This window comes from Pseudomonas sp. OVF7 (genome assembly GCF_030644265.1).
Lineage (GTDB): Bacteria > Pseudomonadota > Gammaproteobacteria > Pseudomonadales > Pseudomonadaceae > Aquipseudomonas > Aquipseudomonas gorinensis.
The window spans coordinates 4,754,656-4,868,788 of sequence record NZ_CP128996.1 but is presented as its reverse complement, the minus strand read 5'-3'; the positions used below and the strand labels follow the sequence as shown (position 1 = coordinate 4,868,788).

Annotated in this window: 107 protein-coding genes; 74 read left to right on the top strand and 33 right to left on the bottom strand. The window is 61.0% G+C overall.

Annotated elements, in window-relative coordinates; translation table 11 throughout:
- Positions 1-25 precede the first annotated feature (25 nt).
- Positions 26-1,420 (bottom strand): HAMP domain-containing sensor histidine kinase, encoded by a 1,395-nt coding sequence (locus QU606_RS22075; protein WP_069075812.1) that lies wholly within the window; start codon positions 1,418-1,420, stop codon positions 26-28.
- Positions 1,398-2,081, bottom strand: coding sequence for a response regulator transcription factor (locus tag QU606_RS22070; RefSeq protein WP_003219726.1), 684 nt, complete (start codon positions 2,079-2,081; stop codon positions 1,398-1,400). The genes QU606_RS22075 and QU606_RS22070 overlap by 23 nt, the downstream gene beginning before the upstream one ends.
- Positions 2,082-2,586: 505 nt before the next feature.
- Here QU606_RS22070 and QU606_RS22065 point away from each other — a divergent pair.
- Positions 2,587-3,492 (top strand): hypothetical protein, encoded by a 906-nt coding sequence (locus tag QU606_RS22065; RefSeq protein WP_024076029.1) that lies wholly within the window; start codon positions 2,587-2,589, stop codon positions 3,490-3,492.
- A gap of 213 nt (positions 3,493-3,705) precedes the next feature.
- Here QU606_RS22065 and QU606_RS22060 read toward each other — a convergent pair whose 3' ends face one another.
- A complete protein-coding gene (locus QU606_RS22060; protein ID WP_304997521.1) occupies positions 3,706-4,626 on the bottom strand; it encodes a MurR/RpiR family transcriptional regulator in 921 nt (306 codons plus the stop codon).
- A 283-nt stretch (positions 4,627-4,909) separates the two neighbouring features.
- Between QU606_RS22060 and iolC the strand changes: the two genes are divergently transcribed.
- The 14 genes from iolC (at position 4,910) to QU606_RS21990 (ending at position 20,586) form a co-directional block, all read left to right on the top strand.
- Positions 4,910-6,847: a 5-dehydro-2-deoxygluconokinase gene (gene iolC / locus QU606_RS22055; RefSeq protein ID WP_069075811.1), complete on the top strand. Its 1,938-nt coding sequence runs from the start codon at positions 4,910-4,912 to the stop codon at positions 6,845-6,847.
- Between the two features lie 171 nt (positions 6,848-7,018).
- On the top strand, positions 7,019-7,909 hold the full coding sequence (gene iolE / locus QU606_RS22050; RefSeq protein ID WP_069075810.1) for a myo-inosose-2 dehydratase: 891 nt from the start codon (positions 7,019-7,021) through the stop codon (positions 7,907-7,909).
- Complete coding sequence (gene iolB, locus QU606_RS22045; RefSeq protein WP_102625583.1) at positions 7,909-8,697, top strand: 5-deoxy-glucuronate isomerase; 789 nt, start codon at positions 7,909-7,911, stop codon at positions 8,695-8,697. The genes iolE and iolB overlap by 1 nt, the downstream gene beginning before the upstream one ends.
- Before the next feature lie 23 nt (positions 8,698-8,720).
- Positions 8,721-9,536, top strand: coding sequence for a TIM barrel protein (locus tag QU606_RS22040; RefSeq protein ID WP_304997520.1), 816 nt, complete (start codon positions 8,721-8,723; stop codon positions 9,534-9,536).
- A 10-nt stretch (positions 9,537-9,546) separates the two neighbouring features.
- On the top strand, positions 9,547-11,478 hold the full coding sequence (iolD, locus tag QU606_RS22035) for a 3D-(3,5/4)-trihydroxycyclohexane-1,2-dione acylhydrolase (decyclizing) (RefSeq protein ID WP_069075809.1): 1,932 nt from the start codon (positions 9,547-9,549) through the stop codon (positions 11,476-11,478).
- A gap of 19 nt (positions 11,479-11,497) precedes the next feature.
- Positions 11,498-12,508, top strand: coding sequence for a Gfo/Idh/MocA family protein (locus QU606_RS22030; RefSeq protein WP_024076022.1), 1,011 nt, complete (start codon positions 11,498-11,500; stop codon positions 12,506-12,508).
- A gap of 198 nt (positions 12,509-12,706) precedes the next feature.
- Entirely contained in the window at positions 12,707-13,735 is a 1,029-nt protein-coding gene (locus tag QU606_RS22025; protein ID WP_069075807.1) for a Gfo/Idh/MocA family oxidoreductase, read from the top strand.
- Positions 13,736-13,862: 127 nt separating this feature from the next.
- Positions 13,863-14,042, top strand: a complete 180-nt coding sequence (locus QU606_RS22020) for a hypothetical protein (protein ID WP_081730344.1) — start codon at positions 13,863-13,865, stop codon at positions 14,040-14,042.
- A gap of 48 nt (positions 14,043-14,090) precedes the next feature.
- The gene (locus QU606_RS22015; RefSeq protein ID WP_024076020.1) at positions 14,091-15,026 is read left to right on the top strand and encodes a sugar ABC transporter substrate-binding protein; all 936 of its coding nucleotides are present in this window, start codon (positions 14,091-14,093) and stop codon (positions 15,024-15,026) included.
- Between the two features lie 64 nt (positions 15,027-15,090).
- A complete protein-coding gene (locus QU606_RS22010) occupies positions 15,091-16,644 on the top strand; it encodes a sugar ABC transporter ATP-binding protein (RefSeq protein WP_304997519.1) in 1,554 nt (517 codons plus the stop codon).
- 58 nt (positions 16,645-16,702) lie between these two features.
- A complete protein-coding gene (locus tag QU606_RS22005) occupies positions 16,703-17,725 on the top strand; it encodes an ABC transporter permease (RefSeq protein WP_024076018.1) in 1,023 nt (340 codons plus the stop codon).
- A gap of 360 nt (positions 17,726-18,085) precedes the next feature.
- Positions 18,086-18,490 (top strand): TraR/DksA C4-type zinc finger protein, encoded by a 405-nt coding sequence (locus tag QU606_RS22000; protein ID WP_003191666.1) that lies wholly within the window; start codon positions 18,086-18,088, stop codon positions 18,488-18,490.
- A 94-nt stretch (positions 18,491-18,584) separates the two neighbouring features.
- Positions 18,585-20,267, top strand: coding sequence for a methyl-accepting chemotaxis protein (locus QU606_RS21995; RefSeq protein ID WP_370531076.1), 1,683 nt, complete (start codon positions 18,585-18,587; stop codon positions 20,265-20,267).
- Between the two features lie 115 nt (positions 20,268-20,382).
- Complete coding sequence (locus QU606_RS21990; protein WP_304997518.1) at positions 20,383-20,586, top strand: hypothetical protein; 204 nt, start codon at positions 20,383-20,385, stop codon at positions 20,584-20,586.
- A 6-nt stretch (positions 20,587-20,592) separates the two neighbouring features.
- Here QU606_RS21990 and QU606_RS21985 read toward each other — a convergent pair whose 3' ends face one another.
- Both QU606_RS21985 and QU606_RS21980 read right to left on the bottom strand, forming a co-directional pair.
- Positions 20,593-20,829: a DUF2789 domain-containing protein gene (locus QU606_RS21985; protein WP_024076015.1), complete on the bottom strand. Its 237-nt coding sequence runs from the start codon at positions 20,827-20,829 to the stop codon at positions 20,593-20,595.
- A 74-nt stretch (positions 20,830-20,903) separates the two neighbouring features.
- Entirely contained in the window at positions 20,904-21,134 is a 231-nt protein-coding gene (locus QU606_RS21980) for a hypothetical protein (RefSeq protein WP_069075805.1), read from the bottom strand.
- Between the two features lie 803 nt (positions 21,135-21,937).
- Between QU606_RS21980 and QU606_RS21970 the strand changes: the two genes are divergently transcribed.
- Entirely contained in the window at positions 21,938-22,387 is a 450-nt protein-coding gene (locus tag QU606_RS21970) for a hypothetical protein (RefSeq protein WP_051448895.1), read from the top strand.
- A gap of 133 nt (positions 22,388-22,520) precedes the next feature.
- Positions 22,521-23,531, top strand: coding sequence for an ABC transporter substrate-binding protein (locus tag QU606_RS21965; RefSeq protein ID WP_069075804.1), 1,011 nt, complete (start codon positions 22,521-22,523; stop codon positions 23,529-23,531).
- 182 nt (positions 23,532-23,713) lie between these two features.
- Here the strand turns inward: QU606_RS21965 and QU606_RS21960 are convergent, their stop codons facing one another.
- On the bottom strand, positions 23,714-25,840 hold the full coding sequence (locus QU606_RS21960) for a TonB-dependent siderophore receptor (RefSeq protein ID WP_304997517.1): 2,127 nt from the start codon (positions 25,838-25,840) through the stop codon (positions 23,714-23,716).
- 94 nt (positions 25,841-25,934) lie between these two features.
- On the bottom strand, positions 25,935-26,324 hold the full coding sequence (locus QU606_RS21955; RefSeq protein WP_304997516.1) for a DUF2946 domain-containing protein: 390 nt from the start codon (positions 26,322-26,324) through the stop codon (positions 25,935-25,937).
- Between the two features lie 92 nt (positions 26,325-26,416).
- Between QU606_RS21955 and QU606_RS21950 the strand changes: the two genes are divergently transcribed.
- A complete protein-coding gene (locus tag QU606_RS21950; RefSeq protein ID WP_024076007.1) occupies positions 26,417-26,854 on the top strand; it encodes a DUF3995 domain-containing protein in 438 nt (145 codons plus the stop codon).
- Positions 26,855-27,223: 369 nt separating this feature from the next.
- Positions 27,224-28,204 (top strand): IS5-like element IS1384 family transposase, encoded by a 981-nt coding sequence (locus QU606_RS21945; protein WP_010466230.1) that lies wholly within the window; start codon positions 27,224-27,226, stop codon positions 28,202-28,204.
- Positions 28,205-28,333: 129 nt separating this feature from the next.
- On the opposite strand, the gene QU606_RS21940 is transcribed toward QU606_RS21945, so the two are convergent.
- Both QU606_RS21940 and QU606_RS21935 read right to left on the bottom strand, forming a co-directional pair.
- Entirely contained in the window at positions 28,334-28,744 is a 411-nt protein-coding gene (locus QU606_RS21940) for a hypothetical protein (protein ID WP_304997515.1), read from the bottom strand.
- A gap of 3 nt (positions 28,745-28,747) precedes the next feature.
- Positions 28,748-29,509 (bottom strand): hypothetical protein, encoded by a 762-nt coding sequence (locus QU606_RS21935; protein WP_304997514.1) that lies wholly within the window; start codon positions 29,507-29,509, stop codon positions 28,748-28,750.
- Between the two features lie 252 nt (positions 29,510-29,761).
- Here QU606_RS21935 and QU606_RS21930 point away from each other — a divergent pair, with 252 nt between their 5' ends.
- From QU606_RS21930 to QU606_RS21920, 3 genes are all read left to right on the top strand, one after another.
- A complete protein-coding gene (locus QU606_RS21930) occupies positions 29,762-32,254 on the top strand; it encodes a TonB-dependent siderophore receptor (RefSeq protein ID WP_193689476.1) in 2,493 nt (830 codons plus the stop codon).
- 130 nt (positions 32,255-32,384) lie between these two features.
- Complete coding sequence (locus tag QU606_RS21925) at positions 32,385-32,714, top strand: hypothetical protein (protein ID WP_024076003.1); 330 nt, start codon at positions 32,385-32,387, stop codon at positions 32,712-32,714.
- A gap of 211 nt (positions 32,715-32,925) precedes the next feature.
- Entirely contained in the window at positions 32,926-33,186 is a 261-nt protein-coding gene (locus tag QU606_RS21920; protein WP_024076002.1) for a hypothetical protein, read from the top strand.
- A 277-nt stretch (positions 33,187-33,463) separates the two neighbouring features.
- On the opposite strand, the gene QU606_RS21915 is transcribed toward QU606_RS21920, so the two are convergent.
- On the bottom strand, positions 33,464-34,408 hold the full coding sequence (locus tag QU606_RS21915) for a diguanylate cyclase (protein WP_102625532.1): 945 nt from the start codon (positions 34,406-34,408) through the stop codon (positions 33,464-33,466).
- 210 nt (positions 34,409-34,618) lie between these two features.
- The gene (locus QU606_RS21910) at positions 34,619-34,759 is read right to left on the bottom strand and encodes a hypothetical protein (RefSeq protein WP_024076000.1); all 141 of its coding nucleotides are present in this window, start codon (positions 34,757-34,759) and stop codon (positions 34,619-34,621) included.
- Between the two features lie 223 nt (positions 34,760-34,982).
- Here QU606_RS21910 and QU606_RS21905 point away from each other — a divergent pair, with 223 nt between their 5' ends.
- From QU606_RS21905 to QU606_RS21890, 4 genes are read left to right on the top strand one after another with little or no spacing between them, the layout of a single operon-like run.
- Positions 34,983-35,294: a YXWGXW repeat-containing protein gene (locus QU606_RS21905; protein ID WP_024075999.1), complete on the top strand. Its 312-nt coding sequence runs from the start codon at positions 34,983-34,985 to the stop codon at positions 35,292-35,294.
- 32 nt (positions 35,295-35,326) lie between these two features.
- A complete protein-coding gene (locus tag QU606_RS21900) occupies positions 35,327-35,905 on the top strand; it encodes an RNA polymerase sigma factor (RefSeq protein WP_024075998.1) in 579 nt (192 codons plus the stop codon).
- Positions 35,902-36,333 (top strand): hypothetical protein, encoded by a 432-nt coding sequence (locus tag QU606_RS21895; RefSeq protein ID WP_304997513.1) that lies wholly within the window; start codon positions 35,902-35,904, stop codon positions 36,331-36,333. Before QU606_RS21900 ends, QU606_RS21895 begins: the two co-directional genes overlap by 4 nt.
- Entirely contained in the window at positions 36,330-36,824 is a 495-nt protein-coding gene (locus QU606_RS21890) for a periplasmic heavy metal sensor (RefSeq protein WP_150054737.1), read from the top strand. The genes QU606_RS21895 and QU606_RS21890 overlap by 4 nt, the downstream gene beginning before the upstream one ends.
- Before the next feature lie 23 nt (positions 36,825-36,847).
- On the opposite strand, the gene QU606_RS21885 is transcribed toward QU606_RS21890, so the two are convergent.
- Positions 36,848-37,381, bottom strand: a complete 534-nt coding sequence (locus QU606_RS21885) for a hypothetical protein (protein ID WP_304997512.1) — start codon at positions 37,379-37,381, stop codon at positions 36,848-36,850.
- A gap of 135 nt (positions 37,382-37,516) precedes the next feature.
- The gene (locus QU606_RS21880; RefSeq protein WP_041161240.1) at positions 37,517-37,879 is read right to left on the bottom strand and encodes an NUDIX hydrolase; all 363 of its coding nucleotides are present in this window, start codon (positions 37,877-37,879) and stop codon (positions 37,517-37,519) included.
- A gap of 127 nt (positions 37,880-38,006) precedes the next feature.
- On the opposite strand from QU606_RS21880, the gene QU606_RS21875 reads away from it, so the two are divergent.
- Together QU606_RS21875 and QU606_RS21870 are read left to right on the top strand one after the other, a co-directional pair.
- On the top strand, positions 38,007-38,987 hold the full coding sequence (locus QU606_RS21875) for a Gfo/Idh/MocA family protein (protein ID WP_024075993.1): 981 nt from the start codon (positions 38,007-38,009) through the stop codon (positions 38,985-38,987).
- 90 nt (positions 38,988-39,077) lie between these two features.
- A complete protein-coding gene (locus QU606_RS21870; protein ID WP_024075992.1) occupies positions 39,078-39,719 on the top strand; it encodes a ribonuclease T2 in 642 nt (213 codons plus the stop codon).
- Here QU606_RS21870 and QU606_RS21865 read toward each other — a convergent pair whose 3' ends face one another.
- Positions 39,720-40,580 carry a helix-turn-helix domain-containing protein gene (locus QU606_RS21865; protein ID WP_024075991.1) on the bottom strand — a complete coding sequence of 287 codons (861 nt, stop codon included), beginning with the start codon at positions 40,578-40,580 and terminating at the stop codon, positions 39,720-39,722. It abuts the gene before it with no gap.
- A gap of 109 nt (positions 40,581-40,689) precedes the next feature.
- Here QU606_RS21865 and QU606_RS21860 point away from each other — a divergent pair, with 109 nt between their 5' ends.
- Positions 40,690-41,100 carry a hypothetical protein gene (locus QU606_RS21860; protein WP_024075990.1) on the top strand — a complete coding sequence of 137 codons (411 nt, stop codon included), beginning with the start codon at positions 40,690-40,692 and terminating at the stop codon, positions 41,098-41,100.
- A 167-nt stretch (positions 41,101-41,267) separates the two neighbouring features.
- A complete protein-coding gene (gene glsB / locus QU606_RS21855; protein ID WP_024075989.1) occupies positions 41,268-42,176 on the top strand; it encodes a glutaminase B in 909 nt (302 codons plus the stop codon).
- A 213-nt stretch (positions 42,177-42,389) separates the two neighbouring features.
- On the opposite strand, the gene mddA is transcribed toward glsB, so the two are convergent.
- From mddA to QU606_RS21830, 5 genes are all read right to left on the bottom strand, one after another.
- The gene (gene mddA / locus QU606_RS21850) at positions 42,390-43,157 is read right to left on the bottom strand and encodes a methanethiol S-methyltransferase (protein WP_304997511.1); all 768 of its coding nucleotides are present in this window, start codon (positions 43,155-43,157) and stop codon (positions 42,390-42,392) included.
- A 132-nt stretch (positions 43,158-43,289) separates the two neighbouring features.
- Positions 43,290-44,558: an FAD-binding oxidoreductase gene (locus tag QU606_RS21845; protein WP_304997510.1), complete on the bottom strand. Its 1,269-nt coding sequence runs from the start codon at positions 44,556-44,558 to the stop codon at positions 43,290-43,292.
- On the bottom strand, positions 44,555-45,307 hold the full coding sequence (locus QU606_RS21840; RefSeq protein ID WP_024075985.1) for an amino acid ABC transporter ATP-binding protein: 753 nt from the start codon (positions 45,305-45,307) through the stop codon (positions 44,555-44,557). The genes QU606_RS21845 and QU606_RS21840 overlap by 4 nt, the downstream gene beginning before the upstream one ends.
- Positions 45,304-45,972, bottom strand: coding sequence for an amino acid ABC transporter permease (locus QU606_RS21835; RefSeq protein ID WP_024075984.1), 669 nt, complete (start codon positions 45,970-45,972; stop codon positions 45,304-45,306). The genes QU606_RS21840 and QU606_RS21835 overlap by 4 nt, the downstream gene beginning before the upstream one ends.
- Positions 45,969-46,751, bottom strand: a complete 783-nt coding sequence (locus QU606_RS21830) for an ABC transporter substrate-binding protein (RefSeq protein ID WP_150295143.1) — start codon at positions 46,749-46,751, stop codon at positions 45,969-45,971. Before QU606_RS21830 ends, QU606_RS21835 begins: the two co-directional genes overlap by 4 nt.
- Before the next feature lie 216 nt (positions 46,752-46,967).
- Between QU606_RS21830 and QU606_RS21825 the strand changes: the two genes are divergently transcribed.
- Positions 46,968-47,747: an IclR family transcriptional regulator gene (locus QU606_RS21825; RefSeq protein ID WP_069076329.1), complete on the top strand. Its 780-nt coding sequence runs from the start codon at positions 46,968-46,970 to the stop codon at positions 47,745-47,747.
- 131 nt (positions 47,748-47,878) lie between these two features.
- Here QU606_RS21825 and QU606_RS21820 read toward each other — a convergent pair whose 3' ends face one another.
- Together QU606_RS21820 and QU606_RS21815 are read right to left on the bottom strand one after the other, a co-directional pair.
- Complete coding sequence (locus QU606_RS21820) at positions 47,879-49,123, bottom strand: saccharopine dehydrogenase family protein (protein WP_024075981.1); 1,245 nt, start codon at positions 49,121-49,123, stop codon at positions 47,879-47,881.
- 28 nt (positions 49,124-49,151) lie between these two features.
- Entirely contained in the window at positions 49,152-50,249 is a 1,098-nt protein-coding gene (locus QU606_RS21815) for a carboxynorspermidine decarboxylase (RefSeq protein ID WP_069076330.1), read from the bottom strand.
- A 354-nt stretch (positions 50,250-50,603) separates the two neighbouring features.
- Between QU606_RS21815 and QU606_RS21810 the strand changes: the two genes are divergently transcribed.
- From QU606_RS21810 to metE, 8 genes are all read left to right on the top strand, one after another.
- A complete protein-coding gene (locus tag QU606_RS21810) occupies positions 50,604-51,623 on the top strand; it encodes a LacI family DNA-binding transcriptional regulator (protein WP_024075979.1) in 1,020 nt (339 codons plus the stop codon).
- Positions 51,607-52,611 carry an ABC transporter substrate-binding protein gene (locus QU606_RS21805; protein WP_069076331.1) on the top strand — a complete coding sequence of 335 codons (1,005 nt, stop codon included), beginning with the start codon at positions 51,607-51,609 and terminating at the stop codon, positions 52,609-52,611. Before QU606_RS21810 ends, QU606_RS21805 begins: the two co-directional genes overlap by 17 nt.
- Positions 52,612-53,430, top strand: a complete 819-nt coding sequence (locus QU606_RS21800; protein WP_069076332.1) for an iron ABC transporter permease — start codon at positions 52,612-52,614, stop codon at positions 53,428-53,430.
- Positions 53,427-54,221 carry an ABC transporter permease gene (locus QU606_RS21795; protein ID WP_024075976.1) on the top strand — a complete coding sequence of 265 codons (795 nt, stop codon included), beginning with the start codon at positions 53,427-53,429 and terminating at the stop codon, positions 54,219-54,221. The genes QU606_RS21800 and QU606_RS21795 overlap by 4 nt, the downstream gene beginning before the upstream one ends.
- A complete protein-coding gene (locus QU606_RS21790; protein WP_069076333.1) occupies positions 54,218-55,249 on the top strand; it encodes an ABC transporter ATP-binding protein in 1,032 nt (343 codons plus the stop codon). The genes QU606_RS21795 and QU606_RS21790 overlap by 4 nt, the downstream gene beginning before the upstream one ends.
- Before the next feature lie 10 nt (positions 55,250-55,259).
- Positions 55,260-56,093, top strand: coding sequence for a phosphodiesterase (locus tag QU606_RS21785; protein WP_024075974.1), 834 nt, complete (start codon positions 55,260-55,262; stop codon positions 56,091-56,093).
- A 158-nt stretch (positions 56,094-56,251) separates the two neighbouring features.
- Positions 56,252-57,571 carry an OprD family porin gene (locus QU606_RS21780; protein WP_168233421.1) on the top strand — a complete coding sequence of 440 codons (1,320 nt, stop codon included), beginning with the start codon at positions 56,252-56,254 and terminating at the stop codon, positions 57,569-57,571.
- A 274-nt stretch (positions 57,572-57,845) separates the two neighbouring features.
- Entirely contained in the window at positions 57,846-60,134 is a 2,289-nt protein-coding gene (gene metE / locus QU606_RS21770) for a 5-methyltetrahydropteroyltriglutamate--homocysteine S-methyltransferase (protein WP_304997509.1), read from the top strand.
- Positions 60,135-60,347: 213 nt separating this feature from the next.
- Here the strand turns inward: metE and QU606_RS21765 are convergent, their stop codons facing one another.
- Positions 60,348-61,502: a DUF1624 domain-containing protein gene (locus QU606_RS21765; RefSeq protein WP_304997508.1), complete on the bottom strand. Its 1,155-nt coding sequence runs from the start codon at positions 61,500-61,502 to the stop codon at positions 60,348-60,350.
- A 162-nt stretch (positions 61,503-61,664) separates the two neighbouring features.
- Here QU606_RS21765 and QU606_RS21760 point away from each other — a divergent pair, with 162 nt between their 5' ends.
- Together QU606_RS21760 and yfcF are read left to right on the top strand one after the other, a co-directional pair.
- The gene (locus QU606_RS21760) at positions 61,665-62,201 is read left to right on the top strand and encodes a DUF924 family protein (RefSeq protein ID WP_304998646.1); all 537 of its coding nucleotides are present in this window, start codon (positions 61,665-61,667) and stop codon (positions 62,199-62,201) included.
- 112 nt (positions 62,202-62,313) lie between these two features.
- Complete coding sequence (gene yfcF, locus QU606_RS21755; protein ID WP_304997507.1) at positions 62,314-62,946, top strand: glutathione transferase; 633 nt, start codon at positions 62,314-62,316, stop codon at positions 62,944-62,946.
- On the opposite strand, the gene QU606_RS21750 is transcribed toward yfcF, so the two are convergent.
- Positions 62,921-63,187 carry a hypothetical protein gene (locus tag QU606_RS21750; RefSeq protein WP_024075968.1) on the bottom strand — a complete coding sequence of 89 codons (267 nt, stop codon included), beginning with the start codon at positions 63,185-63,187 and terminating at the stop codon, positions 62,921-62,923. The genes yfcF and QU606_RS21750 overlap by 26 nt on opposite strands.
- 134 nt (positions 63,188-63,321) lie before the next feature.
- Here QU606_RS21750 and QU606_RS21745 point away from each other — a divergent pair, with 134 nt between their 5' ends.
- Together QU606_RS21745 and QU606_RS21740 are read left to right on the top strand one after the other, a co-directional pair.
- Positions 63,322-63,966, top strand: coding sequence for a hypothetical protein (locus QU606_RS21745; protein ID WP_024075967.1), 645 nt, complete (start codon positions 63,322-63,324; stop codon positions 63,964-63,966).
- 36 nt (positions 63,967-64,002) lie between these two features.
- Positions 64,003-64,344 (top strand): hypothetical protein, encoded by a 342-nt coding sequence (locus QU606_RS21740; RefSeq protein WP_024075966.1) that lies wholly within the window; start codon positions 64,003-64,005, stop codon positions 64,342-64,344.
- Positions 64,345-64,411: 67 nt separating this feature from the next.
- Here the strand turns inward: QU606_RS21740 and QU606_RS21735 are convergent, their stop codons facing one another.
- Both QU606_RS21735 and QU606_RS21730 read right to left on the bottom strand, forming a co-directional pair.
- On the bottom strand, positions 64,412-65,158 hold the full coding sequence (locus tag QU606_RS21735; RefSeq protein ID WP_024075965.1) for a creatininase family protein: 747 nt from the start codon (positions 65,156-65,158) through the stop codon (positions 64,412-64,414).
- A 29-nt stretch (positions 65,159-65,187) separates the two neighbouring features.
- Positions 65,188-65,901 carry a murein L,D-transpeptidase catalytic domain family protein gene (locus QU606_RS21730; RefSeq protein ID WP_024075964.1) on the bottom strand — a complete coding sequence of 238 codons (714 nt, stop codon included), beginning with the start codon at positions 65,899-65,901 and terminating at the stop codon, positions 65,188-65,190.
- 39 nt (positions 65,902-65,940) lie between these two features.
- On the opposite strand from QU606_RS21730, the gene QU606_RS21725 reads away from it, so the two are divergent.
- Positions 65,941-67,545: a murein L,D-transpeptidase gene (locus QU606_RS21725; RefSeq protein ID WP_304997506.1), complete on the top strand. Its 1,605-nt coding sequence runs from the start codon at positions 65,941-65,943 to the stop codon at positions 67,543-67,545.
- On the opposite strand, the gene QU606_RS21720 is transcribed toward QU606_RS21725, so the two are convergent.
- Complete coding sequence (locus QU606_RS21720) at positions 67,523-68,041, bottom strand: AAA family ATPase (RefSeq protein ID WP_304997505.1); 519 nt, start codon at positions 68,039-68,041, stop codon at positions 67,523-67,525. The genes QU606_RS21725 and QU606_RS21720 overlap by 23 nt on opposite strands.
- Before the next feature lie 78 nt (positions 68,042-68,119).
- Between QU606_RS21720 and dapF the strand changes: the two genes are divergently transcribed.
- Positions 68,120-68,929, top strand: a complete 810-nt coding sequence (gene dapF / locus QU606_RS21715; protein WP_304997504.1) for a diaminopimelate epimerase — start codon at positions 68,120-68,122, stop codon at positions 68,927-68,929.
- 113 nt (positions 68,930-69,042) lie between these two features.
- Positions 69,043-70,254, top strand: a complete 1,212-nt coding sequence (locus QU606_RS21710; RefSeq protein ID WP_304997503.1) for a YgcG family protein — start codon at positions 69,043-69,045, stop codon at positions 70,252-70,254.
- A gap of 81 nt (positions 70,255-70,335) precedes the next feature.
- Here the strand turns inward: QU606_RS21710 and QU606_RS21705 are convergent, their stop codons facing one another.
- Positions 70,336-70,830, bottom strand: a complete 495-nt coding sequence (locus tag QU606_RS21705) for a DUF1543 domain-containing protein (protein WP_150054552.1) — start codon at positions 70,828-70,830, stop codon at positions 70,336-70,338.
- Between the two features lie 106 nt (positions 70,831-70,936).
- Between QU606_RS21705 and QU606_RS21700 the strand changes: the two genes are divergently transcribed.
- Entirely contained in the window at positions 70,937-71,758 is an 822-nt protein-coding gene (locus tag QU606_RS21700; protein ID WP_102624757.1) for an aldo/keto reductase, read from the top strand.
- A 53-nt stretch (positions 71,759-71,811) separates the two neighbouring features.
- Here QU606_RS21700 and QU606_RS21695 read toward each other — a convergent pair whose 3' ends face one another.
- On the bottom strand, positions 71,812-72,327 hold the full coding sequence (locus tag QU606_RS21695) for an Hcp family type VI secretion system effector (RefSeq protein WP_024075957.1): 516 nt from the start codon (positions 72,325-72,327) through the stop codon (positions 71,812-71,814).
- A gap of 477 nt (positions 72,328-72,804) precedes the next feature.
- Between QU606_RS21695 and tssA the strand changes: the two genes are divergently transcribed.
- Genes tssA through QU606_RS21615 form a run of 16 tightly spaced genes read left to right on the top strand, consistent with a single transcriptional unit; the run spans position 72,805 to position 92,527 of the window.
- Positions 72,805-74,358, top strand: coding sequence for a type VI secretion system protein TssA (gene tssA, locus QU606_RS21690; RefSeq protein ID WP_304997502.1), 1,554 nt, complete (start codon positions 72,805-72,807; stop codon positions 74,356-74,358).
- Positions 74,359-74,392: 34 nt separating this feature from the next.
- Positions 74,393-74,890, top strand: a complete 498-nt coding sequence (gene tssB, locus QU606_RS21685; protein WP_069076343.1) for a type VI secretion system contractile sheath small subunit — start codon at positions 74,393-74,395, stop codon at positions 74,888-74,890.
- A gap of 26 nt (positions 74,891-74,916) precedes the next feature.
- Positions 74,917-76,392 carry a type VI secretion system contractile sheath large subunit gene (tssC, locus tag QU606_RS21680; RefSeq protein WP_024075954.1) on the top strand — a complete coding sequence of 492 codons (1,476 nt, stop codon included), beginning with the start codon at positions 74,917-74,919 and terminating at the stop codon, positions 76,390-76,392.
- Between the two features lie 14 nt (positions 76,393-76,406).
- Positions 76,407-76,808: a type VI secretion system baseplate subunit TssE gene (gene tssE / locus QU606_RS21675; protein WP_168233426.1), complete on the top strand. Its 402-nt coding sequence runs from the start codon at positions 76,407-76,409 to the stop codon at positions 76,806-76,808.
- On the top strand, positions 76,798-78,585 hold the full coding sequence (gene tssF, locus QU606_RS21670; RefSeq protein ID WP_304997501.1) for a type VI secretion system baseplate subunit TssF: 1,788 nt from the start codon (positions 76,798-76,800) through the stop codon (positions 78,583-78,585). The genes tssE and tssF overlap by 11 nt, the downstream gene beginning before the upstream one ends.
- Positions 78,549-79,556, top strand: a complete 1,008-nt coding sequence (tssG, locus tag QU606_RS21665; protein WP_304997500.1) for a type VI secretion system baseplate subunit TssG — start codon at positions 78,549-78,551, stop codon at positions 79,554-79,556. The genes tssF and tssG overlap by 37 nt, the downstream gene beginning before the upstream one ends.
- A 12-nt stretch (positions 79,557-79,568) precedes the next feature.
- Positions 79,569-82,007 carry an AAA family ATPase gene (locus QU606_RS21660; protein ID WP_304997499.1) on the top strand — a complete coding sequence of 813 codons (2,439 nt, stop codon included), beginning with the start codon at positions 79,569-79,571 and terminating at the stop codon, positions 82,005-82,007.
- Positions 82,004-83,530 (top strand): sigma 54-interacting transcriptional regulator, encoded by a 1,527-nt coding sequence (locus tag QU606_RS21655; protein WP_193689461.1) that lies wholly within the window; start codon positions 82,004-82,006, stop codon positions 83,528-83,530. The genes QU606_RS21660 and QU606_RS21655 overlap by 4 nt, the downstream gene beginning before the upstream one ends.
- A gap of 27 nt (positions 83,531-83,557) precedes the next feature.
- Positions 83,558-83,689, top strand: coding sequence for a hypothetical protein (locus tag QU606_RS21650; protein ID WP_024075948.1), 132 nt, complete (start codon positions 83,558-83,560; stop codon positions 83,687-83,689).
- Between the two features lie 15 nt (positions 83,690-83,704).
- Positions 83,705-84,895 (top strand): type VI secretion system-associated FHA domain protein TagH, encoded by a 1,191-nt coding sequence (gene tagH, locus QU606_RS21645; protein ID WP_304997498.1) that lies wholly within the window; start codon positions 83,705-83,707, stop codon positions 84,893-84,895.
- A gap of 5 nt (positions 84,896-84,900) precedes the next feature.
- Positions 84,901-85,386 carry a type VI secretion system lipoprotein TssJ gene (tssJ, locus tag QU606_RS21640; RefSeq protein ID WP_069077420.1) on the top strand — a complete coding sequence of 162 codons (486 nt, stop codon included), beginning with the start codon at positions 84,901-84,903 and terminating at the stop codon, positions 85,384-85,386.
- A 1-nt stretch (position 85,387) separates the two neighbouring features.
- Positions 85,388-86,716, top strand: coding sequence for a type VI secretion system baseplate subunit TssK (tssK, locus tag QU606_RS21635; protein WP_150054545.1), 1,329 nt, complete (start codon positions 85,388-85,390; stop codon positions 86,714-86,716).
- Between the two features lie 5 nt (positions 86,717-86,721).
- Positions 86,722-87,588, top strand: a complete 867-nt coding sequence (gene icmH / locus QU606_RS21630) for a type IVB secretion system protein IcmH/DotU (RefSeq protein WP_304997497.1) — start codon at positions 86,722-86,724, stop codon at positions 87,586-87,588.
- A 15-nt stretch (positions 87,589-87,603) separates the two neighbouring features.
- Positions 87,604-90,966, top strand: a complete 3,363-nt coding sequence (tssM, locus tag QU606_RS21625) for a type VI secretion system membrane subunit TssM (RefSeq protein ID WP_168233433.1) — start codon at positions 87,604-87,606, stop codon at positions 90,964-90,966.
- Positions 90,963-91,694 carry a PP2C family serine/threonine-protein phosphatase gene (locus tag QU606_RS21620; RefSeq protein WP_304997496.1) on the top strand — a complete coding sequence of 244 codons (732 nt, stop codon included), beginning with the start codon at positions 90,963-90,965 and terminating at the stop codon, positions 91,692-91,694. The genes tssM and QU606_RS21620 overlap by 4 nt, the downstream gene beginning before the upstream one ends.
- The gene (locus QU606_RS21615; protein ID WP_024075941.1) at positions 91,691-92,527 is read left to right on the top strand and encodes a serine/threonine-protein kinase; all 837 of its coding nucleotides are present in this window, start codon (positions 91,691-91,693) and stop codon (positions 92,525-92,527) included. Before QU606_RS21620 ends, QU606_RS21615 begins: the two co-directional genes overlap by 4 nt.
- 7 nt (positions 92,528-92,534) lie before the next feature.
- On the opposite strand, the gene QU606_RS21610 is transcribed toward QU606_RS21615, so the two are convergent.
- Positions 92,535-92,864: a DUF6388 family protein gene (locus tag QU606_RS21610; protein ID WP_024075940.1), complete on the bottom strand. Its 330-nt coding sequence runs from the start codon at positions 92,862-92,864 to the stop codon at positions 92,535-92,537.
- A gap of 302 nt (positions 92,865-93,166) precedes the next feature.
- Between QU606_RS21610 and QU606_RS21605 the strand changes: the two genes are divergently transcribed.
- On the top strand, positions 93,167-95,242 hold the full coding sequence (locus tag QU606_RS21605; RefSeq protein WP_168233436.1) for a PTS sugar transporter subunit IIC/EAL domain-containing protein: 2,076 nt from the start codon (positions 93,167-93,169) through the stop codon (positions 95,240-95,242).
- Here QU606_RS21605 and QU606_RS21600 read toward each other — a convergent pair.
- The 3 genes from QU606_RS21600 to QU606_RS21590 are packed head-to-tail and all read right to left on the bottom strand — an operon-like array spanning position 95,239 to position 98,522.
- Positions 95,239-96,081 (bottom strand): metal-dependent hydrolase, encoded by an 843-nt coding sequence (locus tag QU606_RS21600; protein WP_304997495.1) that lies wholly within the window; start codon positions 96,079-96,081, stop codon positions 95,239-95,241. The genes QU606_RS21605 and QU606_RS21600 overlap by 4 nt on opposite strands.
- Before the next feature lie 15 nt (positions 96,082-96,096).
- Positions 96,097-96,987, bottom strand: coding sequence for an SDR family oxidoreductase (locus QU606_RS21595; protein ID WP_102625095.1), 891 nt, complete (start codon positions 96,985-96,987; stop codon positions 96,097-96,099).
- On the bottom strand, positions 96,984-98,522 hold the full coding sequence (locus tag QU606_RS21590) for an NAD(P)/FAD-dependent oxidoreductase (protein WP_168233437.1): 1,539 nt from the start codon (positions 98,520-98,522) through the stop codon (positions 96,984-96,986). The genes QU606_RS21595 and QU606_RS21590 overlap by 4 nt, the downstream gene beginning before the upstream one ends.
- A gap of 276 nt (positions 98,523-98,798) precedes the next feature.
- Here QU606_RS21590 and QU606_RS21585 point away from each other — a divergent pair, with 276 nt between their 5' ends.
- From QU606_RS21585 to QU606_RS21540, 10 genes are all read left to right on the top strand, one after another.
- Entirely contained in the window at positions 98,799-99,797 is a 999-nt protein-coding gene (locus tag QU606_RS21585) for an alpha/beta fold hydrolase (RefSeq protein ID WP_227496808.1), read from the top strand.
- A gap of 318 nt (positions 99,798-100,115) precedes the next feature.
- Positions 100,116-101,396 (top strand): alkane 1-monooxygenase, encoded by a 1,281-nt coding sequence (locus tag QU606_RS21580; RefSeq protein ID WP_304997494.1) that lies wholly within the window; start codon positions 100,116-100,118, stop codon positions 101,394-101,396.
- Positions 101,397-101,531: 135 nt separating this feature from the next.
- Entirely contained in the window at positions 101,532-102,026 is a 495-nt protein-coding gene (praA, locus tag QU606_RS21575) for an alkane oxidation protein activator PraA (RefSeq protein ID WP_024075933.1), read from the top strand.
- 132 nt (positions 102,027-102,158) lie between these two features.
- A complete protein-coding gene (praB, locus tag QU606_RS21570) occupies positions 102,159-102,671 on the top strand; it encodes an alkane oxidation protein activator PraB (protein WP_081329221.1) in 513 nt (170 codons plus the stop codon).
- 200 nt (positions 102,672-102,871) lie between these two features.
- A complete protein-coding gene (locus QU606_RS21565) occupies positions 102,872-104,305 on the top strand; it encodes an outer membrane protein transport protein (protein ID WP_024075931.1) in 1,434 nt (477 codons plus the stop codon).
- Between the two features lie 282 nt (positions 104,306-104,587).
- Positions 104,588-107,113: an acyl-CoA dehydrogenase gene (locus QU606_RS21560; RefSeq protein ID WP_069076358.1), complete on the top strand. Its 2,526-nt coding sequence runs from the start codon at positions 104,588-104,590 to the stop codon at positions 107,111-107,113.
- Between the two features lie 235 nt (positions 107,114-107,348).
- On the top strand, positions 107,349-108,692 hold the full coding sequence (locus QU606_RS21555) for a 3-oxoacyl-ACP reductase (protein ID WP_304997493.1): 1,344 nt from the start codon (positions 107,349-107,351) through the stop codon (positions 108,690-108,692).
- A gap of 4 nt (positions 108,693-108,696) precedes the next feature.
- Positions 108,697-109,587, top strand: a complete 891-nt coding sequence (locus tag QU606_RS21550) for a MaoC/PaaZ C-terminal domain-containing protein (protein WP_150295085.1) — start codon at positions 108,697-108,699, stop codon at positions 109,585-109,587.
- Positions 109,584-110,882 (top strand): acetyl-CoA C-acetyltransferase, encoded by a 1,299-nt coding sequence (locus QU606_RS21545; RefSeq protein WP_069076361.1) that lies wholly within the window; start codon positions 109,584-109,586, stop codon positions 110,880-110,882. Before QU606_RS21550 ends, QU606_RS21545 begins: the two co-directional genes overlap by 4 nt.
- A 31-nt stretch (positions 110,883-110,913) precedes the next feature.
- A complete protein-coding gene (locus QU606_RS21540; protein WP_024075926.1) occupies positions 110,914-112,617 on the top strand; it encodes an AMP-binding protein in 1,704 nt (567 codons plus the stop codon).
- A gap of 191 nt (positions 112,618-112,808) precedes the next feature.
- Here the strand turns inward: QU606_RS21540 and QU606_RS21535 are convergent, their stop codons facing one another.
- A complete protein-coding gene (locus tag QU606_RS21535) occupies positions 112,809-113,924 on the bottom strand; it encodes a Gfo/Idh/MocA family protein (protein WP_024075925.1) in 1,116 nt (371 codons plus the stop codon).
- Positions 113,925-114,133: the final 209 nt, after the last annotated feature.

Sequence of the window (114,133 nt, the reverse complement as noted above, 5' to 3'; positions counted from 1 at the left end):
AGGGAGGGGAATCTCCCACAGGCTCTCAGGCTTCGGGCATCAGCTGCTGGCGGCATTCAAGGACCAGGCGCGCACCGCCTTGCTCGCTGGTACCGACTTCCAACTTGAACCCATGCAAGTTGATGATCGCCGCGACAATCGACAAGCCCAGCCCGAAGCCTCCTCGCTGGTCGCCTTCGTCCACGCGATAGAAACGTTGGAACACCGCATCACGCTCCGCTGCCGGTATGCCTGGCCCGGAGTCGTGCACTTCGATGCGTGTGCTGCCGGCGTCATTGAGCCCGCGCAAAATCACTTCGCCACCCGGTGGGGAGAACTTGATCGAGTTGCTCAGCAAGTTGGACAGGGCCTCGAACAACAGGGCACGGTCGCCGGTGATCCACGGCAGGGACTCCGGAACATCCAGCCTGAGGTGCAATTCGCCTTCCTCGGCCAAGGGCAGGTAGAAGTCATGCAGTTCGCGTAACAGGGGCAGGGGGTCCATCACCAGGAAGCCGGAGCGGCGCTGGTGGTCTTCCAGTTCCGAGATGCGCAACAGCCCGCGAAAGCGCGCCATCAGGGTATCGGTCTCGGCAATCGCGTCGTCCAGTTTCACGGCGTAGCCCGAGTCTTTCTCTGCCTCCTGCCGGATACGGTAGAGCTGCGCCCGCAGGCGGGTCAGCGGGGTGCGCAGGTCGTGGGCGATGTTGTCGCACACGCCCTTGACCTCGTTCATCAGCTTCTCGATACGGTCGAGCATGGCGTTGACGATGGCGGCGAGCATATCGAGCTCGTCACGCCGATTCGACAGCGGCAAACGGTGGGTGAGGTCGCCGGCGACGATGGCTTCGGCGCTGGCCTGGATCCCGCGAATTCGCCGTAACGGGCGGCGGCGCAACAGGTGCCAGCCGGCCGCGCCGGGGATGATGGTCAGGGACAGCGCCCACAACAACGCATGCCAGATGATCCGGGTCACGCCGAACAGCGAACCGTTGGCGCGCACCAGCACCAGCCAGCGGCCGTCGTCGGTATGGGTCACCACGGCGTCGCAGCTGTCCTTGGGCAGTTTCGGGTCGTCAGAGTCAACGCAATTGACCAGGGCGTGGATCTTGCCGTCCCTCGGCAGGTCTGGCGGGATCGCGCGGATCGGTCCGCTCAACGGGCGAAATTGCTCGTCGAACAGGCCATAGGCGTCCACGCCCTTCATGTCGAAGGTCATGCTGGTGGTCAGGGCTTCGACCAGTTCTTCGCCATCGAAGCGTTGGAACAGATGCTGGCGCTGCATCAGCGAATGGCGCGACAGGTCGCCCAGGTAACCCGACACCTCGTAGTACAGCACCCCCATGAGGATGCAACTCCAGGCCACGAACAGCGAACTGTACAGCGCCAGCAAGCGGCTGCTGGAAGAACGCCAGCCCTTAGAGGGGTTCAGCAATGACATAACCGGAACCTCGTACCGTGCGGATCAGCGGCGTGAGGCCCGGTGGATCGATTTTCTTGCGCAGGCGACCGATGTGGACATCGATCAGGTTGGTGCCCGGGTCGAAGTGATAACCCCAGACTTCCTCGAAGATCATCATCCGCGACAGGATCTGCCCGGTGTTGCGCATCAGGAATTCCAGCAGTTTGTATTCGGTGGGCAGCAGGCTCAGGGGTTGCTCGGCGCGGCTGGCTTCACGGCTGATCAGGTTGAGTTCGAGGTCTGCCACCCGCAACGCGGTTTCAAATTCCTTGACCGTGCTTTTGCGTCGCAGCAGCACCTCGACGCGGGCGGCCATTTCGTCGGAGGCGAAGGGTTTGGTCAGGTAGTCGTCGCCACCGGCGCGCAGGCCGCGCACGCGTTCGTCCACATCGGAAAGCGCGCTGATCATCAGGATCGGTGTCGACACGCCGATGGTGCGCAGGGTGGTGACGATGGCCAGGCCATCGAGTTCCGGCAGCATACGGTCGAGGGTGATCAGATCGTAATCACCACTCACAGCGCGGACCAGGCCTTCACGGCCGTTGTCCACCCAATCTACGTCCAGTCCATGGCTACTCAGCTCGGCGACGATCTCGCGGGCCGTTACGGCGTCATCCTCGATAGTCAAAATGCGGGTCATAGGATTACCTGGTGAGCGATTCACACTAGAAGTGGGGGCATTTTGCCAAGAAATGGCTGAATGCTTCCTAAATAAAACTTCATATTGGCAAAACTGACACAAGTTTCATGGCTGGCATCGGCCGGTGAGGGCGGGGGGAAGGCCCTAACGCCAGTCGGTCAAGGCATTTTTGTAGGAGCGAGCTTGCTCGCGAAAAACTCACGGGCGCCGCGTTGATTCAGGAAACACGCGTTATCGTTGAGGTTCTTCGCGAGCAAGAACTAGGCGTCCCCCTCGCTCCTACACAAGCGGCTGTACGTTGGCATTAGGGCCAGCCCCTCCCACAGGGAATGCATAACGCCCGCCTGAAACAGTCATTTATTGCAAGTTGCATGGTTCAAGGGAGTTCAATTTTGTTAACTGTTTGAAAACTATGAATTTTATTTTTCCAACTGCCTGGCACGCTGGCTGCACTGTCCCTTTTGAGACTTGTAACACTTAATTTCCTGCCGGGAGCTGAACAACAATGATTACATCCTCATCCACGCTGCAAGAGTCGAGCACGCTCTCCGGGGTTTCCTGGGGGGCGATTTTCGCCGGGGCCGCTGCCGCGGCTGCGTTGTCCCTGATCCTGGTGCTGCTGGGCTTCGGCCTGGGCTTTTCGGCGGTGTCGCCGTGGGCCGACAGCGGTATCAGCGCCAAGGGCCTTGGCATTTCCACCATTGTCTGGCTGGCCTTTACCCAGATCGTCGCCTCGGGCCTGGGCGGCTACATCGCCGGCCGGTTGCGGGTGAAGTGGGCCAATATGCATGGCGATGAGGTGTACTTTCGCGACACGGCCCATGGCTTCCTGGCCTGGGCGGTCGCCACGCTGATCACCGCAGTGCTGGTGGTCGGTTCGGTCAGCAGTGTCGTGAGCGGTGGTGTAAAAGCCGGTGCCAGTGTGGCAGCAGGCGCGGCCAACGGTATCACTCAAGCCGCGGGCAGTGCAGCCAAAGGCGTTAACGGCGGCGACTTCGACTACTACGTCGACAGCCTGTTTCGTGATGATCGCCCGGTCGCCGTCAGTGATGACGCTGCCCATGGCGTGGTTGCACGCATCTTCACCCGCACCCTGAGCAATGATGGCCAACTCGCCGCAGACGACCGTGCCTACCTGGCCCAGTTGATCAGCCAGCGCACCAACCTCAGCCAGGCCGATGCCGAAGCGCGTATCGACAAAGTCTACGGCGATGCCCGTAAAGCGGTCGAAGACGCCAAGCTCAAAGCCAAGCAAGCCGCGGATACGGCCGCCAAAGTCGCCGCCTATACCTCACTGTGGACCTTTGTCGCCCTGTTGATCGGCGCCTTCTTTGCCAGCTTCGCCGCGACCTTTGGTGGCCGTCGCCGCGATGCCGTGGTGTACGTCGAAACCGAAACCTACGTTCGTTAATTCAAGGAGAACACCATGCGCTCATTACTTCTGTGGTTCCTCGGCGTGCCGATCCCGGTGATCATCCTGATCGCGATCTTCATGCACTGATCCGGGTTATTTGTGGGAGGGGGCTTGCTCCCGATGGCAGAGTGACAGTCGGCTGATCAGGCGACTGATACACCGCTATCGGGGGCAAGCCCCCTCCCACATTTGATTTGGGGTGTTTGATGGTCAGTCGTCGAATCCGACTTGCTCGTGAATTTCGTCCACCTTCAATTCCAGTCGATACGCCACGGCAATGAATAACGCCTGGCACAGGCACAAGGTGGCGCTCAACGAACGGAAGGCAAACGACGAACCCTCATTGACCAGCAGCACCGCATTCGCCCGCTTGGCCAGGGGCGAGAGGTTGCTATCGGTGATGATCAGGGTCTTGGCCTGGTGGTGCTGGGCGATGCGCAGGCAGTGCTGGGTCTCTTTACCGTAGGGGGTGAAACTGATGGCGATCACCAGGTCGTTGGCGCGTACGCTGCGCATCTGCTCGCGGTAGCTGCCACCCAGGCCGGAAATCAGGTGAATGCGCTTGTTGGTGTGTTGCAGGTTGTAGACCAGGTAATCGGCCACCGCGAAGGAGCGCCGTACGCCCACCACGTAGATATTGTCAGCGTTGACCACCAGGTCCACGGCTTTCTCGAAGGCTGCATCATCGAGCTCCAGCCCCAGGCGTTCGATCCCCGAAAGGGTGGCGTTGACGCACTCGCGCGCCAGGTCACCGCCACTGGCTTTCTGCGACTTGTTGGCGATCATGCTGCGGATGCGCTGCTGGTAGTTCTGCACCGGCGTGGTCTTGTGGGTGTAGGCCTCGCGAAACAGCGCCTGCATCTCACTGAACCCACTGAAGCCGAAGCGCTGGGAGAACCGCACGATGGCCGACGGGTGCACTTCGCATTCGCGGGCGATGTCGCTGATGCGGTCGACCATGATCCGGTCGCTCTGCTGGCTCATATAACTGGCAATGCGCTTGAGCTGGCGCGGCAGGCTTTCGTACTCATCGGTGATCAGCTGCAACAAGAGTTCGGCATTGATCGGAGGGCTGGCGAGAGTGTCTTGGGAAGCGGTCTCGGGCGTGGCCGGCTGATCGGTGCGGGACATGGGCAATCCTTCTGGCTTGTTCTTCGGTGCGCTGATGGGTGGACGCAAGTCTACAGGTAGGCGCAAAAAAATACCCCGGCATCACCGGGCCCGTGGTCTGCTGAAACGATCCACGCGGGCTGGCAGGCCCCTATGCTGACGTATTGGAAAAAATATTCCACTAAAAATAATTCTGGAATAAATATTGATTGAGGGCGCTGAACGTTCTAGTCTGCTTCCACCAAGAGCGTTTGCCGTCGCTACGGCGGCACAACGCAGGCTGATAAAAATAACAGGAGCCAGCATGGGCCAGACTCGTTTTGCCAGTGGGCGTCAATTGGATTTGATTTGCCTCGGGCGCCTGGGCGTCGACCTCTATGCACAGCAAGTCGGTGCACGACTTGAGGACGTGTCCAGTTTCGCCAAATACCTCGGCGGTTCCTCCGCCAATATCGCCTTCGGCACCGCCCGGCTGGGGCTCAAGTCGGCCATGCTCAGCCGGGTGGGCGACGACCATATGGGGCGTTTCCTGGTGGAGTCCCTGGCACGTGAGGGCTGCGACGTCAGCGGCATCAAGGTCGACCCGGAGCGCCTCACCGCGCTGGTGCTGCTCGGCCTCAAGGACCGCGAGACCTTCCCCCTGGTGTTCTACCGTGAAAACTGCGCCGACATGGCCCTGCGCGGCGAAGACATCAACGAAGCCTTTATCGCCTCCAGCAAGGCGTTGCTGATCACCGGCACGCATTTCTCCACCGACGGCGTGTACAAGGCCAGCATCCAGGCCCTGGACTATGCAGCCAAGCACAACGTCCAGCGGGTGCTGGATATCGACTACCGTCCGGTGCTGTGGGGCCTGGCGGGCAAGGCCGATGGCGAGACCCGTTTCGTCGCCGACCAGAAGGTCAGCCAGCATGTGCAGAAAATCCTGCCGCGCTTCGACCTGATCGTCGGTACGGAAGAAGAATTTCTGATCGCCGGTGGCAGTGAAGATCTGCTCACCGCCCTGCGCACCGTGCGCGAACTGACCCCGGCGACCCTGGTGGTCAAGCTCGGCCCCCAGGGTTGCACGGTGATTCACGGTGCGATCCCTGCGCGGCTGGAAGACGGTGCGATCTACCCCGGCGTGCGCGTTGAAGTGCTCAATGTGCTGGGCGCCGGCGATGCCTTTATGTCGGGCTTTCTCAGCGGTTGGCTGAACGACGCCAGCGACGAGCGTTGCAGCCAGTTGGCCAATGCCTGCGGCGGCCTGGTGGTCTCCCGCCACGCCTGCGCCCCGGCCATGCCGACGCCGGCCGAACTGGATTACCTGTTCAACAGCCCGGTACCGATTACCCGCCCGGACCAGGACGCAACCCTGCAACGCCTGCACCGCGTCAGCGTGCCCCGCAAGGCGTGGAAACAGCTGTTCATTTTCGCCTTCGACCACCGCTGGCAATTGGTCGACCTGGCGCAGCGCGGTGGGCAGGACCTGACGCGCATCAGTGCGATCAAGCAGCTGTTTATCCAGGCGGTGGAGCGGGTGGAGCACAAGCTGCGCGAGCAGGGCGTGGCGGCCGATGTGGGCCTGCTCGCCGACCAGCGCTTTGGCCAGGACGCGCTCAACGCCGCCAGCGGTCGTGGTTGGTGGATCGCGCGTCCGGTGGAGGTGCAGAACTCGCGGCCCCTGGCGTTCGAGCATGGGCGGTCGATCGGCAGCAACCTGATCGCCTGGCCCCAGGAGCAGATCATCAAGTGCCTGGTGCAATACCACCCCGATGACGAGCCATTGCTGCGCCTGGAACAGGAAGCCCAGCTCAAGGCAGTGTATGAGGCATCCCTGGTCAGCGGTCATGAACTGCTGCTGGAAGTCATCCCGCCCAAGGATCATCCGTCCACCTACCCGGACGTGCTCTACCGCAGCCTCAAGCGCCTGTACAACCTGGGTATCTACCCGGCGTGGTGGAAGATCGAGGCGCAGCCGGCCGAGGATTGGAAAAAGCTCGATGCGCTGATCCAGGAACGCGACCCGTACTGCCGTGGCGTGGTACTGCTGGGCCTGAATGCGTCAGCCGAAAGCCTGGCCGAGGGGTTCCGCAACGCCAGTCAGAGCAGCACCTGCCGTGGGTTTGCCGTGGGCCGTACGATCTTCCAGGAACCGAGTCGTTTGTGGATGGCGGGGGAGATCGATGATGAGACGTTGATTCAGCAGGTCCAGGCGACCTTCGAACAACTCATCGACGCCTGGCGCAGTGCCCGAACCTGATCACCGTTCTCAATGTGCAATGCAATTCCAATGTGGGAGGGGGCTTGCCCCCGATGGCGGTGGTGCAATTACAGAAGTGTTGTCTGACACTCCGCCATCGGGGGCAAGCCCCCTCCCACATAAAAGCAAATCTCACCAGGCTTAAGTCAGATAAAAACAATAGGTGCAGCCATGCCCGCAATCCGAATTGGCATCAACCCGATCTCCTGGAGCAACGACGACCTGCCGGCCCTGGGCGGTGAAACGCCCCTGAGCACTGCCTTGAGCGAAGGTAAGGAAATCGGCTACGAAGGGTTTGAACTCAACGGCAAATTCCCCAAGGACGCCAAGGGCGTCGGCGACGTATTGCGTCCCTATGACCTGGCGCTGGTCTCCGGCTGGTATTCCAGCCGCCTGGCCCGGCGCTCGGTGGCGGAAGAAATCGAGGCCATCGCCGGCCACGTCGAACTGCTGAAACAAAACGGCGCCACCGTACTGGTGTACGGCGAAGTCGCCGATTCGATCCAGGGCTCACGCATCCGCCTGATTGAACGCCCGCGTTTCCACAGTGAGCAGGCGTGGCAGGACTACGCCGACAAACTCACGGAACTCGCACGCTTCACCCTGTCCCAGGGCGTGCGCCTGGCCTACCACCACCATATGGGCGCCTACGTCGAATCCCCGCAAGACATCGACGAATTGATGCGCCGCACCGGCCCGGAAGTCGGCCTGCTGTTCGATTCGGGCCACTGCTACATGGGCGGCGGCGAACCCCTCGAGGTGCTGCGCAAGCATATCGACCGCGTCTGCCACGTGCATTTCAAGGACGTGCGCAAGCCGGTGGTGCAACTGGCGCGCAACCAGATGTGGAGCTTTCCCGACTGCATCGTCAACGGCACCTTCACCGTGCCCGGCGATGGCGATATTGACTTTGCCGCGCTGCTCGACGTGCTGCTGGCGGCCCGATACGAAGGGTGGCTGGTGGTGGAAGCCGAGCAGGACCCGGCGGTGGCGCCCAGTTATATCTATGCCAAAAAGGGCTACGACACCTTGCGAGCCCTTCTCAGCGAGAGGACCCGGTGATGAGCTTGTTGGTCAAAAGCAGCAAACGCGGCCAAACCATGGTCGCCCTGGAAGCCGGCCGCCTGGAATACGTGGGCTTTGCCGCCTACCGCTTGAGCCTGGGCGAAACCCTGCCTGTCACCGCCGGCGATCAGGAGCTGTGCCTGGTGCTGCTCAGCGGTCGCGTGACGATCCAGGGCGAAGGTTTCAACTGGCAGAACCTCGGGGATCGCCAATCGGTGTTCGAAGACAAATCGCCGTTCGCCGCTTACTTGCCGCCGGGCACCGACGCCCAGGTGACAGCCCTGAGCGACGTGCAAATTGCGGTCTGCGCCGCGCCCGGTTCGGCGGGTTACGAACCTCGCCTGATCCGCCCCGAGCAGTGCAAGCGCAGCGTGCGTGGCAAAGGCGCCAACACCCGCTACGTGTGCGACATCCTGCCGGACAGCGAGCCGGCCCATTCCCTACTGGTGGTGGAAGTGCGCACGCCGTCCGGGCACTCGTCCAGCTACCCGCCGCACAAGCACGACACCGACGACCTGCCGCACCAAAGCTTTCTCGAAGAGACCTACTACCACCAGGTCAACCCGCCCCAGGGGTTCGTGTTCCAGCGGGTGTACACCGACGACCGCAGCATCGACCAGGCCATGGCCGTGGAAAACAGCGACCTGGTGGTGGTGCCCAAGGGGTATCACCCGGTCAGCGTGCCGTATGGCTACGAGTCCTACTACCTGAACGTGATGGCCGGCCCCAAGCGGGCCTGGCATTTCCATAACGACCCGCAGCACAGCTGGCTGCTGGACCTTTAACCGGTTTTGGACGGAGAACAACAATGAAGTCGCCTCTACGCTTTGCCCTTAACCGTATGGTCGCGCCCAACCTGTCCCTACCGGATTTCATCCAGCTGGCCGTGGCCTTGAAATGCGATGCCATCGAGCTTCGCAACGACCTCAAGGACCGTCAAATCGAATACGGCACCCCGGCCAGCCGCGTGCGCGAAATGTGCGCGGCACAGGGCATCACGGTGCTGTCGATCAACGCGCTGTACCCCTTTGATGTGTGGAACGCCGAACGCCGCGCCCAGGCGATCGAGCTCGCCACCTACGCCCGTGAATGCGGGGCCCAGGGCCTGGTGATGTGCCCGTTCAATGAGCGCGGCGATACCCGCGACGAGGCCCAGCGCGCTGCCGGTTTGCGCACGGCACTGAGCGAACTGGCGCCGATCCTGCGCGAATACGGGATTCTCGGTTTTATCGAGCCGCTGGGTTTCCAGGCGTGTGCCCTGCGCCACAAACGCGTGGCGGTGGACGCGATCCAGTGCATCGGTGGCCTGGATGTGTTCCGCCTGGTGCACGACACCTTCCATCACCACCTGGCCGGCGAGCAGGCGTTTTTCCCCGAACTGACCGGCCTGGTGCATATCTCCGGCGTGGAAGAGGCCGAGGCACCGCTGAGTTCGATCCGCGACGGCCACCGCGTGCTGGTGGGCGAGGGCGACATTCTCGGCAATGCGGCCCAGATCGACACCTTGCTCAGCACCGGCTACAGCGGCTATCTGTCGTTCGAGCCGTTTGCCGAAAGCGTGCATGCGCTGACGGATATCCAGCAGGCGTTGGGGGCAAGCATCGCCCACCTGCAAAAACGATAAGGGACGCCACATGACCACTACCCGATTGACCATGGCCCAGGCCCTGGTGAAGTTCCTGGACAACCAATACATCGAAGTCGACGGCGTGCAGAGCAAGTTCGTCGCCGGCGTGTTCACCATTTTCGGCCACGGCAACGTGCTCGGCCTGGGCCAGGCCCTGGAGCAGGACAGCGGCGACCTGGTCGTGCACCAGGGCCGTAACGAGCAAGGCATGGCCCACGCCGCTATCGGTTTTGCCAAGCAACACCTGCGCCGCAAGATCTACGCGTGCACCGCCTCCGTCGGCCCAGGCGCGGCGAATATGCTGACCGCCGCCGCGACCGCCACCGCCAACCGTATCCCGTTGCTGCTGTTGCCCGGTGATGTCTACGCCAGCCGCCAGCCCGACCCGGTGTTGCAACAGATCGAGCAGTTCCATGACCTGAGCATCAGCACCAACGATGCGTTTCGCTCCGTGAGCAAATACTGGGACCGCATCAACCGCCCTGAGCAGTTGATGACCGCGGCGATTCATGCCATGCGCGTGCTGACCGACCCGGCCGAGACCGGCGCGGTGACCCTGGCATTGCCGCAGGATGTGCAGGCTGAAGCCTGGGACTACCCCGACTACTTCCTGCAAAAACGTGTGCACCGTATCGACCGCCGCCCGGCCACCGTCGCGATGATCGGCGATGCGTTGGCGGCTTTCCGGGGCAAGCGCAAACCGCTGATCATCTGCGGTGGCGGCGTGAAGTACTCCGGTGCGAATGCCGCGCTGCAAGCCTTTGCCGAGCGTTTTGACATTCCGTTCGCCGAAACCCAGGCGGGCAAGAGTGCGGTGGTGTCCAGCCACCCGCTTAACGTTGGCGGTATCGGCGAAACCGGCTGCCTGGCGGCCAACCTGCTGGCGCCCGAGGCTGATCTGATCATCGGTATCGGTACGCGCTATACCGACTTCACGACCTCGTCGAAATCGCTGTTCAAGCATGCCGAGGTGACGTTTCTCAACCTCAATATCAGCCCCTGCGACGCGGTGAAACTCGACGGCGTGCAAGTGCTGGGCGATGCCAAAGTCGCCCTGGAAGCGCTGGCCGATGCCCTCGGCGACTACCGCGCCGGCTGGGGCGAGCAGGTCCGCGAGGCCAAGGCCCGGTTGGCGGCGGAAGTCGACCGCGTGCATTCGGTGGAATACCAGGGCGACGCCTTCGTGCCTGAGGTCGATGACCACCTGGACCGCGCCGTGCTGCGTGAATTTATCGAACTGACCGGCTCGTGCCTGACCCAAAGCCGAGTGCTCGGCGTACTCAACGAGCGCCTGGCTGACGACGCGATCATCGTCGCCGCGGCCGGCAGCCTGCCCGGCGATTTGCAGCGGGCCTGGCGCAGCAAGGGGGTCAACACCTACCACGTCGAGTACGGCTATTCGTGCATGGGCTATGAGATCAATGCCGCCCTTGGCGTGAAACTCGCCGAGCCGGCCAAGGAGGTCTACGCCCTGGTCGGCGACGGCTCCTACATGATGCTGCACTCGGAGCTTGCCACCTCGATCCAGGAGCGGCGCAAGATCAATGTGGTGCTGCTCGACAACATGGCCTTCGGCTGCATCAACAACCTGCAAATCGGCAATGGCATGGACAGCTTCGGCACCGAGTTCCGCTTCCGCAACCCCGAGAGCGGCAAGCTCGACGGCGGCCTGGTACCGGTGGACTTCGCCATGAGCGCGGCGGCCTATGGCTGCAAGACCTACAAGGTCAGCACGGTGGAACAGCTGGAAGCCGCCCTGGCCGACGCGCGCAAGCAGACGGTCTCGACCCTGATCGATATCAAGGTGCTGCCCAAGACCATGGTTCACGGCTACCTGTCGTGGTGGCGGGTTGGCGTGGCGCAGGTGTCTACCAGCGAGCGCACCAACGCCGCCGCGAAAAAACTCAATGAACACCTGGCCAAGGCCCGGCAGTACTAATAACAAGAGGAGTGTTTGTATGTCTTTGAAGCTAGGTGTAATCGGTACCGGCGCCATCGGCCGCGACCATATTCGTCGTTGCAGCCAGACCCTGCTCAACAGCCAGGTGGTGGCGGTGACCGACATCAACCTTGAGCAGGCCGCCAAGGTGGTGGCCGATTTGAAGCTGGACGCCGAGGTGTATGCCGATGGTCACGCGCTGATCCGTTCGCCTGAAGTTCAAGCCGTTCTCGTGACCTCCTGGGGCCCGAGCCACGAAGAGTTCGTGCTCGCCGCCATCGCCGCCGGCAAACCGGTGTTCTGCGAAAAACCCCTGGCGGTCACCGCCGAAGGTTGCCGCAAGATCGTCGAGGCCGAAGTGGCCTGCGGCAAGCGTCTGGTGCAAGTGGGCTTCATGCGCCCGTATGACGAAGGCTATCGCGCCCTCAAGGCGGTGATCGACAGTGGCCAGATCGGTGAACCGTTGATGCTGCACTGCGCTCACCGCAACCCGACGGTGGGTGAGAACTACAAGACCGATATGGCGATCACCGATACCTTGATCCATGAGCTGGATGTGCTGCGTTGGCTGCTCGACGACGATTATGTTTCCGTGCAAGTGGTGTTCCCGCGCAAGACCAGTAAAGCCTTGGCCCACCTGCGCGACCCGCAGATCGTGTTGCTGGAAACCGCCAAGGGCACGCGCATCGACGTCGAAGTGTTTGTGAACTGCCAGTACGGCTACGACATCCAGTGCGAAGTGGTGGGGGAGACTGGCATCGCCAAGTTGCCGGAACCGTCCCAGGTGCAATTGCGCAGTGGCGCCAAACTGTCCAATGCGATTCTGATGGATTGGAAAGACCGGTTTATCGGCGCTTATGACGTGGAATTGCAGGCCTTCATTGATAGCGTGCTGGCGGGGCACGTCGGCGGGCCGTCGGCGTGGGATGGCTTTGCGGCTGCGGTGGCGGCGGATGCGTGTATCGAAGCGCAGGGCAGTGGGCAGATCGTCAAGGTCAGCCTGCCGGATCGCCCACGCTTCTACGGCTAACACTCGGTCAATGTGGGAGGTGTAGGAGCGAGTTTGCTCGCGAAGAACGTCAACGATAACGCGTGTTTCCTGAATGAACGCGGCGCCTGTGAGTTTTTCGCGAGCAAGCTCGCTCCTACAAAAAAGCCTTAATGACTGGCATTAGGGCAAGCCCCTCCCACCGTTGATTGGGTTTCCAATTCAACTCAGGAGTTGATCATGCGAATCGGACTAGTCGGCTACGGCCACGGCGGACGCTTCTTTCATGCGCCGCTGATTGCAACGTTGCCAGGCGCCACGTTTGTCGGCGTGGTGACGCGTTCACCCGAGCGCCGCCAGCAATTGAGCACTGATCTTCCGGGGGTCAAGGCCTTTGACAGCATCGGCCAGATCGTCGAAGCCGGTGTCGACGCCCTGGTGATTTCCACCACCCTCAAGGGCCGTCCGGCCCTGGTGCTGGAAGCCATCGAGCATGGCGTGGCGGTGGTCAGCGACAAGCCCTTCGCCGCCAACGCCGAGCAGGCCCAGGCGCTGATCACCGCCGCCGAACGCCAGGGCGTGTTACTCAGCGTCTACCAGAACCGGCGCTGGGACTCGGACTACCTGACCCTGCGCAAACTGATCGACGCCGGTGCGCTGGGTACCATCACCCGCTTCGAGTCCCGTGTGGAGCGCTACAGCCCGCAAGCGGTGGGCAATGCCAGCGGTGGCGGCTGGTTGCGCGACCTGGGTAGCCACCTGGTGGACCAGGCACTGCAACTGTTCGGCCCGGTGGATCGGGTATTCGCACAGTTGCAGTTCACCCCGCAACATCCCACCCTCGACCATGGCTTCTTCGTTTCCCTGACCCACGCCAACGGGGTGATTTCCCACTTATGGGGCAGCGCCCTGCAAAATAGCCAGGCGCCGCGCTTTCGCGTCAGTGGCACCTTGGGTTGCTACACCGTCGATGGTTTGGATGGTCAGGAAGAGGCGCTGATGGCCGGCAAGTCGCCGAAAACCGAAGGCGAGCACTGGGGCGCCGAGGAGCATCGACGCTGGGGGTGGTTCGAACAGGGGCCGGAGCGCGAGCGGGTACCGTCGGAGAAGGGCTGCTGGACCCAGTTCTATCGGCAGTTGCAAGCCGCCGTGCAAGGCCGGGGACCGCTGCCGGTGGACGCCTATGACGCACTGGAAACCACCCGGCTACTGGATGCCGCACGCCTCAGTGCCGAGCGCCAGCAGGTGGTTTCAACAAAAATGGAATAAAATTCTAAAACAGGTTGATATGGAAATTATTTTCTAATAAAGTCTTTTCCAGGTTGCAGAAAGTACGTTCGGACTCGATTCGGGCGACTCAACAAAAACAAGATCAAAAACAACCAGGTACCGTCAGATGAAAATCTTCAGCGCTGTACTGCGAGTTTTACGCCCCGTCCTTGCGCCACGCGGCCTGCCCCGCGCCCGGCCATTCTACTTCTCCTTCCTTAATGTGCTGTGCGTCGAAAACAAAGGCGCCCTGGTCTGCTGTATTCCCGGGGCCCCGATTGTGCGACTGCCCTCGAATTCGCTCTGATAAACGCAACGTCCACAAAACCAACAAGAAATTGGAGACAGACCGTTCATGAAGACCCCGATCCGTTTTACCGCGCTGGCCCTGTCCATGATGCTGGCCAGCGGTTTTGCCACGGCTGCCGATCTCAAGGTGGGTGTGAGCATGTCCGCATTCGATGACACCTTCCTGACCTACCTGCGCGAAGACATGGACAAGCAAGCCAAGTCCTATCCCAAGGGCGATGGCGTGCAACTGCAATTCGAAGACGCTCGCGCCGACGTGGTCAAGCAACTGAGCCAGGTCGAGAACTTCATCAGCCAGAACGTCGACGCCATTATCGTTAACCCGGTCGACACCGCGTCGACCGCCAACATCATCAAGGCCGCCACCGCCGCGAAGATTCCGCTGGTGTTCGTCAACCGTCGTCCGGACCAGAAAGACCTGCCCAAGGACGTCGTCGCCGTCACCTCCGATGATGTCGAGGCCGGTAAGCTGCAAATGCAGTACATCGCCGAAAAGCTCGGTGGCAAGGGCAAGATCGTGATCCTGCTGGGCGACCTGGCGAACAACTCCACCACCAACCGCACCAAGGGTGTGAAGGAAGTGCTGGCCAAGTACCCGGGGATCAAGATCGAACAGGAGCAGACCGGCATCTGGCTGCGTGACAAGGGCATGACCCTGGTCAACGACTGGCTGACCCAGGGCCGCGAATTCAATGCCGTGCTGGCCAACAATGATGAGATGGCCATCGGTGCGTCCATGGCCCTGAAGTCGGCCGGTAAGGAAAAGGGCAGTGTGCTGATCGCGGGTGTCGACGGCACGCCGGACGGCTTGAGCGCGATCACCAAGGGCGACATGACCGTATCGGCGTTCCAGGATGCCAAGGGCCAGGCGGTGGGTTCGGTGGAAGCGGCGCGCAAGATGGCCAAGCACGAGCCGGTGGAGCAGAACGTGGTGATCCCTTTCCAGTTGATCACCCCGGACAACGTCAAAGACTTCAAGTAGCCCTGACATAACAACAATAAGCCGGCAGGGCGGTTACGGCCGCCCTGCAGATGGAGTACCCCTTATGCTCGCTCAAGCCACTGTCTCGCAGTCTCCGGGTATCCAGCCCCTGCCGCTGGACGAACCCTACCTGCTGGAAATCGTCAACATCAGCAAAGGCTTTCCCGGCGTCGTGGCCCTGGCCGATGTGCAATTGCGTGTACGCCCCGGGTCGGTGCTGGCGTTGATGGGCGAGAACGGCGCGGGCAAGTCGACGCTGATGAAAATCATCGCCGGTATCTACCAGCCCGACAGCGGGGAAATCCGCCTGCGGGGCCAGCCGATTGTGTTCGAGACACCGTTGGCCGCGCAGAAGGCCGGGATCGCGATGATCCACCAGGAACTCAACCTGATGCCCCATATGAGCATCGCCGAGAATATCTGGATCGGCCGTGAGCAGCTCAACAGCCTGCACATGGTCAACCACCGCGAAATGCACCGCTGCACCGCCGAATTGCTGGCGCGCCTGCGTATTAATCTGGACCCCGAGGAACACGTCGGCAACCTGAGCATCGCTGAGCGGCAGATGGTGGAGATTGCCAAGGCGGTGTCCTATGACTCCGACATCCTGATCATGGACGAACCGACGTCGGCGATTACCGAGAAGGAAGTCGAGCACCTGTTTTCGATCATTGCCGACCTCAAGTCCCAGGGCAAAGGCATTGTCTATATCACCCACAAGATGAACGAAGTGTTCGCCATCGCCGACGAGGTGGCGGTGTTCCGCGACGGTCACTATATCGGCCTGCAGCGGGCCGACAGCATGAACAGCGACAGCCTGATCTCGATGATGGTCGGCCGTGAACTCAGCCAGTTGTTCCCGGTGCGCGAAGCGCCGATCGGCGAGCTGCTGCTGTCGGTGCGCGACTTGAGCCTGGACGGCGTGTTCAAGGATGTGTCGTTCGACCTGCATGCCGGCGAGATCCTCGGCATCGCCGGGTTGATGGGCTCGGGCCGCACCAATGTGGCGGAAACCCTTTTCGGGATCACCCCAAGCTCCAGCGGCCAGATCACCCTGGATGGCCAGCCGGTGCGTATCACCGACCCGCACATGGCCATCGAGAAAGGCTTTGCCCTGTTGACCGAGGACCGCAAGCTCAGCGGCCTGTTCCCGTGCCTGTCGGTGCTGGAAAACATGGAGATGGCGGTGCTGCCGCTGTATTCGGGCAATGGGTTTATCCAGCAGAAAGCCTTGCGCGCGTTGTGCGAAGACATGTGCAAGAAGCTGCGGGTGAAGACCCCGTCCCTGGAACAGTGCATCGACACCCTGTCGGGCGGCAACCAGCAAAAGGCACTGCTGGCACGCTGGCTGATGACCAACCCTCGGTTGTTGATCCTTGATGAGCCGACCCGCGGTATCGATGTGGGGGCCAAGGTCGAGATTTACCGTCTGATTTCCTTTCTCGCCAGTGAAGGCATGGCCGTGATCATGATCTCCTCGGAGCTGCCCGAAGTGCTCGGCATGAGCGACCGGGTCATGGTGATGCACGAGGGTGAACTGATGGGCACCCTGGACCGTGCGGACGCGACCCAGGAAAAAGTCATGCATCTGGCTTCCGGTTTGCCGGTGGTCCACTGACGAACAGCCGCGCGGGCCTGCGGTTGGTCCGCGCCATAGAATAAGAAGGTGATTGGCTATGAACGCAATAACAGATAACAAGCCTGCCACGGCACCGGTCAAGCACCGTCGACGTTTGCCAACCGAACTGAGCATCTTCCTGGTGCTGATCGGTATCGGCCTGGTGTTTGAGCTGTTCGGCTGGATCGTGCGCGACCAGAGCTTCCTGATGAACTCCCAGCGCCTGGTGCTGATGATTCTGCAGGTATCGATCATCGGCCTGCTGGCCATCGGTGTGACCCAGGTGATCATCACCACCGGCATCGACCTGTCTTCCGGCTCGGTGCTCGCATTATCGGCGATGATCGCCGCCAGCCTGGCACAGACTTCCGATTTTTCCCGGGCGGTATTTCCGTCCCTGACCGACCTGCCGGTCTGGATCCCGGTGGCGATGGGCCTCGGGGTGGGGCTGCTGGCGGGGGCGATCAACGGCAGCATTATTGCCGTCACCGGTATCCCGCCGTTTATCGCCACCCTGGGCATGATGGTCTCGGCCCGTGGCCTGGCGCGTTACTACACCGAAGGCCAGCCAGTGAGCATGCTTTCGGACTCCTACACGGCCATCGGCCATGGCGCGATGCCGGTGATCATCTTCCTGGTCGTGGCGGTGATTTTCCATATCGCCCTGCGCTACACCAAGTACGGCAAGTACACCTATGCCATCGGCGGCAATATGCAGGCGGCGCGTACCTCGGGGATCAACGTCAAGCGTCACTTGATCATCGTCTACAGCATTGCCGGGTTGCTGGCGGGCCTGGCCGGCGTGGTCGCTTCGGCGCGTGCGGCCACCGGCCAGGCCGGCATGGGGATGTCTTATGAGCTGGACGCGATTGCCGCTGCGGTGATCGGCGGCACGAGCCTGGCAGGCGGCGTAGGGCGCATTACCGGCACCGTGATCGGCGCGCTGATCCTTGGGGTGATGGCCAGCGGGTTTACTTTCGTCGGGGTGGATGCGTACATCCAGGACATCATCAAGGGCCTGATCATCGTGGTCGCGGTGGTGATCGACCAATACCGCAACAAGCGCAAGCTTAAGCGCTAAATGAACGTGCGACTGTTGAGCACTGAATGCAGGAGGGGGGAAGCCCTCTCCCACATTTTATGATTAACAGTCTGTTTCAACCGTTTGTCTTCTATATAGCTCCACAACATTGAATTTCTTGCTATAAACACACTCCGATGACCCGTTCACCAAGCCCGTCCTGGTGCCCTTGGGGGTTGTCTCGGAAAAAATGCCTGTCTTTTCAGTTGCTGAGCCCTCAAGTCGGCCTTAGACTGCCGCCCCTCGTAAATTGAGTGCCGGGTGGCGCTTGAAATGGACGGCGCCTTTCCGAGACTTGCACAGGTCGACCGGAACGCTCCCTTATTCGCCTTAATGCACGTATTTTTTATAGAGAAATCAATGACAAAGGAAAAGTTGCTGGCCATGCCGGCGGATGACTACATGAATGCCGAACAGCACGCTTTTTTCGAGAAGTTGCTGCAGGACATGAAAGTCGAACACCACGAGCGCATTGAACAGAACCGTATCGCCATTGAAAGCCTGGACACCCCGGCGGACCCGGCTGACGCCGCTTCCGTCGAGGAAGAGCGCACTTGGCTGGTGAACGCCATCGACCGCGACCAGCGCATGCTGCCGCAACTGGAGCGCGCACTGGAACGCATCAAGGAAGATTCCTTTGGCTGGTGTGATGACAGCGGCGAGCCTATCGGCCTCAAGCGCCTGCTGATCAGCCCGACCACCAAATACTGCATCGAAGCGCAAGAGCGCCACGAGCAGATCGACAAGCACCAGCGCCAAGCCTGATGCATTGAAGCCGGGGACCGCGACTGCGGTGCCCCGGGGAAATACCGTTACGCCCCGTCTATTGATCTGCTGCAAGCTACCCCACTAAAGGCCCATGGATAATGGCTGGATAGTGGCGTTTAATGCAGGGACAACAATGACAAACAGCGGGGTGACGAAGATGGCTGGAGACGGATCTCTGATGGGCGCAGCAGTGCCTCCGCAAGCGGTGGTGCGCGGGCTGCCCGGCTGGTTGACGCCGCTTCTGCAGAGCACCGCCCTGGTGCTGGTACTGCTGGGCCTTGCGTTCGCCAGCCTGCCGATATACCTGTGCGTGCCACTGGCCTTGCTGGTGATCTGGCTGCCGCGCCTGAAAAAACCTGCCCTTAGCCTTTCGTCGTCCGACGCCGCCGATGCCATCGGTGACCTGACGCGCGATCTTTCCTATACCACCAGCCATAACGCGTTGTCCGCTGCCGGCGTGGCCTATTCGGTCAAGCAATTGGCCGCTCGCGTGCAATCGCAATTGAGCGCTGCCAAGCAGATCGTCAGCAACGCCGAAGTGATGATTGATACTGAAAAAGTCACTTCCCAGCTCAGCCGCCAAGCCCTGGGCGCGGCCAGTCAGGCCCATCAGCGCAGCACGGAGGGGCGTGAGGTCCTGACTCAGTCGATCACACGCATGCGCCAACTCAGCCAGCGCGCCAATGCCAGCCGCGAGCTGATCGAAGCGCTGAGCCAGCGCAGCGAGGAAATCCAGCGTGTGACCCTGGTGATCCAATCCATCGCCAGCCAGACCAACCTGCTGGCGTTGAATGCGGCCATTGAGGCGGCGCGGGCCGGTGAGCATGGCCGCGGGTTTGCCGTGGTCGCCGACGAAGTGCGCGGCCTGGCCGGCCGTACTGCCACGGCCACAGATGAAGTCGGGCTGATGGTTGCGGATATCCAGCAACGTACGACACAGGTGGTGGAGCAGATTCGCCAACTGTCGGTGGACTTGCACACCGGCGTCGAACAGGTGGAACACGCAGGCGAGCAGTTGGAGAGCATCGCCAGCCTGGCGGCGGACGTGGAAGGGCAGGTCAATGAAATCGCCCAGGGCACCGACACCAACCGCGCACAATTGGACAGCCTGTTCCATGCGGTGGAACAGATGCGCAGCGACCTGGACGTGAGCGACCAGCAAACCCGTGAATTGGCCGGCGCCGCCGTGCAGATGGAAGGACAGGCCGAAACCATCAGCGAACGCCTGGCCGCCGTCGGGCTGGATGACTATCACCAGCGTGTTTATGACCTGGCGCGCGAGGGTGCGAGCCGGATTGCCGAGCAGTTCGAGGCGGATGTGCTGCAAAACCGCATCACCCTGGACGACTTGTTCGACCGCAGCTACACGCTGATCCCCAACACCAGCCCCAGCAAATACCACACGCGGTTCGACGGTTACACCGACCAGGTCCTGCCGGCGATCCAGGAAGCATTGCTGCCGCGTCATGAAGGCTTGGTGTTTGCGATCGCCTGCACCCAACAAGGTTATGTGCCAACCCACAACAAGGCGTTTTCCCAGGCCTTGACGGGCGATGCCCAGGTCGATGCGGTGCAGAACCGCACCAAGCGCAAGTTCGATGACCGTACCGGAATTCGCTGCGGCAGCCATCAGCAAGCGGTGCTGCTCCAGACCTACACCCGCGATACCGGCGAGCTGATGCACGACCTGTCGGTGCCGATCATGGTCCGGGGCCGGCATTGGGGCGGTTTGCGCCTGGGCTACAAGCCCGAAGGCACCAAGGCCGCGCGCTAGGGATTATTGCGGTTTATGCAAGGAAGCTGTTCCGAAGATGGCTTTTTCCAACGGGAGGAAAACCGTAGCATGGGTAATATTGTTAGCCAGCTAACTAATGTTGCGGAGAAGCTTCATGCAAAAAAAAGTCGATGTGGCCGTGATGATTGGCAGTGGCGTGCCGCCAAGCCTGCGTGCGCTGGGCCAGAATGCGTGTTGGGTGGTGCTGGTCAACGGTGAGCCGCGTGGCACCGCCTTCGCCAGCCGGGATGAAGCGCAAGCGTGCAGGGCTGCCTGGCAAGCGTTGTTGCGCCTGGAACAATCAGGCAGCCTGCATTGAGGGAGGTTATTGCGACTGATGCAGGCGCTGGTTCAGTTCATCCACCGCGATCGCCCATTCGGCGTCTTCGCGCAGCTCTTCCTTGAGAAACTGTGCCTGCCGGTCCGACCAGAAAGGCGCATCGATGAGTTTCACACCCGCGGGCAAAGGATGCCCGGCGATGAATTCGTCAATGCCTTCCGGGGTTGAATCCAGGCCCAGTTGTGCAAATAGGGTTTCCAGCGTAGGTATCGGCGCGTCCATATCGTTCTCCGTGCAGGTTTTTCAGGTGGGGTATGCATCGGAGGCTTGGGGCGCGGTAGAGTTCGATCGGATTGTCAGGAGGTCAGTGCCCCGCAATCGACGGCGGTCTTGAGGGCCTTGGCGGCTTCCTTGGCCGCGATCGCGGCAGTGTCGAGCGTCTTGAACCAGCGGTCTTTTTCGACTTGGTGCGTTGTAACGGTGGTCAAGGGCGGCTTGGCGCGCATCACGATAACTGCTTGAAACTCCCCGTCTACTTCCCTGGCATCGCCATGAATAAAAAATTCGCCAATATCAAATTCCGTCACGTATAGCCTTCCCTTCAAGGTAACTGCACTGATGAAACCTGACCCGCGGGGGGCAAACTTCAATGGACGGGCCAGTATGGCAGTTGTTGAAGGGCGGTGGCGCAGTAAAGTCATCCAGGTGACGAAACGATTCCGCCGTGCAGGGCGTGCAGGGCGCTCTCCAGTTGCTTGGCCAATTCGCAGGCCTGGTTGTGGTCGCTGCGAAATCCTCGGATCCTGCCACTGGTGACTTCGAGGATATGAAAGAAATTCCTGCCGGCCGGAACAACTTGGTAAAGAACCGAATTCGAGTACCCGTTGGAGCTGTGCAAGCAGTAGTATTGGCGCTCGTCGTGACATGATGAACGAGTGCGGGAAGACGTAGCGTCGTGTTGTTGTCGTAGCATGGTCAGCTCCTGTCGATCTATCTTGTGGACTCACCACCAGCGTTTCGGGTGGTTTTGACCCGTGTTGCTGTTTTAGTATTGTCGCCAGTGGCCGCTGCCTGGTTCCATGCCAAGGTGTGTGTGTTTGTATGAGTTGTCGGAAACTGCGTTTTTAATGGGGTTATTCTCTGAAGCTGGTCGGCGCGTATTCTCGTGTCGTTGAACCTGTGATTTCCTGTGACGCCTGATGACCTTGCAAGAGGTCCATCGTGCACGCCTGTACTAGTCTTACGGCGCAGCAGCGGGATTTTCTTCAGTTTTTTTCAAAGAATGTGTTGTGTGATCGTGCCGTTACGGCCGTTTTTTCGTGCTGCCCGCTCTGGCGGACGGTGCTTTTTTCGATGTGGGGGCGTTTCCTTGGCAGTCAGTAATCTGGATATGCACGCGTTATTCGTGCTGGGTGATTTGCGCGCAAAGTTGGTCAAGCAGTTTCAATCCCGTTTCGTCTACATCACTGAGCAGACGCCGGAAGGTATCTATATCGCCGAGATCGATACCGAAACCGCACTGGTGGTGGATGATAAACCGCGTTTGGAACTCAAGGTCGGTGACCATTTCCGCGCCGCGGTATTACCCAGTCGCGAAGGCGGCAAGTTTGAATTGAAGTTCCGCGATATCAAGTTGACGGTGTATGGCCTGGGTGATTACGCCTTTGTGTCCTGCGCCGAGGGCCAGGGCATTGTCTTCAAGGAAGGCCACAGCGTGATGCTGGTATTTGCCGCCCATGAGCAACTGCAGGAGGGCCTGACCAAAACCCTGAAGGCCGTGACCGGCAAGGCCGCCAAATGGCGCAAGGGTGAGCTGGTGACCTTCAAGGCCAGTGAGTAATCGGTCAATACCACGAACATCCTTTGTCCCTCGGAACCTCTACTACAGTTGAGTTGACTTAACTATTCAGAGGCTTCGCGCATTGCAGCAAAGCCGTCCGCCATGGCTGCAAGAAAATGCGAGGTGCAAAGGCATGAAAGGATTGAAATCGCTGTTGGCCGCGTCCCTGACCACCCTGGGACTATCCGTGGCCTCGGTATCGGCTGCCGAGGCGCCGGTACACTTTGCCGACCTGAACTGGGAAAGCGGCAGCCTGATCACCGAGGTCCTGCGGTTTATCGTCGAGAAGGGCTATGACCTGCCCACCGACACCTTGCCAGGCACCACCATCACCCTGGAAACCGCCCTGGCCAAGAACGATATCCAGGTGATCGGCGAAGAGTGGGCAGGGCGCAGCCCGGTGTGGGTCAAGGCCGAGGCTGAAGGCAAGGTGGTGGGCCTGGGCGATACGGTCAAGGGGGCCACCGAAGGTTGGTGGGTGCCGGAATACGTGGTCAAGGGTGATCCTGCCAAAGGCCTCAAGCCCCTGGCACCGGACCTCAAGAGCGTGAAGGACCTGGCGCGTTACAAGGACGTGTTCAAAGACCCGGAATCACCCGGCAAGGGTCGTTTTCTCAACAGCCCGATTGGCTGGACCTCCGAAGTGGTGAACAAGCAGAAGCTCAAGGCCTATGGCCTGGACGACAGTTATGTGAATTTCCGCAGCGGCTCGGGCGCGGCGCTGGACGCCGAGATCGCTTCGTCGATTCGCCGTGGCAAGCCGGTGTTGTTCTACTACTGGTCGCCGACGCCGCTGATGGGGCGCTACAAGCTGATCCAGCTCGAAGAACCGCCATTTGATGCCGAGGCCTGGAAGACCCTGACCGACGCGGACAATCCCGATCCGAAACCGACACGTTCGCTGGCATCCAAATTGAGCATTGGCGTATCCACGCCATTCCAGAAGGCGCATCCGCAGATCGCCGGGTTCTTCGAGAAGGTCGAGTTCCCCATTGAACCGCTGAACAAGGCCTTGGCGACGATGAGCGAGAATCACACCGCGCCGCGGGAGGTCGCCCAAGCGTTCCTCAAGGAATACCCAGAGGTGTGGAAGGCGTGGTTGACGGAGGATGTGGCGCAGAAAGTCGAAGCCAGCTTGAGGTAACGTTCCCTCTCTCGACCGCGGGAGTGCTAAAAATGTGGCGAGCGGGCCTGTTGTGGCGAGCGGGCTTGTTGTGGCAAGCCCGCTCGCCACAAAGAATGCGGTCGTGTAAGGACTATTCCATATCCAGCTAATGCACCGCTGTCGGGAGCAAGCCGCTTTTACATTTTGTTCGCATTACAGCGTTAGAACCGGGTCTGTACCGCCACCTCAAACGTCCTCGGCGCCCCCAGGTAATACGCTGGCGACACATGGGCAAATTCGGCATACACCGCATTGGTCAGGTTGCGCACCCGGCCCGTCACCGAGGTGCGCGCGTCCACCTTGTAGCGCAGGAAGGTGCCGAACAGCGTGTAGGCCGGTACCGTCTGGGTATTGGCATTGTCCGCATACACTTCGGCGACGTAGCGCGCATCCACGCCACCCTGCCAATCTTCGGCAAAATCGTATGTCAGCCCCAGGTTGCCCACGCGCTTGGGCACATTGGTGGGCGTATTGCCCTTGCGCGACACCACCGCACCGCTGGCGATCTTCTCGTTGAACTCCTCATACTCGGCATCCACCCAGGCGAAGTTGCCTTCGGCGAGCAGCCTGGGTGTGATGCGTAATGAACTGGCCAACTCGATCCCCTTGGACGATTGCGCGCCGACCGGGATGCTGTTGTTCGGGTCCAGCGGATCGGTGACGGCAAAGTCCTTGCGCTCGATCTTGTAGGCGGCGACGGTGGCCGAACCGCGACCGTCCAGGTAGTCGAACTTGCTGCCCACTTCCCACTGCTTGCCTGTCGACACGTCAAACACTTGAGTCGTGGTACTCGGCTGCTCGGCGGCGGTGCTGTATTGCACATACACGTTGGCTGAGGGGATGAACTGGTAAGTCAGGCCAACCCGGCCGGTCACCGGCTCCCAACTGCGCGTGAAGTGGCGTGGGTTTGTGGTGGTCACGCTGCCGTGGTTGGTCACGTCCAGGTCGATCGCGTCGTAACGCAGGCCAGTGAGCAGTGACAATTTATCGGTCAGGCCCAGGCGGTTTTCCACGAACAGTGCCTTGGTCGTGACCTCGTTGGTCTTGTCCCTGATAAAGCCGGGTCGTGTACCTGGGATGTCGTAGAAGTGCCCAGGGTCGTAGTGATCAGGGTCCACTGTGCTATTGCCGGCCGCCCTGAGCGGGCTGTTGGTGGTGCTATTGACCTTGTACTCGAAGCCCCCGGACCAAGTGGTCGACAGGCCAAAGACGCGGTCTTCATGACGCAGCTCGAACTGGTTACCGTGCTGTTCGCCCTGATGGCGCACCTGGTAGGCGGTTGAACGGTTCACCGCACTGTTGTCGGCGTTGTACTGGTAGGTTTCCAGGTTGCGGTAATCGCGTTGGCTGTCCAGGTGGTAAAGGGTGTTTTTCAACGTGGTGCTGTCGTTGATCCGGTAGTCGATGATCGAGCGTGCCCAGAGGGTGCGTTGTTCGTAACGACCGTCGGCGACGTTGTAGTTATTGAAGCGGTTGTGTGTGTCGATCTTCAACTCACCGGCCTTGGGGTTGAGCACGGGCGTGCCCCAGTAAGGACTGTCTTCGTGTTCATCCTGGTATTCCAGGGCCAGGGTGTGGGACAGGTTGGGGGTCAAGTCGCTGAGCAGGGAAAACGCCAGGCTCCAGGCGTCGCGCTGGTCGCGGTCGATATAGCTGTGGTTGGTGTTGCGGCTGACGTCCAGGCGGGCATAGTGCTGCACGTCGGCGCCTGGCTCGGTGAGCGCATGGTTCAGGCCGAAGGCCATGCCGGCGGTATCGTAGCTGCCATAGGTCAGTTGGCCTTCGGCGGCCTGTTCCTCGCGGCTGGCCAGCTTGGTCACATAGTTCAGCGATCCCCCCACGGAGCCGGCACCGTTGATCAGCGAGGAGGGGCCGCCGACCAGTTCCACGCGATCATAAATCCACGCATCCACTGGCCGCGCCAGGCCGGTCGCCACATTGATACCGTTGAACATCTGGGTGATCTGGCTGCTGGTAAATCCCCGATACGACACAAAACCACCAAACCCTGGCGGTGCACTGGCGTTGACACCGGGCAAGGTGTTGGCGGCGTCGCGGAAGGTCCTGGCGCCATGGCGCTCGATGTCGTTGCGTGTGGCGATGGCCACCGAGGCCGGGGTTTCCCGCACGCTCAGGCCCAGCCGCGACGCCATGCCGCTGGGTTGGTCCAAGGCCAGGCCGGGCTCGGCGGTTTGCTCGCCATCAATAGTGGTTGGGGCCAGCTCAAGGGCCCAGCCGCAGACAGGCAGGCAGCCGAACAGGCCCGCTAACAGGGGTAAATGTTTCATGAGTTGAATCCTGAAAAACTTGGCTTGAAACAACGCACGGCCGCCGTACTTCCTCGCGGAAACGGTGGTCAGTGCAGATCAGAAAGCAAAGGGATCAGGCAAAGGCGGGCGGCGCGCGTGGATGGGCCGTTGGCCAGGTAAAGCGAGCGGGGATGTCAGCTGTGGCGACAATGGCTGGAGGAGGGGCATGCGGTTGTGGCAATACCGCCACATTCAGGCTGGAACTGAATGCCGGGCCCATGCCGCCGGTCGAACACAGCGGGCAACCAAACGCCTTGGACAGGGTTGGCAGGCTTTCATCGGTGGAGTTGGACGGCGTGGGCGCCTGGGTGCGCGGGTCCACCGTACAGAACTGACCGCCGAGGCCATTGAGCTGCATCCCGACCATCTGCCCATGCCCGATACTGCACGCGAACACATTGAACAGGACGCAGCAGTAGAGCATCCAGGCAATGATCGAGCGGTCGGCACGGGCAAGTTTCATGGGGCGGCACTTTACCATCAGCCGCCGACGAAATGCCTGCAAAAAATTTCAGGGGGGCTATCCTACTTCGCATCTTTTCAGGGAGAACCACCATGAGCTTCGTCGTTGCACGATGGGTCGTCGGCATTTTTACCTGCATCAGCATGGTCCACCTGTATTGGGCCGCCGGCGGCAAACTTGGCAGTCTCGCCGCCATCCCCCAACTGCCCGGCGAATTTGCCAGCGGGCCACGCCCGGCGTTCAAGCCCTCGGCGTTGGGCACTTTCCTGGTGGCGATGGGGTTGGTCGCGATTGCATTGCTGGTGTGCCTGCGGGCAGGGCTGTATTTCTCGCCGGTGTCCCATGGCGCATTGCAATGGGGGATCAGCGCGATTGCCGTGCTCATGTTTGCCAGGGCGATTGGGGATTCGGAGTTGGTTGGGTTTTTCAAGAAAGTCAGCGGGTCGCGGTTTGCGCGGTTGGATACGTGGTTTTATTCGCCGTTGTGTTTGGTGTTGGGGGTGGGGTTGTTGGTGGTGGCGTGGGGGTGATGGGGGGGAGGTTGTGAATCTCGCATCATTTATTGGGTGTATGCTTTCCCATGGCCTCACCTCCAGATTCATTTATATGTACGATTTTAATTTTTTATCTCTTGGGAGACGGGGAAGGATTTGTTTAATCAAATAGTGAATCGAACCTTTAGCCTGTAAGTAGTTCTGTACCCTTTCTACTCCTGTCCCCTTTTTTCCTTTTTCTGACTGGGGTCGCTTAGACACCCAGTGCGAGCAAGCTTGCACAAAAGGAAGTGGTCTGGGAAAGTGGTGGCGTTACCACTCTGATTGGTCTTCGAGGCTAGGGAAACTCTGAAAAAGACTTTCTGATTTGGCAAAATACCGCGACCCCACCCACCGAGTTTCCCGATGAAGCAGATGACCTTCGCCGACGCCGAGTACGCTGGCAAGCGCAAGCAAACCCGCAAGGAGTTGTTCCTGATCGAGATGGATCGGGTGGTGCCGTGGAAGGGCTTGATTGCTTTGATCGAGCCACATTATCCGAAAGGTGAAGGTGGCCGTCCGGCCTACCCGTTGATGGCGATGCTGCGTGTGCATCTGCTGCAGAACTGGTTCGGCTACAGCGATCCAGCGATGGAGGAAGCGCTGTACGAAACCACGATCCTGCGCCAGTTTGCCGGGCTGAACCTGGAGCGCATCCCCGACGAAACCACCATTCTCAACTTCCGCCGCTTGCTGGAGAAACACGAGCTGGCGGCCGGCATCCTCGCTGTCATCAATGGCTATCTGGGCGACCGCGGCCTGTCGCTGCGCCAGGGCACCATCGTCGATGCAACGCTGATCAATGCGCCCAGTTCGACCAAGAACAAGGACGGCAAGCGCGACCCGGAAATGCACCAGACCAAGAAGGGAAACCAGTATTATTTTGGCATGAAGGCCCACATCGGCGCCGATGACGAATCGGGTCTGGTGCACAGCGTAGTGGGCACGGCGGCCAATGTGGCGGATGTCACCCAGGTGGACAAATTGCTGCATGGCGACGAAAACGTGGTCTGCGCCGATGCAGGCTACACCGGTGTCGAAAAGCGGCCCGAGCATGAAGGACGTGAAGTTATCTGGCAGGTGGCGGCACGCCGCAGCACCTACAAAAAACTCGATAAGCGCAGCGTGCTGTACAAAGCCAAGCGCAAGATTGAAAAGGCCAAGGCTCAGGTGCGCGCCAAGGTCGAGCATCCGTTCCGGGTAATCAAGCGCCAGTTCGGTTACACCAAGGTGCGCTTTCGCGGCTTGGCCAAAAACACGGCGCAACTGGTGACACTGTTCGCTCTGTCGAACCTGTGGATGGCGCGCCGACATTTACTGACGAATGCAGGAGAGGTGCGCCTGTAATGCGGGAAATGGCCACCGGAGTGGGGTCCGGGTGGCGAAAACGTAAGAAATACTCGTCGAATTGATTGTTTTTTGATCATTTGGCGAGTTTAAAAGTTGCGCTAGGTGGTATGCCGGGGAAATACATGGCTACTTCAGACCATCCCTAGCTTTTTGGAGGTCATCTTTCCAGGCATCGCTGGCTAATCGGTAGATATCAACGAAGAAACCCCGTGGATCGGCTATTTCTGTTTCGTCCCATGCCATTGTTGAGTATTTCTCTGGGTCATTCTCGAAATAAGAGTGAAAGTTAAAGCTTTCGGTTTTTAGTGCGCTGAGTAAATTTTCCATTAATTTATATCTGTGGCGATATGAAAGCTTGCTGGAAGGGTCCAGACAGTATTTAAGTATGAGGGTTTCTCTGTCTTTATTGTTGTTGGGGTTGTAGTGTGCGAGCTCTTCCCCCTTGGTTTCCTCTCTGTCGTAAATGTCAAAGACGCCTACGAAATAGTACAAGCTGGCGTCGAAAGGGATATGGTCAGAGTTTGGATGAAATAACATTTTTTATTCCGAGGTTGGAAACAGAGTGAAAGGCGTGCCCTCTTCACGAAATTTCATTTCTGCGCCGTTCATGGATGGATTAAAAATTGGATTGTCTGGGGCCTTTTTATTTGGTCTGTAGCCACTTCCAGCTCCTAGTAGCTTTAAACGCACGATGTTGTTTTTTTGTCGTCGACGCCAGTATGCCGCCCAACTGCCAGCCAATATCCCGCTGCCAATCGCGCTGGCCGTCGACTGTTGCCAATGCGGCTTGAACCCTTCCCACTGCGACCGCAGCCATTGCTCCAGGTCTGCGGTCAACCCGGCGTAGGACACAAACAACGCGTCCACCTGTTGGGCCGACACGCCGCCTTGCACCCGTACCTGGTAGCGCGCGCCCGCGACGCATGGGTGTGAGCCTTTACCCTGTTCATCGAGCATGACCACGGTAGAACTGCCGTCATCCAGGCCGATCACCTCAACCGGGATATCGCCAATCGGCACGTCATACACCGACTCGAACTTGCTTTCGATCTGCAACACACCGCCCGCCGGGCAGCGGGCCACGGTGGAGAAGTCGGTATCGGAAAGGCTCACGGAACGTTGCGAATTCCCCGCGCGCAACACCCGATCCATCCCCAGCAACGACGGTAAATCAGCGGCGTGGCTCACCGAATCCAGCGCGCGCGAATACCAGGCCCCCAGTTGCTGGCGATACGTCACCAGGCTCTGATGGAAGCTATCCAGCTCATGTTCGATATGGGCAATGTGGGAAGCGTTGGTCATCCGTGACGTCTCGGCAGAAGGCAAGGCGTCGGAGTCTGCCGCAGCGAAAAGCGGCTGGATGAACGGTTTTGAAAATCAGAAAGGGCTCATCACAGTCAGGAAAAAGACGCGAAAAACCTACCCAAAGGGCTACACAAAAAAGCGATCCAACCGATTGCAGTACACCACTCAAATAAAAACTGCTCTCATCCTTGCCCGATTTTCCTGCGTGCCCGTCATGGTTAATAGAACCTCCATTACGCAGGATTTCCCATGTCGCGCCTTGCTCGTCCCTTGCACCCACTGGCCCTGTCCGTGGCGATTGCCTTTGCCGCCGTGCCGCTGCTGATCGTGCCGTCCGCCTTCGCTGAAGAAAGCCGCAGCGCCTTGCGCCGTTTCCAGATTCCGGCCGGCGAATTGAGCCAGGCACTCAATAGCCTGGCCGAACAGGCGGGCCTGGTGCTGGCTTTCGATGCAAGCCTGGCCCGTGGCAAACGCAGCAATGGCTTGAGCGGGCAATACGACACTGAGGTAGCGCTGAATCATGTGCTCGCCGGTAGCGGCTTGCAGGCGCTGAAGATCTCCGCCGACCGCTACCGTCTGGAAGCTATCCCGGATAACGGCGGGGCCATGGAGTTACAGGCCACGACCATCAGCGCGGCCGACCGGGCCGACAGTCCGACCGGGCCGGTGGCCGGCTACGTGGCCACGCGTAGCCTGTCAGGAACCAAGACCGACACCGCGGTGATTGAAACCCCGCAGTCGATTTCTATCGTCACTAAAGACCAGATGCGCGCACAGAACGCCGAGAGCCTTAACCAGATCCTGCGCTACAGCGCCGCTGTCGTTCCGGAAACCCGTGGCGCCACGGCCTCGCGGCTGGACCAACTGACCATCCGTGGCTTCGCCCCATCCACCTACCTCGATGGCCTGCGCGTGCCTTCCAGCCGTGACGCCTTGCCGCAAAAGGATGCTTTCGACCTGGAGCGCGTCGAAGTACTGCGCGGCCCGGCGTCGGTGCTGTATGGCCAGGGCACGCCGAGCGGGGTGATCAATATGGTCACCAAGCGCCCGCTGGACACGCCGTTTCATGAAGTGGGCGTCGAATACGGCACCTTCAACAAGAAGCGCACCACCTTCGACCTCAGTGGCCCGATCGACGATCAGGGTGTGTATGCCTACCGTGTGGCGGGATTGTTCGACGAGGCCGACGGCCAGGTCGAACACACCGAGACCCGCCGCCAGTCGCTGTCCAGTGCATTCACCTGGCGCCCCGACGAGGCCACCTCGCTGACCTTGCTCGGGCATTTCCAGAAGGCCCCCCAAGGCGCATCCTACGGCTCGGTGCCGGCCTGGGGCTCGGTGCTGCACAGTCCGACCGGGCGCAAGATCGACGTGGACTTCTACGACGGCGAAAAGAATTTCGAGAAGAGTGACCGTGAGTATTACTCCCTTGGCTACGCGTTCGAACATCATGTCGACGATGTCTGGACCGTGCGCCAGAACGCGCGTTACCTGCGTGCCGAAGGTGTCTATCGGAGCCTCTACAACAGCTACCTCAGGGCGGATTACCGCACGTCCAAGCGTTCGACCATTGCCACCGATGTCGACATGGACGCCTACAATCTCGACAACCAACTGCAAGCCAAATTCGACACCGGGCCATTGCAGCACACGTTGTTGATGGGCCTCGATTACCAGAACACCAGCACCGACACCAAGGCCGGTTACGGCTCGGGGCCGGACCTGGATATCTTCGACCCGGTCTACGGCGCGCCCGTGGCCACGCCAGCGTTCACCACCGATGCGACCTCGCGCAGCGAACAGACGGGGGTCTACCTGCAGGAGCAAATGAAGTGGGACCAATGGGTGCTGTTGCTCGGCGGTCGCTATGACTGGGCCAGCACCGACAGCACTACCAAGACCCTGAGCAGTGGCGCCAAGAGCAAATCCTCCCTGGACAGCAAGGCGTTTACCGGGCGTGTGGGCCTGGTCTATCTGTTTGAAAACGGTCTGGCGCCTTACGCCAGCTATGCCGAGTCGTTCAACCCGCAATCGGGCACCGGCTACGGTGGTTCGGTGTTCAAGCCGACCGAGGGCAAGCAGTATGAAATCGGTATCAAGTACCAACCGCCAGGCAGCAACAGCTTTATCACGGCGGCGATTTTCGACCTGCGCCAGAGCAACGTGCCTACCATCGACCCAGACCCGACCCACCTGTGTGGCAATGGCCGTTGCAACATCCAAGACGGCGAACAGCAATCCCGTGGCTTTGAACTGGAAGGCAAGGCCAGCCTCAACGACAACCTGGACATCACCGCCGCCTACGCGTACCTGGATAACCGTGCGAGCAAGTCCAACAGCACCGCGCAGTACGCGCCGGTCAGCGATGTGGGCGTAGGGCCGGCGATCCCGGTCAAAGGCACGACCACGTACGGCCTGCCGCGTCATACGGCCTCGGCCTGGGCTGACTACACCTTCCATGATGGCCAGTTGAAAGGATTCGGCGCCGGTGCTGGCGCACGCTATGTCGGATCGTCCTGGGGGGATACGGCCAACACCCTGAAAGTCCCGGGCTACACCTTGTTTGACGCGGCGGTGCACTACGACATTGCGAATATCGCCAACCCCAAGGACAACCTGCGCCTGGCGCTGAACGCCACCAACCTGGCGAATAAAGAATACGTGGCGTCCTGCTTGTCCTACTCCTGGTGCTGGTATGGCTCGCAACGCACCGTGCAGGCGAGCGCCACTTATCGGTGGTGAACCCATGCAGTCCCTGTAAGTGCGATAGAACTCACTCCTACCGTGTGCAATAAGGCAATTTAGTGGCCCCTTTGTAACAAAATTCTCGCCAGAATCGCTTTTATTTTCAGGTGGTTAGGTGAGGGAACAAATGCGCACTGTTGGAATCATGCTGTTCGCCTGCTCCCTGGCCGGCGGCGCGGCTACCGTGCAGGCACGGGAGTTGCGCGAGGGGGACAAGTACATGTGCAGTTGGGGCGCAGGTACTGCCGCCAGGGCCCAGGAACTCAAGCTGTCAGGGGTTTCGCTGTATGCCGCGCGACAAAAGATCCAGACCATCAAGTTCAATAAATCGTGGATGCGCATGATGGCCATGGGCATCACCGAGCAGACCTATGACAGCCGCTCTCGGCTCAAGCCCGAGGCGATTCGCCAGACGTTCTATCAGGACTGCCTGCGCTACAAAGTGGCGCGTAAATAAACGACTGGCCAGCAGCGCCTGTGCTCTTGATCAGCCCCTGCGGGGCAGGCGCTTTACAAATCCACCACAATCCCATGTTTCATTTTGCATACAATTGCGTCCTGCATGGAGGAGGCAAGTATGCAAACGCTTTATGCCATTGGCACCTTGGTGGTGGCCAACGAGATGGGTGACGACGTCCGCTACGAAAAGAGCAGGGCGCTATAACCTCATGAACCCGCCAGCGGCTGAATCGTCCAACAGCTTGCGTTATTTCGCGTTCGGGGTGCTGTGTGTCGCAGGGGCACTGGGGATCTATTTCGTGCAGTTCAATGCCGAGGTCGACCGCCAACGCGAAGCGGCGGCCGAACGCATTGCCTTGTGCCGGCAAGTGGAGCGTGTGGCCAGTGCGGCATCGTCTAACAGTGTCGAACTTCGAGAAACCTGCAAACGGTTGAACGGGCAATCCTCTAAAAGTGTCACGCCGCTTTAATTAATAACCATTGTTTATAAAGGGATATATGGGTGGAAGTAATCGCGATACTTGCACCAAAAAGTGGCACTCATATACCCCTCTACCTTAAAAAATATGTGGTTATTGAATGACTTACGACGCTTTTAATCCGACGAAAGGATTAAAATAATCTTGTTACAGCTTTTTACACTGGGTATTATTGCCGGGCGTTCACCTCCCACGGTTTATGCATTTTTAAATCCCAAGTTTCCATCAGCTACTTGGGATTTTTTTTGCCCGCGATTTGACCTCGGTATCACACTTCTATTTCGGCAAACTCTGCACGCATCCGTCCATTGTGCTTGGCCTGGTACAGCAATTTGTCGACGCTTTCGACAAACCCCAGCATCGCACTGTTCGGCGTCACGATATGCGTGCCGACCCCCAGGCTCAGGCTCAGCAGGTTTGATACCGGTGAAAACCCATGTTCGATCTGTTGCTGGCAAATCAGATGCAGGCAACGTTGCGCCACTTGCCTGGCCGATGCGGCGTCGGTTTCCGGCAATAACCAAACGAATTCCTCGCCGCCGATGCGCGCGATGAAGTCCCGCGGTCGGTTGGCCGCCAATGACAGCGTGCGTGCCACCTGGCGCAGGCATTCATCACCCTTGATATGGCCGTAGTGGTCGTTGTACTGCTTGAAAAAATCGATATCCAGGATGATTAACGACAGCGGCAACTGGCTACGCTGGGCGCTGGCCCATTCGCGTTCCAGCACGGTATCGAACATGCGGCGGTTGGCGATACCGGTGAGGCCGTCCTGGAAGGAGTATTCCTCCAGCTGTTTTTGCAGGCGAGTGAGGTGCTCTTCGGTCTTTTTGCGCTCGCTGATATCGAACATGAAGCCGATCAGCGCTTCGACCTCGCCATCCTTGCGTACCACATGCACCACGTCGCGAATCCACACATAGTCGCCGTTGACCGTCAGCGCGCGGTAATCGGCCTCGTGGTCCACCCCGGCACGGGATTGCGAGACACAGAAATTCACAACGTATTCGCGGTCATCCGGGTGCATGCGCTCCACCCAGTCATCCACGCTGACCCAGCTTTTCGGCGTCCAACCCAGCAGCGCTTCGATCTGCGGGCCGATATAACTGAAGGTCATGGTCTGCCAGTCGATGCGCCAGGGGATGGCCTTGGTCGATTCGAGCAGCGTCTTGTACACATCGCTGTCGGGCAGGCTTGGGAGTTCGGTGCTCATGATTGGGCGGCTCGCGATGATGGCTAAACGCCAACAGCGTCATTTGATCATGGGCTGGAGTCAAGCGCTGGGTGCAGCAGCAGACGGGAGGTCGAGTGATGGGCATTCTGGCGTCAGCCGTGGGGGATTTACGCGGTGAAAAGCGGCAGGGTCGATACGTTTGCATCCCCCCGCGCTCCAGGCCGGACGCGGAGGGGTTAGCGCGCTGGATCAGCCGTTGACGGTGTCGGTCGGTGTCGCGGCGGCGCCGTAATAGCGCCAGCAGCAATGCCGATGCTCCGGCACGATCACACAGCCGCTGAGGCTGACGATCAACAAGGCGGCGACCAGCATGGATAGGCGACGAGACATGGTATTTCCTCATGGGTGTGTTGTGCGTACTGGTTAAACGCCGTCACCCGTGTAAATCCGTCGCGAAGCTTTCAAACATTTCATCAAGCCTTGCCATCCCCTGCGCAATACTGCGTTTGACCACTGCCTGAAAAAAAACGCCGCGGCCTGCGACGGATTTTCCGGCACACGCCGTTCAACCCATCAGCAGCGTGTATTCCTGCACGCCGATGAAGGAGTTGCCATGAGACCCCTGGCCCATTTGCGTTATGCCGTGCTGATCCCGCTGGCCTTCGCCGCGTTCGTCAGTACCCCGACCTTTGCCCAGACCGACATCATCATCCAGCAGGCGCCACCCCCGCAGCGCGTGGAAATGATTCCCGCCGAGCGCCCCGGTTATGCCTGGGACCCTGGCCACTGGCGCTGGGAAGGACGCGGTTACGCCTGGGTGCCGGGTCACTGGCAGCCGGTGATGCGCCATGCCCGCTGGGAGCCTGGGCACTGGGAAGCCCATGGCCCGAACTGGTATTGGCGTGAAGGGCACTGGATTCGCTGAAACCTCTTAGCCCCGGACCGAGACTTGCCCGATTGAAAGACACTGATCCGGACGTTGAGCTGCTGGCACGTATCGGCAATAACGAACCTGCGGCCGTCAACGAAATGGTGACCCGCAAGCTACCCCGGTTGCTTGCGCTCGCCGGTCGAATACTGGGCGATGCCGACGAGGCCAAGGACGTGGCCCAGGAAAGTTTCCTGCGCATCTGGCGCCAGGCTGCCAATTGGCGCAGTGGTGAGGCGCGTTTCGATACTTGGCTGCACCGGGTGGTGCTCAACTTGTGCCGTGACCGCCTGCGCCGGCGCAAGGAGCGCCCGTTGAGCGACGAAGAGGCGCTGGAGGTGGCAGACAGCTCGCCATCGCCTGAAGAGCAATTAGAAACCCAGGACCGCAGTGCACGCATGGCCGCCGCGTTGGCGGCCTTGCCCGAGCGCCAGCGCGAAGCCATCGTGTTGCAGTACTACCAGGAGCTGTCGAACATCGACGCCGCGGCCCTGATGAATATCAGCGTCGAGGCACTGGAGAGCCTGCTGTCGAGGGCCCGACGCCAGTTGCGCAGCCAACTTGCCGACACACCCGGGCTTGCCCGCCCAGGAAGGGGAACACCATGACACCCGAACGCTTTGCTTATCTGGCCGACGCCTACGGGGCGGACCTGCGTCGCTGGCCCGATGCTGAACAGGCACCGGCCCAGGCATTGCTCCGCAGCGGCAATGTGCATGCGCGCGAAACCTTGCAGCAGGCGCGTTGGCTCGACAGCCAACTGGACAGCTATCAGCCGCTCGTCGCCGACGCGGCGTTGGTCAGGCAGATTCGCCGATCCGCAGTGGGCGGTGAGTCTTTCTGGTCGCGTTACGCCGGTTGGCTATCGCCGGCCGGCCTTGTGGGCGTAGGGATCGCAGGCGTCGTCACGGGAATGCTGGTGGCGTCCATGAGCGTGCCGCTGCCCATGCTGTCATCCGACGTGCTGCCCAGCGTCTTCGACCAGGGCGACGCGGAAGTCGTCTTCACCGTCAATGCCGAGGAAGCCGAGCAATGACAAGCAGATCCCTCAAGCCGTGGTTGCTCGTTTCGGTGTTGCTCAACGTGTTTCTTATCGGCGGCGTCGGTGGCGGCCTCTACCATTGGATGGCCAACACGCCGACCGCCGCAGCGGTGGTCAATCAGCACGGCTTGCGCCAGGCAATGTTGAAGCTGCCGGTGGAGCGACGCAGGGAGCTGCGCCAGTTGCTGCGCCACAATCGCGACGACAGCCAGCCGCTGATCATGGCGGGGCGTGAAGCGCGATTGGGGGTGATCAAGCAATTGGAAGCGCCAAGCCTGGACCGTGAAGCATTGGTGGCAGAGCTGGCCAAGGCGCGGGAGGCCGATATGGCCCTTCGGGCACTGGTGGACAGCACCCTGGCGCAGTTCGCCGGCAACCTGCCCCAGGATGAGCGGCAGAAGCTGGTCGAGGCGTTGTACATGCGCGGGCAGGCAAAAAACAAATCGATGTCCCTGGAGTCGGTTGGGAGTAAACCTCGGTCCTGAGCGGTTTCATCCTGAAAGACCCGCTATGGGCGCGGGTCTTTCATTGACGCAAACGATGTGGCCAGCTTCCGGTAAATCAGACGGTCATTGCTGTCTGCGTCGCCATCGCCATCGGCGTCGATGAGGTCCTTGACTTCTCGATACTTACCGTAGCGGTCGGGGTTTGTTACCGTCACGATAAAGTCAGCTGCAGAGATGATGTTGTTGCCGTCTTTGAAATGCAGGATCTCGATATCCGTTGTTGAGCCAGGTTTGAATCTTATCAATATGCGACTAAAGCGCTTCTTATCACCGATGTCGCTCAAGGTGACCAAGTCGGTTACCAGCTTGGCGGCCAGCTCATAGTAGAGCGCGTCATTTTTGTCACCTTTACCGTCACCATCCACATCTTCCGGCTTGGTGATAACGTAATACTCCCCGTCATTGTTGAACGAAGACACACGTACGGTGAAGTCTGGCTTATCAAGTTCGTTATTTTCATCGCTGAGGCGAGATATCAGGACTTCGGGTATGTCATCGTCCCCGAACACTTCTTTGAATTCGTAGAGTAGCTTCATGGCATTGCATCCTTCCTGTGGCAGCGAAACCTGCGTCTACGACCGTAAGCCGATGACGTCGATCGGTCTACTGTCAACATTGACAGGTGATTGCCCGTTCAGTGTTGGCGACCGCGAAGGATGCTGAGTGCGGCGCTACAGGCGCCGCAGGAAGGATTTGACGATGTGCCGGGTGGCGTCGGTGGTGTCCAGTTCGTCCACAGCGCCGTAGGCATGCCACTGGCAGTCGACGATCTCGTTGCAGGGCCGTGCATCGGCGATATTCACCACTGAGGCTTCGAACACATGGTGCAGCGTGTCGCGGGCCTTCAGTTCCTGCAGGTACAGCAGGCCGTCCACGTTCAACCCGGTTTCTTCTTCCAGCTCCCGCTCGGCCGCGCCGACGGGGCGTTCATGCTGTTCGACCTTGCCACCTGGCAGTGCCCATTTCGACCTGGCCTTGCGTACGAAGAGGATATGCCCTTCGTGTTCGCAAATGACGGTTGCGCGTATTTTCATCATCTGTGCTCCCACGGCGCAATGTCTGTCACAAAAGTGTAATGCAATTGTCATGCTAGGTGGTTGTAGCGCGTCGGGTTAGGTACGTGGATACTGCCTGATTGATGAAAACGGACGAGGAAAACTGATGACGACCGTACGTTGGGGCATGATCGGCTGTGGCAGTGTCACTGAGTTAAAGAGTGGACCGGCTTTCTACAAAGCGCCAGGCTCAGCCCTGGTAGCGGTGATGGGGCGCCGCGAAGCGGTTGTGCGCGATTATGCAGCACGTCATGGCATTGCGCGCTTCTACACCGACGCCCAAGCGCTGATCAACGACCCCGAAGTGGACGCGGTGTACATCGCCACGCCGCCCGACAGCCACCTGGAGTACAGCCTGATGGTCGCGGCGGCGGGCAAGCATTGCTGCGTCGAAAAACCCATGGCCCTCAACGCCGAGCAGAGCGCGTTGATGCAGCGCACTTTCGAACGTGCTGGCTTGCACCTGTTCGTTTCCTACTACCGCCGCTCGTTGCCGCGTTTCCAGCAAGTGCGTGACTGGTTGCGGTCCGGGCGTATCGGCGAGTTGCGCCAGGTCAACTGGAGCCTCTGCAAGCCGCCAGCCGCCGAAGACGCCAGCGCCGCCAATTGGCGCACCGACCCGGCCATTGCCGGCGGTGGTTATTTTGTCGACCTGGCCAGCCACGGGTTCGATCTGTTCCAGTTCCTGGCCGGGGACATTGTCGAGGTCAGCGGGTTTACCGCGCGGCAGGCCGGGGAGTACACGGCTGAAGATGCGGTGACCGCCTGCTGGACGTTTGGCTCGGGGGCGTTGGGGATGGGCTGCTGGAACTTCGTCGCGGACCGTCGTGAAGACCGCGTCGAGCTGATCGGCAGTCGCGGCCGCATAACGTTTGCGGTGTTCGAAGACCAGCCGCTGCACCTTGAGAGCGACGTGGACGAGGTGCTGGAAGTGCCGTGCCACGAGCACATCCAGTGGCATCACGTGCTGGCGATGAACGCACACATTCGTGGCGAAGCCGAGCATCCGTCGCTGGCGATCGAGGCGTTGAAGACCGACCGCATCCTGGACAAAGTGTTGAAGCGTAATCCCTACCATCCTGAGTAGTTTTCCCCAAGGCCGCGTGGCTTCGGCGCCTATCGCCGGGGACACCCGCGGGCCGACAATGGTCGCCTCTTTATTTCAAGGAACAGACGGATGAACTACAAGGCAGCCTGGATGGCTATGGGGTGGGTGCTGGCATGTATGGTGGCGCAAGCGGCACCGCGTGAGCAGCGGCCAGCCGGGGATTTTGATTTTTATGTGTTGTCGCTGTCGTGGTCGCCGACCTTCTGCCTGACGCACCCGGACAACGAGCAATGTTCGGGCAAGGGCTATGGGTTTGTGCTGCATGGGCTATGGCCGCAGTACGCAAAGGGCGGGTGGCCGGCATCGTGTGATCCACAATCGCGATTGTCGGCGCAAGACCTGGCCAAAGGCGCGTTGATATTCCCGACACGGGCATTGCTCAAACACGAATGGACCAAGCACGGTACCTGCAGCGGCCTCGACGCTTCGCGCTATCTGGAGGCGACCGATGCGGCCTTGGGCGCGGTACAGATTCCGCAACAGCTGCAGCCGTTCGATGCCCCGGCCTACCTGCAGGCGCGCGACATCGAAAACCTGTTTCGCCAGAGCAATCCCGCCATGGGCGACCACAGCGTGGCGGTGATCTGCAAGGGCAAGGTGTTATCGGAAGTGCGGGTGTGCCTGAGCAAGGAACTGCGGTTTGCCGGCTGCCCCCGGAGTGTGAAGACCCAGTGCCGCGACGGCGATATTCGGATTCCACTGCAGCGCTGATCAACTGCCTGGGTGCAATGCAATGGCGGCAGGTGCCAACGCGGCGTTGGCACTCGAGGCTCCGGCACGGTCGGCCAGGTAACGCGCTGGCGGCTGGCCCATTGCCTTGCGGAACATGGTGATAAACCCGCTGGCGTTTTCATAGCCCAGGTCCAGGGCGACCCGCTGCACGCTTTCACCCTTGGCCAGGCGTTGCAGGGACAGGATCACATGCAACTGCCGGCGCCAGCGGCCGAAACTCAGGCCAAACTCCTCCAGCAGCAGGCGCGTCATGCTGCGTTCGCTCATGCCGATGCGTACCGCCCACTGGGCGAGGGTGGCCTTGTCCGCGGGATTGGCCAGCAGGCTGTCAGCCAGGCGGCGCAGCCTTGGGTCCTGGGGCATCGGCAGGTGCAGGTGTTCGATCGGGGCCATGGCCAGTTCGTCCAGCAGCGTGTTGATCAAGCGCCCCTGTGCCCCGTCCACTTCATATAACGGCGGGAAGCTCACCGCTTTGCTGATCAGCTCATGCAGCAGCCCGGACACGGCCAGGGTGCACGCCTGCGGGGGCAGGGCGTTGGCGGCGTGCGGGTCGACCAGCAGGCAATACACCTCCGCCGCCCCGGAGCCACGGGCCGCGTGGGGCATGCCACCGGGAATCCACAGCGCGCATTGCGGCGGCACGATCCAGATACCGGCCTCGATTTCACAATGAATCGCCCCGCGCAGGGTGTACATCAACTGGCCCTTGCGGTGGGTGTGTGGAGCATGCTCCCAACTCTGTGACGCGCTGCTGGCGCTCACTGCCACCACGGCACGTGGGATCAGGTCGGCATCCTTGGCGCGCGAGGGGTCATGCAGGTCGAGACGATGGCGCTTCATGGCAGTGCCGCGGCTTGGCTGAGTTGCGAAACATTCTGGCTATTCTGTGCAATGTCGTCCAGCGGTTCGGCGCCTATAGTGAGATCCACTCTCATTCAGGAGCTTTGCCATGCGACTCGACAGTTCAACCTTCCCTGTGGTGAAAATCGTCTTTGACGCGCCCAACGAAGGCGGGCCGGACGATACCTTTGTGATCTTCGAAAGCCTGTTGGCGCGTCAGCAACCCTTCCTGCTACTGCATGAAAAAGCCGTGGATGAGAACAATCACGAACACTCCCACGAGGAGCGCAAACAAGCCTCGATCTGGATGAAGAAAAACAAACCGGCCCTGCGCGCGTTCGTCAAAGGCATGATCCAGGTGGAACCGAGCGCGGCCAAACGCCTGGCGCTCAAACCGTTCACCATCACGTTCAGCAAGGCGTGGGGCTATCCGCTGCTGGTGGTAGGGTCCCGGGAGCAGGCGTGGGCACTGGCGCGGGACGTGCTCGATGAGCGGGTTTGCGATGTGGCGCAATTTTGAAATGTGCACCGGGCGGGGGGCGTCAGTCGCTGTAGACAGTCCGCCCCGGCTGATATTCCTTCACCTTTGCCGAACCAGAGAGGGAGATTGTGTGGGGCTTGCGAGCACATTGAAGTATCCTCCGCGCCCCGCTATCACTGATTCAAAGAACGATGACCTCACACGCTATGCAGGCGATGCTATCGGCGATCCTCGACGAAGTGCGCCCACTGATCGGCCTCGGCAAAGTCGCCGACTATATCCCCGCATTGGCCGATGTACCGGCCAACCAACTCGGTATTGCGGTGTACGGCAACGACGGCTCAGCCTACTGCGCCGGCGATGCCGACACCCTGTTCTCGGTGCAAAGCATCTCCAAGGTATTCAGCCTGGTGCAGGCCATCGACCACGGTGGCGAAACCATCTGGGAACGCCTGGGCCACGAGCCTTCGGGGCAACCGTTCAACTCCATGGTGCAACTGGAATTCGAACGCGGGCGACCCCGTAACCCCTTCATCAATGCCGGCGCGCTGGTGATCTGCGACATCAACCAATCACGCTTTGCCGTGCCGATTTTGTCGATGCGTGACTTTGTTCGGCGTCTGTCGGGCAACCCGCAGATCCTGGTCAACAGCGTCGTTGCCGAATCCGAAGCCCAGCACGGCGCACGCAACGCGGCCATGGCTTACTTGATGAAGTCGTTCGGCAACTTCCATAACGATGTGGACGCGGTGCTGCACAGTTACTTCAACTACTGCGCGTTGCAGATGAGCTGCCTGGATCTGGCCCGGGCATTCAGCTTCCTGGCTAACGCGGGGGTGAGCGCCCACAGCGGCGAGCAGATCTTGACCGCGCGCCAGACCAAGCAGGTGAACTCGATCATGGCCACCAGTGGGCTGTATGACGAGGCGGGCAACTTTGCCTACCGCGTGGGCTTGCCGGGCAAGAGCGGGGTCGGCGGCGGGATTGTCGCGGTGGTGCCGGGGCAGTTCACCGTGTGCGTATGGTCGCCGGAGTTGAACGCAGCGGGGAATTCGCTGGCGGGGATGAAGGCGTTGGAGTTGTTGAGCGAGCGGATTGGGTGGTCGGTGTTTTGAGATGAATCGTTCCCATCCGCGGGGCAAGCCCTAATGTCGTTCAGTTAAGCGTACATCGCCTTCTGTAGGAGCAAGCTTGCTCGCGAAAAACCTCAACGATAACGCGTGTTTCCTGAATCAATGCGGCGCCTGTGAGTTCTTCGCGAGCAAGCTCGCTCCTACAAAAAAGCCTTAACTGAAGGGTATTAGGGCAAGCCCGCTCGCCACAAAGGGCTATTCAGGGTCTTTTTTGCGTGTCTTCGACCACGGCAAAATCATGCTCACTTCCTGCTGATACCGGCGATACCGCTCACCAAACAACCTCACCAGGTCCTTCTCTTCAAAGCTGGCGCCAATGAAGACATAAGCCGTCATCCCTATCGCGAATAGCAGCTGCCCAGACGTCATGTACGGCGTTGCCCAATAGGCGATCAGAAAACCGAGATACAGCGGGTGGCGCACGATCTTGTAAAGCAGCGGCGTCCTGAATACTGGCGCCTGCGGTGTGGGGCTGCGCCAACGGTCGATGACTTGCTTGAGCCCGAACAGTTCGAAGTGGTCGATCAAAAAGGTTGCCAGTAAAGCGATGCCCCAGCCCAGCCAGAACAGGCCAATCAACAGGGTCTTGGCCCACGTCGTTTCAACCTTCCAAACGGTGAACGTCATCGGTTGCCACAGCCAGAACATCAGCACAAGCACCAGGCTGCTGAGCAGTACATACGTGGAGCGCTCCACCGACGTGGGGATGATTGCCGCCAGCCATTGTTTGAAGCCTGTACGTGCCATGACCGTGTGCTGGACGCCGAATAGCAGGATCAGTGCGCAGTTGATCAGCGCAGCGACGGGCCACGCGACGAGGGGGCCATCGTTGATGTTCTTGGGCACTGCCACGTTGCCGACGAAGCCGATCAAATATAAGCACGTGATCAGGAACACCACGTAACAGCAGGCGCTGTACACCAATCCGATGGCACGGGCGGTGCGGTTGTTGTCGAGGTTCATGAGCGTGCCTTTCCCACAGGATGAATGGACAGCAAACCCGCAGGTCAGCCACTCCATGGCTAAGCCTAGCGGGTTTTGCGTGCACGGTAAGCTGTGAGAGTTGACAGTTCTCGGCGTTGCGGACAGCAGGATTCAGCTGATATTGAGCCGATCCAACAAGCTGTACCAAGCCACCCCCGCACCAATGTAAAACCGCTGCAGCCCATGCATCGGCAAGCGCTGCAACGGCGTCACCGGGTAGGCAAACTCCGCCTTGCTGTCACATAACCGTCCCGCCAATTGCTGGCCCAGGCTGGTACACAGCGCAATCCCCCGCCCGTTGCAGCCCAGCGCCAACGTCAGCCCCGGCGCAGGCTCGTGTACGTGGGGCATGAAATCCCGGGTGATCGCGATTCGCCCGGCCCAGCGATACTCGAATTCCAACGGTCCCAGCTGCGGAAACAGCAACGCCAATGATCGTTCCAGATGCGCGAAATCCGTAGGAGAGGAGGGATCGTTGAACAGCCCGCGCCCGCCCATCAGTAAGCGGCCGTGACTGTCTTTACGAAAGTACAACAGCAAGCGCTGCGCCGTGGACACGGTTTCCTGCCCCGGCAGGATACTCTCGGCCGCGGGCCCGCTCAGCGGCTTGGTGGCGACGATAAAACTGTTCGCTGCCAGGATGCTCTGCGCCATGCCCGGCCACAGGTTGCCACTGTAGCCATTGGTCGCCAGCACCACTTGGTCGGCGCTCACTTGCGCACCACCAGCGGTTTGCAAGTGCCAGCCGGCACCCTGGCGCTGCAATGCCGTCACTGCGCTGTGACCATGAATGCGCACACCCGCCGCCGACGCCGCGCCCACCAGCCCACGGGCATACGCCAACGGCTGAAGCGCCCCGGCGCGACCGTCCAGCCAGCCACCGGCAAACGCCTCGCTGCCCATGCGCGCAGCCACTGCCGCCGCGTTCAGGCGCTGCACGGGTACACCCCGGCTGGCCCACTGATCCGCCCGTGCGTGCAGCCCGGCGACGCCTTTTTTGCTGTATGACACCTGCATCCAGCCTTTGCGTACCGGTGCGCAATCAATCCCGTGCTTTTCGATCAGGTTGAACACCAGGTCCGCCGAGTTCGAGACGGTCGAGATCAATGGTTCGGCGCGCTCCGGCCCGAGCATCCGCACCAGTTGTTCCGGGTCGTATTTGAGCGTCGGGTTGACCTGCCCACCGTTGCGCCCGGACGCCCCCCAGCCCGGTTCGTTAGCTTCCAGTACACACACGCTGACCCCGCGCTCGGCCAGATGCAGCGCCGTCGACAGCCCGGTATAGCCAGCACCGACAATCGCCACATCCACCTTCACCGATTCACTCAGCGCAGGCGTCGGCATCACCGACGGCGCCGTCGCCGACCACAATGACTTCATGACAGGCTCCGCGTATCGCCAGTGGGGTGAAGCACCCGCCGCAGGAAATCCTGGGTACGTGGATGCTGCGGATTGCCCAGCACTTGCTCGGCCGCGCCGCTTTCGACGATGTAGCCGCCATGCAGGAAGCACACGCGGTCGGCCACTTCCCGTGCAAAGCCCATTTCGTGAGTGACGACAATCATGGTCATGCCTTCATCGGCCAGGGTGCGCATCACCGCCAGCACGTCGCCCACCAGTTCCGGGTCGAGGGCCGAGGTGGGTTCGTCGAACAGCATGGCTTCGGGTTTCATCGCCAGGGCGCGGGCGATGGCCACGCGTTGTTGCTGGCCGCCGGAGAGCTGTTCCGGGTAGGCGTCGGCCTTGGCACTCAGGCCGACTTTTTCCAGCAGCACCAGGGCTTCCTCGCGGGCCTGCTTGAGCGGTTCGCCTTTGACGTACACCGGGCCTTCCATGACGTTTTCCAGCACGGTGCGATGGGGGAACAGGTTGAAGCGCTGGAACACCATGCCCATGCGGCTGCGCAGGGCGTGAACGGTTTTACTGGCGCGCTGCACGGTTTCGCCGAACACGTTGATGTGGCCGCCGTCATAGGCTTCCAGCGCATTGATGCAGCGCAGCAGGGTGGATTTGCCTGAGCCCGACGGACCGATCAGGCACACCACTTCACCCTTGGCCACGTCCAGGTCCACGCCGTGCAGCACGCGGTGGCTGCCGTAGTGTTTTTGCAGTTGGCGTATCTCGATCATGCTTTTTTCCTCCGGCCCAGGTGCTGTTCCATTCGACGCAAGCCATACACCAGCGGCAGGCTCATCAGCAGGTAGAGCAGGGCGACCAGGGTATAGACGGTCATGTTCTGGAAGGTCGACGAGGCGATCAGTTGGCCCTGGCGGGTCATCTCGGCCACGGTGATGGTCGACACCAGCGACGAGTCCTTGAGCATCATCACCAGGGTGTTGCCGTAGGGCGGCAGCGCGATGCGAAACGCCTGGGGCAGGATCACCCGGCGCATCATCAAGGCTGAGCGCATGCCCAGCGCTTCGGCGGCTTCGCGCTGGCCCTGTTCGACGGCGATGATGCCGGTGCGAAAGTTCTCGGCCTGGTACGCCGAGTAGGCGATGCCCATGCCGATCACCCCGGCATAGAACGCTGTGAGGTGCACCCCCATGTCCGGCAGCACGAAGTAGATGTAGAACAGTTGCACGATGATTGGCAGGCCACGGATCACATTGATGATGGTGCTCGCGGTCCACGACAGCACGCGGATCGGTGACAACTTGAGCAACGCCAGCACCAGGCCGATCGCGCTACTGAGCAGGAACGACAGTACGGTGATCTGGATCGTTACCCAGGCGCCCTGCAGCAAAATCGGCAGGAAGTCCTGGGCGTTCTGCAGGAATTCGGCCGGGTTCATGGGCGCACCTGGGTATCAAGCCCCCACTTCTTGAGGATGCTGTCCAGAGTGCCGTCGGCCTTGATGCTGGCGATGGCGGTGTTAAGGCGCGCGAGGGTTTCGGTGTCGCCCTTGCGCACCACCAGGCACACTTCGCCGACGTTGGCGGGCGTGTAGTCAGGGGCCAGTTTTACCCCTTTGAACAGCTTCTGGCGGATCTGGTACGCGACCACGGGCTGGTCACCGACCGCTGCCTTGATACGGCCCAGGGACAGGTCGCGGACCATCTCGCCGATCGAGTCATAGGTGCGGATTTCCTTGAAGATGCCCAGCTTGTTCAGTTGGTCATAGAAGATCGTACCGGCCTGTACGCCGACCACCTGGCCTTTGAGTGGCATCAAGTCCGGGTAGGCGGCGTTGTCCTCGGCGCTGATGATCAGGCCTTCCCCGTAGGCGTACACCGGCGCGCTGAAGTCGACGACCTTGGTGCGCTCTTGGGTCTTGAGCATGCCGGCGGAGATGAAGTCGAGCTTGCCGGACGTGAGGGAGGGGATCAGCGCGGCGAAGTTGGTCTGTTCGATCTGGCTGGTAAAGCCGCCAGCCTTGCCCACGGCCTCGGCCACATCGACCATCACGCCCTGGATGCTGTTGCTCTTGATATCGAGGAAGGTAAACGGCGAGCCGCTGGCCGTTGCACCGACTTTGTACGAGGACGCACCGGCGGCGTGCACAACGCCGACGCATAGGGTGGCGCACAGACCGAAGGCGAGGCGGCGAAACAAGGGCGAAAGACTGTTCATCGGGTTACTCCATAAGGAAAACGGATTGTCAGTAGCGCTAGCGGCTACGGATGAAACCGCAAGCTCTATGCCATTTCGATGAATAAAAATCGTATGTCGCTATAGAAAATAGAAAAAATGAACTGTTCGTATCGGTATGCGATTTTTAATGGTCTATTTTGGCAATTTAGGGTAGAAATATCGCTACGTCTGACTGACCCCGCCCGTGAGTTCGCCATGTCCGAAGAACGCAACAGTTTGCACAACCAATCCCTGGAAAAAGGCCTGTCGGTGCTCAAGGCATTCAGCGCCCAGCGCCGTAGCATGAGCCTTGCAGAGGTGGCGGACGCCGCCGGCATGACCAAAAGCTCCGCCCAGCGCATGGTGTTTACCCTCGAAAGCCTGGGTTACCTTCGGAAACACTCCCGCACCCGGCATTACCAACTCACCCCGCGGGTGCTGGAGTTGGGCTTCAGTTATCTGGATGCGCATTCGCTGATCGAAGTGGCCAACCCGTTTCTGTCGGAACTCACGCGCTTGACCGGCGAGACCTCGTGCCTCACCGAGCCGGCGGGCTACGACATGACCTACATCGCGCGCTTCGTCAGTTCAGGCTTTGTGCCGGTGCATATGCCCATCGGCTCGCGGGTGCCGATGTACTGCACGGCATCGGGGCGGGCGTATTTGAGTGCGCTGCCGCAGGAGGAAGCGTTGGCGTTGATCGAGAACAGCCAGCGCATTGCGCACACCAGCCAGACATTGACTGAGGTCGACAGGATTCTGGATTCGTTGCAGCTGGTGAGAGAGCAGGGTTATGCAGTGAATGGCCAGGAGTTGTTTCTGGGCGACATGACTATCGGCGCGCCAGTGCTCGGTGCGAATGGCCGCCCGGTGGCAGCGGTGCATGTGGTGGCGCCGACCAGTCGGTGGAGCAGGGCGGATGCGGAGAAGCAATTGGCGCCGGCACTGTTGCAATGCTCAAGGGCACTGAGCAACTCAGCCCGGAACCTGGAATAACAGACACCCTGAAACCCAATGTGGGAGGGGGCTTGCCCCGATTACAGTGTGTCAGTCAATACAGCTGTGACTGATCTACCGCTATCGGGGCAAGCCCCCTCCCACATGTTGGTTCGGTCTGCTATCGCCTATCAGGCAATCGCATCCCAGGCCCGATCACCGTGCTCGTCCTTGATCCGCGTCGGCAAGCCCATCACGTCCAGCGCCTTGAGGAATGGCTCAGCTGGCAATTCCTCAACGTTGGCCATGCGCTTTACATCCCACTCACCGCGGGCAACCAACAGGGCGGCAGCCACCGGTGGAACGCCGGCGGTGTAGGAAATGCCCTGGCTGTCAGTCTCGGCAAAGGCTTCTTCGTGATCCGCCACGTTGTAGATGAACACTTCGCGCGGCTGGCCATCCTTGGTGCCTTTGACCAGGTCACCGATGCAGGTCTTGCCGGTGTAGCCGGGGGCGAGGGAGGACGGGTCGGGCAGTACGGCCTTGACCACTTTCAACGGCACCACTTCCAGGCCTTCGGCGGTTTTCACCGGCTTTTCGGAAAGCAGGCCGAGGTTGTTCAGCACGGTGAATACGTTGATGTAGTGCTCGCCGAAGCTCATCCAGAAACGCACGTTGGGCACGTCGAGGTTTTTCGACAGCGAGTGCACTTCATCGTGGCCGGTCAGGTAGAGGTTCTGCGAGCCGACCACCGGCAGGTCGTCGGTGCGCTTGACTTCGAACATGGTGTTGCTGGTCCACTGGCTGTTCTGCCAGCTCCACACCTGTCCGGTGAATTCGCGGAAGTTGATTTCCGGATCGAAATTGGTGGCGAAGTATTTGCCATGGGAGCCGGCATTGACGTCGAGAATGTCGATCGAATCAATGCGGTCGAAATGCTGTTGCTGCGCCAGCGCGGCGTACGCGTTGACGACACCCGGGTCGAAGCCCACGCCAAGGATGGCGGTGATGTTCTTCTGTTTGCACTCTTCCAGGTGGTTCCATTCGTAGTTGCCGTACCACGGCGGGGTCTCGCAGACCTTGCCCGGCTCTTCGTGGATGGCGGTGTCGAGGTACGCGACGCCCGTGTCGATGCAGGCACGCAGTACCGACATGTTGAGGAACGCGGAACCTACGTTGATGACGATCTGCGATTCGGTCTCGCGGATCAGGGCCTTGGTCGCTTCCACGTCCAGGGCGTTCAGCGCGAAGGCTTGGATATCGGCGGGTACCTTGAGGCTACCCTTGGCCTTGACGCTGTCGATGATGGCCTGGCATTTGGAGATGTTGCGCGACGCGATAGCAATACGACCGAGTTCGTCGTTGTGCTGCGCGCACTTGTGGGCCACCACCTTGGCGACACCTCCTGCACCAATGATAAGAACGTTCTTTTTCAATTGCTTTATCTCTCCTTTATCCGCCAGCTTACGAAAGGCTGGACAGGTAGTCGTCGTAACCAAATTCACGAACCACCTCGACTGTACCGTCGAGTTGTTTCACTACGATGGACGGCATTTTCAGGCCGTTGAACCAGTTTTTCTTGACCATGGTGTAGCCCGCGGTGTCGATGAACGACAGCCGATCGCCGATGGCCAGCGGACGATCGAATTGATACTCGCCAAAGATGTCCCCGGCCAGGCAGGATTTGCCGCACACCATGTAGGTGTGTTCACCCGCGCTTGGCGCCAGCTTGGCGTTGAGGCGGTAGATCAGCAGGTCCAGCAGGTGGGCTTCGATGGAGCTGTCGACCACGGCGAGGTGCTTGCCGTTGTAGAGGGTGTCGAGCACCGTGACTTCCAGCGAAGCGCTGTTAGTGATCGCGGCTTCGCCGGGTTCCAGGTAGACCTGCACGTCGTACTTCTGCGAGAACGCCTTGAGGCGCTGGCAGAAGGCGTCGATGGCATAGCCTTCACCGGTGAAGTGGATGCCGCCGCCGAGGCTGACCCAGTTGACCTTGTGCAGCAGCGCGCCGAAGCGTTCTTCGATGGTGTTCAGCATCTGGTCGAACAGGTTGAAGTCGCCGTTCTCGCAGTTGTTGTGGAACATGAAGCCGGAGATCTGCTCGATCACGCCTTCGATCTTCACCGGGTCCCATTCGCCCAGGCGGCTGAACGGGCGCGCCGGGTCGGCCAGCAGGTAGTCGGAGCTGCTCACCTGCGGGTTGACGCGCAGGCCACGGGTCTTGCCCTCGGAGCGCTCGGCAAAACGTTGCAGCTGGCTGATGGAGTTGAAGATGATCTTGTCGCAGTTGACCAGCATCTCTTCGATTTCATCGTCGGCCCAGGCCACGCTGTAGGCGTGTGCCTCACCTTCGAACTTCTGGCGACCGAGCTTCAACTCGTACAGCGACGACGAGGTGGTGCCGTCCATGTATTCCTGCATCAGGTCGAACACCGACCAGGTGGCAAAGCACTTGAGCGCCAGCAGGGCCTTGGCGCCGGACTGCTCGCGCACGTAAGCGATCTTCTGCATGTTGACCAGAAGCTTCTGTTTATCGATGAGGTAGTACGGCGTTTTGATCATTTTTGAGAGCCTGCGGCGGTGCCTGCCAAAAAAGGACACGCATTGTGCCCGCACTTGGATCGAATCGAAAGGTTAGCCGGCGGATTTCGCTGCGCCAGCTTTACGATCCTAACCACTGAGTATGACTATCTATGCATGGACACCGCGCTAATGTGGGAGGGGGCTTGCCCCCGATGGCGGTGCTTCAGCCAGCCTATTCTTCATTGATCCACCACTATCGGGGGCAAGCCCCTCCCACATGTTGGCCTATGTGACTGTGCTTCACTGCCATCAAACTGTCATCTCCCCACCACCTTCCTGCCACATTCCCCCGTTACTGTCCTCGCCAATGAGATCGATCTCAAGCGAGTGAACATGACTGACCTGAAAGACGTTGCGCGGCTGGCTGGTGTATCCCGCGCGACCGCCGCCCGCACCTTTGCCTCCCCTGACCAGGTGCGCCCGGCGACCCGTGAACAAGTGTTCGCCGCCGCCCGTGAGTTGGGGTTTCGGCCCAACTTGCTGGGCCGCCAACTGCGCCTGCAAACCACCCAGTTGATCGGCGTGGTGGTGCCCAACCTGCTCAATCCGGTGTTCGCCGAACAGTTCCAGGCCATGGAACGTGCTGCGCGGTTGCGTGGCTACAGCCTGGTGCTGGCGACCACCGACTACAGCAGCGAGCGCGAATGCATTGTGGTGGAGGAGTTGCTGCGCCAGCGCGTCGACGGCCTGGTGCTGACGGTCACCGATGCCGAAAGCAACAGCGTGCTCAGCAGCCTGAATACCGAAAAAACCCCGTTCGTGCTGGCCTATCACCAACCGAGCAACCCTAACTACAGCGCCGTATCGGTGGACAACCGCGCGGGCATGGCCCTGGCCACGCGCTACCTGCTGGAGGCCGGTCATCGACGCATCAGCATGGTCGCCGGCCCCGCCTTGCAGTCCGACCGCGCACGCCTGCGCTACGCCGGGTATTGCGATGCGATGAAGGAATACGCCCTCAAAAGCCGCGCAGTGATCGAAATGCCGGCGCACACCCAGGCCGAGTTCGCCGCGATCGAGCCGTTCCTGCGCGGCCCCGAGGCGCCGACTGCGTTGGTGTGCTCCAACGATTTCCTGGCGATCAGCCTGATCGCCGAACTGCGTCGCAACGGCTGGAATGTGCCCGAGCAACTGTCCGTGATGGGGTTCGACGGCATTGCCCTCGGCACCCAGATGCACCCGACCCTGTGCAGTGTGGTGCAGCCCATCGCACTGCTGGCCAGCACCGTGATTGATCAACTGCTGGCGCAGATCGCCGGCAATGCCCCGATTTCCCATTGCCTGCCTTGCCATGTCCGGCCGGGCGAAAGCACTCAACCCCATGAGGAGACTCTTGATGCGCGCATTCAGTAAAACCCTGGCAGCTGTGCTGCTGTGCGGTGTGGCCAGCCTGGCCCAGGCCGCCGATACCGCGATTTGCTACAACTGCCCGCCGGACTGGGCCGACTGGGGCACGCAACTCAAGGCCATCGCCGCCAGTACCGGGGTGCAAGTGCCCCTGGACAACAAGAACTCCGGCCAATCCCTGGCGCAACTGGTCGCCGAAAAGGCCGCGCCGGTCGCCGACGTGGTGTATTACGGCGTGACCTTCGGCCTGCAAGCGCAAAAGGCCGAAGTGGTCGACACCTACAAGCCCAAGGGCTGGGAGCAGATTCCCGCCGGCCTGAAAGACCCCGCCGGCCACTGGTTCGCGATCCACTCCGGCACCTTGGGCATCATGGTCAACGTCGATGCATTGGGCGGCCTGCCGGTGCCGCAAAGCTGGGCAGACCTGCTCAAGCCGCAATACAAAGGCATGGTCGGTTACCTCGATCCATCCAGCGCGTTTGTCGGCTATGTATCCGCCGTGGCGATCAACCGCGCCCTGGGCGGCGACCTGGATAACTTCGCCCCGGCCATCGACTACTTCCAGAAACTGGCGAAAAACGCCCCCATCGTGCCCAAGCAAACTGCCTATGCGCGGGTGCTGTCCGGCGAGTTGCCGATCCTGGTGGACTACGACTTCAACGCCTACCGCGCCCGCTACAAGGACAAGGCCAACGTCGCCTTCGTGATCCCGCAGGAAGGCAGCATCAGCGTGCCCTATGTGATGAGCCTGGTCGCCAACGCGCCCCATCGCGCCAACGCTGAAAAGGTCCTCGACTTCGTGCTGTCTGACGAAGGCCAGGCACTCTGGGCCAAGGCTTACCTGCGCCCGGTACGGCCGATGAAGATGCCCGCCGAGGTCGCCGCCCAGTTCCTGCCTGACAGTGACTATGCGCGTGCCGGTGTGGTGGATTACCAAAAAATGGCCGCTGTGCAGGAAGCCTTTGCCGCCCGTTATCTGAACGAGGTCAAGTAAGTGGCCGCATCGGCAAAACATGCAGCCTGGGCGCTGGCCCCGGCCTTTGCAGTGCTGCTCGCGTTCTGGCTGTTGCCGTTGGCGCACTTGATGGTGCTCGGCGCCGAGAGCCGTGACAGCCATGGCAGTGGTTATTGGCAGGTACTGAGCAGTTCGCAGTATTTGGGCAGCCTGGCGCAAACCTGCGCGCTTGCTGTTTTCGTGACACTGGTGGCGTTGTTGATTGGCGGCATCAGCGGCGTCTTCCTGGCGCGCCAGCGTTTTTTCGGTCGCTCGGCGCTGGTGGCGTTGTTGACGTTTCCACTGGCGTTTCCGGGCGTGGTGGTGGGCTTCCTGGTGATCCTGTTGGCCGGGCGCCAGGGGTTGCTGGCCTCTTTGGGCCTGCAACTGGCCGGTGAACGCTGGATCTTTGCCTACTCGCTGGCCGGGCTGTTTGTCGGCTATCTGTACTTTTCGATCCCGCGGGTGATCCTCACGGTGATGGCGGCGTGCGAAAGCCTCGACCGCAGCCTGGAGGAAGCCGCACATTCCCTGGGGGCCGGGCACTGGCGCGTGGTGTGCGACGTGATCGTACCGGGCCTGGCGCCGGCGCTGGCGTCGTGTGGGGCGATCTGTTTCGCCACCTCCATGGGTGCCTTCGGCACTGCGTTCACCTTGGGCACACGCCTGAATGTCACCCCGGTGGCGATCTACAACGTGTTCACCAACTATGCCAACTTCGCCGTGGCCGCCGCGCTGTCGGTGGTGCTCGGTGCGGTGACCTGGGCGGTCCTGTTGCTGACGCGACGCCTGGTGAAAAACGCGGGGACGGTCCTGTGAAGCGCTCATCGCTGTTTGTGATTCAACTGCTGTTCACTTTGCTGGTGTGCGCCTTCATGTTGGTGCCGGTGCTGATGTCATTGCTGGCTGGGTTGACGCGCAATTTCTTTGTCGGCCTGTCCAGCGGCCTGACCTTCGACTGGTTGATCCAGGTGTGGCAGGCCTATTCGCCCACCGTATGGCTGTCGCTGCAATTGGCCGTGGCATGCGCAGTGTGCGTGTGTGTGATCGGCGTACCGGCGGCCTATGCCTTGGTACGCATGAACAACCGTTTCAGCCGCGCCTTCGAGGAACTGATGGTGCTGCCGGTGGCCATGCCGGGCCTGGCCAGTGCGTTGGCCTTGCTGCTGACCTATGGCCAGTTCGGCGGCTTTCGTAGCAGCTGGCTGTTCATCCTGGTTGGCCATGTGCTGTTTACCTTGCCGTTCCTGGTACGCCCGGTGATGGCGGTGATGCAACGCCAGCAACTGCCGGTGCTGGAAGAGGCCGCGGCCAGCCTCGGCGCCGGGCCGATCAAGCGCTTTTTCAGCGTGGTAGTGCCCAACTGCCGGGCAGGGATTCTGGCGGGCGTGCTGATGGTCGTGACCTTGTCGCTGGGCGAATTCAACCTGACCTGGATGCTCCATACACCGATGACCAAGACCCTGCCGGTGGGCCTGGCCGACAGCTACGCTTCGGCGCGCCTGGAAATCGCCAGCGCCTACACCCTTATCTTTTTGCTGATGATCGTGCCGCTGTTGATTGCGTTGCAGGCCATCAGTGCGCGTCTGTCCCGTGGAGAGCGTCGATGACTGCTATCACTATTCGTCTCAAGGGCTGCCGTAAGGCTTTCGCCGACGGCACCGTGGCGGTGCATGACTTGGACCTGACCGTCGAAGGCGGTGAAACCCTGGCGATTCTCGGCCCGTCGGGCTGTGGCAAAACCACCACCTTGCGCCTGATCGCCGGCCTGGAACGCCCGGATGTGGGCCAGGTGTTGTTCGGCGACCAGGACGTCACCCGCCTGCCCATTGAGCGCCGCGATGTGGGCATGGTGTTCCAGAATTACGCGCTGTTTCCCAACTTGGATGTGGCGGGGAATATCGTCTACGGCTTGAAGATTCGCGGCATGTCGTCACTGGCGCGCAATAAGCGCTGCGAGGAATTGCTCGAGCTGGTGGGCCTGCAAAATCACGGCAAACGCAGTATCCACGAATTGTCCGGTGGCCAGCGTCAACGCGTGGCCTTGGCCCGTGCCTTGGCGCCACGCCCCAAAGTGCTGTTGCTGGATGAACCGCTGGCGGCCCTGGATGCGCAGTTGCGCGAGCGCCTGCGCAGCGAGCTGAATGAGCTGCTGCGCGGCCTTGGTATCACCTCGGTATTTGTCACCCACGACCAGGGCGAAGCCATGGCCCTGGGCGATCGTATCCTGGTGATGGAGCACGGCCGTGTCGCGCAACTGGCCAGCCCACGGGAGATCTACCAGAAACCGGCCAATGCGTTCGTCGCCGGTTTTGTCGGCAACCTCAATGCCTTTGCCGTCACCTCGCGAACCGCCCATGGCCTGAAAGTCTGCGGCGGCGAGCTGCCGTGGCGGGCCGCCGACATGCCCAATACGGTGTACTGCCGCCCCGAACACCTACGGGTGATGGAGAGCGAAGGGCACCTGCACGGGCATCTGCTCGCGCAGTTCTTCCAGGGCGCCCAGAGCCGCCTGCTGGTGGATGTGGGTGGCCTGCAACCGCTGCTGGTGGACAGCAGCGACAACCAGCTGCATGTCGTCGGCGCGCCGATTGCCTTGGCCGTTGCGCCGCACATGTTGTTTACCCTGAATGCGTGAGAGTCGACTTTTGAAGCGTCCGTTTCTTGTTGCACAGATCAGCGATCTGCACCTTAAAGCCGGCCAGCGCCTGACCTATGGGGTTGTCGATACCCTGGGCGCACTGCGCCGTGCCGTCGACCATTTGAACGCCAGCCACCCACGGCCCGACATTGTGGTGGTCAGCGGTGACCTGGTGGACTTCGGCCGCGCCGATGAATACGCCGTGCTGCACCCTGAACTCGCGCGCCTGCACATGCCGTGCTACCTGGTGCCGGGCAACCACGACACCCGCGGGCCGTTGCTCGACGCATTCCGCGATCATGCCTATTTGCCTTTGTCGGCAGAGCAGCCGTTGGACTGGGTGGTGGACGAGCATCCGCTGCGCCTCATCGGCCTGGACTCGACTATCCCCGGTGGGCATGGCGGCCAGCTCCTGGACAGCCAATTGCAGTGGCTGGATGAGCAACTGGCGCGACGTCCTGACACGCCGACGTTGCTGATCCTGCACCATCCGCCGTTTGTCAGCGGCATCGGCCATATGGACCGCGAACCCTTTATCAACGCCGCCGCGCTGGAGCGCGTCGTGGCGCGCCACCCGCAAGTGGAACGCCTGTTGTGCGGGCACCTGCACCGGCCGATGCAGCGGCGCTTTGGCGGCAGCTTGAGTTGTGTGTGTCCCGGCACCTCCCATCAGATCGTGCTGGACCTGCAAGACGCCGCGCCCGCGCATTTCAACCTGGAACCGGCGGGGTATTTGTTGCATCGCTGGGATGCGCAACACGGCTTGATCAGCCACAACGGCGTGTTCGGGGATTACCCGGGGCCGTATCCGTTCTATGACGCTCATGGATTGATTGACTGAGGTTTACGGAGGTTTCACTTCACTCAACCAGGTAACTAACTAAGCACTAAGCAACTGAATAACCGTTAACGCCCCGGCCAATGTCACGTTTGGCCGACGGCATCCTGCTGCCCATTTTTTGCGCCCGGAACTTGGATTCCGCGCCGGAGTTCGTCCTGATGAAAGCCACGTTGAATGTATTGAGTGTATTGACCGGTGGCCTGGGTATTGCCCTGAGCCCCTTGGCGTCTGCTGACTTTTTGAGCGACAGCCAAGCCAACTTGAGTATGCGTAACTTCTACTTCAACAACGACAACCGCGACGGCACGGCGGCACCGTCGAAGACCGAAGAGTGGGGCCAGGCGTTTATCCTCAATTACCAGTCGGGTTTTACCGACGGCACCGTCGGCTTTGGCCTGGACGCCATCGGCATGCTCGGCGTGACCCTCGACAGCGGCGCCGGTCGCCATGTGGGCAGTTCGATGATCCCCAACGATGACGGCAAGGCCGCCGACAATTGGGCCCGTGGCGGTGCCACCGCGAAGGCGCGTTTCGCCAAGACCGAAGCGCGTTACGGCTACCTGCGCCCGAACCTGCCGATCCTGGTGAGCAACGACGGCCGCCTCTTACCGCAATCGTTCGAAGGCGGCCAGGTGACCAGCAAAGACATCGACAACCTGACCTTGATCGGCGGCCAGCTCCAGCACGCCACGGGGCGCGGCTCCAGCGACAGCAGTGGCCTGGCAGCAGCCGGCGGCACCCGCGAAAGCAATAAATTCACCTACGCCGGTGCGGACTACCAACTGACCAAGGACCTGATGGTCCAGTACTACTACGCCAACCTCGAAGACTATTACCAGCAACACTTCGCCGGGTTGATCCACGTGTTGCCGTTGGGTGACTACGGCTCATTGAAAACCGACCTGCGTTACTTCAAGACCACCTCGGACGGCAAAAACAGCAGCGCCGCGGGGCGTGCCGACGGCTACAAGTTCAGCGGCTATACCAAAAACGGCAGCGGTGAAATCGACAACAACACCTGGAGTGCAGCCTTCATTTACTCCCTGGGGCCGCATGCGATTACCGCGGGTTACCAGCAAGTGTCCGATGACAGCAACTTTGCCCAACTCAACCAAGGCGGCCTGGCGAACAAAGGGGAGGGCGGTTCGAGCCTGTACCTCTACACCGACCGTACGGTGCAGACCTTTATCCAGGCCGGCGAACGCACCGCCTTCGCCCAGTATGCCTATGACTTTACAGCGCTGGGCGTGCCGGGTTTGAAGGCGTCGATGATGTATTTGAAAGGTGACCATATCCTCACCGCCAGCGGCAATAACGCCAGCGAGTGGGAACGGGATATCGGCCTGGACTACGTGGTGCAGGGCGGCACCTTCAAGAACGTCGGGTTCGGCTGGCGCAACGGCGTGTCGCGCAGCGAGGTCGCGCGGGACCAGGATCAGAACCGGGTGTTTGTGAATTACTCGATTCCGTTGATGTAACCGGCCGAGCGGATCCCCCCTGTAGGAGCGAGCTTGCGCGCGAAAAACCTAAGTGCGCCGCGGACCGTCACGCAGCCCGCGTGATCGTTGGCGTTCTTCGCGAGCAAGCTCGCTCCTACAAGGGTGGATGTTCAGGCTGCCCGGCGCCACGAGTGTGGCATGGCCGCATTAACATGAGTGAATCTTGTGATCATCAGGAATAAAATGAGTTTGTTTCACTATCTCCGTCTACCGACAATGCCTGCCATTAATACCTACAGTGGAGTTGTAAGTCATGGCAGTCGCTCATTCCCTCGGATTTCCGCGCATTGGACGCGATCGTGAACTGAAAAAAGCGCAGGAAGCGTTCTGGAAGGGCGAACTCGACGAAGCTGGCCTGCGGGCTGTCGGCCGTGAGCTGCGCAAGACCCATTGGGCGTTGCAACAGCAGGCCGGTATTGACCTGTTGCCCGCCGGCGATTTCGCCTGGTACGACCAGGTGCTGACCCACTCGCTGATGTTCGGCGTGATCCCCGAGCGTTTCCGTCCCGCCGATGGCCAGGCCACCCTGCACACCCTGTTCGGCATGGCCCGTGGCGTCAGCGACAGCTGTTGTGGGGGGGCACACGCCCAGGAAATGACCAAGTGGTTCGACACCAATTACCACTACCTGGTACCCGAGTTCAGCGTTGACCAGCAGTTCCACCTCGGCTGGGACCAGCTGTTCGAGGAAGTGCAGGAAGCCCGTGAGCTGGGGCATACGGTCAAGCCGGTGGTGATCGGCCCGTTGACTTACCTGTGGCTGGGCAAGGCCAAGGGCGGTGACTTCGACAAGCTCGACCTGCTCGAGCGCCTGCTTCCGTTGTACGGCCAGATCTTCCAGCGCCTGGCGGAGTTGGGCGTGGAGTGGGTGCAGATCGATGAGCCGATCCTGGTCCTCGACCTGCCACAGGCCTGGAAAAACGCATTTGAGCGCGCCTATAACCTGATCCAGCGCGACCCGCTGAAAAAGCTGGTGGCCACCTATTTCGGCGGTCTGGAAGAGAACCTTGGCCTGGCGGCTAGCCTGCCGGTCGACGGTTTACATATCGACCTGGTACGTGCGCCGGACCAGTACCCGACCATCCTCGATCGCCTGCCGGCCTATAAGGTGTTGTCCCTGGGGGTGGTCAATGGCCGCAATGTCTGGCGCTGCGACCTGGAGAAAGCCCTGGCGACCTTGCAGCATGCCCATGAAAAACTCGGCGATCGCCTGTGGGTGGCGCCGTCCTGCTCGCTGTTGCACAGCCCCGTGGACGTGGGCCGCGAAGACCAATTGGATGCCGAGTTGAAAAGCTGGCTGGCGTTCGCCGTGCAGAAGTGTGCCGAAGTCGCGGTACTGGCCCGCGCGGTGAACGAACCCGAAGCCCCCGATGTGCTCGCCGCCCTGGCGCAAAGCCGCGCCGTACAGGCTGCCCGAGCGACCTCGCGGCGTATTCACAAGCCCGCCGTGCAAGCTCGCGTGGCAGCGATCACCGCCCAGGACAGCCAACGTCAGTCGCCGTTTGCCCAGCGTATCGACAAGCAGCGTGCGCGCCTCAACCTGCCGCTGTTCCCCACCACCACCATCGGTTCGTTCCCGCAAACCGCGTCGATCCGCCTGGCGCGCCAGTCCTACAAGCAAGGCAAGCTGAGCGAAGCCGAATACGTCGAAGCGATGCACAGCGAGATCAAGCATGCCGTCGAGGTCCAGGAAAACCTCGGCCTGGACGTGCTGGTACACGGTGAAGCCGAGCGTAACGACATGGTCGAGTACTTCGCCGAGCAACTGGACGGCTACGTGTTCACACGCTTCGGCTGGGTCCAGAGCTACGGTTCGCGCTGCGTAAAACCGGCTGTGATCTTCGGTGACCTGAGCCGTCCGAAGGCGATGACGGTGGAGTGGATCCGCTACGCCCAGGGCCTGACCCACAAGGTGATGAAGGGCATGCTGACTGGCCCGGTGACCATGCTGATGTGGTCCTTCCCGCGCGAGGACGTGAGCCGCGAAGTGCAGGCTCGGCAACTGGCGTTGGCGATTCGTGATGAAGTGCTGGACCTGGAAGCCGCTGGCATCCAGATCGTGCAGATTGACGAAGCGGCGTTCCGTGAAGGCCTGCCGTTGCGCCGTGCGCAGTGGCAGCCTTACCTGGACTGGGCCACCGAAGTGTTCCGCCTGTGCGCCTCGGGCGTGCGCGATGAAACCCAGATCCATACCCATATGTGCTACAGCGAGTTCAACGATGTGATCGAGTCCATCGCGGCGATGGATGCCGACGTGATCACCATCGAAACCTCACGCTCGGACATGGAACTGCTGCGTGCGTTCGAAGCCTTCGCCTACCCCAACGACATCGGCCCGGGCGTCTACGACATCCACTCGCCAAGGGTGCCGGATGCCTCGGAAATGGCCAACCTGCTGCGCAAGGCGGCCCAGCGCATTCCGGCCGAACGCTTGTGGGTGAACCCGGATTGCGGGTTGAAGACACGGGGTTGGCCGGAGACGGAAGCGGCGTTGATTCATATGGTCACCGCGGCTCGCCAGCTACGGGCTGAGTTGGCTTAAAACCTTACAAAACAGAAAGGGCACAAGTAACCTGTGGCGAGCGGGCTTGCCCAAAGGCTTTTTTGTAGGAGCGAGCTTGCTCGCGAAAAACTCACAGGCGCCGCGTTGATTCAGGGAACACGCGTTATCGTTGATGTTTTTCGCGAGCAAGCTCGCTCCTACAAAAGGCCATGTACGCGTAACTGACTGGCATCACATTCAGTCTGTACTAGGTCAGAGGTATTTGAGCCACGCCAGGTCGCGGCGCCGGGCCTTGAGCCTGGCGAACCAGTGCACGGGCGGGTAGAGCGCCAGGGGCAACACCAACGCCATCAGCCATACCGCACCGATACTGTCGAAACCGAAGTAGTTGCCATGGTTCAAGCCAAACAGAGCCACACAGGCGACATACAGCACTTTCAGCACATAAAGATGCAGCAGATAAAAGAACATCGGCACGCAACCAAACACCGCTAACACGTTGATCCAGCGTCGATGCCCCGCGCGTTCAAACGCCAGCAACAGCAACAGCCCAACCCCCAACGTCAACGCCAGGAACAGCAGCGAAGGTGGGTACTTGGTCACGTTGAAAAAGCTCATCAGCGTCTGCATGCCGCTGTCATACGCCTGCCAGGGCTTTTCGCCATAGCCATTGAGCGCACGCAACAGCACGAACCCCGCCAACGCACCCACACCGCCGAACAGCAAATGGCGCTGGCGCACGGCCGGCAATGCGGCATTGGCAAACCACGGGCCCAGGCTGTAACCCAGGGCAATCACACCGATCCACGGCAGCACCGGGTAGGTCGTGCGCAGGCGCAGGGTGTCGGACACTTCAATCCAACTGCGCTCATGCAGGATCGTCCACGGAACATGCAGCGCCGAGCCTGGATCGAAGTGCAGCCCATCCAGCAGGTTATGCCCGCCGATGATCACCAGCGCCAGCGCGATCAACAGCGGGCGCGGCAACCAGACCAGCGCGGCGAGGGCGATCATGCTGATGCCGATCGCCCAGATCACCTGCAGATAGATCACGCTGGGCAGCAGCTGGAAGGTCCAGGCGAAGTTGACCAGGGTAAATTCCAGCACCACCAGGAACAACCCACGCTTGAACAGGAACGCTGACACATCGCGACGGCCCGTGTATTTCTGACCGTACAACCAGGCGGACAGCCCGGTGAGCAGTACGAACACCGGCGCACACAGATGGGCGAGGGTGCGGCTCGCGAACAGTGCAGGCTCGGTGCTGTCGAGGCTCATCGGGTCGGTGACCTGGCGGTGCAACAGGAAGGTTTCGCGTACGTGGTCGAGGAGCATGAACAGGATCACCAGGCCGCGCAGGGCGTCGATGGAGAGCAGGCGTTGGCGCAGGGGAACAGTGTCGGTCATAAGCAGAAATCACAGGGCCGGGCGAAAAAACTGGATGTTATCCTATAACGCAAATGCCTGCGCTGCTGACGGTTAAGGTTTCAGCCACGCAGTCCTTCTGGTTCACTGTGAGGCACACAAGCAAGGGAGAGGCTGAACGTGAGTACTCGCAACAACGCGGTAATCCACACCCCGCAATCCGTCATCGCTTTCTGGCAGCAAGCCAGCCCCAAGCGCTGGTTCGCCAAGGACGCGGCCTTCGATGCCAGCTTTGGCGACACGTTCCGCGCCACCCACCTGCAAGCCGCCCGGCGCGAGCTGGAAGGCTGGCTGGACACAGCGGAGGGCGGCCTGGCCTTGCTGATCCTGCTCGATCAATACCCGCGCAATGCCTTTCGGGGAACCGCGCATATGTTCGCCACCGACCCGTTGGCGCGCCTGTATGCCCAGCGCATCGTCGACACGGGGCTGGATCAATTGATCGAACCCGCGTTGCGGGCGTTCTGCTACTTGCCGTTTGAACACTCGGAAAACCCGCAGGATCAGCAACGCTCCCTGGCCCTGAACCAGGCACTGGATGCCAACACCTATCGCTGGGCCAAGGAGCACGCCGCCATCATCGAGCGGTTCGGGCGCTTTCCCCATCGCAATGACGTGCTGGCCAGGCAGACCACCGACGCGGAGCACGCCTTCCTCAAGGCCGGTGGTTTCGCCGGCTGATCGACGGCCCGTCGCGCTGTTATTCCTCTCGGGAATGCCCCCATAAAAACCCTGCATTGTCTTTATGGCGGCGCATCTCGTAGCGTGGGGGCTCATCCAAGGAGATCGTCCCATGAGCCAAGGTCCGTTGCGTCTTTACGTTGATTCGCTGTTCACCAGCCCCTATGCGATGTCGGTGTTTGTCACCCTGCGCGAAAAAGGCCTGGCCTTCGACATGGTCACCCTCGACCTGGACGCCGGGCACAACCAGGCGGAGGACTTTGCCCATTTGTCTGTGACCCAACGGGTGCCGACCCTGGTGGAGGGCGACTTTGCCTTGTCGGAATCGTCCGCGATCAGCGAGTACCTGGAGCAGGCTTACCCCGAGACGCCGGTCTACCCGGCTGATCCCAAGCAGCGGGCGAGGGCGCGGCAGGTGCAGGCGTGGTTGCGCAGCGATTTGCTGCCGATTCGCCAGGAGCGTTCGACGCTGGTGGTGTTCTACGGGCAAGCGATGCCGCCGTTGTCAGCGCCGGCCGAAGCCGCCGCGCGCAAGTTGATCGACGCGGCGCAGGTGTTGTTGGCGGGGAACCCGCCGTACTTGTTCGGGGAGTGGTCGATTGCCGACGTAGACCTTGCAGTGATGCTCAACCGCCTGATCCTCAACGGTGACAGCGTACCTGCCGAGTTGGTGGACTATGCCCGGCGCCAGTGGCAGCGCCCCTCGGTGCAAGCCTGGGTCAATCTGCCAAGACCCGTGCTTTAGGCCATTCCTGCGCCACGCGGCGGTCCAACTCTTCCCAATCGGCCATGCCCAGGACCCGCGTGGTGTTCAAGCCGCGCAGGTAACCGCGTAGCTGCTGGGCACTGGCATAGACGTGGTCCGGGTCGGCCATCGGGTCCTGCAGCACCTGTTCATAGTCAACCAGGTAATCGGCGACCCGATCGCGAAACTCCGGCAATACGGCATCGCGGATCCGGTCGAAGGTTTTCTGGTGGGGCTTCATGGCATGGTCCTTATAAATTTTATGTTCAGCACTATCGGTTCAGATGATAGTCACCATCGAAGATCGCAAGTTCTGTTTTTTCATGAAAAGCGGAAAATCATCCCCATCGACACGCCGTTCAAGGAAATCGCGCGATGAGGACGTTTATCCAGCTGGCTATGATGACCCTGATGCTGGGGGTTGTGGGCATGACCACCCCGGCAATTGCCGATGACCTGCGTAGCAGCCATTTGCTACCTATCGACGCTAGCGTAGACTCTCTGCGCCGCACGCAGTCGGTTGGGGTGCTGTACAGCGAAAATACGCTCGACAACCTCAACTACCTTGAGCGCTACCATACGATGGCCATGAACGGTGCCAAGGGCAGCCTTGATGCACGTATCCGCGAGGCGTTCGTTAACAGCTCCGACCCTGAACTGGCGATCGACTGGTTGATGAACTCGCTGCAAGGTACCTTCCTGTCGGTGACGTTTTACGACAGCCTGGATGCCTTGGTGCAGGCTCATCCTGATGTCGTGGTGATGCTCGATACCCATAACCAGTTGCTGACCCAGCAAAACGACCAGGTCGAGGCGCGGTTTATTGCGCGGTTCTATGATGCGAACCTGCAATACATTGCCAAGGCTGAAGGTTCGGTGCACAAGCAAGTGCCGTCGGTGTGGGTGCATGACAAGGCCGCGCCGGAGATTGCGGCGCAGATCGAGCAGCAGCGTGATGTGCAACAAGATGCCTTGAAGCAGTTTGATGCATCGCTCAAGGCGCTGGTCCAAGCAGGTTGATGTAAATTTTTCCTTTTCTATTTTTCAGGATTTTGTATGCGCTCTTTTTTTGTACCGGTTCTGGCTGTCGCTTCTTTGTTGCTGGCCGGTTGTGTCTCCGCGCCGAATTCGCCGAGCTTGACCCTGCAAACCGCCAAAACCCCCGAAGGCTATGTGCAATGTGTATTGCCCAAGCTTGAAAAGCACGACATCACCTCGACCGTGACGCAGAACTCGCGCCACGCCAAGGTGGTGCTGACCAGCAAGATCGCCGCCGATGATGTGCTGGAAGCCTACAAGTCCCAGGACAGCACCAAGGTATTCCTGTATGAGCGCAAGCCGTTGGCGTCGACTATCACCCCTTCGCGCCTCGAACTGGCCGCCAAGGAATGCCAGTAATCACTGATCACGCAAGACCTTGCGTGGGAGGGGGTTGCCCTCTCCCGCAGTCTGATTGATGTAACGCCTAGGGTTTTGCTTCGTGGCTGAAGCTGTCGACCGTCTTGACCAGCCCTTGAGCCGCCAACGCCACCAATTCTGCGCCTTTCTCCACCGTCGCCAGGGCCGGGTCGGAACCCATGCGCCCGTCGGGGAAGCGGGCGCGGAAGTCCAGTGCTTCACGGATCGGCCCGGTATTGGCGATCTGCGGCGAATACGCGGCAGTCTTGATCGACTCCGGATAAGCCCACTGCGTCACCGCAATTTCCGACGGCGTGGCATGGCTGCCATGACCTACCGGGAACTGCCGATGGGCCAGGTCGTTGACGCCTTCCAGGTCCCACCAGTTCACCAGCTTCAGCGCGAACCCGGCCGGGCGGCGGGCGTAGCTGGCTTCGGCGTACAGCTCGGAAAAGGCCGCTTCAATCGTGGCGATATTGCCGCCGTGGCCGTTGAGGAACAGGATCTTCTCGAAACCATGCCCGGCCAGCGAGCGCACCCAGTCGCCAATCGCGGCAATAAAGGTGGAAGGGCGCAGAGAGATGGTGCCGGGGAAGCCCAGGTGGTGCTGGGCCATGCCGATATTGAAGGTCGGGCCGATCAGGATGTCGGCGTTCTCTTGCGCTTGATGGGCGATGATCTCCGGGCACATCCAGTCGGTGCCGAGCAGGCCCGTGGGGCCGTGCTGCTCGTTGGAGCCGATGGGGATCACTACCGTGCGACTGCGCTCCAGGAACTGCTCGATCTCGATCCAGGTGGACTTATGTAGCAGCATGCGACGCTCTCTTTTATCGGTGGGACAGGTTAGCCGCCACGGATTGTACGGCTACTTGCCACCTGTTGGGGTTTACAGTTGAGGTACGTCGAGGACTTCAACCAGCGCTGGTCGGGGTACCACGAGAACATGAACTGCCCGTCCTTGAGTTTATCCACGACCTGGCGTGCTACCTGCGGGCGCACTGCCGGGCACCCCTGGCTGCGGCCGATACGGCCTTCGCGCTTGCTCCACAGCGGGCTTACGTAGTCGGCGGCATGAATCACCAGCGCGCGGTCGCGGGCCTGGTCATTGAAGCCCGGCTCCAGGCCATCCATGCGCAGCGAGTAGCCATGGGTGCCCAGGTAACTTTCCTGGGTGCGGAACAGCCCCAGGCTGGACTGGTGGCTGCCCTCGCGATTGGAAAATTGGGTGGCGAAGTTTTCCCCGGACTTCGCGCCATGGGCCACCAGGTCGCGCAGCACCAGGGTTTTCTTGCGCAAGTCGAAGATCCACAGCCGACGGGCGGTCGAAGGTTGGGAATAGTCAATCACAGCCAGGCGCTCGGAACGTTCCTCGCCATTATTGATCGCGCACTGCACGGCGCTCAGGGCGCTTTTCAGTACTGTGGGATTGAGTTCTGGAGCCGAGCGCGCCAGGCTGTTATACAAGGAAGGAGGGTTGCCATTGGCGGCGAGCGCAACACTGCTCAACATTGCCAGGCTCACAGTGATAAGGCCGAGACGGCACATAAAAGTCAGCATCTACAGTACATCCCCCCGCTGTGGATTGGAGCAAAGCCATTGTTCAAAAAACACGCATATTACGTGAGCATTTGCTTGCTCGTTGCACCATTGGTCGCGACAGCCGACGCGCTGATGGTGGATTCATTGCCAGTGACGGCGCCCAGTCCGGTCAACTCGGCCCCCATACAGCAGGCCCTTGCGCAGTTGCCTGGGGTCTGCCCCGAACTTGCCCCCCGGATCGACGCCGCCTTGCAATCGCGCCTGCAGGCGTTCTACCAGCAGCAGGGTGATGTACCGCTGTGGTCCGCCGACGAACGCCGCCAGGCCCTGCAATCTCAGTTGCTGATGCTGGCCGATGACGGCCTGGACCCCATCCACTATAGCCTGCCCCCGGCGAATGCCACGGCGAACGTGCTGTGCAACGATATCGACACCAGCCGCCAGTACCTGCAAGCCTTGCAAGACCTGCACTACGGGCGCCTGCAACAATCGCGCTTCGAACCGCTGTGGCATGCCCAGCCTCCCGCCCGTGACCCCAACACCGAAGTGCTGGGGTTTGCCGCCACCGGCCTGCACGATATGGCCCAGGCGTTTGACCAGGCCCGTCCCAGCGCCGACTTGTATCGCAGCCTGCGCAATGTTTACTCCATGGCGCGCCAACAACCGTTGCCGCACTGGGAAGCGGTCGCCAGCGGCCCGTTGCTGCGCCCCGGCATGGAAGACCCACGGGTTCCAGAATTGGCGCGGCGCTTATACAGCGGCGGCTACCTGGCCCAGGCTCCCGCCGGCAACGGCAGGCAATACCGGGATGAGCTGGTCACGGCCGTCAAAGCCTTCCAGCTCAGCCACTCCTTGCAATCCGATGGCGTGATTGGCGCGGGCACCGTGGCCGAACTCAATATCAGCCCAGCGATTCGCCGCGAACAATTGCGCATCAACCTGGAGCGCTTTCGCTGGCTGAGCCAGGACCTGGAACCCGAGGGCGTGCTGGTCAACGTGGCCGCCGCACAACTGAGCGTTTACCAGAGCGGCATTCCCGTGTGGCAAACCCGCCTGCAAGTCGGGCGTGCCGAGCGCCAGACACCGCTGCTCAAATCGCGCATCACCCGGCTGACCCTCAACCCCACTTGGACCATCCCGCCGACCATCATGCGTGAGGACAAACTCCCGGCGATTCGGCTCAACCCCGAGTACCTGCGCCAGCAGAACCTGCAAGTGCTCGACGCCGAAGGCCACCCGCTGGCCCCCGAACAGATCGACTGGGCACGCCCCGGCAACATCCTGCTGCGCCAGGAAGCCGGCCCGCGCAACCCGTTGGGTAAGATCGTGATGCGCTTCCCCAACCCGTATTCGGTGTACCTGCACGACACCCCCAGCCAGCCACTGTTCACCAAAGGCCCGCGCGCGTTCAGCTCCGGTTGCGTGCGGGTCGAGCAACCGCTGCTGCTGCGCGACCTGCTGGTGACGCCGGCGGAACGTGCCCGCACCGATGAATTGCTGGCCACGGGTGTGACCCATGAATTCCGACTGGCCACGCCGGTGCCGGTGTTACTGGGCTACTGGACGGTGGAAGTGGATCGCCAGGGCGGGCTGGTGTATGCGCCGGATATCTACGGGCGCGATCTGGTGTTGATGAAGGCTATGGGTTCCCAAGCCCTGTAGACGCGAGGCGCGCAATCACCAGGGTGACGGCCTGGTTCACCGTCAGCAGCGCCGTGTCGAGGGTCCATGGCGCTTCATCCCAAGCCTCATACTCATGGTCCAGGACCGACTGCCAGGTGGGCGGAACCAGGCCGGCGATGTCGCCTGCGCGGGTTTCCACGCGGCGTTGATGGACCTGTGGGTCAGAGCAGATCACCTGGATGTCGAGCACGTCCACGCTAGCCTGCGTGGCCACGTTCGCCCATGCAGATCGGCTTTCCCGGACCGGATTCACGCAATCGGCTATCACCGTATGACCCAGTTGCAGATGACTCAGCGCCTGCGCATTGGCCACCCCATAGCCGCTCGTGCCCACATCTGCCGCCAGCACGCCGGCATTGCGAATCGCCTGCTCGATCACGTCGATGCGCAGGTAAACCGCGCGAGTCTGGCGCGCGATTTCACGGGCGATGGTGGTCTTTCCGGTTCCGGGAAGGCCGCTGAAGACGATAAGCATGGTTCTATCTCGATAAGTCCGGAGGGCCGGTTCAGGGTATCCTCCTGTTCACCCACCGGTCGACCCTAGGAGCCCAGCATGACCTTGCCGTTCGTGAAAATGCATGCTCATGGCGATGATTTCATCATCATCGACCGCCGTGGCCAGGAAGACCCGATCACCGCGCAGGTTGCCCGCTGCCTGGGCAATCGCCACACCGGTATCGGTTTCAACCAACTGGCCGTGGTGCTCGACTGCGCCGATGCCGCTGCGCGTATCAAGTTCTGGAACCCCAATGGCACGCCCCTTGAGGCCTGTGGCAGTGCCACTCGGGGGGTGGCCGACCGCTTGATGCAGGAAACCGGCACCGATTCGATCGTATTGCGCACTGAGCGCGGGTTGCTGACGTGCGTGCGGGTGGCGGGGCAGCGGGTGTCGGTCAATATGGGCGCGCCATTGCTGGACTGGGCCGCAGTGCCGCTCGCCGAGCCGCTGGATACCCGAACCTTGCCGATCAAAGGCAGCCCGGCCGCGTGCAGCATGGGGAATCCACACTGCACGTTCTTTGTCGAGGATATCGCTGCCGTCGACGTCGAAGCGCTGGGCCCCGCCCTGGAAGTTCACCCGATATTCCCGGCCCGGACCAATGTTCATTTTGTCCAGGTACTGGATCGCCGCCATATCCGCCTGCGCATCTGGGAGCGGGGCGGCGGTGTACCGCTGGGTTCCGGATCGTGCTGCTGCGGGGCGGTGGTAAATGGTATCCGCCGTGGTTTGCTGGACGATACGGTTGAAGTGCACTGCGACGGCGGCACGCTCACCGTGCAGTGGGACGGGCAGGGTGGCGTGCTGTTGACCGGGCGTGTGGAGCCGATCATGCAAGGCACGGTCTACGCGATTCCGGTGTAGGCGTACCGAGTACCGACAGGTTCATTTGGGGCCTCAACGCCATGGGCTGCACCCGGTCTAGCGCCGATAGGGTAAAGTCGGCAGCCCAAGGAAGACACTTCAGGTAACAAAACATGATGCTGTGGTTGCGGCGATCCGCCTTGAGTCTGCTGGCCCTGCTGGCTGTCACCCTGTTGATCAGCACCGCCCAGGCCGACACGGCACCTGCGAGCCCGATCAAGGTCGCGCTGGACCAGCGCGTGATCGACCTCACCAATACCCTTGATGCAACGGCCATCCGCCGCCTGACCGACCAGCTCGCGGCCCTCGAACAACGCAAGGGCGCGCAGATAGCCGTGTTGCTGGTACCCAGCACCGGCCGCGACAGCCTCGAAGACTTCACCAACCAACTGTTCCGCGCCTGGAAGCTGGGGCGCAAGGACGTCAACGACGGCATCCTGTTGCTGGTGGCCAAGGACGATCGCAAGGTGCGCATCGAAGTGGGGTATGGCCTGGAAGGTACCGTCACCGACCTGTTGGCCCACCGCATCATCGAAGAACACATCACCCCGGCGTTTCGCCAGGGCGACTACGCGGGGGGTATCCAACAGGGTGTGGACGACCTCAGCGTGCTGGTCGAGGGGGGCGACCTGCCGAAGGTGGCCAGCCCGGGGCTGCCGCCTCCGGCAATCGCGGTATTGCTGGCGTTCATCGTGGGCGCCATCGGCGGCGTGTTGATCAGCGCCGGCAAGCTGCCCTGGCGCCGGGCGCTGGTGGTCGCGGTCGCGCTGACGGTGCTGCTGGCGGTGTTCGCCGGTGGTCGGGATTGGCCGGTGTACCTACTGTTGTTACCGCTGACCCTGCTGATCGGCGGTGCCACATTCGGTGCATTGTGGATGGCGCGCACGGTGTTTTATGGCGTGCTGGGCCTGCTGGCCTACATTGCCGGGCTGGTAGTGACGGATCGTTACGTGGATGTCGATTTCATTCACTGGCTGGCGTTTCCCCTGGGCGCATTGGTGGTGCTGGGGATGTACCTGATCCTGTTTGTCATCATGAAAGATGCCTGGAAACGCAGCCGCGTGGGATGTGTTGCGCGAGCGCTGGCGGCGGTGGCGGTGTACGTGGCGGCGGGCGTGCTGTTCGAGCGCGGGCGTGATGGCTGGCTGTTTGCGATCCCGATTGCCTCATTCGTGGCGCTGTTTATCTTTGGCAAGGTCTGCGTTGGGTCGGGATCGAGCTCGGGCAGCGGTTCCGGTTCGAGCGCCAGCAGCTCAAGTTCCAGCAGCAGTTCGTCGGGGGGTGGCGGTTCCAGCGGCGGTGGCGGGGCGTCCGGCAGTTGGTGATCGCGAGTCGCGTAGCCCATCGACCTTGGGTGAGAGCTCCGGCAGTTGCAGTGCACGTCCTTAGGTGAGCCAGCACGGCGATCAGGGCAGCACGATATAGTCGTTCTGCTGCACGATTGGCCGGTGCGGCCCCTGCACAAGGTGGACATAGCGGCCGTCCACCAGGTCGATGGGGAGGCAGTCATCGATATCCAATACCCCGTCGGTGTGAGCCTGGGACCAATGGCGCAGCATCTGCTGCTGACCCTTGGCTTTGGCTGCCTGTTTGTTGGGCGCGACCACCAGCAGGTAGTGATGGGCTTCGCCAAAGCTGTGGGCTTCATAGCCGCCCAGGTTGATGAAATACAGATGTTGCGCCCCGGCCTGGGGTGCCAGGGGGCTGAGCTCGACTGTCCAGCCATCGACACCCTCCACGGCCATCCAGGCATCGATATGCACACCCTTGGGGCTGCCAAACCAGGCGTCGCGCAATTGCGGGTAAGTGCCTTCCAACGTATCCGCCACGGCGAATACCACATCATGGACTTCGATCCGGGCGCGAGGGTGCTTGCCCCCGAGCATCACGACAAACAGCATTGCAGGTCCTTCCTGGCAGCTTGGCAAAGGGCAACCATACTTCGATTGAACCCTTTTGTCCGGCCAATGCCACACTGTTAACCCGCGAACTCATCAGGAGATTGTCATGCGAACCATTGATCTGGCCGGCGTTCCCGTCCCTGTCATCGGCCAGGGAACCTGGCGCATGGGCGAGAACCCCGACCAGCGCCGCGCCGAAGTCGCCGCGTTGCAACTGGGGATCGACGAGGGCATGACCCTGATCGATACCGCCGAAATGTACGGCGAAGGGGGGGCCGAGGAGGTGGTCGGCGAGGCCATTCGCGGCAAGCGTGACCAGGTGTTCCTGGTGAGCAAGGTCTACCCCCATAACGCCAGCCACAAGGGTGTCCCCCGTGCTTGCGAGGCCAGCCTCCGGCGCTTGGGGACTGATTACATCGATCTGTATCTGCTGCATTGGCGCGGCCAGTATCCCCTTGAAGAAACGGTCGAGGCCTTCGAGCGGCTGCGAGAAGCCGGCAAAATCGGCCGCTGGGGTGTGTCCAATTTCGATGTCGCCGACCTGCAGGAACTTGCTTCCCCGGCCTGTGCCACCAACCAGGTGCTCTACAACATTGAAGAGCGCGGTATCGAATTCGACTTGCTGCCATGGTGGCAACAGCATCACTTGCCATTGATGGCTTATTGTCCGATTGCCCAGGGGGGTGGGCTGCTATCCAGCCAGACGCTCAAGCACATCGCTCACCTTCATGAGGTCACGCCTGCCCAGGTGGCCTTGGCGTGGGTGTTGCGCCAGGAGGGGGTGATTGCCATCCCCAAGGCCGTGACGCCCGAACACGTGCGCCTTAACGCCAGCGCCGCGAACCTGGTGCTGGATGAACACGATCTGGAGGCCATCGACCGGGTGTTCGGCGCGCCCAAGCGCAAGCACCCCCTGGCGATGGTCTGAGTGTCGCGCAGAAACGGCGCCGTCCCTGGCAGCCGTTTGCGCATCAGGCCGGGTCAGCCGGCCGCCGGGCTGCGCCAGTCGTCCGAGCCGGATGTACCGGAGACCTCATGGGTCCAAGTGATCTTGCGATAGCTGAAGTAGACGTCTTCGAGGTGGGTGAAATGCGCGTTGTCCGGGTCCTGGCAATTGGGCATGCGCGACTGGATGTCGACGATGGTCGCCCCTTCGAGTTCGATGGTGAAGTAGTGCTCCTGCGTGCCTGCCGCTGAGGTCCGCAGCCACTCCAGTCGGCACTTGACCTCTTCGCCGCTGGTGAGGGCGCTGAAGAGCAACGGCGATGACTTGTCGAAGACCTTGCTGATCATCAACGGTTTATGCACCCTCTGCCCCGTCGGTTGGCCCGATTGCGGGTCGCGGGGAATGATTACCTGGTGAGCAAACGCCTGCACGAGAATCTGGTCCTCATGACCTTCCTGGTAAATGCCACCTACCGAGTCCTGGGTAAAAGTGCCTGCCGTTATCAAACCTTGCTTGACACCGGTAATAGAAAGATACGCGGGTGTTGGCATGTCGGGTTTCCTTGCCTTATTGATAGGGAGTTCCATTCGGCGACGGGCCGGATGGGCAAAACCCCTATAACAAGAAGCGTGCCTGAAAGTTGGAACTCCAATGAAATAAGGGGTTCGATGTGGCGTGCGCTTGTATTTTATAAGTTGCGGGGAGGCGGGGGCGATATTAACGGCTGGTATTTGCGCTTAAGTGCGCAATTAGTTGCTTGTTCTGTTTGAGCCGCTCTAATCAATGAAGCGCGAGCAGTCAGGGCATTTTGCAACGGATTAAACTGCGCAAATTGCTGCGCAGGCCAGGTTTTATGGTGATTGTAGGAAATTCCTTAAGTAGGCGCATGTTGCTTGCTGAATGTTTTTTGCGTGACTAATGTTCGCTCGCTTCGTCACGTTTTTCACGAAGCTTCATGGCTTACTGGTGCGCAGCCAATACGCAGTTAGTTCGCCGGTCCTATCTTGGATAATCGTGCGCGGTTAAAAATGATTTACTCAGACACGCTTTGCGCTTATTACCTTGAGGTCGCCCGAACGCCATGTTCAGATGCAAGTTATGCCGGCAGTGAAGTGCGCTTCTCCAGCGAATATGAAGCCCTTGAAACCGAGCTGGCCAAGGCCCAATCGATCCACGGCGGCAGCCAGCCAGACTGGCAGCTCGTCAGGGTCATCAGCGAAGGCGTGCTGCGTCAGCATTCCAAGGATTTGCGGGTCGCGGCATGGTTGACCTGGGCGTTGTACCAGCGTGAATCCTTTCCTGGTTTGCTGGCAGGCCTGGGCCTGTTGCGTCATCTTTGCGAACAGCATTGGGCGGCTGTCCACCCCGCCAAGATGCGTACCCGTGGCGCAGCTTTCGGCTGGCTGGTGCTGCGCCTTGAGCCCTTGTTTGCGCAAACCCTTGCAATCGCGGATCAGCAACCCCTGTTCCAAGCCATCCTTGAACACCTTTCCAGCCTGGATGAATGCTGGAGCGCATGCCTGGGAAGCGACGCGCCACTCCTTCTGCCGATTCGCAGGCAATTATCAGAGCGCCTGGCGCGCACGGCGCAATGCGGTCCCGAGCCGGCCGGTGTGACGGCGGTCGTTGCACAGGTCAAGCAGGCAGCGACTCAATTGCTCAAGCCGGAAGCTGCAATCGATAACGAAAAAGACGCACATAAGCGACTTCGCACCCTGCAGGACCAGGCTCGCCCATTGTGTACCTGGTGGCTGCGCCAGGACGCTACAGACCTGCGCGCATTGCGCCTGGGCCGTACGCTGGCCTGGCTGCCCCTGGTCAGTTACCCCGACGCCGACAGTGCAGGGATCACCAGCCTGCGTGGCCCCACATCCGACAAGCTCAACCGTTACCAGGAGCGTTTTGTCCAAGGTCATTACGCCGACCTGGTGCTTGAGCTTGAAGCGAGCCTGGCCAGTGCGATGTTCTGGTTCGACGGTTTGCGCATGCAGTGGGAGTGCCTCGAGGCGCTGCAGGCTCATCTGGCGATGTCCGAGGTGGAAGTCAGCCTCGCCCTGTTGTTGCAACGCCTGCCGAACCTCCTCGGGTTCTGCTTTCACGACGGCGTTCCGTTTGCGGATGCTGCGACTCGCGACTGGATTGCGCTGCAGGTGAATCGCCATCTGCAAAGAACCTCACCCTCGCAGATATCGATCGATGCCGACGCCGAGCCGTGGGAGAGGGCGTTGCAGGACGTCATGGCACGGTTGCGCAAGGACGGGCTCAAGGCCGCCGTCGGGGAACTCAGGCAGGGCCTGCATGCCGCACGCGGCGAGCGAGCGCGCTTCCATTGGCGTTTGGCCCAGGCCCGGTTGTGTGTACTGGCCGGCAAGTACGAGCTGGCGAGAATCCAGCTTGAACAGTTGGATCATGAACTGCAGCAGGCGGGGCTGGACCGTTGGGAGCCTGGCCTGGCGCTGCAGGTGGCGCAGTTGCTGTATCGCTGCTGCGACCTGTTGCCACAAAGCCATGCCGTGCGGGAGCGCAAGGAAGACACCCATCGCAGGTTGTGCCACTTCGACCTGGAAGCGGTACTTGAATAGGCTTTCGAGCCGCTCGAAAAAAAGGAGATAGACCATGGCCAAAGAAGGTTCGGTAGCACCCAAGGAACGCATCAATATCACCTTCAAACCTGCCGTTGGAGACGCACAGGAAGAAGTTGAACTGCCGTTGAAGTTGTTGGTACTGGGGGATTTCACCCAGCGTGAGGACTTGCGCAAGCTGGAAGACCGCAAGCCGATCAGTATCGACAAGAACACCCTGGACGAGGTGCTGGCCAAGCAAGCGCTGGAGTTGACGCTCAGCGTGCCCAATCGCCTCCAGGACGCGCCCGACGTTGAAGAGCTGGGCATACAGGTGCGGATCAATTCGATGCAGGACTTCAACCCCGCAAGCCTGGTGGAGCAGATTCCCGAACTGAAAAAGCTGATGACGCTGCGTGAAGCGTTGATGGCATTGAAGGGGCCACTGGGGAATACGCCGAGCTTTCGCAAGGCCATCGAGCAAGCCCTGGCCAATGATGAATCCCGTGCACGGGTATTGGCCGAGTTGGGGCTGGGCAGTTCCACCGTATGACTTTTTCAGGAAAAGGACACTGAACGATGAGCGCACAACATAAACCGCTGGCCACATCAACGGATGACAACGGCGGCATCCTTGACAACATTATTGCCCAGACGCTGCTGACGGTTGACGACGAGGCGTATGGCATCGCCAAGCGCGGGGTCTCGGCGTTTATCGAAGAGCTGGTCAAACCGCACAACAGCGGTGAGCCGGTCAAGAAACGCCTGGTCGATCGGATGATCGCCGAAATCGATGCCAAGCTCAGCCAGCAGATGGACGAAATTCTCCACCACCCGGATTTCCAGGCGCTTGAAGCCGCGTGGAAGGGCCTGCAGTTGCTGGTCGATCGCACTAATTTTCGCGAGAACATCAAGATCGAACTGCTGAATGTCGCGCGGCAGGACCTGTTGGATGATTTTGAAGACTCGCCGGAAATCAACCAGTCCGGGCTCTATAAACACATCTACAGTGCCGAATACGGTCAGTTTGGCGGCCAGCCGGTAGGCGCCATCATTGCCAACTACTTCCTCTCGCCCAGCGCGCCGGATGTCAAGCTGATGCAGTACGTTTCCAGCGTGGCCTGCATGGCCCATGCGCCGTTTATCGCGGCTGCCGGGCCGGGGTTCTTTGGCTTGGAAAGCTTTACCGGGCTGCCCGACCTGAAGGATCTCAAGGATCATTTCGAAGGCCCCCAGTTTGCCAAGTGGCAGAGCTTTCGCCAGAGCGAAGATGCCCGCTACATCGGCCTTACCGTGCCACGGTTCCTGCTGCGCACCCCCTACGACCCGTCGGAGTGCCCGGTCAAGACCTTTGCCTACCAGGAAAACGTGGTCAACAGCCACGAACACTATCTGTGGGGCAATACTGCCTACGCGTTCGCCACGCGCCTGACCGATAGCTTCGCCCGGTTTCGCTGGTGCCCGAACATTATCGGTCCGCAAAGCGGTGGCATGGTGGAGGACCTGCCGTTGCACCACTTCCACAGCATGGGCGAAATCGAAACCAAGATTCCTACCGAGGTGCTGGTTTCCGATCGTCGCGAATATGAGTTGGCCGAGGAAGGCTTTATTGCCCTGACCATGCGCAAGGGCAGTGACAATGCCGCGTTCTTCTCCGCCAGTTCCGTGCAGAAACCCAAGTACTTCGGCACCAGCGCCGAGGGCAGGGAGGCCGAGCTGAACTACCGCCTGGGTACCCAGTTGCCGTACATGATGGTGGTCAACCGGCTGGCCCATTACCTCAAGGTGCTGCAGCGCGAACAACTGGGTTCGTGGAAGGAGCGCACCGATCTTGAGCTGGAGCTCAACAAGTGGATTCGCCAATACGTGGCGGACCAGGAAAACCCCAGCGCCGAAGTGCGCGGCCGGCGTCCGCTGCGAGCCGCCCGTATTGTCGTCAGTGACGTCGACGGGGAACCTGGCTGGTACCGCGTCAACCTCAGTGTGCGACCTCACTTCAAGTACATGGGGGCGGATTTCACCTTGTCCCTGGTCGGCAAGCTCGACAAAGAATGATCAGGCACCAGGGGATGACACATTACTGCAGCCTATTCGAGCGCCTTGACGGCCAGGCACATGCCCAGGCGAACAGCGTGGCGTCCATCGCGACGCACCTGGGCAAGATGCTCAGCACGCGTGCGGGCAGTGTCCAGATACTGCACGACTACGGCTTGCCGGATCTCAATGACCTGCGCCTGAGCCTGCACGAATCATTGAGCCGATCGCGCCTGTCGATCGAACGGTTTATCCAGGCCTATGAGCCGCGTTTGGCGAACGTGCGCGTAAGGCTATTGCCCCGCGACCGCGATCCCCTGGTCCTGGCATTTGCCATCGAGGCCACACTGCTCGCCAATGGAATCAGGCAACCGGTGGTGTTCAGTGCGCTTCTGGGTGATGGTGGGCAGGTCGAGGTTGCGCCGGATGACCTTTAATCGTTATTACCAAAGCGAACTCAGTGCCTTGCGTCAGCTGGGGCGACGTTTCGCCGAGCGCAATCCAGCCTTGGCACCGTTTCTCGCAGAGGCCGGCCAGGACCCGGACGTGGAGCGTTTGCTCGAAGGCTTTGCGTTTCTCACCGGCCGCCTGCGGCAGAAACTGGATGACGAATTACCCGAACTGACCCATTCGTTGATGCAGTTGTTGTGGCCCAACTACATGCGGCCTCTGCCATCGTTCAGCATCTTGCAGTTCGATCCGTTGAAACGGGCAGGGCCTGCTGTCCGGGTGGCGCGCGACACCGCAGTGGAAAGCGCGGCCATCAATGGCGAGCGCTGTCGCTTTCGGACCTGCTACAGCACCCAGGTCATGCCGTTGCAACTGAGCGCCGTGACGTATGTCTTCCAGGGTGAGCGAGCCTTGTTGGACCTGCGGTTGGACATGAGCGCCCCGGGGAATTTCAGTGAGTTGGTGTTCGACACGTTGCGGTTGCACCTGGCCGGGGATCGCCACGTCAGCCAGGGGTTGTACCTGGGCCTGCTGCGTCATCTCGACGGCATCGAGTTGTTGCTTCTCGGTGATGACGGCCAGCCCGTCAACGGGACCGATGGGCAGGCAATGTCGCTGCGGCTGTGTGCCAGCCAGGTACGCCCGGTGGGGTTCTGCGAAGAACAGGCGTTGATTCCTTACCCAGTAAATACCTTCCGTGGTTATCGCCTGCTGCAGGAGTATTTTGCCTTCCCTGACAAATACCTGTTCGTGGATGTCGGCGGTTTGGATCGGTTGCATGGGGTGCCCCAGGCACTGCTCAAACGGGTGCGTGGCATGGTGATGCGTTTTGAACTGCGCACCCAGGGGCATGAGCCGCAACGCCCCGGCCTGGACAACGTGAAGCTCTATTGCACCCCCATCGTCAATCTGTTCAACCATGATGCCGTGCCCGTTCGCCTGGACGGCAAGCAGGATGAGTACCTGCTGGTGCCTGGGGAATATACCCGCGGCAACGCCGCGGTGTTTTCCGTGGACAGCGTGACGGGATGGCGCCCGGGTGGCCTGGGTTATCGGCATTACGTACCGTTCGAGTCCTTTGAACACGACAGCGCCACCCCAGCCTCGAACATGGCCCCCAGCTACAGCCTTCGCCAGCGTGCATCGGCACAGCATGCCGGTCTCGACACCTGGATCGCGTTTGAGCGTGACCAGGGGCACGAACAGGAAACACTGTCGATCGAGTTGACCTGCACCAATCAGAACCTGCCGCTGCAGCTACAGGTGGGGCAGGTCAACCAGCCCTGCGAGCAGACCCCGGAATTTCTGGCGTTTCGAAATATCACCGTGCCGACCACGAGTCTTGCTCCGCCCCTGGACCAGGACTTCCTGTGGCGACTGATCAGCAACCTGTCGCTCAACTACCTGTCGTTGACCGATATCAATGCCCTGAAAGTCATCCTCGAAACCTACGACCTGCCGCGTTATCACAGCCGCCAGGCGCAGAAGATCAGTGCAAAGCGGTTGGGAGCGCTGCGCGGCATCCGGCACGAAGCCGTCGACCGATTGCTCAATGGCCTGCCGATTCGCGGTGTGCGGGTGGACCTGTCGATCGATACCCAAGGCTTCCTCGGCCAGGGCGAAACCTTTGTATTCGCTTCGGTGCTCAATGAGTTTTTTGCGCTGTACGCCAGCTTGAATTCGTATCACGAATTGCGAGTGATCAGCACACAAGGAGATGTGTACCTATGGCCACCCCGCATGGGCGAGCAGCCCCTGCTTTAACCGAACTGTCCCGTTTCATCCGCGAGTACTCGCTGTTCCAGGCGGTGTTACAGGTGATCGAGCGCTTGCGTGATGCCCATCCACTGCTGGATGAGGACGCGTTGTATGACCAATTGGAATTCCAGGCCAATCCAGGCTTGGGCTTTCCCGGACACGACATCGATCGAGTGGAGTTTTTTGTGGAGTACGGTCAATTGCGCGCGCGGCTTCGCCTCAATGTCCTCGGGCTATGTGGCGCGGGGTCACCACTGCCCGCGTTCTACGCGGAGCAGGCGTACGCAGAGGTGTCAGGCGGTAACGCCACCCGGGATTTCCTGGACGTGTTTCACCACCGCCTGCAACGGCTGATGCTGCCGATCTGGCGCAAATATCGTTATCGAGCCTGCTTCCGACGGGGCGCCAGTGATGCGTTCTCGGCGCAGATGTTTGCCTTGATCGGACTGGGAGGCCAGGACATTCGTCGGGCGGCAGCGCTGGATTGCAAACGGCTGCTGCCTTACCTGGGGCTGCTGAGCCTGCGCGCGCATTCGGCGGCAATGATTGAGACGGTGATGCGCCATTACTTCAAGCACCGCCGGTTGTTCATCGAACAGTGGGTTGAACGCAGCGTGTCAATCAACGGACAGCAGCGCAATCGGCTGGGGGTGGCCAACCACACGCTCGGCCAGGACCTGGTGCTGGGGAGTCGGGTCACCGATTGCAGCGGCAAGTTCACCGTGCATGTGCTCGGGCTCGACTGGCAACGATTTCACCAGTTCCTGCCGACCGGGGAGGACCTGCGCCCCTTATGTGCACTGCTGCGCTTAACCGCGCGCGCACCGCTGGAATATGACGTGCGCCTGGTGCTCGCCGAAGGGGAGATCCGCGCGCTGCATATCGGCGAACGCAATGTGTGTCGCCTGGGATGGACCAGTTGGCTGGGGCATGAGCGGGCGGATGGTGTGGTCACGCTGGCTGGCAATGCGCATTAAGGACTGATGATTATGATGAATGTAGACCTGCAACAATTGATACGGACATTGGCGGCGCAAACCCGCAGCGACCTGGAACGCTCGGCTGAACGTTGTATCGCCCGGGGCGGTCGCGAAGTGCTGGTGGAGGACCTGCTGCTGGCGCTGCTGGAGCACGCCGATGGCGTGTTGGCCAAGGCGCTGGCAGAGGCCAACGTAGCGCTGCACGAACTGCAGGCGACGCTGCAGCCAAAGACCGCGCAGTGTGCAACCCGCAACCCGGTGTTCGCCCAGGCTTTGGTGCAGTGGTTGCAACAGGCGTTGATGGTTGCGCACCTTGAACTGGGGCGACATGACGTTGACCAGGGCGCCCTGTTGCTCGCGCTGTTACGTCATCCCCTGGAGCACGCCGGCAGCGGCTATCAAGGTATTTTGAGCCGTTTGGACGCTGATCGCGTACGTGACTTCTTATTGAGCCAGGGCGCACAAGCCCAGGCAGTGGTGGCTGAATCATGGTTGCAGCGTTTTACCCAGGACCTGACGCGCCAGGCCCGTGAAGGCTTGATCGACCCTGTCATCTGCCGGGAGGGTGAAATCCGGCAATTGATCGACATCCTCGTGCGTCGACGCAAGAACAACCCGATCCTGGTCGGAGAAGCCGGCGTCGGGAAAACGGCGATTGTCGAAGGCTTCGCCCTGCAAGTGGTCGCATCGCAGGTACCGCCAGCCCTCCAGGATGTGCGCGTGCTGACCCTTGATATGGGGCTGCTGCAAGCGGGGGCTGGTATCAAGGGCGAATTCGAGCGCCGCCTCAAGGGCGTGATCGACGAAGTCAACGCCTCGCCCCAGGCCGTGATCCTGTTTATCGACGAGGCTCATATGCTGGTGGGGGCCGCGGGACCGGGTGGTGCATCGGATGCCGCCAACCTGCTCAAGCCTGCGTTGGCCCGCGGTCAACTGCGGACCATCGCCGCCACCACTTGGTCGGAGTACAAGCAATACATCGAAAAGGACCCCGCATTGGCGCGGCGTTTTCAACCGGTACGGGTAGGTGAGCCGAGTGTCGAGGCCGCGGTATCGATCCTGCGTGGACTGGTGCCGGTCTATGAGGCCAGCCATGGCGTATACGTGCGCGATGATGCGGTTGTCGCGGCAGCGCACATGAGCGCGCGGTATTTGGCCGGGCGCCAGCTACCGGATAAAGCGGTGGATGTGCTGGATACGGCGTGCGCAAGGGCTCGCACGTGCTTATCGGCGCGGCCCGAAGCCTTGCAATGCCTGGTCGCCGAGCTTGCCGAAGGGACGCGGCAACACCTGGCGCTGCGCAGGGATGCCGAGGTCGGGTTGCCGGTCGATGAGGTGGCCCTGCAAGCCTTGAGCCTGCGACTGGATGCCCTGGAGCAGGAGCGCCAGGCCCTGGAGCAGTGCTGGGTTGAACAGCGCGAGCAGCCGACGGCAAGCCCGACGGTGTGCCCGCGCCTGGTGGCCCAGGTCATCAGTGCGTGGACCGGGATTCCCGTCGAGCAAGTGGCCCTTGAACCCAGCGAAAAAGTCCTGGGGTTCGCCGATGCCTTGCGAGCACGCATTCTGGGACAGGAGCCGGTCGTGCAGGCGCTTGATCGCAGCCTGCGGGCCGTAGCTGCCGGCCTCAACGAACCCGATGCGCCGGTAGGTGTATTCCTGCTGGCCGGCCCCAGCGGTGTGGGCAAGACCGAAACCGCGCTGGCGCTGGCCGACCTGCTGTACGGAGGCCAGCGGTTCGTCACCCTCATCAATATGTCGGAGTATCAGGAAAAACACTCACTGTCTCGATTGATCGGTGCACCTCCGGGTTACGTGGGCTACGGCGAAGGGGGTGTCCTGACCGAAGCGGTGCGGCAACGCCCTTATTCGGTGGTGTTGCTCGACGAGGTCGAGAAGGCAGACCCGGAGGTGTTGAACCTGTTCTACCAAGTCTTCGACAAGGGCTTGGCCAATGATGGCGAAGGGCGGGAGATCGATTTCCGTAATACGTTGATCCTGATGACCTCCAATCTTGGCAGCGACTGCATCAGTGAGGCGTGCGCCGACGGCCTGCGCCCGGACATCGAGGTATTGCAAGCCGCGATCCTCCCCGCGCTGCGGGCACACTTCAAACCGGCGTTGCTGGCCCGGATGCGGGTGGTGCCCTATTACCCGGTGACGGGTGAGGTGCTCAATGACGTGGCACGCCTCAAGCTTGCGCGCCTTGGCCAGCGATTACAGCAACGCCAGTTGGCGTTTACCCACACGCCCGAGCTGGTGGCGCACATGGTCCGGCTCTGCACACACGGTGACAGCGGAGCGCGCGCGATCGATCAGTGGATCGAGTCGGACCTGCTGCCGCAGATCGCTGATCGGCTGCTGGCTGCAACGGTGGGCCATGCAGGTCTGTCACGGGTTCATGCACGGCTGGATAGCAGCGGTCGGCCAGTCTGCGAGTTCGGTCAATGATGAAAAACCTGTTTACCCCATTACCCCATCCCCTGACCTATGCCGAGACCTTGCTCGGCTGGTTCTGCCGACTGGGCCATGAACACGACGAAACCACGCTGGCGGACTTGTGCGTGACCGGCGCTGCGCAACTGAGCCAGTGTGAACTCAGCCAGCTGTACCTGTTCGATGAGCCGGCGGGCAGGCTTGAGCTGATCGCCCAGCATCTCCACGGGGCGCTGCCGCCGGGCGACCCAGCGTCGGGCCCTGGCTCCCAGCATGAACCTCTGTTGCACTACGTGCTGACCCAAGGGCAGCCCCTTACCCTGGATGACCTGAGCCAGTGCGTGCATGACACCGGGTTCCTGCCGGCAGTGGCGCAGCCTTGGCATTGCCTGTCTTGCATACCGCTGCTGGGGCGCAGCAAAACCATCATGGGGGTATTGCTGTGCGCCAGCCCGCGCCCAGCCCAATTGCAAGGTTATGTTGCCTCGCTGGCGCGCCTTGGCGGCTTCGCGCTGGCGCAATTGAGCCTGTTGCGACGGATGCAGCCCGCATCGGAGGTCACCCGGCTCAAATCGAGAGCGTCCGCCACTCGTGTGTACGGCTTGATCGGCAACAGTGTTGCGATGAACGAGACCTGCCGCTTGATCGGTAAGGTCCTGCACACGCCGTACACCGTGTTGCTGCGTGGCGAGACCGGTACCGGCAAGGAAGTGGTGGCGCGGGCCATCCACGCCGCCGGGCCGCGCAGCGCTAAAGCGTTCGTGGTGCAGAACTGCGCCGCGTTTCCGGAAGGCCTGTTGGAGAGCGAGCTGTTCGGCTACCGCAAGGGCGCATTTACCGGGGCCCAGCGCGACCACGTCGGGTTATTCGATGCAGCCCATGGCGGCACGCTGCTGTTGGATGAAATCGGTGACATGCCGCTCTCACTGCAGGCCAAGTTGCTGCGCGTTTTGCAGGAAGGAGAGGTGCGTCCGCTGGGGGCCAATGCTTCCCATAAGGTCGATGTCCGCATCATCGCGGCGACTCACCGTGACCTGCTTGCCATGGTGGCCCAGGGGACCTTCCGCGAAGACCTGTATTACCGGCTGGCGCAGTTTCCCATCGAGTTGCCGGCGCTGCGTGAGCGCGACGGCGACGCGCTGCAACTGGCGCGTCATTTCGCCGACGAGGCCTGTATGGCACTCGGTCGGCCAGCTGTTGGCTGGTCAAGCGCGGCCCTGGATCAACTGACGAGTCATGGCTTCCCCGGCAATGTCCGCGAACTCAAGTGCCTGGTGGAGCGCGCGGTGCTGCTGTGTGATGACGGTGTGATCCTGCCGCTGCACCTGGCGCTGTCGCCGCGAACGGAGGCCGCTGTAGAGACCACATTACGCCAGCGCCTGGAGAGGGTGGAGCGCATGGTCCTGATCGATTGCCTGCAGAAGAACCGTGGTAATCGAACACGCACCGCCCGTGAGCTGGGCGTCGCTCGCCGCACGCTGCTCTACCGGCTTGCCCGCTTGAATATTCCTGTTGGTGAAGCCAAGGGGGAGTGCTGAATGCCTTGTGTCTATGGGAGATACCCGATGCCTGATCGTCTGTGGCAAGCCATGTTGCTTGTGTTGTGTGTGCTGGGCGGCTGTAACGCCAATTATGTCTTCGATGATGCTGACTACCGTCCGTTGGGCGACCCGCAAGCGACCAGTCGCGGCCAGTGAATGGAGGACCCGAGCATGCAACTGGTATTTGAAGTGTATGACGGCGCTGGCACCGAGCCGCTGGCCGGCGCTCGCAAGACGTTTGCCGGTGTCGGCGGTGTGATCGGTCGCGGGGCCGGTTGCGACTGGGTGATCCCCGATGCCAGTCGACTGTTGTCCAGTCACCATGGGCTGGTGAGCTACCGTGAAGGTCGCTACTTTCTGACGGACATCAGCAGCAATGGCATTTGTGTGGCCGACAGTGGTGAACGCCTGAATAAAGGGCAGGCGCGACTGATCGCCGACGGTGATCTTTTTCAACTGGGGGCATTGGCGATACGCGCAAGGCTTATCGAGCCGCCGGCCCCGCCCGGCGCGCGGCGATTTACGGCACCGGGGCCGATTCCCGACGATGCTTTCCTGGCCCTGGACCCCATGCAGGCGCTGGATGATGAGGACCTCACCCATCCGTCATTGGACGGGCTGGACGCATTGAGTACTGTCGCCCAAGAACCGGGGCAGTGGATGACTCACAACGCGGCGGACCGAGACCATCTGGTCTTGCCTCGATGGGTGGAGCCCGACCTGGAGGTGCCGCCGAGCCCGCAGGTTGTCACTGCGCCAGCGGACAACGAGTCCTTTTGGACGCAGTTTGCGGCAGCGCTGGGGATCCGCCTCGACGACGTTGACAGGCCAGCGCGAGAGGCATTGGCGATCAAGGTCGCCGGCTTGCTCAAGCTGAGTATCGAGGGGTTGCAGCACAACCTGCGCACCTGCGACGAACTGAAAAGTGAATCGAACCTGGCGCCCGCCGCTCCCGTTGTGAACAGCCCAAACCCCCTCAGGCAGTGCGCGGATGCCGAGACGGCGTTGGCCGCATTGTTGGGCATCAGCGAATTTGGCCAACTGCCCGCCGACCTGGCGATCACTCAAGTGCACCGGGATATGCAGACGCATCAGATTGCATTGCTGGCGGCATGTCGTGCCGCGGCGCGCAGCGCGCGGGAAGCGTTCGCCCCCAGCTATCTGCTGCTGTGTTTCGAGCGCCAGGACAAATCGCCCCGGTTCAACACCGACGGTGCCCAATGGCGCGCCTATCAACGTCACTACCAGCGCCTGGTCGAGGCTGAACCGCTCACGGGACACCTGTTGGGCAAGGACTTCGCCAGAGCCTATGACGAGCAGGTCCGCCTGATCTCCACCCTTCATGTGGACTACCCGGGATGATGATCATGTATCGAGCCGCCGTTGCATCCATGCTGGTGGTATTCAGCCTGTTGACCGGGTGCAGCACCCTGTCGCCTTTTTCTACCGTGACCAAGCTGGACCTGAAGCTGGTCGCCAGCGATCAGGTCAACCCCGACCTGCACGGGCGTCCCTCGCCGATCGTGGTGCACTTGCTCGAGCTGCGCCATCCCGTGGCCTTCGAGAACGCCGATTTTTTCAGCCTTTACGGGCGTGCCGAGCAAGCCTTGCCCAAGGACTGGGTAAGCAGCGAGGAGCTGGAAATGCGCCCCGGCGAACGGCTGGAGCTCAAGCTCAAGGTTGAACCGCAGAGCCGTTATGTGGGGGTGCTGGCCGCCTATCGAGACCTGCCCCATGTGCAGTGGCGAATGGTGGTGTCGCTTAACCCGCAGAAACTGACCCGGGCCAGCCTGGTGCTTGACAAGGCTGGCATCCGGGTCGCCAACCCGATTTCTGGTGCGAGGCAGGATTGATATGCTCGTTCATAAAGTCATTTGGCAGGAAGGCATGTTGTTGCGGCCCCAGCACCTGCAACACAACGATCGTTACTACAACCAGCAACTCAACCGCACCCGCCTGCTGGGCTGCGACACCTGGGGTTTCATCACCCTTGAAATCGACCTGCAGTACCTGCGCCTGGGCAAGATCGTCGTCAACCAAGCCAGTGGTGTATTACCCGACGGCAGCCTCTTCGAGTTGAGTGCCGCCATGGAGCCGCTGGTCCTGCAGGTACCTGCCAACGCGGGCAGGCAAGGGATCTATCTTGCGTTGCCGTTGACGACCCACAACCAGATCGAGGCGCGCAAGCAGGACCAGGCCGATGTCTGGGCACGCTATATCACCTGGCCGATGGACGTTGGCGACTCCAATGCCGGTGTCGATTTACGTTGTCAGATTCACTGCGGCCGTCCGGACCTGCGCCTGCTGCTGGGGGAGCATCACAGTGACCAGGCGTGTGTGATGCTCAAGGTCGCCCAGGTTGTGGATTGCACGGATGAAGAGGGCGTGAGCCTGGACCCGGAGTTCAGCCCGACCTTCATGTATGTCCAGGGATCGGCTTATGTATCGTCGTGCCTCAAGGAGGTGATCAGCCTGCTGGCCTGCCGAGGCGACGCCATTGCAGAGCGTATCCAGGGCAACGGTGCCGCCGCCGGTTCGCAGATCGGCGACTTTCTGATGCTGCAACTGGTCAATCGTTGCGAGTGGGTCCTGCGTCACTATCTGGGCCAGGTTCAGGTTCGTCCGGAAACGGTGTTCCGCGAGTGCCTGTCGATGCTCGGTGAGTTATCGACGTTCGCCCATGACAGCAAGCGTGCCCCGTTGGACGTGCGGTATCGGCACAACGACCAGGGCGCCAGCTTTCGTGGGCTGATGGAGGGCATTCGCTCCATGCTGTCGATGGTGCTGGAGCAGCATGCCATGGAGCTCGCGCTGCAACAGCGTCAATACGGCGTGCTGGTATGCCCGGTGAGCGACCTCAAGCTGCTCGGCAGCGCGACCTTCATCCTGACGGCCAGCGCGCAGTGTGATTCGGATGAGCTTCGTCACCGTTTGCCGGCGCATCTGAAGATCGGCCCGGTGGAGCGTATACGCGAACTGGTCAACCTGCATCTGGCGGGCATCAAGGTCAAGCCGCTGCCGGTGGCGCCGCGCCAGTTGCCGTTCCATGCCGGCAAAACCTATTTCATGCTCGAACTCAGCGCCCGGGACATCACGCAACTGGAGCATTCGGGTGGGTTTGCCTTCCATGTCGGCGGCGAGTTTGCCGAGCTTGAACTCACCTTCTGGGCCATCAGGAACTGAACACTATGACCACGGACCGTGAATACCCACAGGACGAAAAAACTGTCCTGCTTGATCGTGAAGGACGGGGGCCGGCGCAGGGCGCGATCACCGATTTCCCCACGCCACCGCGCTTCGAGCAATTGGAAGACCGAATGATCTATGCGGCCCGCTTGCAGGGCGCGCAGACCTTCAATATGGGGCTTAACCCGCTGGTTGCGGTCGCTTGGGAATTACTGGCGGAGGTGGCCCGGCTCAGGGGCCATTGCGGCCGGGAAAGCTTGCAAACACTGAATGATCGGCTGTCGGAAGGGGTCACCCAATTCGAGACTCGTGCCTTACATGAGGGGAGCGAAAACGGCCAGGTCATGTCGGCGCGTTATGTGTTGTGCAGCGTGATCGACGAAGCGGTGGTGACCACCGCCTGGGGCAGTCGCAGCGACTGGTCGAAGGTCAGCCTGCTGAGCCGCTTCCATAACGAAACGTTCGGCGGCGAAAAGTTTTTCCAGCTGCTGGAGCGACTGTCCCGAGACCCGGTCAAGCACATTGCGCTGCTGGAATTGATGTACCTGTGCCTGGCGATGGGGTTTGAGGGTAAATATCGGGTCATGGAGCGTGGCGTGCTGCAACTTGAAGCGGTGCGCGATGCTTTGTATCGCCAGGTCAGGCATGTCCGGGGCACGCCGCTGCCTGTCTCTGTATTACCGCCACGGGTGGAGCCCGTACGCCATAAAGCCCCGCGCAAGCTGCCGACCCTTTGGGTTGGAATCCTTTGCCTGGGCTGCATGCTGGCGATCTATTCGGGGTTTGCCTGGGTATTGGGCAAAGAGCGCACACAGGTGCTGCAACCTTTTCAAATTTCGGCGCCGGATCTGACTCGGACGCCCCTGTAACGCTGGGAGCAATGAATGAACGCATTCTTCAAGGGCGCGGGCACCGTGCTGGCTACGATTTGGGTCTGGAGCTTGTTGCTGGTGCTTTCAGTCGCGCTGTTGGTATGGTTTTTCGGACCCTTGCTCGCGGTGGACGGGTATCGGTTCTGGGCCGCACCGACATCGCGCCTGTTGACCGTCTGCGTGGTGTTTCTGTTGTGGGGGCTGGCGATGGTCCTGGCCGGCGGGCGCCGCGCCGCGCGGCTGAAAAAGCCCGGACACCAGGCGCATCATGAGCAACAGGGGCGCATCGAGGACGAGCAGAAACAAGTGCGTGGCCGCTTCAGGGAGGCGCTGCATACCCTGAAAACCTCTGGCCGGTATGCTGAACGCAGCGAGCGTTGGCGTGATGAGCTGCCCTGGTACCTGTTGATCGGCGAGGCGGGCAGTGGCAAGACGCGCTTGCTGGCGGCCAGTGGGTTGCCGTTTCCGCTGGACCGTGTCGAGCCGAGTTCGACGGGCCAGACCCGCTACTGTGATTGGTACTTTGCCGACGACGCGGTGCTGGTCGATACCGCCGGACGCTACCTGACGCAACCGGACGGTGCCGTGGATGCCGCGGGCTGGTTGACCTTGCTCAGGCTGCTCAGGGCGCGACGCCAGGTCCGCCCGCTCAATGGTGTCGTGGTGACCTTGTCGATGGAAACGCTGGTTGGCAGCCACCCGCTGGATCTGGACCATCACGCCCGTCACATTCACACGCGCTTGCAGGAAATCCAGCAGACGTTGCATGTCGATGTGCCGATCTACCTGGTCCTGACCCAGGCCGATCGGTTGACGGGGTTTGCCGAATACTTCGACTCACCCCAGGCCGACGCCGCCGAAGGCGTACTGGGTGAACAGCTGATCACCGGCAAGGCCGGCACTGAAGTCACCCAGGTGCGCCAGGCGTTCGAGACGCTGCTGCAACGCCTGGGGGGTGAGTTGATTCAGCGCTTGCACGCGCAGCGCAGTGTTGAGCAGCGCGGGCTGACACTCGACTTTCCGCAACAGATGGCGCGAGTCGGCGAACGCCTGTGCGCATTTATCGAGCTGGCTTTTTCCGCGCATCGTTATCAACGTATCAACGGACTGCGCGGGTTCTATTTGACCTGCGCCGGTGAGCGCGGCTCGCACTTCATCCAGGGCTTGTTCAACCGGGTGATATTTGCCGAGGCCGGCCTCGCCGGTCTGCAGGGCCAGGAGCAGCAGCGCATACGTCGCCGGCAAATCGGCGTGGCCGTGGCCGCAACCCTGGTCATCGGTGCGGCGGGTTGGCTGTGGATGCACAGTTATTCGGTCAACCATCATCGCTTGCAGCAACTGGCCAACCTGGCGACGCCAGTTGCCTTGCCACTTGGTACGGACGCGACGCTGGCCGTGTTGCCGCTGCTGGATGCACGGCGGGCGGCGATCCAGGTTTTCCCCGCAGTGCAGGACGTGCCACTGGTGGAACGTGCAGGCTTGTATCAGGGAGAAGCGAGTCAGCCGGTGCTGGACAGCGCGTATGAGCAGGCCCTGCAACAGCAGTTATTGCCACGGGTGACCGAGTTGCTCGAAGAGCAGGTGCGTTCGAGCCTGGATGATCGCGAGCGGCTGTTGGACAACCTGCGTGCCTACCTGATGCTCACCTTGCGCGAGCGCCGTGATACGGCTTGGCTGGCGCAGCGAGTGGCTGGCCATTGGTCGGCACGTTATGCGGGCGATACGTCGACACAGCACCGCCTGAATGTGCACCTGGCGCAGTTGCTTGGGCAATCGTTCGTGGCACCGGTGGATGATCAACTGGTTGCCCTGGCGCGCCAGGCATTGCGCGGTGAGTCGTTGGCCGATGTGATCTACCGGGTGCTGCGCGAGCAGTCGCGTAACCTGGAACCCTTGCGCTTTGCCGAGGGCAAGGTATTTGCCGCCATCGATCATCCGATCCCCGGGTTCTACACAAAACGGTATTTGCAGTATTTCGAGACGCAGGGGCCGCGATTGGTGAATGCCATTGCCCAGGACAATTGGGTGCTGGGTGAAGGGACGGACTTGAGTGCCATGGATTTACGCCGGCTGATGCTTGAGCTCGAGCAGCGTTACTTCAGCGAGTACGCCGACGCCTGGAGTGAGGCATTGGGCCAGGTCAGCCTGCAGGCGACTGACGGCCTCAGGCAAGGTGCCGAGCAACTTGCCAGCTTGACGTCCGCCCAGTCGCCCCTGATCCAGCTGTTGCAGTTGGTCAGGGAAAATACCCGCTTGCTCCCTGTCAGCGAGCGACTGGATGAGGTGACGCGCCAGATCGGTGAGGTGGGCGCGGTGGCGCAGTTGGCAAGCGACGCGCTAATGGAGCAGTTGCCGCCGGATTCGGCCCGGCGTGCGTTGCAGCGCCGCTTCGAACCGTTGCACCAGATGCTGGACGAGCGGCAAAACCCCGGTGCCGAGTTAAGCCAGGCCCTGCGTCTGGCCGACGAGTTGCACCTGCAACTGACGGCCCTGAACCGTGAGAGTGCGCCGGAGCAGGCGGCCTTCCAAAAGGCTATACGGCGCATGGAGGGCCAGCAGGATGTGCTGGGCAATTTGCGTGACGCTGCTGCGCGTCTGCCACTGCCGCTGTCTGCCTGGTTCGAGGCCATTGCCGATGATGTCTGGCGCCACTGGTTGGACGAGGCCTATGTGTATGTGAACCAGCGCTATCAAAGCGAGGTATACGGTGTGTATGCCAAGGCCATTCGCCAGCGGTACCCGTTCAATGCCCACGGTACCAGCGATGTGGCGCTCAGTGATTTCACCGATTTTTTCAAGCCTCGAGGTGTGATGGCGCGGTTCTATGACAGTTACCTGCGCCCGTTTGTCAGCACCGAGGGCAGCCGCTACCGCTTGCGCGGCCTGGACGGGCGCAGCTTTCCGACATCACGTGCTTTCCTGGACCAACTGGCGAAGGCGCAAGTGATCCGGCGCGGTTTTTTTTCCGAGGAACAAGGAGGGTTGTCCGTGCGCTTTACCCTGGCCCCCTACAGCCTGGACCAGGCGGTCAGTCGCGCCATCCTGCGTATTGGCGATCAACAACTGGAATATCGCCACGGCCCCATCGTGCCCATGGCGTTTCATTGGCCCACCGAGGCCGACAACGGTCGCAGCAGCCTGGTCCTGGAGCGGGGCGCGCATCGACCCCTGGGGATCGAGAAAAACAGCGGAGATTGGTCATTGTTCCGCTTCTTCGATTTGATGCAGAGCGAGCCCGCCAATGGCCGGAACGCGCAGATACTCAAGTCTGACCTCTCGGGTTTGCGCGCCAATTACCTGTTGACCAGCCAGCGCATGCCCAACCCATTTCAAATCGCGGCCTGGCGCACGTTCCGCTTGCCGGAGCGACTGTGAGCCGCCATCGCATCCCTTGGCGCAGTGCGGGGCGTACGCAGCGCGGCAAGGTCAGGGCGCGTAACGAGGACGCGTTCCTCGATTGCCCTCAACGCGGCTGTTGGGCGGTGGCGGACGGCATGGGCGGGCACCGGGCCGGGGATGTGGCCAGCCAATGGGTGGCCAGCAGCCTGGCGTCCTTGTCGGGGCAGGGTAGCCTCGATCAGCGCGTGGAAGCCGTTCGCCGATGCCTGCAATCGCTCAATTGGCAACTGGGCCATGGGCTGAGACGCCCCGCAGGTGATCTCGATGGCACCATGGGCAGCACCGTCGTCACGCTACTGTTGGAGGGCGGTCGTGCTGCCTGTGTGTGGGCGGGAGATAGCCGTTGCTACCTGTGGCGCGGGCAGAACCTGTATCAACTGTCCCGCGACCACTCCCTGCTTCGACAATTGATGGATGAACAACAGTTGAGCCTGGAGCAGGCCCGAGCCCACCCGGATGCGCGGGCCTTGACGCGGGCCGTCGGCGCCCGTGAGCCCTTGAACCTGGAAGTGCTGGAGCTCAGCACTCGGCCAGGCGATGTGTTCCTGTTGTGCAGCGACGGTCTGTACCAGTCACTCAGTCATGGCGAGCTGGGACGTGCCTTGAGCATGGGCACGCCGCAACAGATGGTGGACCGGTTGTTCGCCGCCGTCATGCGCGGCACGGCGCGGGACGACCTGACTGCTGTGGTGGTGCAGTCATGAGCGCGACCGTGGCCCCACCCAGCCTGCTCGCCGGGCGTTATCAGCTGGAGCGGATACTCGGCAGCGGAGGCATGGGGGTGGTCTACCGCGCCCGTGACTTGCTGCACGAACAATTCGGCGAACCGTGTTCCAGTGTGGCCTTGAAGGTCCTCGGCGAAACCTTTGCCGAGTGCCCGGATGCCCATGTGCTGTTGTACAGCGAGTTTGCCCTGGCCCGCGGCCTGCGACATGAGCGGGTGGTGCGCATGTATGGATTCGACGTCGATATCAACCGGCATATCGCGTTCTTTACCATGGAGTTGATGCACGGCATGACCCTGGACCGGCTGCTGCTCGAATACCCCGGTGGCATGCCTTGGCGAGAACTGCAACCGATGGCGGTGCAGTTGCTCGACGCCGTGGCGTATACCCATCGCCTGGGTGTGCTGCACGGCGATCTGAAGCCGGGCAACGTCATGGTCAGCGAGGAGGGCCTGCGGTTGTTCGATTTCGGCCTGGGGCAGTCACTGCTCACGACCGGGTTGCCGGGCCTGAGCCGCGGCCATATCGGTGCCTGGACACCCGCTTATGCCGCGCCGGAGCTGCTGGCCGGCGATGCGCTGTCAATGGCCGCCGACCTGTACGGCGTGGCGTGCGTGCTTTACGAGATGGCGCAAGGACGGCGGCCGGGGGAGCGCTCATCCGCTGAGTCACTGCCGCGGCCACGGCAATGGCCTCGGCATTATTGGCCGGCGTTACGCACGGCGCTGGCCCTGGACCCCGAGCGTCGCACCATCAGCGTCGCTGAGTTGCGTGAGATGATGGGCTGCCCGTGGCGCCGTTGGTTTGTGTAGCGCGGTGTCAGCTGTTCACGTCGTGCAACCGGCAGTAGTCAGCCCAGCTCATGCCGGCCATCTGCGCCACTTCCTTGTGGACTTCGAGGCGTTGGGCTTCGAACGCCTGGGCTGACTCCGCTGTCAGCTTGAGTGTCAGCTCCCAGGCAAACAGCCCCTGGCGCTCGGCTTCAGCCTCGAAGGCTTCGTGCAGGTGCTCGGCGCGGTATTGCGCCAGGGTTTCGCCTTTGGCCTGGGCCGCCAGCGGGTTCAGGGTATCCAACTGCGTGACGATGTCGGGATGTTCTGCCAGGAATCGGTCCAGGGCGAGCTGGTGGTTATCGCCGGGTTGTGACAAGGCTGTGCTCCAGGTTGATAAAGGGGGCAGGGTCGAGGTGCAGTCGCGTCCAGTGTCCGGCGCCACGTTAACGGATGGCGGGTGCCGGCTGGCAGAACGGGCGGATCGTCGATCTGCGCGTCGAGGACCAAGGATGGGCCAACCCAGGAAGTTCGACAAGCATAACGCCCCGAAATGAATGCCGAAAAAAACCGGGTGGCGCTGCAAAAGCCTTTCGCTCCCGCTATCAGGACGTGTAGCGTTAGCCGGTGTTTTCGGCCCTGCCTCCCAGGGACGGTAAGCGACGGACAGAGGGATGGGTCATGGCGCAAACGCTGTTCAAACTGTTCTTTACCCAGCGTCTGGCCGCCCTGGCCAGTACCGAGTCATTGCGTGCGATCCGCGAGGGACTGTTGTGGATCCTGCCGTGCCTGCTGGTGTCGGCCGCCTTTCTGATCCTGTCCGAATGCGCTCGCGTGCTGGGGTTCGCCCCGTCGTTGGTGACCTTCCTGGCGGGGCTGCATAACCAGATCAGCTCGGTGATCCCGCTATTGGTGGCGGCCTCCATCGGTTACATGCTTGCCATTCAATACCGGCTGCCACAGTTGCCCGTCGCCTTCCTGTGCCTGGCCCACGTGGTGGTGGCGACCTTTATCCTGCGTGATTACCCGCGCACCTCGGCCACCTTCGTACTGTTTATCGCGATTGCTTCGCCGCTGCTCAATGTGCCCGCGATCGCCTGGCTGCATCGCTATCGCTGGACCCGCCTGGTCAACGAGGACCTGGTGGCCCACAACCTCAGGGGCACCATCAATATGGTGATGCCGGGCGCAATCACCTCACTGGCCTTGGTGGTGGTGCTGTCGATGCTGTTGCAGATTCCCTATGTGGCAGAGCTTCAGGGGCCGCAGGTGATCGATGCGCTGGAATCACCCTACGGCAGCGGTTTGTTCGTGACCCTGATGAATTCGCTGTTGTGGTTTTTCGGCATTCACGGTGTGTACGCGATGCAGCCGTTGTTCGATGTGCTGGACCAGGCGGTGGTGCTGAACCATGCCGCCTTGGCCGCCGGAGAGCCGATCAAGTACCTGCTCAACAGTGGCCTGCTGGGCAGTTTCGCCTTTATCGGCGGCTCGGGCGGGGCGCTGTGCCTGTTGGTGGCGATCCTGCTGTTTTCCCGGAGCCAGTCCATGCGCCTGTTGGCAATAGCCAGCTTGCCGTTGTCGTTGTTCAACGTCAGCGAAGTGCTGCTGTTTGGTTTGCCGATTATCCTCAACCCGCGCTTGTTCATTCCGTTCCTGCTGGTGCCGGCTTTCAATGCGATGGTGGCGCTGACCGTGGTGCAGCTCGGCTGGGTGTCGCCCGCCGTGGTCAGCGTGCCATTTACCGCGCCGGTGCTGTTCAATGCCTACCTCAGCACCCACGGCGATCTGGCCGCGGTAGTGCTGCAAGTCGCCCTGCTGGTGATCGGCACCCTGATCTACGCGCCCTATGTGCGCGCGATCCATCGTCAGCCCACCGAAGGCGGTACGGTGTACCTCAAGTCGTTGGACATGACCTTTCGCGGCCTCGAAGAAAAAGGCCGCCTGCTGGAGTTGGACCCGGTGCTCGCGTCCCACAAGCTGCTGGCGCGCCAGGCCAACGAACTGAGCCGCATCCAGCAGATCAGCGATTATGAGTTCTACCTCGAGTTCCAGCCCCAGGTCTCGACCCGCACCGGCCTGTGTACCGGCTGTGAAGCCTTGATGCGCGCCCGGGATGCCCAGGGTACCGTGCATTCGCCCTGGGAATTTCTGCAATGGCTGGCCCAGGCGCGACTGATGCCGGATGTGGATGTGTGGGTGGCGTCCCAGGCCGTGCGTGAGTACCAGAAGTGGCAGAAAATCGGTTTTGCCTTGCCGATGACGATCAATATTTCCAGCGCCACCCTGACGGATGCTGCCTATGGCGAACGCCTGGTGGAAATCCTGGCCCAGGCCCACGGGCAGGTGTCGGTGGAAATCACCGAAGACGCGTTGGTCAGTGATATCCAGGTCACGCGCCAGACCCTCCAGAAACTGCAAGCCATCGGCGCCAAGATCTATATCGATGACTTTGGCACCGGGTATTCCGCCTTGAGTTACCTGCACCAGTTTCCGGTGGACTTCATCAAGATCGACCGCAGTTTTGTGGTCGCCCAGCACGAGCCCAAGGGCGCCCAGGTGCTGACCGGCCTGTTGCGCTTTTGCGAGGCGTTGAACCTCGGAGTGGTGGTCGAAGGCGTGGAGACCGCCGAGCAGTTGGCCTTCCTGAACTCAGGCAATGAGCTGATTATCCAGGGCTGGTATTTCAGCAAGGCGCTGCCAGGCGATCAATTGCAAGGCTTTGTGCGCAATCGCGCCAGCCTGGCCGAGGCCTAGGCCGACTCGTAGCCACCACCGGTCCGGGCGATCTCTTCGAGCAACCCGTCTATGCCCGCCAGGCGTGCGCGGTTGTCGTGGTCCCAGGGGTGAAAGCCGGGTTTGAAGTAATGCAGCCACGGTCGCAGCATCCTTGGGAACACCCCCTTGGGACCGTAGAGAAACTTGAGCATGCGCCAGAACCCCTTTAAATGCCCTCCGGCCTTGCGGTCGGCAATCAGCAAGCGTACGTGAAAATCAAACACCACCAGCCAGAAGAGCAGGGTGGTGGTGAGCATGGTCCCGGTGCGCAACAGATAGCGCAGTGGCCCGGGCTTGACCACGCTGTTCCACACATCGAACGCCACGGCCTTGTGCTCGGTTTCTTCCAGGGCGTGCCAGTACCACATCTGCTGGTAGCCCTTGTGTGAGTCGCCAAAGCGCGACGGGTCGCTGAGCAGTATTTCCGCGAGCATCGCGGTGTAGTGCTCCAGGGCGATGGTTACCGCCAGGTTGAAAGACGGCGGCAGGTGTTTTTTCTGCAGGTCGAGGATGAATTTCAGACGTCGGTCCAGGGTGTGCGCCGGCAGCCCCGCCGCTTGCAGCAAATCGTTATAGGCCACGTGTTCGCGGCTGTGCATGGCTTCCTGGCCGATAAAACCCTGGATCTCTTTCTTCAACTGCGGGTCATGGATGTGCGCGCGGTAGTGGCGCACGCTGTCCATGAAAAACAGCTCCCCTTGGGGAAACAGCAGCGACAGGGCATTGAAGAAGTGCGTGATGAACGGGCCTTGCTCATGCCAGTTCTTGATGCGTTCAGCCGGTAAGGCAAAGCGGATATCGCGACGGATAGGCAGCATGGTGCGTCCTCCTGTTCAGAGACGGGATTCGTCGTTGGTTTCAAGCATCGGCCTGCGTGGTTTGGGCGCCATGCGTCTGCTGGCGAGCACCACCAAGGCCTGATAGGCCGCCGGCAGGCAGCGCGCGAGCAGGTCGAGGCAATACGCGTCGCGGCCGATCAGCACGCGGCGCTTGTTCTTGCGCACACCTTGCAGGATCACCTTGGCGGCCTGATCGGCGTCGGTAATGAACAGCTTCTCGAAGTCGGCACGGGCCTGCTGTTCGCTGTGGATCAAAAAGCCGGTCATGTTCGCGTCGATACGGCTGCTGCGGCAGATATCGGTGCGAATGCCGCCTGGGTGTACACAGGTGGCCGAGACGCCGCACCGTTGCAAATCGAGCTCCTGGCGCAGGGCTTCGGTAAAGCCGCGCACGGCGAATTTGGTCGCGTTGTAGCCGCTCATGCCGGGCTGGGCAAACAGGCCGAAGACGCTGGAGGTGTTGATCACATGGCCGTCGCCGCTGGCCTTGAGGTAGGGCAAAAATGCCTTGGTGCCATGCACCACGCCCCAGAAGTTGATGCCGACGATCCATTCCAGGTCGGCATAGTCCACGCCTTCGACGGTGCTCGACAGCGCCACGCCGGCATTATTGAAGATCAGGTTGACCTGGCCATGGTCGGCCGCACAGCGCGCGGCCCAGTCTTCCATGGCCTGGCGGTCGGACACATCCAGCACCTGGGTGGTGACGGTCACCGGCGACAGGGTCGAGGTCTTGATCAAGGCCAGGGTCTGCTCCAGTCCCTGGCTATTCTTGTCCGCCAGCGCCAGGTGACAGCCTTCCCTGGCCAGGGCCAGGGCCAATGCGCGGCCCATGCCCGACGCCGCGCCGGTAATCGCCGCTACGCGGCCGTTGAATGACTTCATGACAGGCTCCTTTCGACACCGGCATTGGGTGCGGCTATCGCGCGCGGTGGTGCGTTGACCGGCGCCAGGCCGACGACATAGTCCTTGAGCACAAAGTGCCGGGTGACCTGCTTGAAGCGCCAGGTCGAACCGGGCCACAGCGTGGTGTTCTTGCCGGTACGGGGATCGAGATACCAGCTGCGGCAACCGCCGGTATTCCAGATGGTGCGCTTGAGCCTGGCCTGCAGTTGCTGGTTGTAGGTGTGCTCCACGGCGGGTTTGACGTCGACCGTGGCGATGCGGTGTCGCTGCATGTGCTTGAGCGCATCGAGGATGTAGGCGACCTGGGCCTCGATCATCAGAATCATCGAGTTATGCCCCAGCCCGGTGTTGGGCCCGATGATCAGGAACAGGTTCGGATAGCCCGGCACCGTGGTGCCTTTATAGGCATGTGCGCCATCGCGCCAGGCATCCATCAGGTCGACGCCGTCGCGGCCGATGATGCAATCGCGGGGCAGCGGGTCGGTGGCCTGGAAGCCAGTGCCGAAGATCAGGCAATCGGCGGGGTGTTTTTTACCGTCGGCGGTGATCACGCCATCGGCTTCGATGCGCAGCACACTCTCGGTCACCACCTCGACATTGCTGCGTGACAGCGCCGGGTAATAGTCGTTGGAGATCAGCACGCGCTTGCAGCCGATGGTGTAGTCCGGGGTCAGGGCCTTGCGCAGGGAAGGGCGGGCCACTTGTTTGTGCAGGTGGCGCAGGGCGATTTTCTGCACCATCTTCATCAGCCGTGGGTGCAGGGCAAAGCCCACCACGCGACCTTCCAGCGCCCAGTAAAAAGCACCGCGTACCAGGCGCTGGGTGAAAGGCAGGTGCTTGAAGGCCCAGCGTTCGGCGCGAGAAATCGGTCGGTCGGGCTTGGGCATGATCCACGGCGGGGTGCGTTGGAACAGGTCCAGATGGGCCACCTGTGGCGCGATCTGCGGCACGAACTGAATGGCACTGGCGCCCGTGCCGATCACCGCCACGCGCTTGCCCTTCAAGAGGTAGTCGTGGTCCCACTGCTGGGAGTGGAAGCGCTTGCCCTTGAAACTCTCCAGCCCCGGAATATCCGGCAGCGCCGGGCGCGACAGCGCCCCCATGCCCGATATCAGCACCCGCGCGCTGACCTGGCGCCCGTCACTGAAACGCAGTTGCCAGCGTTGCTGCTGCTCATCGAACACGGCGCGTTGCAGGCCCATGTTGAAGCGCAGGTACGGCATCAGCTCGAATCGCCGGGCGCATTGCTCCAGGTAAGCGCGGATTTCCGTTTGCGGCGCGAATTGGCGCGTCCAGTCAGGGTTGGGCGCAAACGAAAACGAATAGACATGGGACTGCACATCGCAGGCGCACCCTGGGTAGTGGTTGTCGCGCCACGTGCCGCCGAGCGTCTCGGCCTGCTCGGCGATAAAGAAGTCGGTCAGGCCGGCCTCCTTGAGCTGGATGGCCATGCACAGGCCGGCGAAGCCTGAACCGATGATGGCGATGTCGATGGATTCGCTGTGGGCATTCATAGGCAGTCCTTCATGGGCATCGAATGTGCTCCTGTTTTTTGTTTTGTCTTTTAGATAGAACACCATTGCAAAGGAAAATTGAATTATTTATTTTAAAAAAGATTTTAAATAATCTACCTGAAAATATCGCCTACGCTAGTCCCTGGCTCCTTATGTGCGACCTGTCCGACGGACGCGAGGGTATGCACGAAGTTTAGGTCCCAGGTGTGGACGATGGCTGAGGCCTTGATCAATACCGGTCGGGCGGTCGGCAGCAGGGAAGCAGAGGACCGAGCTATGGCTGTTGAATGGGTTATCGCTGCGGGTGTGCTGGTCGGTGCGAGCGCCGTGTTATGGGGGTTCAGTACCTGGATGACACGGCGCATCGAAGCAGCTGTTCCAGGCAATGGGCGTTTCGTCGATGTCGAGGGCGAGCGCTTTCACTATTACGAGGAGGGCGAAGGCCCACCGCTGGTCATGATTCACGGGCTGATGGGCAGCAGTCGCAACCTGACCTATGCCTTATCCGGCCGATTGCGTGAGCACTTCAGGGTGATCACCCTCGACCGCCCGGGGTCGGGTTATTCCACCCGTCACACCGGTACGCCCGCCGACCTGCCGGCCCAGGCCCGGCAAATCGCCGCCTTTATCAATACGCTGGGCCTGGACAAACCGCTGGTGCTGGGGCATTCCCTCGGCGGTGCGATTGCCCTGGCGCTGGCCCTTGACCACCCCCATGCGGTATCGGGGTTGATTCTGGTGGCGCCGCTGACCCATCCCCAACGTTTGTTGCCCCTGGTGTTCCTGTCATTGGCGGTGCGCCCGGCGTGGTTGCGACGCTGGATGGCGCATACCCTGACCATGCCCGTCGGCCTGCTGACCAAAGGCTCGGTGGTCAAAGGCGTGTTCGCCCCTGATGCCGCTCCAGACGATTTCGCCACGCGCGGTGGCGGCTTGCTCGGCATGCGCCCTGACAACTTCTATGCCGCCTCCACCGAGATCAACCTGGTCAACCAGCACTTGCCGGACATGGTCAAGCGCTACCCGCAACTGACCCTGCCCATCGGCCTGATCTACGGTGCACAGGACAAGGTGCTGGACTTTCAAAAACACGGCCAGGCCCTGGCCAGCAAGGTGCCGGGGCTTAAGCTGCAAGTGGTGGAGGGGCGCGGACACATGTTGCCAATCACTGCCGCCGAGCGTGTGGCCGTGCTGGTGGAGCAGGTTGCCAAGCGCGTGCGACCGGCGCAAAACGCCACGCTGTTGCATCCGCCATTTGCCCTGGCGAGTAAATAATGGGTTACCCGACTTGCGGTTCAACGGCGTCAATTGCCTGGCCTAGACACCTGACTAAACAGCTGAAAAAGAGACTGATCGGTCACGGAAAAAAGCGCTCGAGAAACTAGTTGACGACCTAACGATTCCGCGCTATTTATTTAAAAAAATTATTTCAATGTATAATTTGAAACAATTTTTGAAATGCCTAAGAGCGAATAAAATAATGAAAAAAACGTCTTTTATCGCATGGTTGGTTTCTCGGGGCAGTCAGCGCTCCGTGAGCCTGTTTGTCGCCCCATTCGTTTGCCTGCCCACCGACTGCATTCGGAGGCTGCCATGAACCAGGCCCTGGCAGCTCCAAGCGTCTGGACCGACGGCAAGCGCCACCTGTGGTGGCTCGGCATCATGCCGCTGGCAACCCCCTTGCTCTCCGGCGCTCTCGCCATCACCACCGGCGTACAACAATTGTGGTGGGTCGGCGTACTGGTGATTTTTGGCCTGATCCCGTTGATCGACGGCCTGCTCGGTGAAGACGTCAGCAACCCGCCCGAGTCCGCCGTCAGCCACCTTGAGTCCCAAGGCTACTACCGCTGGATCGTCTACACCGGTGTGCTGTTTGTCATCGCTTCGGTCGTCATCACCGGCTGGCTGGCTGCTGGCGGTATCGACTGGATCATCAACGGCGGTCTGCTGCACGCCACCGCCACGCTGGACCCTTCGAGCTGGATGGCACAGGCCGCTGCGTATATCACCGAGCGCACCCAGCTTCACGGTCAGATCAGCGTATTCACTTACCTGGGCATGGCCATGTCCACGGGAGCTGCCACCGGCATTGCGATCAACACCGCGCATGAACTGGGGCACAAGCCCAAGCCGTTGGAAGTGTTCCTGGCCAAGGTCACGCTGGCCCCTACGTTCTATGGGCACTTCTACACCGAACACAACCGCGGCCATCACGTACGTGTCGCTACCCCGGAAGACCCCGCCAGCTCCCGCCTGGGTGAGAGCTTCTGGGCCTTTCTGCCGCGCTCGGTGTGGTTCAGCGCCCGCTCGGCGTGGAACCTGGAGCGCGAGCGCCTGCGCAAACTCGGCCTGCCGGCCTGGCATTGGAAAAATGGTGTGCTCAGTGCCTGGATGTACAGCGTGGTGCTGTGGGGCGCGATGATCGCCTGGTTGGGTTGGGCAGTGGTGCCATTCCTGATCATCCAGGGCATCTACGGCTTCTCGTTGCTGGAAGTGGTGAACTATGTCGAACACTACGGCCTTAAACGCCAGAAGTTGCCCAACGGTCGTTATGAGCGTTGCTCGCCACGGCATTCCTGGAACAGTAATCGAATTGTCACCAATATCTTTTTGTTCCAGTTGCAACGGCATTCCGATCACCATGCCAACCCCACGCGTAGTTATCAGTCGTTGCGTCACTTCGATGAATCTCCGCAACTACCCTACGGTTACGCGAGCATGATTGTCTGGGCCTATGTACCTTACTTATGGCGACGACGGATGGATCATCGTGTGCTGAATCATTATGGCGGTGATATCACGCTGACCAATCTTCAACCTTCACAGCGTTTGAAGTACTTGGAAAAGTACAGCGGCACGACCCAGCCATTTTGATCTGAAGTAGTACGTTATTTGCGGCGTTCGTGATCTGTGTATTGCGCAGGTTGCTGTCGCCCTGGTGTTACCGATTTTATGGCAAGCAAGTTGTTTGACCCGAACAAAAATAATTTCAAGGGAAGGACGTACACCATGCAAGCACCTGCCAAGTTCACCACGCATATCGTATTGGCTGCGCTGGGTTTGATTGTCTATCAACAGGCCCAGGCCGCACGTATCGAACCGGCCGGCAGTGCCTTTACTGCCCAGGGCCCCATCAGCTTTTCCAAGGGCGCGCTGATCAGCGCCGACTGCACCATCAAAGTCGCCGGTAAGGTTGCCGCCGATGGGACGTCGGTGAATGTCGACAAAGTTGAATTCGATGGCGGCCTCAAGTGCAGCCGGGTCGAAGCCATCAACTTGCCGTGGGTATTAATTGCCAAGGACACAAAAAGCGGCTCGATGTCGAAGATCAGCGTAGATGTGCACGCCTTCGGCCTGGGCGGCAAGTGCGGCCCTTCCACGGCCGACGGCACCTGGGATAACGCCACCGGAAAGTTGGAAGCCGCCAATGTTCCGATTGGCGAAGACTGCAAGATCAAGACGGTGTCGATCAAGATGCCACCGAACTTCAAAGTGGTTGAGTAGTGGTTGGATGTTGTAGCGGTAATTGAATTGAGATTTGGCTGGAAAGGGAAGTTCTGCAGTTTCACCGTGACCTCTCGTTCATGGCCATTACCCCGGGCGAAATGAATTCGCCATAACATGTGAGGAAAAACAATGAAAAGCTTGAAAACCCTCGTTTGTGTAACGTCTTTTGCTCTCAGTTTCGGTGCAGCATCGATGGCCAGTGCGGCATCGATCGTTCCGAATGGACCGTTCACCAACTTGACCGGCTCCATTACCGTACTTTCGCCTTCTTCGTCCGCCCCTGTTACTTGCACCCTTACTGCGAGCGGCACTGTTGCAGGTGGTGTGGCGACTATTTCAAGCGCTAGTTTCACTGGTGGCATTCTGTGTCCACTGGCGCAACTGAAAAGTCTCCCTACCCCAGGTTGGGTGTTGACCGCTACTAGCCTCAGCGCCGGTACCCTGTCCAATGTGGGCTACGTGATCAATGGTGCTCCTCCGCTGATTCCTCGGTCGGACTGCGGCCCTACCAGCATTGCTGTGACCTGGAATCAATCCACCCACGTTCTTGGCGCAACCAATCAAACCCTGCTTGGTCAGGGAACCGGCAACTGCACTATTCAATCGCTGACTGTTAACGCACCAGGCCTGACCGTTCAATAACTCGTTGGGTTAGAACCAGGGGCTGATCACCCGCTGTAGGCAGGTGCCTCGAAAGGGGCACCTGTTTGAAGTAAATAAGGCGACACCCGTAGCATCTTAAAAACGTATCAGCGATATGACGCGCAGGTGCTTCCGCGAGTGCTTGGGTTTTTTAAGACGCTTCCGCAGAGTCGGCCGTTGATAATAATAAGGAGTGCCGCATGAACAATAAGAAACTACAAGTGCAGGTCGCACTGGGGCTGGCGTTGTTGGGTGGAATAGCGGTAACGGTGCCGGTTCAGGCCGGTGGTTTTGCTACTCCGACTGTAGGTGCCGCTGGTTGGGGGCGTGGGTTCGGTGGGGGATCGCTGTTCAAGGGTGATCCAAGTGCGGCTTACAACAACCCTGCGGCAATGGCGTTTATCGATCAAAGCGTTGCGCAGTTCACCATTGACTACGCTCGCATCAATATCAAATACAAAGGTCAGGCCTACGACCTCAATGGTAACCCTCTGGAAAAAACACCTTTGAACCCGGACGGGTCTTTTGGTACGCCTTATTCCCAAGGTGACGGCGGTGAGGGTGGTTTTACCGCCTGGCTGCCTACCGGTTTCATGGTTATACCGATCAATGATCGCTTTGCTTTCGGCCTGAGCCAAGTGGTGCCTCAGGGTATGCGCAGTACCTGGGACGAGGACTGGAAGGGGCGTGATTTTGCCGTCGACACCAAGATCGAAACGGTAGGGCTCACGGGCTCTCTATCGTTCAAGGTCACCGATCGGTTCTCTATTGGTGCAGGGGCAATCGTCCAGCACACTAAAGGCTTCGTCAGCCAGAACATTGACCTGCTGGGGGCGGCGGCCGCCTCGCCAGCGGGCATTCCTTTCCCGTCAGGCGTGGGCAACGCATTGATGCGAGTCAAGGTCGATAACACGTCCGTTGGCTGGTTCACAGGCGTCGTCTGGAAACCCACCGAACGTGACACTCTGGGTTTGAACTACCACGCGAAAATCAAGAACAAGATGGAGGGCAAATACAACATTCGGGCTGATGCTGCGTTGAAAAGCCTGATGACTGATCCCGCGTTGCCCGATGGCACGACACTGGTGGGGGTCTTGTACCCCGGCTTGAGATTGCAACCGGACGGCGCCAACGCCGAGACTCGGCTGGATATCCCGGCGAATGCTTCCTTTGACTGGGTGCATGAAGTCAATGAACGGTTGACCCTGGGCGTCAGTGCGACCTGGACCCAATGGTCATCCTTCAAGGCTCTTACGCTGACATCGGACGGTAACCTGATCGTATCGATTCCCTACAAGTATCGCGATGCCTGGCAGTACTCTTTCGGCGGCGATTACAAGCTCACTGACGACCTGACCTTGCGCAGCGGTGTGTCGTTTGACCAGACCCCCACACGCAACTCAACACGTGATCCGCGTATCCCCGACGGTGACCGGATCTTCGCTTCGCTTGGGTTCGGCTACAACGTAAGAGCCATTCCTGGTTTAAGTGTTGACGCGGCCTACTCGCGGCAGTTTGTACAGGAGGTCAACCTGAAGACACACAATCAAGACCGCCTGGGTGGCTCGCGACTTGATGGAAAATCCGAGGGCAAGGGCGAAGTGGTCAGTGTGTCAGCGACCTATCGGTTCTGACCTAAACGGTGTGACGGCGTCATGAGGTAGTTGGCGCATCCGGCTGCCTCTTCATGTTGTCACTTATCGACGGGTCGCCCATGCGACCCGTTGCGATTTCCTGATGAACAAACCTGAGAGGCTGATCCATTCATCCGCCATTTTTTTTGCCCGTACATTAAATAAAAATTTCAAAACAAAATTTGAATTTATCTTTCCGAGTTTGTAGTGTGGCGTTACGCCGCAGCTCATTTCGATCTGCACCCACGTTTGCCACGCCCTGAATCGAGTCGAGGTATCTCCATGGTTATCTGGTTATTGGTGGGTTTCGCAGCCGCGATTGCCCTGGCGTATCGACAAGCCGCCGCCACCCTGTGGTTGGGCGCTGGCCTGGTCTGGCTGGCGGCGGGTTACCTGTTCAATGTGGTCGCCGCTTTCGGCACCACCGTCGCGGCGGTGCTGGTGGTGGTGCCGGCATTCCTGATGACGATCAAACCCCTGCGCCGTACCCTGTTGACCAGCAAGGCCCTGGGCCTGTTTCGTACGATCATGCCGGCGATGTCCGACACTGAACGCGCGGCGATCGAGTCCGGCACCGTGTGGTGGGACGCCGAGCTGTTCAGCGGCAAGCCCAACTGGCAGCGCCTGTTGCAAGCCGCGCCAGCCAGCTTGAGTGCCGAGGAGCAAGCCTTCCTCGACAATGAAGTCGAAACCCTTTGCGACATCGCCAACGACTGGGAAACCACCCAGGTCTGGCAGGACATGTCCCCCGAAGGCTGGCAGTACACCAAGGACGCCGGCTTCCTCGGCATGATCATTCCCAAGCAGTACGGCGGCAAAGGTTTCTCTCACTATGCGCACTCGCAAGTGGTGATGAAGCTGTCGACGCGCTGCTCGGCGGCGGCGATTTCGGTGATGGTGCCCAACTCCCTGGGCCCGGCGGAGTTGCTGCTGCACTACGGCACCGATGCCCAACGCAATTACTACCTGCCGCGCCTGGCCCGGGGTGAAGATATCCCGTGCTTCGCGCTCACCAGCCCCTATGCCGGTTCCGACGCGGGGGCGATCCCGGACCTGGGCATTGTCTGCAAGGGCCTGCATGAGGGGGAAGAAGTACTGGGTTTCAACGTGACCTGGGACAAGCGCTACATCACCCTGGGGCCCATCGCCACTGTGCTCGGCCTGGCGTTTCGCGCCGAGGACCCGGACGGTTTGCTCGGCGCGCCCGGTTCACTCGGCATCACCTGCGCGCTGATCCCGACCTCCCATCCCGGCGTCAACAGTGGGCGCCGTCACTGGCCGTTGAATGCGGTGTTCCAGAACGGTCCTACCACCGGCAAGGATGTTTTCATTCCTTTGGAGTGGGTCATCGGCGGCCGCGAGCAAGTCGGCAACGGCTGGCGCATGTTGATGGAGTGCCTGGCCGCCGGCCGGGCGATTTCGCTGCCATCGGCCAACGTCGGCCTGGGCAAGGTCGCGGTGCGCGGTACCACCGCGTATGCGGCGATGCGTAAACAGTTCGGCCTGCCCATCGGCAAGTTCGAAGGCGTGCAGGCGCCGCTGGCGCGCATGGCCGGGCATTTGTATGCCTGCGATGCGGTGCGCAAGGTGTCGGTGGCCTCTCTGGACGCGGGCGAGAAACCCTCGGTGATCTCGGCCATCGCCAAGTACCACGTCACCGAGCGCGCGCGGATGATCGTCAACGACGGCATGGATATCGTCGCTGGCAAAGGCATTTGCATGGGCCCGAATAATTTCCTGGCGCGCGCCTACCAGCAAAGCCCCATCGCCATCACGGTGGAGGGCGCGAACATCATGACGCGTTGCCTGATCATCTTTGGCCAGGGCTTGATCCGTTGCCATCCCTACGTGTTCCGCGAGATGGAAGCGGCGCGCAACCCTGATCGGCGCAAAGCGTTGGAAGACTTTGACCGCGCGATGTTTGGCCATGTGAGTTTCGTGCTGGCTAACACGGTACGCGCGGCGGTGAATGCGCTGACGGGCGGCCGGCTGATTTCCGTGCCAGCCAAGACCGACCCGGCGCTGGCGTCCTATTACCGCCAGGCTAATCGGCTGTCGGTGGTGCTGGCATTGATTTCGGATATTTCCATGGGCGTGCTGGGCGGGGCGCTCAAGCGCAAGGAAAGTATCACCGGACGCCTGGGCGATATCCTGTCGCAGTTGTACATCCTGTCCTGCGTGCTCAAGCGTTTTGAGGACGATGGACGGCCCCAGGCGGACCTGCCGCTGGTGCATTGGTCGGCACAGGACGCCTTGTTGCGCGCCCATGAAGCCCTGGCCGAAGTGCTGGATAATTACCCATCGAAAGCGGCTGCTGCGGTGCTGCGAGGCTTGACGTTCCCGTTCGGTATCCCGCTGCGCAAACCCTCGGATCATCTGCTGGCCCAGGTCGCCGATGTGGTGCAGACCTCCGGCGAAACCCGCGACCGTTTGTTGGCCAATTCCTACATCCCACGTCCGGAAATCGACAAGCTGGCCTACGGCGAACTCGGCTTCCGCCTGTTGCCGCAGGTGGAATTGATCGACGCCCGACTCAAGCCGGCGATCAAGCAAGGCCTGCTCGAACCGATGCCGATTTCCGCCACGGCCTTTACCGCCTGGCGCGTCAAGGCGCGGGCGCTGGACCTGATCAGCGCTGACGAAGACGCCTTGCTGGCGCGCTATGTGGAATATGCCGACCACGCGATCCAGGTGGATGACTTCCCCCAGGACTTCGGTTTGCTGGAGGCGTTGCAGCAGCGCAGGCAGGCGTTGGAGCCGGCGCCCAAGCGGCGCAGCAGCCAAAGCGAAAACGCCTCGGTCAATTAGGGCAAACCCGGTCAATGTGGGGGGGGGCTGGGTCCAATGCCAGTCAGTTAAGGTTTTTTGTAGGAGCGAGCTTGCTCGCGAAGAACGTCTAAGCAACGCGTTCATTCTGGATAAACGTGGTGGTCCTGAGTTCTTCGCGAGCAAGCTCGCTCCTACATGACTGGCATTAGGGCTTGCCCCCTCCCACATTGGATCGGGTTTACAAGGTCAGAATGTGTTGTGAGTGAATGCGGATATGAGTGACAGCTACCTATCGTTCGTCAATTCCCCCTGGGGCCGGCGCCTGGCCCAGGCGGTGGGCTTGCCTCAGCCCGTGCCGTTGCAGCGCCATCGCAGCGGCCAACCAGGCCTGGCCAACCCGGTGATCGTCGCCGGGGCAGGGCGGCTTTCCACGCGAGTGCAACAGGTTTTCAGCGCCTCCGACACGGTCACCGCCGCGCCGGCGACGCTCAAGGCGCCGTCCACGGCCAAGGTGCAGGGCGCAGTGTTCGACGCCAGCGCTCTGGTCGACCTGAAACAGTTGGATGAGCTGTACGAATTCTTCCACGCCAACGCCAAACGCCTCGGCCAGCACGGTCGGGTGGTGGTGTTGGGCACGGCGCCCGAACACTGCGCGAACTTGCCCCAGGCCATCGCCCAGCGTGCCCTCGAAGGGCTGGTGCGGTCGCTGGCCAAGGAGCTGCGCCGCGCGATCACGGTGCAATTGCTCTATGTGGCGCCAGGTGCGGAGGACGCACTGGACAGCAGCCTGCGCTTTTTCCTGTCGCGCCGCTCGGCCTATGTATCGGGGCAGGTGGTGCGCCTGGAAAAACCGGTGGACGGCCACCCCAGCGTCAACTGGGATAAACCCTTTGCCGGCCGACGCGCGCTGGTTACCGGGGCTTCCCGTGGCATCGGCCTGGCGATTGCCCAGGTACTGGCCCGCGACGGCGCCCACGTGGTCTGCGTGGACGTGCCCCAGGCACAGGAGTCGTTGCAGCAAGCGGCCGCCAGCGTCGGCGGTTCGGCGTTGCCGTTGGACATCACCAGTGCGGATGCAGGGGCGTTGTTGCAGGCCCATGTCAGTCAGTACGGCGCCTTCGACGTGGTCGTCCATAACGCTGGGATCACCCGCGACAAGACCATCGCCAAGATGACCGAAGCGGCCTGGCGCAGCGTGCTGGCGGTCAACCTGGAAGCGCCGCTGGACCTGAGCAACGCCTTGTTGGAAAACCAGGGGCTGAACCCCGGTGGGCGCATCGTGTGTGTGTCGTCGATCTCCGGGATTGCCGGCAATCTCGGGCAAAGCAACTACGCCACCTCCAAGGCCGGCGTGATCGGCCTGGTACAGGGCCTGGCCCCGAGAGCGGCAGCGCAGCAGATCACGGTCAACGCGGTGGCGCCCGGTTTTATCGAAACCCAGATGACCGCGAAGATCCCGCTGATGATCCGCGAAGCCGGGCGGCGCATGAATTCCCTGTCTCAGGGTGGGCAGCCGGTCGATGTGGCCGAAACCATTGCCTGGCTGGCCCATCCAGCCTCGGGTGGGGTCAATGGCCAGGTCGTCCGAGTGTGCGGCCAAAGCCTGCTGGGAGCCTGAGTCCATGGACTACATCACACAGATCATTGACCCACCGCCCTCGCGCACCCAGCTGTTGCTCGACGGCGTACGCGCCTTGCGCAAGCCCAAGCCAGACGGTGCGCCGCTGTTGCCCAACGAGCGTCTGGTGCGTTCGGCGGTGGCATTGTCTGGCGCCGACATCGACGCTTATGGGCGTGCTTGTGGGTTCCGGCGCGAGCAGGGGGTGCCGCTGTCGTACCCCCATGTGCTGGCGTTCCCCCTGCACCTGATGGTGTTGACCCGTCCGAGTTTCCCGTACCCGGCCAGCGGCATGGTGCACCTGGCCAACCGCATCCGGCAGCACCAGCGCCTGCATGAAGGCCAGGCGCTGCGCCTGGAAGTCTTTTGCGAACGCTGGGTGGCCCATGCCAAGGGCCAGGCGCTGAGCATCGCCACCCGCGCCTACAGCAACGGCGCCCTGGCGTGGGAAAGCGACAGCCTGTACCTGCGCCGCGAGGTCAAAGACCCGGTGGGCGAGCCGTGGGGTGACGCCCTGCCGTTGCAGGAAGAGGGCCTGCTGCGCACCCAGCGCTGGATGCTGCCCGCCGACCTGGGGCGGCGGTTTGCCAGGGTCTCGGGGGACTTCAACCCGATCCACACCTCACTGATCGGCGCCAGGCTCTTCGGCTTTCGTCGCGCCATCGCCCATGGCATGTGGACCCTCGGCCGTGCATTGGCCGCTCAACAACCGCCCGGTGGTCTGGATCAGGCCCAGGCCCATTGCGACTTCAAGCTGCCGATCTTTCTGCCCGGCCAGGTCGCCCTATGGCAACACCCCGTGAGCGGCCCGCGCCGCGAATTCGAAGTGCGCAATTTCGCCGGCGACAAACCGCATATGCGCGGGCTATTTGTCTGGAATGAGAACCCTACATGAGTGACTACAGCTTCAACCCGGCCCCGACCCGCCGCGTGGCGATCATCGGCGGCAACCGCATCCCGTTTGCCCGTTCCAACACGGTATACGCCCACGACAGCAACCAGGATCTGCTGGTGGCTGCGCTGCAAGGCCTGGTCGACCGCTACAACCTCCACGGCCAGCGCCTGGGCGAGTTCGCTGCCGGCGCGGTGATCAAGCATTCGCGGGATTTCAACCTCGCGCGTGAGTCGCTGCTGTCGACCACCTTGTCCCCGCAGACCCCGGCCTACGACGTGCAACAAGCCTGCGGTACCGGTCTGGAAGCGGCCTTGCTGGTGGCGAATAAAATCGCCCTCGGCCAGATCGAAGTCGGCATTGCCGGCGGCGCCGATACCACCTCCGACGCGCCCATCGGCATCAATGAGTCCCTGCGCCACACCTTGCTCGCGGCCAACCGTGCCAAGGGCATGGGCGACAAGCTGAAGGCGCTGCTGAAGGTGCGCCCGTCGATGTTTTTCAAGCCGCTGCTGCCGCGCAATGGCGAGCCGCGCACCGGCTTGTCCATGGGCGAGCATTGCGAAGAAATGGCCAAGCGCTGGCAGATCAAGCGCCTGGCCCAGGATGAGCTGACCCTCACCAGTCACCAACGCCTGGATGCCGCGTACAAACGCGGTTTCTTCGACGACCTGATCAGCCCCCATCGCGGCCTGGCGCGGGACAACAACCTGCGCGCCGACGCCAGCCTGGAGAAACTCGCCGGGCTGTCCCCGGCCTACGACCGCCAGAACGGCACTCTCACGGCGGGCAACTCCACGCCACTGACGGATGGCGCCTCGGTGGTGCTGTTGGCCAGCGAAGAATGGGCGGCGGCCAATGGCTGGCCGGTGTTGGCCTACCTGCGCACGGGCGAGACGGCGGCGGTGAATTTTGTCGACGGCACCGAAGGCTTGTTGATGGCGCCGGCCTATGCGGTGCCACGCATGCTCAAGCGCGAAGGCCTGAGCTTCGCCGACTTCGATTTCTTCGAGATCCACGAAGCCTTTGCCGCCCAGGTGCTGTGTACGCTCAAGGCCTGGGAGGACGCCGAGTATTGCCGCGAGCGTCTAGGCTTGGAGGCGCCACTGGGTGCCATCGACCGCGCCAAAATGAACGTCAACGGTGGCTCCCTGGGCTGCGGCCACCCGTTTGCCGCCACCGGAGGCCGGCAATTGGCGACCTTGGCCAAGGCCATCCATGAACGCGGGGGTGGACGCGGCCTGATTTCCATCTGTGCGGCGGGCGGGCTGGGCATTACCGCCATCGTCGAAAAGTAGCTCTATCAAAAACAACAACAAGGAGACTGCCATGAACGCTATCAGCCTGGAACAGACCGAACGGGTCTGGTTGAACGCTTACCTGCCCGGCGTCCCGGCGGACATCGATGCCGGTATCGAAGACTACCCATCGTTGCGCGAGGTGTTCCTGGAGCACCTGGAAAAATTCCGCGAGCGGGTCGCCTACGTCAGTATCGGCACGGAAATGACCTATGCCGACTGGCACGTGCAGGGCGTTGCGTTTGCCGCCTGGCTGCAAGGCCAGGGCGTCAAGAAGGGCGACCGCGTGGCGTTGATGATGCCCAACTGCTTGCAGTACCCGATCTGCCTGCTGGGCACCCTCCTGGCCGGCGCGGTGGTGGTCAACGTCAACCCGTTGTACACCGCCCATGAGCTCAAGCATTTGCTCAAGGACAGCGGCGCCGAAACCGTGGTGATCTTCGAAAACTTCGCCCACACCCTGGAAAAAGTCATCGCCGGCAGCAGCGTCAAGCGCGTGGTGGTGGCGGCCATCGGCGACTTGCTCGGCACCTTCAAGGGCGCGGCGATGAACTTCATCCTGCGCCGCGTGCAAAAGCAGGTGCCGGCGTTCAACCTGCGTGGCTCGGTGCGTTTCAACCAGGTACTTAAACAGGGGCGGGCGCTCAACCACTTCCCGGTCGCCATGGCGCTCGACGACCTGGCCTTCCTGCAATACACCGGCGGCACCACGGGGGATGCCAAGGGCGTGATGCTCAGCCACCGCAATATCATCGCCAACCTGCTGCAAGCCAAGGCCTGGGTCGGTGATCAACTCGACCAGGACAAGCAGGAAACCAACGTCACCCTGCTGCCGCTGTACCACATCTTTTCCCTGACGGTGAACTGCCTGATGTTCATGTGCCTGGGCGGGCGCAACATCCTCATTGCCAACCCCCGTGATGTGAAACGGGTGCAGATGATCCTGCGCAAGGAGCGCTTCAATGGCATCGCCGGGGTCAATACGTTGTTCAACGGCCTGCTGGAGAATAAGGAGTTCTGCGCGCGGGACTTTTCCGACCTGCGCATGGTGATCGCGGGCGGCATGGCCACGCACACGGCGGTGGCCAAGCGCTGGAAGGAAGTCACCGGTCTGCCGATCATCGAAGGCTATGGCCTGACCGAATGCTCGCCGGTGGTGAGCATCAGCCCCATCGACATCTCACGCATGCGCGAGATGGAGTTCACCGGCAGCATCGGCGTGCCGCTGCCGTCGACCTGGGTACGCTTCATGCGGGAAGACGGCGAACTGGCCGATATCGGCGAACAAGGCGAACTGCAAGTGCGCGGTCCGCAGGTGATGCAGGGCTACTGGAAACGGCCGAATGAAACCGCCGAAGTGCTGGACGCCGAGGGGTGGTTGTCGACCGGTGATATCGGCGTGATGGATGAGCGCGGCTATATCCGCCTGGTGGACCGCAAGAAAGACATGATCCTGGTCTCGGGCTTCAACGTGTACCCCAATGAAATCGAGGATGTGGTGGCGTTGCACCCCGGCGTCGGCGAAGTCGCGGCGATCGGCGTGGAGGACGGCGTGACCGGCGAGAGGGTCAAGATCATCGTGGTACGCAAGGACCCGAACCTGACCCAGGAACAGCTCCTGGCCCATTGCCGGGAATACCTGACGGGCTACAAGGTGCCCAGGTATGTGGAGTTTCGCAGCACCGAGTTGCCCAAGACCACGGTGGGTAAAGTACTGCGCCGAGCGTTACGCTGATTCAAATGTGTGTACGTGATCTAGAAATGTGTAGGTGATCTAACAGGATGCAGGTGATCTAAAAGGATATAGGTGATCTAAATGTGGGAGGGGGCTTGCCCCCGATGGCGGAGTGTCAGCCCGTACAGTTTTAACTGATGCACCGCCATCGGGGGGCAATGTCGAATCGTCGCACCGCCCCTCCCACCTGCTCAAACCGTGCCCACTGTTACCCAGCGCTCTTCCTGGGCCGCCACGCGAATCGCCGTCGCCAACCGCTCCACTTCCCACGCCGCCTCAAAGTCAGTGCCGTCCGCCCCCTGGCCGGCCAGCGCCATCATCAACTCCTGTACCTCCAGCGTCTTCAGTTCGTTGTAGCCCAACTGATGCCCGGCAGCCGGGCTGAACGCCGCATAACCCGGCAGGGCAGGGCCTGCCAGCAAGCGCTGGAAACCGTCCTGGCCGGCACGGCACAGGCGCAGTTCATTCAAGCGCTCCTGATCGAACGCCAGGGTGCCCTTCGTGCCGCTGATCTCGAAACTCAGGTGGTTCTTGTAGCCATGCTTGAGCCAACTGCTGCTCACCGTGCCGCGTGCGCCGTTGGCAAAACGCAGCAGGGCGTGAATCTGGTCATCCACTGCGATGGCTTTCAATTCGGTACTGCCTTTGATCGCGGGGCGCCGGGTATGAACCGTCTGCGTATCGGCGCACACGCTGAGCACATCGCCGACCAGATAGCGCGCCATCGACAACAAGTGGCTACCCAGGTCCGCCAGGGCGCCACCGGCGTGTTCCACTTCGCAGCGCCATGACCAGGGTGACGCCGGGTCCGCCATGAAGTCTTCGCTGAACTCGCCCTGGAAACTGATGATCTCGCCAAGGTCGCCATTGGCGATCAACTGCCGCGCCAGGCCGATCATCGGGTTGTGCTGATAGTTGTAGCCGACCCGCGTCACCACCCCGGCCGCGCTTGCCGCACGGCGCATGGCATCGGCCTGTTGCAGGCTGACGGCCAGGGGTTTTTCGCAGTACACCGCCTTGCCTGCGGCAATCGCGGCCATGGCCATGGGGTAGTGCAGGTGGTTGGGGGTGGTGATGGCCACCACGTCCACCGACGGGTCGTTGACCAGCGTTTGCCAATCGCCATGGGCCCGGGCAAAGCCCCAGGCGCTGGCGCAACGCTGGGCGCGTTCGGTGTCGGCATCGGCCAGGGCGGCCAGTTTCAGGGTGACGGGCAGTTCAAATACCGCGCGGGCGTTGTTGAAGGCCAGGGCATGGGCACGTCCCATGAAGCCTGTGCCAATCAAGCCGATTCCGAGTTCGCGCATCGCCGTGGTCCTTTGGATTATTGTTTTCAGGAATACTATTAATGGAATAAAAATTCCCAAAATTCAAGATATGGAAAAATTAATTCATTAGGCGCGCGCTATCATTCCGGCTGATGTGGCTATATTCAGCACGTGGCCAAACGCCGTCAGTTAACAAAAGATAACGTAGCGCCGATTGTCAGACGATTCGAAAGCCCGATAGGATGGCC

Bases quoted from the DNA above. Each gene is read 5' to 3' on its own strand.
- QU606_RS22075 (WP_069075812.1), bottom strand. From the start codon at position 1,420: ATGTCATTGCTGAACCCCTCTAAGGGCTGGCGTTCTTCCAGCAGCCGC.
- QU606_RS22070 (WP_003219726.1), bottom strand. From the start codon at position 2,081: ATGACCCGCATTTTGACTATCGAGGATGACGCCGTAACGGCCCGCGAG.
- QU606_RS22065 (WP_024076029.1), top strand. From the start codon at position 2,587: ATGATTACATCCTCATCCACGCTGCAAGAGTCGAGCACGCTCTCCGGG.
- QU606_RS22060 (WP_304997521.1), bottom strand. From the start codon at position 4,626: ATGTCCCGCACCGATCAGCCGGCCACGCCCGAGACCGCTTCCCAAGAC.
- iolC (WP_069075811.1), top strand. From the start codon at position 4,910: ATGGGCCAGACTCGTTTTGCCAGTGGGCGTCAATTGGATTTGATTTGC.
- iolE (WP_069075810.1), top strand. From the start codon at position 7,019: ATGCCCGCAATCCGAATTGGCATCAACCCGATCTCCTGGAGCAACGAC.
- iolB (WP_102625583.1), top strand. From the start codon at position 7,909: ATGAGCTTGTTGGTCAAAAGCAGCAAACGCGGCCAAACCATGGTCGCC.
- QU606_RS22040 (WP_304997520.1), top strand. From the start codon at position 8,721: ATGAAGTCGCCTCTACGCTTTGCCCTTAACCGTATGGTCGCGCCCAAC.
- iolD (WP_069075809.1), top strand. From the start codon at position 9,547: ATGACCACTACCCGATTGACCATGGCCCAGGCCCTGGTGAAGTTCCTG.
- QU606_RS22030 (WP_024076022.1), top strand. From the start codon at position 11,498: ATGTCTTTGAAGCTAGGTGTAATCGGTACCGGCGCCATCGGCCGCGAC.
- QU606_RS22025 (WP_069075807.1), top strand. From the start codon at position 12,707: ATGCGAATCGGACTAGTCGGCTACGGCCACGGCGGACGCTTCTTTCAT.
- QU606_RS22020 (WP_081730344.1), top strand. From the start codon at position 13,863: ATGAAAATCTTCAGCGCTGTACTGCGAGTTTTACGCCCCGTCCTTGCG.
- QU606_RS22015 (WP_024076020.1), top strand. From the start codon at position 14,091: ATGAAGACCCCGATCCGTTTTACCGCGCTGGCCCTGTCCATGATGCTG.
- QU606_RS22010 (WP_304997519.1), top strand. From the start codon at position 15,091: ATGCTCGCTCAAGCCACTGTCTCGCAGTCTCCGGGTATCCAGCCCCTG.
- QU606_RS22005 (WP_024076018.1), top strand. From the start codon at position 16,703: ATGAACGCAATAACAGATAACAAGCCTGCCACGGCACCGGTCAAGCAC.
- QU606_RS22000 (WP_003191666.1), top strand. From the start codon at position 18,086: ATGACAAAGGAAAAGTTGCTGGCCATGCCGGCGGATGACTACATGAAT.
- QU606_RS21995 (WP_370531076.1), top strand. From the start codon at position 18,585: ATGGATAATGGCTGGATAGTGGCGTTTAATGCAGGGACAACAATGACA.
- QU606_RS21990 (WP_304997518.1), top strand. From the start codon at position 20,383: ATGCAAAAAAAAGTCGATGTGGCCGTGATGATTGGCAGTGGCGTGCCG.
- QU606_RS21985 (WP_024076015.1), bottom strand. From the start codon at position 20,829: ATGGACGCGCCGATACCTACGCTGGAAACCCTATTTGCACAACTGGGC.
- QU606_RS21970 (WP_051448895.1), top strand. From the start codon at position 21,938: ATGCACGCGTTATTCGTGCTGGGTGATTTGCGCGCAAAGTTGGTCAAG.
- QU606_RS21965 (WP_069075804.1), top strand. From the start codon at position 22,521: ATGAAAGGATTGAAATCGCTGTTGGCCGCGTCCCTGACCACCCTGGGA.
- QU606_RS21960 (WP_304997517.1), bottom strand. From the start codon at position 25,840: ATGAAACATTTACCCCTGTTAGCGGGCCTGTTCGGCTGCCTGCCTGTC.
- QU606_RS21955 (WP_304997516.1), bottom strand. From the start codon at position 26,324: ATGAAACTTGCCCGTGCCGACCGCTCGATCATTGCCTGGATGCTCTAC.
- QU606_RS21950 (WP_024076007.1), top strand. From the start codon at position 26,417: ATGAGCTTCGTCGTTGCACGATGGGTCGTCGGCATTTTTACCTGCATC.
- QU606_RS21945 (WP_010466230.1), top strand. From the start codon at position 27,224: ATGAAGCAGATGACCTTCGCCGACGCCGAGTACGCTGGCAAGCGCAAG.
- QU606_RS21940 (WP_304997515.1), bottom strand. From the start codon at position 28,744: ATGTTATTTCATCCAAACTCTGACCATATCCCTTTCGACGCCAGCTTG.
- QU606_RS21935 (WP_304997514.1), bottom strand. From the start codon at position 29,509: ATGACCAACGCTTCCCACATTGCCCATATCGAACATGAGCTGGATAGC.
- QU606_RS21930 (WP_193689476.1), top strand. From the start codon at position 29,762: ATGTCGCGCCTTGCTCGTCCCTTGCACCCACTGGCCCTGTCCGTGGCG.
- QU606_RS21925 (WP_024076003.1), top strand. From the start codon at position 32,385: ATGCGCACTGTTGGAATCATGCTGTTCGCCTGCTCCCTGGCCGGCGGC.
- QU606_RS21920 (WP_024076002.1), top strand. From the start codon at position 32,926: ATGAACCCGCCAGCGGCTGAATCGTCCAACAGCTTGCGTTATTTCGCG.
- QU606_RS21915 (WP_102625532.1), bottom strand. From the start codon at position 34,408: ATGAGCACCGAACTCCCAAGCCTGCCCGACAGCGATGTGTACAAGACG.
- QU606_RS21910 (WP_024076000.1), bottom strand. From the start codon at position 34,759: ATGTCTCGTCGCCTATCCATGCTGGTCGCCGCCTTGTTGATCGTCAGC.
- QU606_RS21905 (WP_024075999.1), top strand. From the start codon at position 34,983: ATGAGACCCCTGGCCCATTTGCGTTATGCCGTGCTGATCCCGCTGGCC.
- QU606_RS21895 (WP_304997513.1), top strand. From the start codon at position 35,902: ATGACACCCGAACGCTTTGCTTATCTGGCCGACGCCTACGGGGCGGAC.
- QU606_RS21890 (WP_150054737.1), top strand. From the start codon at position 36,330: ATGACAAGCAGATCCCTCAAGCCGTGGTTGCTCGTTTCGGTGTTGCTC.
- QU606_RS21885 (WP_304997512.1), bottom strand. From the start codon at position 37,381: ATGAAGCTACTCTACGAATTCAAAGAAGTGTTCGGGGACGATGACATA.
- QU606_RS21880 (WP_041161240.1), bottom strand. From the start codon at position 37,879: ATGAAAATACGCGCAACCGTCATTTGCGAACACGAAGGGCATATCCTC.
- QU606_RS21875 (WP_024075993.1), top strand. From the start codon at position 38,007: ATGACGACCGTACGTTGGGGCATGATCGGCTGTGGCAGTGTCACTGAG.
- QU606_RS21870 (WP_024075992.1), top strand. From the start codon at position 39,078: ATGAACTACAAGGCAGCCTGGATGGCTATGGGGTGGGTGCTGGCATGT.
- QU606_RS21865 (WP_024075991.1), bottom strand. From the start codon at position 40,580: ATGAAGCGCCATCGTCTCGACCTGCATGACCCCTCGCGCGCCAAGGAT.
- QU606_RS21860 (WP_024075990.1), top strand. From the start codon at position 40,690: ATGCGACTCGACAGTTCAACCTTCCCTGTGGTGAAAATCGTCTTTGAC.
- glsB (WP_024075989.1), top strand. From the start codon at position 41,268: ATGCAGGCGATGCTATCGGCGATCCTCGACGAAGTGCGCCCACTGATC.
- mddA (WP_304997511.1), bottom strand. From the start codon at position 43,157: ATGAACCTCGACAACAACCGCACCGCCCGTGCCATCGGATTGGTGTAC.
- QU606_RS21845 (WP_304997510.1), bottom strand. From the start codon at position 44,558: ATGAAGTCATTGTGGTCGGCGACGGCGCCGTCGGTGATGCCGACGCCT.
- QU606_RS21840 (WP_024075985.1), bottom strand. From the start codon at position 45,307: ATGATCGAGATACGCCAACTGCAAAAACACTACGGCAGCCACCGCGTG.
- QU606_RS21835 (WP_024075984.1), bottom strand. From the start codon at position 45,972: ATGAACCCGGCCGAATTCCTGCAGAACGCCCAGGACTTCCTGCCGATT.
- QU606_RS21830 (WP_150295143.1), bottom strand. From the start codon at position 46,751: ATGAACAGTCTTTCGCCCTTGTTTCGCCGCCTCGCCTTCGGTCTGTGC.
- QU606_RS21825 (WP_069076329.1), top strand. From the start codon at position 46,968: ATGTCCGAAGAACGCAACAGTTTGCACAACCAATCCCTGGAAAAAGGC.
- QU606_RS21815 (WP_069076330.1), bottom strand. From the start codon at position 50,249: ATGATCAAAACGCCGTACTACCTCATCGATAAACAGAAGCTTCTGGTC.
- QU606_RS21810 (WP_024075979.1), top strand. From the start codon at position 50,604: ATGACTGACCTGAAAGACGTTGCGCGGCTGGCTGGTGTATCCCGCGCG.
- QU606_RS21805 (WP_069076331.1), top strand. From the start codon at position 51,607: ATGCGCGCATTCAGTAAAACCCTGGCAGCTGTGCTGCTGTGCGGTGTG.
- QU606_RS21790 (WP_069076333.1), top strand. From the start codon at position 54,218: ATGACTGCTATCACTATTCGTCTCAAGGGCTGCCGTAAGGCTTTCGCC.
- QU606_RS21780 (WP_168233421.1), top strand. From the start codon at position 56,252: ATGAAAGCCACGTTGAATGTATTGAGTGTATTGACCGGTGGCCTGGGT.
- metE (WP_304997509.1), top strand. From the start codon at position 57,846: ATGGCAGTCGCTCATTCCCTCGGATTTCCGCGCATTGGACGCGATCGT.
- QU606_RS21765 (WP_304997508.1), bottom strand. From the start codon at position 61,502: ATGACCGACACTGTTCCCCTGCGCCAACGCCTGCTCTCCATCGACGCC.
- yfcF (WP_304997507.1), top strand. From the start codon at position 62,314: ATGAGCCAAGGTCCGTTGCGTCTTTACGTTGATTCGCTGTTCACCAGC.
- QU606_RS21750 (WP_024075968.1), bottom strand. From the start codon at position 63,187: ATGAAGCCCCACCAGAAAACCTTCGACCGGATCCGCGATGCCGTATTG.
- QU606_RS21745 (WP_024075967.1), top strand. From the start codon at position 63,322: ATGAGGACGTTTATCCAGCTGGCTATGATGACCCTGATGCTGGGGGTT.
- QU606_RS21740 (WP_024075966.1), top strand. From the start codon at position 64,003: ATGCGCTCTTTTTTTGTACCGGTTCTGGCTGTCGCTTCTTTGTTGCTG.
- QU606_RS21735 (WP_024075965.1), bottom strand. From the start codon at position 65,158: ATGCTGCTACATAAGTCCACCTGGATCGAGATCGAGCAGTTCCTGGAG.
- QU606_RS21730 (WP_024075964.1), bottom strand. From the start codon at position 65,901: ATGCTGACTTTTATGTGCCGTCTCGGCCTTATCACTGTGAGCCTGGCA.
- QU606_RS21720 (WP_304997505.1), bottom strand. From the start codon at position 68,041: ATGCTTATCGTCTTCAGCGGCCTTCCCGGAACCGGAAAGACCACCATC.
- dapF (WP_304997504.1), top strand. From the start codon at position 68,120: ATGACCTTGCCGTTCGTGAAAATGCATGCTCATGGCGATGATTTCATC.
- QU606_RS21710 (WP_304997503.1), top strand. From the start codon at position 69,043: ATGATGCTGTGGTTGCGGCGATCCGCCTTGAGTCTGCTGGCCCTGCTG.
- QU606_RS21705 (WP_150054552.1), bottom strand. From the start codon at position 70,830: ATGCTGTTTGTCGTGATGCTCGGGGGCAAGCACCCTCGCGCCCGGATC.
- QU606_RS21700 (WP_102624757.1), top strand. From the start codon at position 70,937: ATGCGAACCATTGATCTGGCCGGCGTTCCCGTCCCTGTCATCGGCCAG.
- QU606_RS21695 (WP_024075957.1), bottom strand. From the start codon at position 72,327: ATGCCAACACCCGCGTATCTTTCTATTACCGGTGTCAAGCAAGGTTTG.
- tssA (WP_304997502.1), top strand. From the start codon at position 72,805: ATGATTTACTCAGACACGCTTTGCGCTTATTACCTTGAGGTCGCCCGA.
- tssB (WP_069076343.1), top strand. From the start codon at position 74,393: ATGGCCAAAGAAGGTTCGGTAGCACCCAAGGAACGCATCAATATCACC.
- tssC (WP_024075954.1), top strand. From the start codon at position 74,917: ATGAGCGCACAACATAAACCGCTGGCCACATCAACGGATGACAACGGC.
- tssE (WP_168233426.1), top strand. From the start codon at position 76,407: ATGACACATTACTGCAGCCTATTCGAGCGCCTTGACGGCCAGGCACAT.
- tssF (WP_304997501.1), top strand. From the start codon at position 76,798: ATGACCTTTAATCGTTATTACCAAAGCGAACTCAGTGCCTTGCGTCAG.
- tssG (WP_304997500.1), top strand. From the start codon at position 78,549: ATGGCCACCCCGCATGGGCGAGCAGCCCCTGCTTTAACCGAACTGTCC.
- QU606_RS21660 (WP_304997499.1), top strand. From the start codon at position 79,569: ATGATGAATGTAGACCTGCAACAATTGATACGGACATTGGCGGCGCAA.
- QU606_RS21655 (WP_193689461.1), top strand. From the start codon at position 82,004: ATGATGAAAAACCTGTTTACCCCATTACCCCATCCCCTGACCTATGCC.
- QU606_RS21650 (WP_024075948.1), top strand. From the start codon at position 83,558: ATGCCTGATCGTCTGTGGCAAGCCATGTTGCTTGTGTTGTGTGTGCTG.
- tagH (WP_304997498.1), top strand. From the start codon at position 83,705: ATGCAACTGGTATTTGAAGTGTATGACGGCGCTGGCACCGAGCCGCTG.
- tssJ (WP_069077420.1), top strand. From the start codon at position 84,901: ATGTATCGAGCCGCCGTTGCATCCATGCTGGTGGTATTCAGCCTGTTG.
- tssK (WP_150054545.1), top strand. From the start codon at position 85,388: ATGCTCGTTCATAAAGTCATTTGGCAGGAAGGCATGTTGTTGCGGCCC.
- icmH (WP_304997497.1), top strand. From the start codon at position 86,722: ATGACCACGGACCGTGAATACCCACAGGACGAAAAAACTGTCCTGCTT.
- tssM (WP_168233433.1), top strand. From the start codon at position 87,604: ATGAACGCATTCTTCAAGGGCGCGGGCACCGTGCTGGCTACGATTTGG.
- QU606_RS21615 (WP_024075941.1), top strand. From the start codon at position 91,691: ATGAGCGCGACCGTGGCCCCACCCAGCCTGCTCGCCGGGCGTTATCAG.
- QU606_RS21605 (WP_168233436.1), top strand. From the start codon at position 93,167: ATGGCGCAAACGCTGTTCAAACTGTTCTTTACCCAGCGTCTGGCCGCC.
- QU606_RS21600 (WP_304997495.1), bottom strand. From the start codon at position 96,081: ATGCTGCCTATCCGTCGCGATATCCGCTTTGCCTTACCGGCTGAACGC.
- QU606_RS21595 (WP_102625095.1), bottom strand. From the start codon at position 96,987: ATGAAGTCATTCAACGGCCGCGTAGCGGCGATTACCGGCGCGGCGTCG.
- QU606_RS21590 (WP_168233437.1), bottom strand. From the start codon at position 98,522: ATGAATGCCCACAGCGAATCCATCGACATCGCCATCATCGGTTCAGGC.
- QU606_RS21585 (WP_227496808.1), top strand. From the start codon at position 98,799: ATGGCTGTTGAATGGGTTATCGCTGCGGGTGTGCTGGTCGGTGCGAGC.
- QU606_RS21580 (WP_304997494.1), top strand. From the start codon at position 100,116: ATGAACCAGGCCCTGGCAGCTCCAAGCGTCTGGACCGACGGCAAGCGC.
- praA (WP_024075933.1), top strand. From the start codon at position 101,532: ATGCAAGCACCTGCCAAGTTCACCACGCATATCGTATTGGCTGCGCTG.
- praB (WP_081329221.1), top strand. From the start codon at position 102,159: ATGAAAAGCTTGAAAACCCTCGTTTGTGTAACGTCTTTTGCTCTCAGT.
- QU606_RS21565 (WP_024075931.1), top strand. From the start codon at position 102,872: ATGAACAATAAGAAACTACAAGTGCAGGTCGCACTGGGGCTGGCGTTG.
- QU606_RS21560 (WP_069076358.1), top strand. From the start codon at position 104,588: ATGGTTATCTGGTTATTGGTGGGTTTCGCAGCCGCGATTGCCCTGGCG.
- QU606_RS21555 (WP_304997493.1), top strand. From the start codon at position 107,349: ATGAGTGACAGCTACCTATCGTTCGTCAATTCCCCCTGGGGCCGGCGC.
- QU606_RS21550 (WP_150295085.1), top strand. From the start codon at position 108,697: ATGGACTACATCACACAGATCATTGACCCACCGCCCTCGCGCACCCAG.
- QU606_RS21545 (WP_069076361.1), top strand. From the start codon at position 109,584: ATGAGTGACTACAGCTTCAACCCGGCCCCGACCCGCCGCGTGGCGATC.
- QU606_RS21540 (WP_024075926.1), top strand. From the start codon at position 110,914: ATGAACGCTATCAGCCTGGAACAGACCGAACGGGTCTGGTTGAACGCT.
- QU606_RS21535 (WP_024075925.1), bottom strand. From the start codon at position 113,924: ATGCGCGAACTCGGAATCGGCTTGATTGGCACAGGCTTCATGGGACGT.